Raw genomic sequence first — 90,721 nt, forward strand, 5'->3', positions numbered from 1 at the left:
TTTGTTTTGGGCGGTCGAAAAGTATTTGATGCTTTTGTTGCGCGCGCTTTTCGCGCCAATCCCCTGCCTTTCTATGCAATGGCTCTATGCATGGCTATCATGCGTGCCTCATTGTGAGGCGATACTTGCATGTTGACGTTGTTGAAACTCTTGAAAGATGGCCGATTCCATTCCGGAGAGGCATTGGGGGCTGCGCTTGGCGTCAGTCGCAGTGCTGTTTGGAAGCAGCTGCAGCATCTGGAGACTGAATTGAATCTCCCTATCCATAAGGTTCGAGGACGGGGATATCAGTTGGCATCCCCCCTGGTCTTCTTGGATGCCGAGGAGATCGCTTCAAATTCGGCTACTGCGGCCTGGCCCGTTCATATTTCAGACTCCATTGACTCCACCAATGCCGAAGCATTGCGCCTTGTCGAGGCCGGTTGTGCCGCGCCGTTCCTGGTGCTCGCAGAGCAGCAAGCGGCAGGCCGGGGGAGGAGGGGGAGGGCGTGGGTCAGTCCATTTGCACAGAACGTGTATTACAGCCTTGTGTTACGCATTGAGGGCGGTCTGGGGCAGTTAGAGGGGTTGAGCCTCGTCGTCGGATTGGCTGTCATGCAGGCTCTACGTGAGTCGGGGGTACAAGGCGCGGCTTTGAAGTGGCCAAACGACGTTCTGGTCGGTCGGAAGAAAATTGCCGGAATTTTGCTTGAGTTGGTCGGAGACCCCGCTGATATCTGTCATGTTGTCCTGGGCATCGGGATCAACGTGAATATGCAGAACGCAGCAGAGGTTGATCAGCAGTGGTCTTCGGTGCAACTGGAAACCGGTTTTCCTCTTGATCGCAACCTTCTTGTTGCAAGGCTTGGCCAGCAGCTGCAGCACTATCTGGACCTGCATAAGGCTTCCGGCTTTTCCGCGCTCCAGGAAGAGTGGGAGCGGAATCATTTGTGGCAGGGTAAAGCTGTTTCCCTCATAGCCGGAGTTAACCATATTGAAGGGGTGGTCTTGGGTGTCGATCGTCAGGGGGCATTGCGGTTGAGTGTCGAGGGTGTCGAAAAGACATACAGCGGTGGTGAATTAAGCCTGAGGTTGCGTGATGATTCTTGAGCTCGACTGTGGGAACAGCTTCATCAAGTGGCGTGTGCTTGATTTGCCAGCGGTAGGCGCTTTTGCGGAAGGCGTCGTCGGTTCGGATGTCGCGTTGATAGATAGCCTGTCAGCGATACCAGGCCTCTTGCTGACACGCTGTCGTTTGGTGAGTGTTCGGGCTTTGGAGGAAACGAGCAAGTTGGTTGCGGCCTTGGAGGCGGCTTTTGGGGTTGTCGTGTCTTGCGCTGCGCCCGCCCGCGACATGGCGGGCGTTCGCAATGGGTATGAGGAGTTCGAGCGCCTCGGGCTCGATCGCTGGTTGGCAATGCTCGGTGCCTTCAAATTAGCTTCGAGTGCCTGCCTGGTGCTTGATTTCGGTACAGCAGCAACGGCCGATTTTATTGCTGCGGATGGTGAGCACCTGGGAGGCTTCATCTGCCCTGGGATGCCGCTAATGCGTAACCAGTTGCGAACTCATACCCGCAAGATACGTTACGACGATGCCGCCGCCGAGCAGGCATTGGCACGCTTGTCGCCAGGTCGTACCACCGTAGAGGCAGTCGAGCGCGGCTGTACGCTCATGCTGAGAGGGTTCGTGCTGACTCAACTGGAGCTTGCTCGAAGTTACTGGGGGGATGAGTTCACGGTGTTTCTCACAGGCGGGGATGCCGAGCTCGTTTCGGAGGCTGTGCCTCAAGCTCGGCTTGTTCCGGATCTGGTATTTGTTGGTCTGGCGATGGCGTGCCCTTTGTCCTGAGGTGTTTATGCGTTGGCTATTTCTACTTTTACTGGTCCTCAATGCGTTTTACTACATTTGGCATCAGCAAGAGGCGCCGTTACGGGCAAAGGATGTCACTCCTCTGAGTCTCTACAAGGGCTCTCAGCAGGATATCCGCCTGCTGAGTGAGTCCTCCGACGCGGTGCAAAAACGTGACAGGGGCAAGGCCTCTGAGGTGAATACCTGCTTGTACCTGGGTGGCTTTGCGGATCAGCGACAAGCATCAGTGCTTGAGCAGCGCCTCATCAGTCTGGATATAAAGGTCAAGATGCAATTGCTCAATACGTCGGAGGTCTCGGGTTATTGGCTTCGTGTTGCCCCTGAAAGCAGGCGCCTCGCTGACGATCTGCCCTTTGAAAACCTTGCTAAGGAATTCAATGAGTTAAAACATAAAATAATGTTGTGCGAAGGCGTTGCATCTCTCGAATAGTTTGCATAGAATGGCGCCCGCTTCGCAGTGAAGACCTTTACGGTCAACACGGTGAAGCAAAGGTCAACGCAGCTAACCTCATATTTTTAAATGAGAAAATGCTTGACAGAAGGTCGGCGTAATGTAAAATGCCGGCTCGCTTAGGAGGGGTTCCCGAGCGGCCAAAGGGATCAGACTGTAAATCTGACGTCTACGACTTCGAAGGTTCGAATCCTTCCCCCTCCACCATTTTTAGCGTGAGCTGCAAGCTCCGCGGGTATAGTTTAGTGGTAGAACCTCAGCCTTCCAAGCTGATGATGCGGGTTCGATTCCCGCTACCCGCTCCAAGTTTGCAGGTTGTGCAAGGTGTTTCGCTCTTGTAGCTCAGTTGGTAGAGCACACCCTTGGTAAGGGTGAGGTCAGCGGTTCAAATCCGCTCAAGAGCTCCATATAACAAGGCAGATATGAAAATATCTGCCTTTGTTTTAACAGCTGCCTCGGCTTGATGGTGTTGTGCTTGGCTTTGTTGCTGGGTGATTTCAAGTCTCTTGGGGTTGGTTGTTGTAAAGTCTTTTTCAGGCCTGCATAATGGTCGGCCTGATTTTGTTTTAGGTCAGTAGCTCAATTGGCAGAGCGACGGTCTCCAAAACCGTAGGTTGGGGGTTCGATTCCCTCCTGACCTGCCAGATTCACGTGGTGTGTCTGGCTTTCTTTTCACAGGATCTTCATAGATGACTCCTAAGGCTGAAGCTCAAAGCTCTCGTTTCGATCTGGTCAAGTGGCTCGCCGTGGTCGCGTTGGTGGTCGTAGGCGTTGTTGGCAATCAGTACTATTCTGCTTCGCCGATCCTGTACCGTGTGCTCGCATTGCTTGCTCTTGCTGCTGTAGCTGCCTTTGTAGGCCTGCAGACTGCTAAGGGTAAGTCTTTCGCAGTCCTGGTAAAGGAAGCTCGCACCGAAATTCGTAAAGTCGTTTGGCCGACTCGCCAAGAAACTACGCAGACCACCCTGATTGTGGTGGCTGTTGTTCTGGTTATGGCGTTGCTGTTGTGGGGGCTTGATTCCCTGCTCGGCTGGCTTGTTTCCTTGATTGTTGGCTAAGGGTGTCCCGTGGCTAAGCGTTGGTACGTTGTGCATGCTTACTCGGGTTACGAGAAGCATGTTATGCGCTCTTTGCTGGAGCGCGTAAAGCTGGCAGGCATGGAAGATGGCTTCGGCGAAATTCTGGTTCCCACTGAAGAAGTGGTCGAAATGCGGAATGGCCAGAAGCGCAAGAGCGAACGCAAGTTCTTTCCAGGCTACGTGCTGGTTCAAATGGACATGAACGAAGGTACTTGGCACTTAGTCAAAGATACCCCTCGTGTTATGGGTTTTATCGGCGGTACAGCTGATAAGCCTGCTCCAATCACTGACAAAGAGGCGGAAGCAATTCTGCGTCGTGTTGCTGATGGCAGCGACAAGCCCAAGCCGAAGACGTTGTTCGAACCGGGTGAGGTTGTTCGTGTTACAGATGGTCCGTTTGCTGATTTTAACGGCACTGTCGAAGAAGTTAACTACGAAAAGAGCCGGATCCAAGTGGCTGTGCTCATTTTCGGTCGCTCTACTCCGGTAGAGTTGGAGTTCAGTCAGGTCGAGAAGGTCTAGCTGAGCAAGCATCCCAACCCCGCAGCCTTAGGCTGTGGGGTTTTGTCGTCACTGGGATAAACGCGCAAGTAACCGGGGAGCCTTTCGAGGCGTTTGAACCCGTAATTGGAGTGCCTCATGGCCAAGAAGATTACCGCTTACATCAAGCTGCAAGTGAAGGCCGCTCAGGCCAACCCAAGCCCACCCGTCGGTCCAGCTCTGGGTCAGCACGGCGTGAATATCATGGAATTCTGCAAGGCCTTCAACGCCCGTACTCAGGGTCTTGAGCCAGGTCTGCCGACTCCAGTGATCATCACTGTCTACAGCGACCGTAGCTTCACTTTCGAAACCAAGTCGACCCCGGCTTCGGTTCTGCTGAAGAAAGCTGCTGGTCTGACTAGCGGTTCCGCTCGTCCTAACACCGTTAAGGTTGGCACCGTAACTCGTGCTCAGCTGGAAGAAATCGCGAAAACCAAAAACGCGGATCTGACTGCAGCTGATATGGATGCAGCCGTGCGTACCATCGCCGGTTCTGCTCGTAGCATGGGCCTTAACGTGGAGGGTGTGTAATGGCTAAGCTGACCAAGCGCCAAAAGGCTATCGCCGGCAAAATCGAAGCGGGCAAGTCCTACAACTTTGTAGACGCTGCTGCCCTGCTGACCGAGCTGTCGACTGTCAAGTTCAGCGAGTCCGTTGACGTTGCTGTAAACCTGGGTGTTGACCCACGTAAATCCGACCAGGTCGTTCGTAGCGCAACTGTGCTGCCACACGGTACTGGCAAGACTGTACGTGTTGCTGTCTTCACCCAAGGCCCGGCGGCTGAAGCTGCTCTGGCCGCTGGCGCAGACCGCGTTGGCATGGACGACCTGGCTGCCGAAATGAAAGGCGGCGACCTGAACTATGACGTAGTTATTGCCTCCCCGGATGCAATGCGCGTTGTAGGTCAGTTGGGTCAGATCCTGGGCCCACGTGGTCTGATGCCTAACCCTAAAGTCGGCACCGTAACCCCAGACGTAGCTACCGCGGTTAAAAACGCCAAGGCTGGTCAGGTCCGTTATCGCACCGACAAGAACGGCATTATTCACACCTCCGTTGGCAAGGTCGGTTTCGACGCCGTCAAGCTGAAGGAAAACGTTGAAGCCCTGATCGCTGACCTGAAGCGTATCAAGCCAGCTTCCTCGAAAGGTATCTACGTCAAGCGCGTTACCCTGAGCACCACTATGGGCCCAGGTCTGGTCATCGACCAAGGCTCGTTGGACGTATAAGACACAAGTTGGCGCGAGAGATTGCGCCAATTGAAAAAAATTGGGGTCCCTGCCTGGCGGGGGCTATCCAAGACCGTAGGCGACGCAAGTCTTAAACCACAAGCCTACGCAGATGGTGCTCCCGGTTCCTTACCGAATCAGACACCAAAACGACATCCGGCTCCGGCCAGATGAAACGGTAACAAGCAGGAGTTAAACCCGTGGCAATTAATCTCGAAGACAAGAAGGCCATCGTCGCTGAAGTCAACGAGGCTGCCAAAGCTGCTCTGTCCGCTGTCGTGGCTGATGCCCGTGGTGTGACAGTAGGCGCTATGACCGGACTCCGTAAAGAGGCTCGTGAAGCTGGCGTATACGTACGTGTTGTACGTAACACCCTGCTCAAGCGCGCTGTTGCTGACACTGAATACAGTGTTCTCAACGACGTGTTCACTGGCCCGACTCTGATCGCGTTCTCCACAGAACATCCAGGCGCTGCTGCCCGTTTGTTCAAAGAGTTTGCCAAGAGTCAGGATAAGTTCGAGATCAAGGCAGCTGCGTTCGAGGGCAAGTTCCTCGCAGCTAACCAAATCGACGTACTGGCAACACTGCCGACCCGCGACGAAGCCATTTCGCAGCTGATGAGCGTGATTCAAGGCGCTACCAGCAAGCTGGCTCGTACTCTGGCTGCAGTTCGCGAGCAAAAAGAAGCTGCCGCAGCCTAAGGCTGAGCAACTTCTCTCGCGTATTTTTGTTTATTTCGATGGCCTCGTAGGCCGTCCCCCAATTCAGGAAATACAGTAATGTCTATCTCCCAAGAAGATATCCTCAACGCCGTAGCTGAAATGTCGGTTCTGCAGGTTGTTGAGCTGATCAAAGCTTTCGAAGAAAAATTCGGCGTTTCCGCTGCCGCTGCTTCCGCTGGCCCAGCTGCTGCTGCTGCCGTTGTTGAAGAGCAAACCGAATTCAACGTCATGCTGACCGAAGCTGGCGAGAAGAAAGTAAACGTGATCAAGGCAGTACGTGAACTGACCGGTCTGGGCCTGAAAGAAGCCAAGGCTGTAGTTGACGGCGCTCCTGCCCTGGTTCTGGAAGCTGTTGCCAAAGACGCAGCTGACAAAGCCAAAGCAGCACTGGAAGAAGCAGGCGCTAAAGTCGAGCTGAAGTAAGCATCGACCTTGCGTCTCCAGCCCAAGCGTTAAGCTGAAGGCTGATGGCTGGTGGCTCTTGCCACCGGCCTTTTTCCGTTCTTGGCTGTCGACTCGGTCGCCGCCATTAACGCGCTGTAGCCACCCGATGCGGTGGTGCAAACCATGGGGTTTGCAAGATTTTCTGGCTGCTCCCGTCGGAGGGGCCAAACAAGCAGGTGACCAAGCTGGGGAACGCTGATGGCTTACTCATATACTGAGAAAAAACGTATCCGCAAGGACTTTAGCAAGTTGCCGGACGTCATGGATGTCCCGTACCTTCTGGCTATCCAGCTGGATTCGTATCGTGAATTCTTGCAGGCGGGAGCGACCAAAGATCAGTTCCGCGACGTGGGCCTGCATGCGGCCTTCAAATCCGTTTTCCCGATCATCAGCTACTCCGGCAATGCTGCGCTGGAGTACGTCGGTTATCGCCTGGGCGAACCGGCATTTGATGTCAAAGAATGCGTGTTGCGCGGTGTTACTTACGCCGTACCTTTGCGGGTAAAAGTGCGCCTGATCATTTTCGACAAAGAATCGTCGAACAAAGCGATCAAGGACATCAAAGAGCAAGAAGTCTACATGGGCGAAATCCCATTGATGACAGAGAACGGTACCTTCGTTATCAACGGTACCGAGCGTGTGATCGTTTCCCAGCTGCACCGTTCCCCGGGCGTGTTCTTCGACCACGACCGCGGCAAGACGCACAGCTCCGGCAAGCTCCTGTACTCCGCGCGGATCATTCCGTACCGTGGCTCGTGGTTGGACTTCGAGTTCGACCCGAAAGACTGCGTGTTCGTACGTATCGACCGTCGTCGCAAGCTGCCGGCCTCGGTACTGCTGCGCGCGCTCGGCTATACCACCGAGCAGGTGCTGGACGCCTTCTACACCACCAACGTATTCAGCCTGAAGGATGAAACCCTCAAGCTGGAGCTGATTGCTTCGCGTCTGCGTGGTGAAATTGCCGTCCTGGACATCCAGGATGAAAAAGGCAAGGTCATTGTTGAAGCTGGCCGTCGTATTACTGCACGCCACATCAACCAGATCGAAAAAGCCGGTATCAAAGAGCTGGAAGTACCTCTGGACTACGTCCTGGGTCGTACTACCGCCAAGGTCATCGTTCACCCGGCAACAGGCGAAATCCTGGCCGAGTGCAACACCGAGCTGAACACCGAGATCCTGGCCAAGATCGCCAAGGCCCAGGTTGTTCGCATCGAGACCCTGTACACCAACGATATCGACTGTGGTCCGTTCATCTCCGACACACTGAAGATCGACTCCACCAGCAACCAATTGGAAGCGCTGGTCGAGATCTATCGCATGATGCGTCCTGGTGAGCCACCAACCAAAGACGCTGCCGAGACCCTGTTCAACAACCTGTTCTTCAGTCCTGAGCGCTATGACCTGTCTGCGGTCGGCCGGATGAAGTTCAACCGTCGTATCGGTCGTACCGAGATCGAAGGTTCGGGCGTGCTGTGCAAGGAAGACATCGTCGCGGTACTGAAGACCCTGGTCGACATCCGTAACGGTAAAGGCATCGTCGATGACATCGACCACCTGGGTAACCGTCGTGTTCGCTGCGTAGGCGAGATGGCCGAGAACCAGTTCCGCGTTGGCCTGGTACGTGTTGAGCGTGCGGTCAAAGAGCGTCTGTCGATGGCAGAAAGCGAAGGCCTGATGCCGCAAGACCTGATCAACGCCAAGCCGGTGGCTGCGGCGGTGAAAGAGTTCTTCGGTTCCAGCCAGCTTTCCCAGTTCATGGACCAGAACAACCCGCTCTCCGAGATCACCCACAAGCGCCGTGTATCCGCACTGGGCCCGGGCGGTCTGACCCGTGAGCGTGCAGGCTTTGAAGTTCGTGACGTACACCCGACGCACTATGGTCGTGTTTGCCCGATCGAAACGCCGGAAGGTCCGAACATCGGTCTGATCAACTCCCTGGCCGCTTATGCGCGCACCAACCAGTACGGCTTCCTCGAGAGCCCGTACCGCGTGGTGAAAGACGCACTGGTCACCGACGAGATCGTGTTTCTGTCCGCCATCGAAGAAGCTGATCACGTGATCGCTCAGGCCTCGGCCACGATGAACGACAAGAAAGTCCTGGTCGACGAGCTGGTAGCTGTTCGTCACTTGAACGAGTTCACCGTCAAGGCGCCGGAAGACGTGACCTTGATGGACGTTTCGCCGAAGCAGGTAGTTTCGGTTGCAGCGTCGCTGATCCCGTTCCTGGAACACGATGACGCCAACCGTGCGTTGATGGGTTCCAACATGCAGCGTCAAGCTGTACCGACCCTGCGTGCTGACAAGCCGCTGGTAGGTACCGGCATGGAGCGTAACGTAGCCCGTGACTCCGGCGTTTGCGTCGTGGCTCGTCGTGGCGGCGTGATCGACTCCGTTGATGCCAGCCGTATCGTGGTTCGTGTTGCCGATGACGAAGTTGAAACTGGCGAAGCCGGTGTCGACATCTACAACCTGACCAAATACACCCGCTCGAACCAGAACACCTGCATCAACCAGCGTCCGCTGGTGAGCAAGGGTGATCGCGTTCAGCGTAGCGACATCATGGCCGACGGCCCGTCCACCGACATGGGTGAACTGGCTCTGGGTCAGAACATGCGCATCGCGTTCATGGCATGGAACGGCTTCAACTTCGAAGACTCCATCTGCCTGTCCGAGCGTGTTGTTCAAGAAGACCGCTTCACCACGATCCATATTCAGGAACTGACCTGTGTGGCGCGTGACACCAAGCTTGGCCCAGAGGAAATCACTGCAGACATCCCGAACGTGGGTGAAGCTGCACTGAACAAGCTGGACGAAGCCGGTATCGTTTACGTAGGTGCTGAAGTAGGCGCGGGCGACATCCTGGTCGGTAAGGTCACTCCGAAAGGCGAGACCCAACTGACTCCGGAAGAAAAACTGCTGCGTGCCATCTTCGGTGAAAAAGCCAGCGACGTTAAAGACACCTCCCTGCGCGTGCCGACTGGCACCAAAGGTACTGTCATCGACGTACAGGTCTTCACCCGTGACGGCGTTGAGCGTGATGCTCGTGCACTGTCCATCGAGAAGACCCAGCTCGACGAGATCCGCAAGGACCTGAACGAAGAGTTCCGTATCGTTGAAGGCGCGACCTTCGAACGTCTGCGTTCCGCTCTGGTAGGCCACAAGGCTGAAGGTGGCGCAGGTCTGAAGAAGGGTCAGGACATCACCGACGAAATCCTCGACGGTCTTGAGCACGGCCAGTGGTTCAAACTGCGCATGGCTGAAGATGCTCTGAACGAGCAGCTCGAGAAGGCCCAGGCCTACATCGTCGATCGCCGCCGTCTGCTGGACGACAAGTTCGAAGACAAGAAGCGCAAACTGCAGCAGGGCGATGACCTGGCTCCAGGCGTGCTGAAAATCGTCAAGGTTTACCTGGCAATCCGTCGTCGCATCCAGCCGGGCGACAAGATGGCCGGTCGTCACGGTAACAAGGGTGTGGTCTCCGTGATCATGCCGGTTGAAGACATGCCGCACGATGCCAATGGCACCCCGGTCGACGTCGTCCTCAACCCGTTGGGCGTACCTTCGCGTATGAACGTTGGTCAGATCCTTGAAACCCACCTGGGCCTCGCGGCCAAAGGTCTGGGCGAGAAGATCAACCGTATGATCGAAGAGCAGCGCAAGGTCGCAGACCTGCGCAAGTTCCTGCACGAGATCTACAACGAGATCGGCGGTCGCAACGAAGAGCTGGACACCTTCTCCGACCAGGAAATCCTGGATCTGGCGAAGAACCTGCGCGGCGGCGTTCCAATGGCTACCCCGGTGTTCGACGGTGCCAAGGAAAGCGAAATCAAGGCCATGTTGAAACTGGCAGACCTGCCAGAAAGCGGCCAGATGCAGCTGTTCGACGGCCGTACCGGCAACAAGTTCGAGCGCCCGGTTACTGTTGGCTACATGTACATGCTGAAGCTGAACCACTTGGTAGACGACAAGATGCACGCTCGTTCTACCGGTTCGTACAGCCTGGTTACCCAGCAGCCGCTGGGTGGTAAGGCTCAGTTCGGTGGTCAGCGTTTCGGGGAGATGGAGGTCTGGGCACTGGAAGCATACGGTGCTGCTTACACTCTGCAAGAAATGCTCACAGTGAAGTCGGACGATGTGAACGGTCGGACCAAGATGTACAAAAACATCGTGGACGGCGATCACCGTATGGAGCCGGGCATGCCCGAGTCCTTCAACGTGTTGATCAAAGAAATTCGTTCCCTCGGCATCGATATCGATCTGGAAACCGAATAACACGTGACGCGAATCGAGAGCGGGGCTGCTTAGCCCGCTCTCTGCTCCGCCAGGAGGAAAGGCCTTGAAAGACCTACTGAATTTGCTGAAAAACCAGGGTCAAGTCGAAGAGTTCGACGCCATCCGTATTGGGTTGGCATCGCCTGAGATGATCCGTTCGTGGTCGTTCGGTGAAGTTAAAAAACCGGAAACCATAAACTACCGTACGTTCAAACCTGAGCGTGACGGCCTGTTCTGCGCCAAGATTTTTGGCCCGGTAAAGGATTACGAGTGCCTGTGCGGTAAGTACAAGCGCTTGAAACACCGTGGTGTGATCTGCGAGAAGTGCGGCGTTGAAGTTGCACTGGCCAAGGTTCGTCGTGAGCGCATGGCGCACATCGAACTGGCTTCGCCGGTTGCCCACATCTGGTTCCTGAAATCGCTGCCGTCCCGTATCGGCTTGCTGATGGACATGACCCTGCGTGATATCGAACGCGTTCTCTACTTCGAGAGCTATGTCGTTATCGATCCAGGCATGACTACCCTTGAAAAAGGTCAGCTGCTGAACGACGAGCAGTACTTCGAAGCGCTGGAAGAGTTCGGCGACGATTTCGATGCCCGCATGGGTGCCGAAGCTGTCCGCGAACTGCTGCACGCTATCGATCTGGAGCACGAGATTGGCCGTCTGCGCGAAGAAATTCCGCAAACCAACTCCGAAACCAAGATCAAGAAACTGTCCAAACGTCTGAAGTTGATGGAAGCCTTCCAGGGTTCCGGCAACTTGCCAGAGTGGATGGTGCTGACCGTTTTGCCGGTTCTGCCGCCAGACTTGCGTCCGCTGGTACCGTTGGATGGTGGTCGTTTCGCGACCTCCGACCTCAACGACCTGTACCGCCGCGTGATCAACCGTAACAACCGCTTGAAGCGCCTGCTCGATCTGTCTGCTCCGGACATCATCGTGCGCAACGAAAAGCGTATGTTGCAAGAAGCGGTCGACGCCTTGCTCGACAACGGTCGTCGTGGCCGCGCTATCACCGGTTCGAACAAGCGTCCTCTGAAATCCCTGGCTGACATGATCAAGGGTAAGCAAGGTCGTTTCCGTCAGAACTTGCTCGGTAAGCGTGTTGACTACTCCGGTCGTTCGGTAATTACCGTAGGCCCGACCCTGCGTCTGCACCAGTGCGGTCTGCCTAAGAAGATGGCGCTGGAGCTGTTCAAACCGTTCATTTTCGGCAAGCTGGAAATGCGCGGTCTCGCGACCACCATCAAAGCGGCCAAGAAAATGGTCGAGCGCGAACTGCCAGAGGTTTGGGACGTTCTCGCTGAAGTGATTCGCGAACACCCGGTTCTCCTCAACCGTGCACCGACCCTTCACCGTCTGGGTATCCAGGCGTTTGAACCGGTACTGATCGAAGGTAAGGCTATCCAGCTGCACCCTCTGGTCTGTGCTGCGTACAACGCCGACTTCGACGGCGACCAAATGGCCGTGCACGTACCGCTGACACTGGAAGCCCAGTTGGAAGCGCGTGCGTTGATGATGTCGACCAACAACATCCTGTCGCCAGCCAACGGTGAGCCAATCATCGTTCCGTCGCAGGACGTTGTATTGGGTCTGTACTACATGACCCGTGAAGCGATCAACGCCAAGGGCGAAGGTCGTGTGTTTGCTGACCTGCAAGAAGTTGACCGTGTGTTCCGTGCCGGCGAAGCCGCACTGCACGCCAAGGTCAAAGTGCGGATCAACGAAACCGTCAATGACCGTGATGGTGGCAGCGTGACCAACACCCGTATCGTCGACACCACTGTCGGCCGTGCGCTGTTGTATCAAGTTGTGCCAAAAGGTCTGTCGTACGACGTCGTCAACCTGCCGATGAAGAAAAAGGCGATCTCCAAGCTGATCAACCAGTGCTACCGCGTGGTTGGTCTGAAAGAGACCGTGATCTTCGCTGACCAGTTGATGTACACCGGTTTTGCTTACTCGACCATTTCCGGCGTTTCCATCGGTGTTAACGACTTCGTTATCCCGGATGAAAAAGCCCGCATCATCGGTGCTGCCACCGACGAAGTGAAAGAGATCGAAAGCCAGTACGCCTCCGGCCTGGTAACCCAGGGCGAGAAGTACAACAAGGTAATCGACCTTTGGTCGAAGGCGAACGACGAAGTTTCCAAGGCGATGATGGCCAACCTCTCGAAAGAGAAAGTCATCGACCGTCACGGCGACGAAGTTGACCAAGAGTCCTTCAACTCGATGTACATGATGGCCGACTCGGGCGCACGGGGTTCTGCTGCGCAGATCCGTCAGCTCGCCGGTATGCGTGGCCTGATGGCCAAGCCGGACGGTTCCATCATCGAAACGCCGATTACTGCGAACTTCCGTGAAGGTTTGAGCGTACTCCAGTACTTCATCTCCACTCACGGTGCTCGTAAGGGTCTTGCGGATACCGCGTTGAAAACCGCTAACTCCGGTTACCTGACTCGTCGTCTGGTAGACGTTGCACAAGATCTGGTTGTAACCGAGATCGATTGCGGCACCGAGCATGGCCTGCTGATGACGCCGCACATTGAAGGCGGTGACGTTGTAGAGCCGCTGGGTGAGCGCGTATTGGGTCGTGTTATTGCCCGTGACGTATTCAAGCCGGGTACCGAGGAAGTTATCGTTCCTGCTGGCACCCTGGTAGACGAAAAGTGGGTCGAGTTCATCGAACTCAACAGCATCGACGAAGTGATCGTTCGCTCGCCGATCAGCTGCGAAACCCGCTACGGCATTTGCGCCAAGTGCTACGGCCGTGACTTGGCTCGTGGTCACCAGGTGAACATCGGTGAAGCGGTCGGCGTTATTGCTGCCCAGTCCATCGGTGAGCCGGGTACCCAGCTGACCATGCGTACGTTCCACATCGGTGGTGCGGCAAGCCGGACTTCTGCAGCCGACAGCGTTCAGGTGAAGAATGGCGGTACCGTCCGTCTGCACAACCTGAAGCACGTTGAGCGAGTGGATGGCCACCTGGTTGCTGTGTCCCGTTCCGGTGAGCTGGCAATCGCTGATGACTACGGTCGTGAGCGTGAGCGTTATAAGCTGCCGTACGGTGCTGTGATTTCGGTTAAAGAAGGTGACAAGGTCGACGCTGGCGCAATCGTGGCCAAGTGGGATCCGCACACTCACCCGATCGTTACCGAAATGAAAGGTACCGTGACCTACGTGGGCATGGAAGAAGGCATCACGATCAAGCGTCAGACTGACGAATTGACCGGTATGACCAACATTGAAGTACTCGACGCTAAAGATCGTCCAGCTGCCGGTAAAGACATCCGTCCAGCCGTGAAGATGGTTGATGACAACGGCAAGGATCTGTTGCTGCCAGGCACTGACGTTATCGCTCAGTACTTCCTGCCAGCCAACGCCCTGGTCGGTGTAGCGGATGGTGCGAAGATCGCGATCGGTGATGTTATCGCGCGTATCCCGCAAGAAACTTCGAAGACCCGTGACATCACCGGTGGTCTGCCGCGTGTTGCCGACTTGTTCGAAGCGCGCCGTCCGAAAGAAGCGTCGATTCTGGCTGAAGTCAGCGGCACCATCGCGTTCGGTAAAGAGACCAAGGGCAAGCGCCGTCTGGTCATTACCCCGAACGACGGTAGTGATCCGTATGAAGAGCTGATTCCGAAGTGGCGTCACCTGAACGTGTTCGAAGGCGAACAGGTAAACCGCGGCGAAGTTATCTCCGACGGTCCGAGCGATCCACACGACATCCTGCGTCTGCTGGGTGTGAGTGCGCTGGCCAAGTACATCGTCAACGAGATCCAGGACGTTTACCGCCTGCAAGGCGTGAAGATCAACGACAAGCACATCGAGACCATTCTGCGTCAGATGCTGCGTAAAGTTGAAATCGCTGAATCCGGCGATTCCAGTTTCATCAAGGGCGACCAGATGGAACTGACTCACGTACTGGTGGAAAACGAGCGCCTGACGAACGAAGACAAATTCGTGTCCAAGTTCACTCGCGTGCTGCTGGGTATCACCAAGGCGTCGTTGTCGACCGAGTCGTTCATCTCGGCGGCCTCCTTCCAGGAGACCACTCGCGTACTGACCGAAGCAGCGGTAACCGGCAAGCGCGATTACCTGCGCGGCCTGAAAGAAAACGTGGTTGTGGGTCGTCTGATCCCGGCCGGTACCGGTTTGGCTTACCACAGCGAGCGTAAGCGTCGCCGTGATGCTGACAAGCCGTTGCGCGTAAGCGCCAGTGAAGTGGAAGCTGCACTGACCGAAGCGCTGAACTCTAGCGGTAACTGAGTTCTGCGATAAATAAGTCCGGGCCCTGGCAGCCCCATTCGTCGGATCGAGGCAATTTTGCCCCGGTTCGATGAGAGGGGAGGTCGGGGCCTTGCCTTGACTGGGGGCAAGATCCTCTTTAGACTCTTGTACCCCTAAATTTGGCGGGAATTCGTTCCTGCCATTTTGCTTTTCTTGCAAGACAATAGCGTCGCAAGACAACAGTGGAGCTAGTAGATGGCAACTATCAACCAGCTGGTACGTCAGCCGCGTAAGCGTATCGTCGAGAAATCCGACGTACCTGCGCTGCAGAACTGCCCGCAACGTCGTGGCGTATGCACTCGCGTGTATACCACTACGCCGAAAAAACCTAACTCGGCACTGCGTAAAGTATGCCGTGTGCGCCTGACCAACGGTTTCGAGGTTTCCTCGTACATCGGTGGTGAAGGTCACAACCTGCAAGAGCACAGCGTGGTACTGATCCGCGGCGGTCGTGTAAAAGACTTGCCAGGTGTTCGTTACCACACCGTACGCGGCTCCTTGGATACTTCCGGCGTTAAAGGTCGTAACCAGGGTCGTTCGAAGTACGGTACCAAGAAGCCTAAGTAGTAGCGGCTTTTTGTAACACTGAATCATCTAATTTTCTGAGTCGATAAGAGTAAGGTCGGAGGCGTCCCGAAAGGGCACCGATTCCGAGCGAACCTGAAGACCGTTTGAGGGCTTATCCATGCCAAGAAGACGCGTAGCAGCCAAGCGCGAAGTGCTTGACGATCCAAAATACGGAAGCCAAATCCTGGCGAAGTTCATGAACCACGTGATGGAAAGCGGCAAGAAAGCCGTTGCCGAGCGTATCGTTTATGGCGCGCTGGAAAAGGTTAAAGAACGCAAGAACAGCGACCCCCTGGAAATCTTCGAGAAAGCTCTCGACGCCATCGCTCCGCTGGTCGAAGTGAAGTCGCGCCGTGTAGGCGGTGCTACTTACCAGGTTCCGGTTGAAGTTCGCCCGTCCCGTCGTAACGCTCTGGCAATGCGCTGGTTGGTAGACTTCGCCCGTAAGCGCGGCGAGAAGTCTATGGCTCTGCGTTTGGCTGGCGAACTGTTGGACGCTGCTGAAGGTAAAGGTGCTGCTGTTAAGAAGCGTGAAGACGTGCACCGTATGGCTGAAGCTAACAAAGCTTTCTCGCACTACCGCTTCTAATTTTAGCTTCACTAATTTTGCGAGGGCTTTATGGCTCGTACTACTCCGATTAGCCGCTACCGTAACATCGGTATCGTTGCTCACGTGGATGCTGGTAAAACCACCACCACCGAGCGCGTACTGTTTTACACCGGCAAAAGTCACAAAATGGGCGAGGTGCATGACGGCGCCGCGACCACAGACTGGATGGTTCAGGAGCAGGAGCGTGGTATTACCATTACTTCTGCTGCTATTACCGCCTTCTGGAAAGGTTCCGAGAAGCAGTACAAAGACGAGCATCGCTTCAACGTAATCGATACCCCGGGCCACGTAGACTTCACCATTGAAGTAGAGCGTTCCCTGCGCGTACTCGACGGCGCTGTCGTTGTGTTCTGCGGTACCTCGGGTGTTGAGCCTCAGTCGGAAACCGTATGGCGTCAAGCCAACAAGTACGGCGTTCCACGTCTTGTTTACGTAAACAAGATGGACCGTGCTGGCGCCAACTTCCTGCGCGTGATCGGTCAGATCAAGCAGCGTCTGGGTCACACTCCGGTGCCAATCCAATTGGCCATCGGCTCCGAAGACAACTTCCAGGGTCAGATCGATCTGATCAACATGGAAGCGGTCTACTGGAATGACGCTGACAAAGGTATGGTTCCTGTTCGCAAGCCAATCCCTGCCGAGCTTCAAGAGCTGGCTGACGAGTGGCGCAACAACATGGTTGAGGCTGCTGCCGAAGCCAGCGAAGAGCTGATGAACAAGTACCTCGAGGGTGAAGAACTCACCAACGTGGAAATCAAGGCCGCTCTGCGTCAGCGCACTATCGCTGGCGAAATCGTCCTGGCTGTTTGTGGTTCCTCGTTCAAGAACAAGGGTGTTCCCCTGGTTCTCGACGCCGTTATCGACTTCCTGCCTGCTCCAACCGACATTCCTGCTATCAAGGGTTCCAACCCTGATAACGAGGAAGAAGAGATGGAGCGTCACGCAAGTGATGACGAGCCGTTCTCGGCGTTGGCGTTCAAGATCGCTACCGACCCATTCGTGGGTACTTTGACCTTCGTCCGCGTTTACTCGGGCGTGTTGGCATCCGGCGACGGCGTGATCAACTCGGTTAAAGGCAAGAAAGAGCGTGTGGGTCGTATGGTGCAAATGCACGCAAACGCCCGTGAAGAGATCAAGGAAGTACGCGCTGGTGACATCGCGGCCCTGATCGGCATGAAGGACGTCACCACTGGTGAAACCTTGTGCGACGCTGCCAAGCCAATCATCCTGGTTCGCATGGACTTCCCGGAGCCGGTTATCTCGGTTGCCGTTGAGCCTAAGACCAAGGATGACCAGGAAAAAATGGGTATCGCTCTGGGCAAGCTTGCTCAGGAAGATCCATCTTTCCGCGTTAAAACTGATGAAGAGACTGGTCAGACGATCATCTCCGGCATGGGCGAGTTGCACCTGGACATCCTGGTTGACCGGATGCGCCGTGAGTTCAACGTCGAAGCCAACATCGGTAAGCCTCAGGTTTCCTATCGTGAGCGCATCACGAAGAATTGTGAAATCGAAGGCAAGTTCGTTCGTCAGTCCGGCGGTCGTGGTCAGTTCGGTCACTGCTGGATCCGTTTTGCTCCTGCTGACGAAGGTCAGGAAGGTCTGCAATTCGTGAACGAAGTAGTTGGTGGTGTGGTTCCTAAGGAATACATCCCGGCTATCCAGAAGGGCATCGAAGAGCAGATGAAGAACGGTGTTGTTGCCGGCTATCCGCTGATCGGCCTGAAAGCAACCGTTTTTGACGGTTCTTACCACGACGTCGACTCCAACGAGATGGCGTTTAAGGTGGCTGCCTCCATGGCTACCAAGCAACTGGCCCAGAAGGGCGGTGGTGAGTTGCTTGAGCCGATCATGGCGGTAGAAGTTGTTACACCTGAAGACTATATGGGTGATGTCATGGGCGACCTTAACCGTCGTCGCGGCATGATCTTGGGTATGGAAGACACGGTTTCCGGCAAAGTGATTCGCGCCGAGGTTCCGTTGGGTGAGATGTTCGGTTATGCGACCGACGTTCGCTCCATGTCCCAGGGTCGCGCAAGCTACTCTATGGAATTCAAAAAATACAACACAGCTCCGGCGCACATCGCTGAAACTGTATCCAAAAAACAAGGCTGATTCAGTCCTTTAGGCAAGGAGTTAATTGTCGTGGCTAAAGAAAAATTTGATCGTTCCCTACCGCACGTAAACGTTGGCACCATCGGCCACGTTGACCACGGTAAAACCACTCTGACCGCTGCTCTGACTCGCGTCTGCTCCGAAGTTTTCGGTTCGGCTCGTGTTGACTTCGACAAGATCGACAGCGCACCAGAAGAAAAAGCTCGTGGTATCACCATCAATACCGCTCACGTTGAGTACAACTCGACTATTCGTCACTACGCTCACGTTGACTGCCCAGGTCACGCTGACTACGTGAAGAACATGATCACTGGTGCTGCCCAGATGGACGGCGCGATCCTGGTTTGCTCGGCCGCTGATGGTCCGATGCCACAAACCCGTGAGCACATCCTGCTGTCCCGTCAGGTAGGCGTTCCGTACATCGTGGTTTTCCTGAACAAGGCTGACCTGGTAGACGACGCTGAGCTGCTGGAACTGGTTGAGATGGAAGTGCGCGATCTGCTGAGCACTTACGACTTCCCAGGTGACGACACTCCGATCATCATCGGTTCTGCTCGTATGGCTCTGGAAGGTAACGACGAAAACGAAATGGGCACCACTGCCGTTCGTAAACTGGTTGAAACCCTGGACAGCTACATCCCAGAACCAGTTCGTCTGACCGACAAGCCGTTCCTGATGCCAATCGAAGACGTATTCTCGATCTCCGGTCGCGGTACTGTTGTGACTGGTCGTATCGAGCGCGGTATCGTTCGCGTTCAGGATCCACTGGAAATCGTTGGTCTGCGTGACACCACCGTCACCACCTGCACTGGTGTTGAAATGTTCCGTAAGCTGCTCGACGAAGGTCGTGCTGGCGAGAACTGCGGCGTTCTGCTGCGTGGTACCAAGCGTGACGACGTTGAGCGTGGCCAGGTTCTGGTTAAGCCGGGTTCGGTTAAGCCGCACACCAAGTTCACCGCAGAAGTTTACGTTCTGAGCAAGGAAGAAGGCGGTCGTCACACTCCGTTCTTCAAAGGCTACCGTCCACAGTTCTACTTCCGTACTACTGACGTGACCGGTAACTGCGAACTGCCAGAAGGCGTTGAAATGGTAATGCCAGGCGATAACATTCAAATGACTGTTACCCTGATCAAAACCATCGCAATGGAAGACGGTCTGCGCTTCGCTATCCGTGAAGGCGGCCGTACCGTTGGTGCTGGCGTTGTAGCTAAAATCATCGAGTAATTATCTCTTCTGAGATAGCTCCGATGTTTTGAGAAAGCCCCCGCTCAGCGGGGGCTTTTTTATTGGGTTGACACCTATCTGGGGCGTCTATAGAATTGCGCCTCCTTTTAACGGGCGCATTGCGCCCGGTGGGAATAGCAGCCGGAGTCTGAAATCCAATGCAAAATCAGCAAATCCGTATCAGGTTGAAGGCTTTTGACCATCGCCTGATCGACCAATCCACCCAGGAAATCGTGGAAACCGCGAAACGTACTGGTGCTCAAGTGCGTGGTCCAATTCCACTGCCTACCCGTAAAGAGCGGTTCACCGTTCTGGTCTCCCCGCACGTCAACAAAGACGCGCGTGACCAGTACGAGATCCGTACTCATAAGCGCGTACTGGACATCGTCCAGCCAACGGATAAAACCGTTGATGCACTTATGAAGCTCGATCTGGCGGCCGGTGTGGAAGTACAGATCAGCCTCGGCTAAGACTCGGGTCTTAGTCGTGTAACGCTCTGAAATGGGCGGCCATAGCGGGTGAAAGCCCCGTACACTCATGAGGTTTACAACATGACTATTGGTGTAGTCGGTCGTAAATGCGGTATGACCCGTATTTTCACCGAAGAAGGTGTCTCCATTCCGGTCACGGTCATTGAGATCGAGCCGAATCGCGTCACCCAGTTCAAAACTGAAGAAACCGATGGCTATCGTGCAGTGCAAGTCACTGTCGGCGAGCGTCGTGCTTCGCGCGTGACTGCTGCTCAAGCAGGTCACTTCGCTAAAGCAAACGTTGCAGCTGGTCGCACTGTCATGGAGTTCCGTCTCGAAGACGGCGACTACCAGGCTGGCGATCTGATCAACGCTGAAATCTTCGCTGCTGGTCAACTGGTTGATGTAACCGGTCAGTCCAAAGGTAAAGGCTTCCAGGGTACGATCAAGCGTTGGAATTTCCGTGGCCAAGACAACACTCACGGTAACTCCGTTTCCCACCGCGTCCCGGGCTCTATTGGCCAGTGCCAGACTCCTGGTCGTGTATTCAAGGGCAAGAAAATGTCCGGTCATATGGGCGCTGAGCGCGTGACCGTGCAGTCCCTCGAAGTAGTGCGCGTCGACGCTGAACGCAATCTGTTGTTGGTCAAGGGTGCTGTTCCTGGCGCTACTGGCGGCAACCTGGTTGTACGTCCAGCGGCCAAGGCTCGCGGTTAAGGGGAAGCTGACATGCAATTAAACGTAAATGACGCTCAAGCGATCGAAGTTTCCGAACTGACGTTTGGCGGCGAGTTCAACGAGACGCTGGTTCACCAAGCAGTCGTGGCCTACATGGCCGGCGGCCGTCAAGGTAGCAAGCAGCAAAAGACCCGTTCCGACGTTCGTGGTGGCGGTAAGCGCCCTTGGCGTCAGAAAGGTACTGGCCGTGCTCGTGCTGGTACTATCCGTAGCCCAATCTGGCGCGGCGGCGGTACCACTTTCGCAGCTCGTCCTCAGGATCACTCGCAGAAGCTCAACAAGAAGATGTACCGCGCAGCTCTGCGCTCCATCCTTGCTGAACTCGTGCGTACCGACCGTCTGGTCGTGGTTCAGGACTTCGCTGTTGAAAGCCCGAAAACCAAAGACCTGCTGGGCAAACTGAACAACATGAGCCTGACCGACGTTTTGATCGTGTCGGAAGCTGTTGATCAGAACCTGTACCTGGCTGCTCGCAACCTGCCACACGTTGATGTACGTGACGTGCAAGGTTCCGATCCAGTTAGTCTGATCGCATACGACAAGGTGTTGATCACCGTGTCGGCCGTGAAGAAATTCGAGGAGCTGCTGGGATGAACCAGGAACGCGTATTTAAAGTTCTGCTTGGCCCGCACGTTTCCGAAAAGGCTACGGTTCTGGCTGACAAGAAAGGCCAGTTCGTTTTCAAGGTTGCAACTGACGCAACCAAGCTGGAAATCAAGAAGGCCGTCGAAAGCCTGTTCAGCGTGAAAGTTGAGCGTGTTACTACCCTGAATGTTCTGGGTAAGAGCAAGCGCACTGCTCGCGGTCTGGGCAAGCGTAATGACTGGAAGAAGGCAGTTATCTCCCTTCAGCCAGGCCAAGATCTCGATTTCAGCAGCAGTGCTGAGTAAGGAAGGGGTGCATCATGGCAATCGTTAAATGCAAACCGACTTCCCCTGGCCGCCGTTTTGTGGTCAAGGTGGTCAACCAGGAGCTGCATAAAGGCGCTCCTCACGCACCGCTGCTCGAGAAGAAATCGAAGTCTGGTGGTCGTAACAACAATGGTCGTATTACCACTCGTCACATCGGTGGTGGCCATAAGCAGCATTATCGTCTGGTCGACTTCCGTCGCAACGACAAAGATGGCATCGCTGCCACTGTCGAGCGTATCGAATACGATCCAAACCGTACTGCTCACATCGCTCTGCTGCTGTACGCAGATGGCGAGCGTCGCTACATCATCGCCCCTAAAGGCGTGAGCGCTGGCGACCAGCTGATCGCAGGTGCTTTGGCACCGATCAAGCCGGGCAACGCTCTGCAACTGCGTAACATTCCAGTTGGTAGCACCGTACACGGCATCGAATTGAAGCCAGGTAAAGGCGCACAGATCGCTCGTTCCGCTGGTGCTTCGGCTCAGCTGATCGCTCGTGAAGGTGTCTACGTGACCCTGCGTCTGCGTTCTGGTGAGATGCGTAAAGTGCTGGCTGAGTGCCGCGCGACCCTGGGCGAAGTCTCGAACTCCGAGCACAGCCTGCGTTCGCTGGGTAAAGCTGGTGCCAAACGCTGGCGTGGCGTTCGCCCAACCGTTCGTGGTGTTGCCATGAACCCGGTTGACCACCCACACGGTGGTGGTGAAGGTCGTACCTCTGGTGGTCGTCATCCGGTATCGCCATGGGGCTTCCCGACTAAGGGCGCGAAGACTCGTGGTAATAAGCGTACCGACAAAATGATCGTCCGTCGTCGCAAGTAAATAGAGGGATACGACAGTGCCACGTTCTCTGAAAAAAGGTCCTTTTATTGATCTTCACCTACTGAAGAAGATCGAAGTGGCGGCGGAAAAGAACGATCGCAAACCAGTTAAGACCTGGTCGCGTCGTTCGATGATCCTGCCACAAATGGTCGGTCTGACCATCGCAGTACACAACGGTCGTCAACACGTCCCAGTTCTCGTTAACGAAGACATGGTCGGCCACAAACTGGGCGAGTTTGCCGGTACCCGCACTTATCGTGGGCACGTGGCAGACAAGAAAGCCAAGCGTTAAGGGGTAAGGAAATGGAAGTAGCCGCTAAGTTGTCGGGCGCTCGAATCTCCGCCCAGAAAGCCCGCTTGGTCGCCGACCAGATCCGCGGGAAGAAGGTGGGCGAAGCGCTCAACCTGTTGGCTTTCAGCAGTAAGAAAGCCGCCGAGATCATGAAGAAAGTGCTGGAGTCGGCCGTAGCCAACGCCGAGCATAACGAAGGCGCAGACGTTGATGACCTGAAGGTCAGCACCGTTTTCGTCAACGAAGGGCGTTCGCTGAAGCGCATCATGCCACGTGCCAAAGGCCGTGCTGATCGCATCGTCAAGCGGTCTTGCCATATCACTGTCAAGGTTGCTGACAAGTAACGGAGTCGAAGAGATGGGTCAGAAAGTACATCCCATTGGCATTCGCCTGGGAATCGTCAAGGAGCACACCTCCGTCTGGTACGCAGACGGTCGGACTTATGCGGACTACTTGTTCGCTGATCTGAAGGTGCGTGAGTATCTCCAAGACAAACTAAAAAGCGCGTCCGTAAGCCGTATCGATATCCATCGTCCGGCCCAAACTGCACGTATCACCATCCACACCGCTCGTCCAGGTATCGTTATCGGGAAGAAAGGTGAAGATGTTGAGAAACTGCGTCAGGACCTGACCAAGCAAATGGGTGTGCCTGTGCACATCAATATCGAAGAGATCCGCAAGCCGGAGCTCGACGGTATGCTGGTTGCGCAGAGCGTAGCTCAGCAGCTGGAGCGTCGCGTAATGTTCCGTCGCGCTATGAAGCGTGCCGTACAGAACGCCATGCGCATTGGTGCCAAAGGCATCAAAATCCAAGTGAGCGGTCGTCTCGGCGGTGCTGAAATCGCACGTACTGAATGGTATCGCGAAGGTCGTGTGCCACTGCACACCCTGCGTGCCGACATCGACTATGCCAACTACGAAGCTCACACCACTTACGGTGTGATCGGTGTAAAGGTTTGGATCTTCAAAGGCGAAGTAATTGGTGGTCGCCAAGAAGAACTGAAACCACAAGCACCAGCGCCTCGTAAAAAAGCTGCTAAGTAAGGGGTACGCCAAATGTTGCAACCTAAGCGTACGAAGTTCCGCAAGCAGATGACAGGCCACAACCGTGGTCTGGCTCAGCGCGGTAGCAAAGTCAGCTTCGGCGAGTTCGCGCTGAAGTCTGTAGCTCGTGGTCGTCTCACCGCTCGTCAGATCGAGTCAGCGCGTCGTGCTCTGACCCGTCACGTAAAACGTGGTGGCAAGATCTGGATCCGTGTATTCCCGGACAAGCCGATCTCCAAAAAACCTCTCGAGGTTCGGATGGGTAAAGGTAAGGGTAACGTGGAATACTGGGTAGCCCAGATTCAGCCAGGCAAAGTCCTGTATGAAATCGAGGGTGTTTCTGAAGAGCTGGCGCGTGAGGCTTTCGCCCTGGCTGCTGCAAAGCTGCCGCTCGCCACCTCCTTTGTTAAACGGACGGTGATGTGATGAAAGCGAATGAACTTCGTGAAAAATCCGCACAGCAGCTGAACGAGCAACTGCTCGGCCTGCTGCGCGACCAGTTCAATCTGCGTATGCAGAAAGCAACTGGCCAGTTGGGGCAGTCTCATCTGCTCTCGCAAGTTAAGCGTGACATCGCTCGCGTGAAGACTGTGCTCAACCAGCAGGCAGGTAAGTGATCATGGCTGAAGCCGAAAAGACTGTCCGTACGCTGACTGGCCGTGTTGTCAGCGACAAGATGGACAAAACCATCACCGTTCTGATCGAGCGTCGCGTTAAGCACCCGATCTACGGTAAATATGTTAAGCGTTCGACTAAGCTGCACGCGCACGACGAAACCAACCAGTGCCACATCGGCGACAAAGTCACTATTCGTGAAACTCGTCCGCTGGCCAAGACCAAGTCTTGGGCGCTGGTTGATGTTCTCGAACGCGCTGTGGAAGTCTAAGGACTAGGGGTCGGAGAAATTATATGATTCAGACTCAATCCATGCTCGATGTGGCCGATAACAGCGGCGCTCGCCGTGTTATGTGCATCAAGGTGCTGGGTGGCTCCCATCGTCGTTACGCTGGTATCGGTGACATCATCAAAGTTACCGTGAAGGAAGCAATTCCTCGCGGTAAAGTGAAAAAAGGCCAAGTGATGACTGCTGTTGTAGTCCGCACTCGTCACGGCGTACGCCGTGCAGATGGCTCCATTATCCGCTTTGATGGCAACGCTGCTGTTCTTCTGAACAACAAGCAAGAGCCGATCGGCACCCGTATCTTTGGGCCAGTGACCCGTGAACTTCGTACTGAGAAGTTCATGAAGATCGTCTCGCTCGCCCCAGAAGTGCTGTAAGGAGATCCGACATGCAAAAGATTCGTCGTGACGACGAGATCATCGTGATCGCCGGCAAAGACAAAGGTAAGCGCGGTAAGGTGCTGAAGGTTCTCGCTGACGACCGTCTGGTCGTTGGTGGTCTGAACCTGGTCAAGCGTCATACCAAGCCTAACCCGATGTCGGGCGTACAGGGCGGTATCGTCGAGAAAGAAGCGCCACTGCACGCTTCTAACGTCGCCATCTTCAACGGCGAAACCAACAAGGCTGACCGCGTTGGTTTCAAAGTAGAAGACGGTAAGAAAATTCGTGTCTTCAAGTCGACCCAAAAAGCGGTTGATGCTTGAACACTGCTAGGTAGATAAGACCATGGCACGACTACAAGAGATTTACCGGAAGGAAATCGCCCCCAAGCTTAAGGAAGAACTTAAGCTCGGGAACGTGATGGAAGTTCCGCGCGTCACCAAAATCACCCTGAACATGGGTCTGGGCGAAGCGATCGGCGACAAAAAAGTCATCGAGCACGCTGTTGCTGACCTGGAAAAGATCACCGGCCAGAAAGTCGTTGTGACCTACGCTCGGAAATCCATCGCAGGCTTTAAAGTCCGCGAAGGTTGGCCGATCGGCGTCAAAGTGACCCTGCGCCGTGAGCGTATGTACGAGTTCCTGGATCGTCTGCTGTCGATCTCCCTGCCTCGGGTTCGCGACTTCCGCGGCCTGAATGCCAAGTCCTTCGATGGTCGTGGTAACTACAGCATGGGCGTGAAAGAGCAGATCATCTTCCCGGAAATCGACTACGACAAGATCGATGCTCTCCGCGGTCTGGACATCACCCTGACCACCACTGCCAAGAACGATGATGAAGGTCGCGCCCTGTTGCGTGCTTTCAAATTCCCGTTCCGCAACTGATTGGAGTAGGACCATGGCCAAGATGAGCATGAAAAACCGCGAGCTGAAGCGTCAGCTCACGGTTGCCAAGTACGCCAAGAAGCGTGCAGCACTGAAAGCAATCATCGTTGATCTGAACGCAAGTCCAGAAGCGCGTTGGGAAGCTACAGTTGCTCTGCAGAAGCAGCCACGTGACGCAAGCGCTTCGCGCATGCGTAACCGCTGCCGCCTGACCGGTCGTCCACACGGCGTTTACCGCAAGTTCGGCCTCGGCCGTAACAAACTGCGTGAAGCGGCAATGCGTGGTGACGTACCAGGTCTGGTTAAAGCCAGCTGGTAAGTACTTTCGAAGTCCAGGTGGTTGGCGTCGCAAGATAGCGACCACCGGTGACCTTGAATCTGGAACAAGCCCCTTTTGGGGCTTGTTTCATTTCCGGAGTGTGTCTAGAATACCCGGCTCGCCTGAGCCCGTGTTTTCTATGCCCGGAGATTCTCGGCGACATATGTAGCCGCAAGGCTAATTTTTTTGTATTAGGAGCGTCTAGCCCATGAGTATGCAGGACCCGTTAGCGGACATGCTAACTCGTATCCGTAATGCCCAGATGGCTGAAAAGTCCGTCGTAAGCATGCCATCTTCCAAGTTGAAGGTAGCTGTTGCCAAAGTCCTGAAAGACGAAGGCTACATTGCGGGTTATCAGATCAGCAGCGATGTAAAAGCACTGCTGTCCATCGAGCTGAAGTACTTCGAAGGCCGTTCGGTCATCGAGGAAGTGAAGCGCGTTAGCCGTCCAGGCCTGCGTCAGTACAAGTCCGCTGAAGATCTGCCGAAAGTTCGTGGCGGTCTGGGCGTGTCTATCGTCTCCACCAACAAAGGTGTGATGACGGATCGTGCTGCGCGCGCTGCCGGTGTCGGCGGCGAAGTTCTTTGCACTGTGTTCTAAGGGGGGATAAGCATGTCTCGCGTCGCTAAGAACCCCGTTAAGCTGCCAGCCGGTGTCGAAGTCAAATTCGCAGGCCAACAGCTTTCGGTGAAGGGTGCCAAGGGTACTCTTGAACTGAACATCCATTCGTCCGTTGAGATCGTTGAAGAAGCTGGTGAGCTGCGTTTCGCTGCTCGCAATGGCGATCAACAAACTCGCGCAATGGCCGGTACCACGCGTGCGTTGGTAAACAACATGGTCCAAGGCGTAAGCCAAGGCTTCGAGCGTAAGCTCCAGCTGGTCGGTGTTGGTTACAAAGCGCAAGCAAAAGGCACGGTTTTGAACCTGGCCCTTGGCTTCTCGCACCCAGTGGATTACGAACTGCCGGAAGGCATCACCGCTGAGACTCCTAGCCAGACCGATATCCTGATCAAGGGCATCGACAAGCAACTGGTAGGTCAAGTGGCTGCTGAGATCCGCGACTTCCGTCCACCAGAGCCGTACAAAGGCAAAGGTGTGCGCTACGCGGACGAAGTCGTCCGTCGTAAAGAAGCCAAGAAGAAGTAGGGCATAGCAAATGACCGACAAAAAAGTTACTCGACTGCGTCGCGCTCGCAAAGCACGCCTGAAAATGCACGAACTCGAAGTCGTGCGTCTCTGCGTGTTCCGCTCGTCGCAGCACATCTACGCCCAGGTCATCTCGGCCGACGGCAACAAGGTCCTGGCAAGCGCCTCGACTTTGGATAAAGAACTGCGTGATGGTGCCACTGGCAACATCGACGCGGCCACAAAGGTTGGCCAGCTGGTCGCTACGCGTGCTAAGGCCGCTGGCGTCTCGCAAGTGGCTTTCGACCGCTCTGGCTTCAAGTACCACGGCCGCGTGAAAGCGCTGGCTGATGCTGCTCGTGAAGCTGGGCTGGAGTTCTAAGTTATGTCAAATAACGACCAAAAGCGCGACGAAGGCTACATTGAGAAGCTGGTTCAAGTTAACCGCGTAGCCAAAACCGTTAAAGGCGGCCGTATCTTCACTTTCACCGCGTTGACCGTGGTAGGTGATGGTAAAGGGCGTGTTGGCTTCGGCCGTGGCAAGTCGCGTGAAGTGCCTGCTGCGATCCAGAAGGCAATGGAAGCTGCTCGTCGCAACATGATCCAAGTTGATCTGAACGGCACCACTCTGCAGTACGCAATGAAGTCCGCCCATGGCGCTTCGAAGGTGTACATGCAGCCTGCTTCTGAAGGTACCGGTATCATCGCTGGCGGCGCTATGCGTGCTGTCCTCGAAGTTGCTGGCGTTCAGAACGTTCTGGCCAAGTGCTACGGCTCGACTAACCCGGTAAACGTGGTTCACGCCACTTTCAAAGGTTTGAAAGCTATGCAGTCTCCTGAGTCCATCGCTGCCAAGCGTGGCCTGACTGTCAAGGAGATCTTCTGATCATGGCTACCGTTAAAGTAACGCTGATCAAAAGCATGACCGGCCGCATCCCTAACCACAAACTGTGTGTTAAAGGTTTGGGTCTGCGTCGCATCGGTCACACTGTAGAAGTCCAGGATACTCCCGAGAATCGCGGGATGATCAACAAGGCTTACTACATGCTGCGTGTAGAGGGTTAATCGATGAAACTCAATGATCTGAGTCCAGCGCCGGGTTCCCGTCGCGAAAAGCATCGTCCGGGCCGTGGTATCGGTAGCGGTTTGGGTAAGACTGGTGGCCGTGGCCACAAAGGTCAAACCTCCCGTTCCGGTGGCACCATTGCTCCAGGCTTTGAAGGCGGTCAACAGCCGCTGCATCGTCGCCTGCCTAAGTTCGGTTTCGTTTCCCTGAAAGCTATGGATCGCGCGGAAGTGCGTCTGTCCGAGCTGGCTAAAGTGGACGGCGACATCGTTACTCTGCAGACCCTGAAAGATGCCAACGTGATCAACGTCAACGTACAGCGTGTGAAAATCATGCTGTCCGGTGAAGTGACTCGCGCTGTCACTATCGGCAAGGGAATCGGCGCCACCAAAGGTGCGCGTTCGGCTATCGAAGCAGCTGGCGGCAAGTTCGAGGAATAAATGGCTAAGCAAGGTGCTCTCTCAGCGCTCGGCAAAGGCGGTATGTCTGAACTTTGGGCTCGTCTGCGTTTTCTGTTCCTGGCGATTATCGTCTACCGAATAGGCGCACACATCCCGGTTCCAGGTATCAACCCGGACCGACTCGCAGACCTGTTTCGACAGAATGAGGGGACCATTCTTAGCTTGTTCAACATGTTTTCCGGCGGCGCGCTGGAACGGATGAGCATTTTTGCACTGGGGATCATGCCGTACATTTCGGCATCGATCATCATGCAACTGATGACCGCCGTCAGCCCGCAGCTGGAGCAGTTGAAGAAGGAAGGTGAAGCTGGCCGTCGCAAGATTAGCCAGTACACCCGCTACGGCACTGTCATCCTCGCCTTGGTCCAGGCTATCGGCATGTCCGTTGGTCTGGCTGGGCAGGGTGTTGCGTTCACTGGTGACTTTGGCTTCTATTTCGTCGCGGTATCCACATTTGTGGCTGGTGCGATGTTCATGATGTGGCTGGGTGAGCAGATTACTGAGCGTGGTGTTGGCAACGGTATCTCGATGTTGATTTTCGCAGGTATCGTCGCCGGTCTTCCGAGAGCAATTGGGCAGTCTTTCGAGTCTGCACGTCAGGGTGATATCAATATCTTCGCTCTGGTTGCCATCGGTTTGCTGGCAGTAGCGATTATCGGTTTTGTGGTGTTCATTGAGCGTGGCCAGCGTCGTATTGCTGTTCACTACGCCAAGCGTCAGCAGGGCCGTAAGGTCTTTGCTGCGCAGACCAGCCACTTGCCGCTGAAAGTGAATATGGCCGGTGTTATTCCGGCAATTTTCGCGAGCAGCATTTTGCTGTTTCCGGCTTCGTTGGGTACCTGGTTTGGTCAGTCTGAAAATATGGGCTGGCTGCAGGACCTCTCTCAGTCGATCGCTCCTGGTCAGCCGTTGAATATTCTGCTGTTTAGTGCAGGGATTATTTTCTTCTGCTTCTTCTATACGGCGTTGATGTTCAATCCGAAAGACGTAGCGGAAAACCTGAAGAAGTCCGGTGCCTTTATTCCGGGCATCCGTCCAGGTGAGCAGTCTGCGCGCTACATTGATGGCGTTCTGACTCGTTTGACCCTGTTCGGTGCTCTATATATGACGGCCGTGTGCCTGCTGCCCCAGTTCCTGGTGGTTGCAGCAAACGTTCCGTTCTACCTTGGCGGGACCTCGTTGCTGATCGTGGTCGTGGTTGTGATGGACTTCATGTCCCAAGTACAATCGCACCTCGTTTCGCACCAGTACGAATCCCTGATGAAGAAAGCCAACCTGAAGGGTTACGGCAGCGGCATGTTGCGCTGAGTACCCATAAGGTTCGAGGAGTTGGTGATGAAAGTTCGTGCATCGGTGAAAAAGCTGTGCCGTAACTGCAAGATTATTCGCCGCGAAGGTGTTGTTCGAGTAATTTGCAGCGCGGAACCGCGTCACAAACAGCGCCAAGGCTGAGTGTGATCCGCTTGAAGCCCGGCAGCTAGTGCGCTGCCGGGTTGATTATTTGTTATTACAGCGATATTATCTCGCGCCCTATTTCTTGGCTTCCGGGGCGTAGGTAGCTGTCAATTGGAGTCCCACTGAATGGCCCGTATTGCAGGCGTTAACATTCCAGATAACAAGCACACTGTTATCTCGCTGACCTACATCTATGGTGTTGGTCGCACTACTGCGCAGAAAATTTGCGCAGTTGCTGGGGTAAACCCAGCCGCTAAGATCAAGGATCTGAGCGACGAGCAGATTGAACAGCTGCGTGGCGAAGTGGCGAAGTTCACCACTGAAGGTGACCTGCGTCGCGAAATCAACATGAAAATCAAGCGTTTGATGGACCTCGGTTGCTATCGCGGTCTGCGTCATCGTCGTGGTCTTCCAGTACGCGGTCAGCGTACCAAGACTAACGCGCGTACCCGTAAAGGTCCGCGTAAGCCGATCCGCAAGTAATCGCCCCAGCGAATCGACAGGAAAATTATCATGGCAAAACCTGCTGCTCGTCCTCGTAAAAAAGTTAAAAAGACAGTGGTTGATGGCATCGCCCACATCCATGCTTCTTTTAACAACACCATCGTGACCATCACCGACCGTCAAGGTAACGCGCTGTCTTGGGCTACCTCTGGTGGTTCGGGTTTCCGCGGTTCCCGCAAGTCCACCCCGTTTGCTGCTCAAGTAGCTGCTGAACGTGCTGGTCAAGCTGCGCTGGAATACGGCCTGAAAAACCTCGACGTTAACGTCAAGGGTCCAGGTCCAGGTCGTGAGTCCGCTGTCCGTGCTTTGAACGGCTGTGGCTATAAGATCGCCAGCATCACCGACGTGACGCCAATCCCGCACAACGGGTGCCGTCCGCCGAAGAAGCGCCGCGTGTAATCCAGGAGATTGTAAAGAATGGCTCGTTACATTGGTCCAAAATGCAAACTCGCTCGTCGCGAAGGCACCGATCTCTTCCTGAAGAGCGGCGTGCGCGCGATCGAATCGAAGTGCAACATTGAAGCAGCACCTGGTATCCACGGCCAACGCCGCGGTCGCCAGTCCGATTACGGCACCCAACTGCGTGAAAAGCAGAAGGTCCGTCGTATCTACGGCGTTCTCGAGCGTCAATTCAGCGGCTACTACAAAGAAGCTGCTGGCAAGAAAGGTGCAACCGGTGAAAACCTGCTGCAACTGCTCGAATGCCGTCTGGACAACGTTGTATACCGTATGGGCTTTGGTTCTACTCGTGCCGAATCCCGTCAGCTGGTATCGCACAAGTCGATCAGCGTTAACGGTCAGACCGTAAACGTTCCGTCCTACCAGGTTCGTGCTGGTGACGTGGTTGCAGTTCGCGAGAAAGCAAAAAACCAACTTCGCATTGTCCAAGCTCTCGATCTGTGTGCCCAACGTGGCCGCGTAGAATGGGTAGAAGTAGACACTGAGAAGAAGTCGGGCGTTTTCAAGAACGTTCCTGCTCGCAGTGATCTGTCCGCCGACATCAACGAAAGCCTGATTGTCGAGCTCTACTCCAAGTAAGGGCTAGAAAATAGGTGCATCCATGCAGATTTCGGTAAATGAGTTCCTGACACCCCGCCACATTGATGTGCAGGTTGTCAGTCCAACCCGCGCCAAGATCACGCTCGAGCCTCTCGAGCGTGGTTTTGGCCACACCCTGGGCAACGCGCTGCGCCGCATCCTGTTGTCCTCAATGCCCGGCTGTGCAGTAGTCGAGGCCGAGATTGACGGTGTGCTCCACGAGTACAGCGCCATCGAAGGTGTACAGGAAGACGTAATTGAAATCCTGTTGAACCTTAAAGGTCTGGCTATCAAGCTGCACGGCCGTGACGAAGTTACGCTGACCTTGTCGAAGAAGGGTTCGGGGGTGGTTACCGCTGCCGATATTCAGCTGGATCATGATGTCGAGATCGTTAACCCCGATCACGTAATCGCTAACCTGGCGTCTAACGGCGCCCTGAACATGAAGCTCACCGTAGCTCGTGGTCGTGGTTATGAACCGGCCGACTCGCGTCAGAGCGATGAAGACGAAAGCCGCAGCATTGGTCGCTTGCAGCTTGACTCTTCGTTCAGCCCGGTTCGCCGTATCGCATACGTGGTGGAAAACGCCCGTGTCGAACAGCGTACTAACCTGGACAAGCTGGTTATTGATCTGGAAACCAACGGTACTCTGGATCCTGAAGAGGCTATCCGCCGCGCTGCAACCATCCTGCAACAGCAGTTGGCTGCGTTCGTCGACCTCAAAGGTGACAGCGAACCAGTGGTAATCGAGCAGGAAGACGAGATCGATCCGATCCTGCTTCGCCCGGTTGACGATCTGGAACTGACTGTACGTTCGGCTAACTGCCTTAAGGCGGAAAACATTTACTACATCGGCGACCTGATTCAGCGTACCGAAGTAGAACTGTTGAAGACTCCGAACCTGGGCAAGAAATCCTTGACTGAAATCAAGGACGTTCTGGCCTCCCGCGGTCTGTCCCTCGGCATGCGCCTCGACAACTGGCCGCCTGCAAGTCTTAAGAAGGACGACAAGGCGACTGCCTGATCGTCGTAATCACCGAACGTGAGTTTGGTAAGGAATGAACCATGCGTCATCGTAAAAGTGGTCGTCACCTGAGCCGTACCAGCTCGCACCGCAAGGCCATGTTCCAAAACATGGCGGTGTCGCTGTTCGAGCACGAGCTGATCAAAACTACACTGCCGAAAGCTAAAGAACTGCGTCGCGTTGCTGAGCCGCTGATTACTTTGGCCAAGACAGACAGCCTGGCTAACCGCCGTCTGGCTTTCGACCGTACTCGTTCGAAAGCTATCGTTGGTAAGCTCTTCAACGACCTGGGCAAGCGTTACGCTACCCGTGAGGGTGGCTACCTGCGCATCCTCAAGTGCGGTTTCCGCGCTGGCGACAACGCGCCTATGGCGTACGTCGAGTTGGTTGATCGTGCTACTGCTGGCGAAGCTGTAAGCGCCGAGTAAGACGACAAGCTGTAACGAAGAACCGGGCCTAGTGCCCGGTTTTTTGTGCGCGTAATAAAAGTGCAGTGTGTTCAAAACTTCATGGGGAGTGCTTAACGCTATGGGTCAGCTAGAGTTTGGTAGAAATTTTCTATTGATGCCTACAATTTAATGAATTTGTAGACGTCATGTTGATGATCAATACTCCCTCCAAGCCGATTAGCCGGCAGTTCCAAGTCCGACCTGAGGGAAATTGAGCATGAGCCAGAATAAAATCCTTACTACCGCCAGCGGCGCCCCCGTTGCGGACAACCAGAATTCCCGTTCCGCCGGCCCACGCGGCCCGTTGCTGCTCGACGATTTTCACTTGATCGAGAAGCTCGCTCACTTCAACCGTGAGAATATTCCTGAGCGCCGTGTGCACGCCAAAGGTTCAGGCGCCTACGGTACTTTCACGGTCACCCAGGACATCACGAAATACACCAGCGCCAAGTTGTTCGAATCCGTTGGCAAGCAAACGCCGACCTTCCTGCGTTTCTCCACTGTAGGGGGCGAACGCGGTTCGGCTGATACCGAGCGCGATCCACGCGGTTTCGCCTTGAAGTTCTACACCGAAGAAGGTAACTGGGACATCGTGGGTAACAATACTCCGGTGTTTTTCATTCGTGACCCTCTCAAGTTCCCTGACTTCATCCACACCCAGAAACGCCTGCCGCAAAGCAACCTGAAAAGCGCGCAAATGATGTGGGACTTCTGGTCGCACTCCCCGGAGGCGCTGCACCAGGTCACCATTCTGTTTTCCGACCGTGGCATCCCTGATGGCTACCGTCACATGCACGGCTTCGGCAGCCACACTTACAGCCTGATTAACGCCAACGGCGAGCGTCACTGGGTGAAGTGGCACTACAAAACCAAGCAAGGCATCAAGAACCTGGCGCCTGCAGAAGCTGCACGCCTGGCCGGTACCGACCCTGATTACGCCCAGCGCGATCTGTTTGGTGCGATCGAGCGTGGTGATTTCCCGAAATGGCGCGTCTGCATTCAGATCATGACTGAGGCTCAGGCCAACGCTCACTACGAGAATCCGTTCGACGTAACCAAGACTTGGTCGCAGAAGGAATTCCCACTGATCGAAGTCGGTGAACTTGAGCTCAACCGCAATCCGCAGAACTACTTCGCTGAGGTGGAACAAGCAGCGTTCGGCCCAAGCAACATGGTTCCAGGTGTTGGTCTGTCGCCAGACCGCATGCTGCAGGGCCGCGTATTCGCCTACGCAGATGCGCACCGCTACCGTGTGGGCACCAACCACCAGCAATTGCCGGTGAACGCTTCACGTAGCCCAGTGAACAGCTACCAGCGCGACGGTTCGATGGCCTTCGGAAGCAACGGTGGCGCAGCGCCTAACTACGAGCCGAACAGCTACAGCGATGCACCGAAGCAAGCTCCTCAGTACGCGGAGCCAGCGCTGGCTCTGAATGGTGCTGCGGACCGTTACGATCACCGCGAAGACACGGACTACTACAGCCACGCCGGTGCGCTGTTCCGCCTGATGAATGACGAGCAGAAAGCATTGCTCGTCAACAACATCGCCGGCGCCATGGGCGGCGTCTCCAGTGATGTGGTCCAGCGCCAGTTGGGGCACTTCTACAAGGCAGACCCGGCTTATGGAGAAGCAATCGCAAAGGCATTGGGTGTATCGCTTAACTGACTCTAAACGATAAGCAGAACCGCCCTCATTTGGGCGGTTTTTGCGTTAAATCAGCTACTTTTCTCTGAAAATCTTCACTTTTCTGCCGTTGGTCTCGTGACCTCCGAGTCATCATGGTTCAAACTACAGACTTTCAAGCAGGGAGATGTAGGGCGATGCAAGGTCACCCCGACGTAATCGATTACCTCAACACGTTGCTGACGGGCGAACTGGCAGCGCGTGACCAATATTTCATCCATTCGCGCATGTACGAAGACTGGGGCTTTACCGAGCTCTACGAGCGTATCAATCACGAGATGGAAGAAGAGGCACAGCACGCCGACGCACTGATGCGCCGTATCCTCATGCTCGAGGGCACGCCGCGTATGCGTCCTGATGATCTGGATGTGGGCACCACGGTGCCTGACATGCTCGCTGCCGACCTGCGTCTTGAGTACAAGGTGCGAGCCGCACTCTGCAAGGGCATTGAGCTCTGCGAGAAGCACAGCGACTTCGTCACTCGTGAGATCCTGCGCGTGCAGTTGAACGACACCGAAGAAGATCACACCTACTGGCTGGAAAAGCAGCTGGGTCTGATCAAGCTGGTGGGCCTGGAGAATTACCTGCAATCGCAGTTCTGATTCCCGGCTACGAAAAAGCCCCTGTCACCGCAAAGTGACAGGGGCTTTTTATTGGGCCCGATAATCAGGCCCGGTCGCGTTCCAGCAGCGGCTTCAAGTAGTAACCAGTATGGGATTGCGGCATTTCGGAGACCTGCTCCGGCGTACCCACCGCGATGATCTGGCCACCCTTGGAGCCGCCTTCCGGCCCCAGGTCGACCAGCCAGTCGGCCGTCTTGATCACATCCAGGTTGTGCTCGATCACGACCACCGTGTTGCCGTGATCGCGCAGACGGTGCAGCACGTCCAGCAGTTGCTGGATGTCCGCGAAGTGCAGGCCGGTGGTCGGTTCATCGAGGATGTACAGGGTCTTGCCGGTATCGCGCTTGGACAGCTCACGGGACAGTTTCACCCGTTGTGCCTCACCACCAGACAACGTTGTCGCCGATTGCCCCAGCTTGATATACGACAAGCCTACGTCCATCAGCGTCTGCAGCTTGCGCGCCAACGCTGGAACGGCATCAAAGAACTCCCGGGCTTCCTCAATAGTCATCTCAAGGGTCTCGTGGATGCTCTTGCCCTTGTATTTGATCTCCAGGGTTTCGCGGTTGTAGCGCTTGCTCTTGCATACGTCGCACGGCACGTAGATGTCCGGCAGGAAGTGCATCTCCACCTTGATCAAGCCATCGCCCTGGCAGGCTTCGCAGCGGCCGCCCTTGACGTTGAACGAAAAACGACCTGGCCCGTAGCCCCGTGAGCGGGATTCCGGCACGCCCGCGAACAACTCGCGAATCGGCGTAAACAAGCCGGTGTAGGTCGCCGGGTTGGAGCGCGGTGTGCGGCCAATCGGGCTCTGGTCGATATCGACCACTTTGTCCAGGTGCTCCAGGCCCTTGATGCTGTCGTGTGCAGCCGCTTCCAGGGTGGTCGCGCCGTTCAAGGCAGTGGCGCTCAACGGGAACAGCGTGTTGTTGATCAGCGTCGACTTGCCCGAGCCGGAAACCCCGGTCACACACGTCAGCAGGCCCAGCGGAATCTCCAGGTCGACATTGCGCAGGTTATTGCCTCGCGCGCCCTTGAGGTGCAGCGCCAGCTTCTTGTTGCGCGGTGTACGCTTGGCCGGCACTTCAATTTTCACTCGGCCCGACAGGTATTTGCCGGTCAGCGAGTCGGGATGGGCCATGACCTCGGCCGGCGTGCCCTCGGCCACAATGTGCCCGCCGTGCACGCCCGCACCCGGGCCGATGTCGACCACGTAATCGGCCAGGCGAATTGCGTCTTCATCGTGCTCGACCACAATCACGGTGTTGCCGATATCGCGCAGGTGTTTCAACGTGCCCAACAGGCGGTCGTTGTCTCGCTGGTGCAAGCCAATCGATGGCTCGTCGAGGATGTACAACACGCCCACAAGGCCGGCGCCAATCTGGCTGGCCAGGCGAATCCGCTGGGCTTCGCCACCCGACAAGGTGTCGGCACTGCGATCCAGCGACAGGTAGTCCAGGCCAACGTTGACCAGGAACTGCAGCCGCTCGCGAATCTCCTTGAGGATCTTGTCGGCAATCTCTCCACGGCGTCCCGTCAGCTTGAGCACACCAAAGTACTCGCAGGCATCGCCGATCGGCAGGCTGGTGACAGCCGGCAAGGTCTTCTCACCGACCCACACATGGCGAGCCTCGCGACGCAGGCGCGTACCGCGGCAATCCGGGCAGGGCTGGGTGCTGAGAAACTTCGCCAATTCTTCACGCACGCTCGCCGATTCGGTCTCGCGGTAGCGGCGTTCCAGGTTCGGCACGATGCCTTCGAACGGGTGGGAGCGCTTGACGATGTCGCCACGGTCGTTCAGGTATTTGAAATCGACGTTCTGCGAACCGCTACCATGCAGGATGACTTTCTGCTGTTCGGCAGGCAGTTGGTTGAACGGCACTTCCAGGCTGAACTTGTAGTGGGCCGCCAACGACCCGAGCATCTGGAAGTAGTAGACGTTACGCCTGTCCCAGCCGCGTATCGCCCCCTCCGCCAACGTCAGTTCGCCATTGACCAGGCGCTTGATGTCGAAGAACTGCTTGACCCCCAGGCCATCGCAAGTCGGGCAGGCGCCGGCCGGGTTGTTGAAAGAAAACAACTTGGGTTCCAGCTCGCTGATGGCGTGGCCGCAGATCGGGCAGGCAAAACGAGCGGAGAAGATGATTTCTTCGCCCGGCTCGTCATCCATCGGCGCCACGAGGGCAATACCGTCCGCCAGCTTCAACGCGGTCTCAAACGATTCCGCCAGGCGCTGCTGCAAGTCAGCCCGCACCTTGAAGCGGTCCACCACCACGTCGATCGAATGCTTCTTCTGTTTGTCGAGCTTCGGCGCTTCATCCAGCTCATACAGCTTGCCGTTGATGCGTGCGCGTACAAAGCCCTGGGCGCGCAGCTCTTCGAAGACGGAGAGGTGTTCACCCTTGCGCTCGCGGATCACCGGCGCCAGCAACATCAGCTTGGCGCCTTCCGGCTGGGCCAGCACCAGGTCAACCATCTGGCTGACGGTCTGGGCTTCCAGGGGAATGTCGTGGTCGGGGCAGCGCGGAATACCGACTCGCGCATACAGCAGGCGCAGGTAGTCGTAGATTTCGGTGATGGTGCCCACGGTGGAGCGCGGGTTGTGGGAGGTCGATTTCTGCTCGATGGAGATCGCCGGCGACAGGCCTTCGATGGTATCGACGTCGGGTTTTTCCATCATCGACAGGAACTGGCGGGCATAGGCCGACAGCGATTCCACATAACGACGCTGGCCTTCGGCATACAGCGTGTCGAACGCCAGGGACGATTTGCCGGACCCGGACAAGCCGGTGATGACGATCAGTTTGTCCCGGGGCAGGGTCAGGTCGATGTTCTTCAGGTTGTGGGTTCTAGCCCCACGAATCAGGATCTTGTCCAAGATGGCCTCGCACGGCGGGCGTAAATAATGCTGGAGTATACGGCTAAAGACTGGATGAATATACACTGTCAAAACGCCGCTTGCAGCCTTACATGAAAGCTGCGCGGCAAAGCGCCGCATATACCCTCTCAATCGATGGGACTGGTAGAATCGCCGCCGGTTCACACGAGGTTTTTCCATGCACGATCCCCACAGCGAACGCATGAGTAGCGGCGAGACCCGAGCGGCAAGCGGTCTGGCCCTGGTGTTCGCCTTCCGTATGCTTGGCATGTTCATGGTGTTGCCGGTGCTGGCGACCTATGGGATGGACCTCGCAGGCGCGACCCCCGCATTGATCGGCCTGGCGATTGGCGCCTATGGCCTGACCCAGGCTATTTTCCAGATCCCCTTCGGGATCATTTCCGACCGTATCGGCCGCCGCCCGGTGATCTATCTGGGATTGATCGTCTTTGCCCTCGGCAGCGTGCTCGCCGCTCAGTCAGATTCTATTTGGGGCGTGATTGCCGGTCGCGTCCTGCAAGGTGCCGGCGCGATTTCTGCAGCGGTCATGGCGCTGCTGTCTGACCTCACCCGTGAACAACACCGCACCAAGGCCATGGCCATGATTGGCATGACCATCGGCCTGTCGTTTGCCGTGGCCATGGTGGTCGGCCCCTTGCTGACTCGCGCGTTCGGCTTGCACGGTCTGTTCCTCGCAACGGGTGGCATGGCGTTGTTCGGGATCGTGATCGTGGCCTTGATGGTGCCGCGTTCTACCGGCACCTTGCAGCACCGCGAGTCCGGTGTGGCGCGCAAGGCGTTGCTGCCGACGCTCAAGCATCCGGACCTGCTGCGCCTGGATTTAGGTATCTTCGTGTTGCACGCGATGCTGATGTGCAGCTTTGTCGCGCTGCCTCTGGCGCTGGTCGAAAAAGCCGGCCTGCCCAAGGAACAGCACTGGTGGGTCTACCTCACCGCGCTGCTGATTTCGTTCTTCGCCATGATCCCGTTCATCATCTATGGCGAGAAAAAACGCAAGATGAAACAAGTGCTGCTCGGCGCCGTCGCGACGCTGATGCTCACTGAGCTATTCTTCTGGCAGTTCGGCGACAGCCTGCGGGCGCTGGTGATCGGCACGGTGGTGTTCTTCACCGCGTTCAACCTGCTGGAAGCCTCGTTGCCTTCGCTGATCAGTAAAGTTTCACCGGCCGGTGGCAAGGGCACGGCGATGGGAGTGTATTCCACCAGCCAGTTCCTCGGTTCTGCGTTGGGCGGCATCATGGGTGGCTGGATGTTCCAGCATGGCGGTTTGTCGGTTGTCTTCCTGGGATGCGCCGGGCTGGCTGCACTTTGGTTAGCCTTTGCTGTTACCATGCGCGAACCGCCATACGTCACAAGCCTGCGCCTGCCTTTGTCGCCCGAAGCAATTCGTGAAGCCGGCCTGGTAGAGCGCCTTAAGGCCGTTGTTGGGGTAACAGATGCGGTAGTGATCGCCGAAGAAGCCGCCATCTACATCAAATTGGACACCGAATTATTGGATCGCGCGACGCTCGAGCAACTGGTCAACCCAGTGCCGACAGCGCGCCCAGCCTAGGAGAACGTTATGGCCCGTGGGGTTAACAAAGTCATATTGGTCGGTACTTGCGGCCAGGATCCCGAAGTTCGCTACTTGCCTAACGGTAACGCCGTGACCAACCTGAGTCTGGCGACCAGCGAACAGTGGACCGACAAGCAGACCGGCCAGAAGGTCGAGAAAACCGAATGGCACCGTGTGTCGATGTTCGGCAAGGTCGCCGAGATCGCCGGTGAATACCTGCGCAAAGGTTCGCAGGTCTACATCGAAGGCAAGCTGCAGACCCGCGAGTGGGAAAAAGACGGTATCAAGCGTTACACCACTGAAATCGTGGTCGACATGCAAGGCACCATGCAACTGCTGGGCGGCCGTCCACAGGGCGACCAACAGGGCCAGGGCGGTATGTCCAACTCGGCTCCACGTCCACAGCAGTCGCGTCCACAGCCAAGCCAGCAGCCACAGCGTGAGTCGCGTCCAGCGCCACAGCAGGCTGCTCCGCAACCGGCTCCGGATTTCGACAGCTTTGATGACGATATCCCGTTCTAAGGTCTGAGACCCGGAACACCAAAACCCCCGACCGCGAAAGCGCCGGGGGTTTTTTATTGCCCGTGATCAGGCATCCGTCGACGCGGCCGTTACCACCATCTCCTTGAACCGTTGCAACACCGCCGAGCCATCCCCGATCCGTGTTGCCAAATGCAGCGGCGCCACCAGGCTCTGGCATTCCGTCAGCGCTCGATAAACGATGCCGTCGCCACGCAACCGCTGCATGGAGGCCGGCACGATGGACACGCCCAGGCCCGCCGCCACCAGGCTCAACGTGGCGGTCATGCGTGGTGCTTCCTGGACCACTTGGGGGCTGAACCCGGCCTCACGGCAGGCCACCAGGATCGCGTCGTACAACCCCAATCCCACTCGACGGCGGTAGAGCACAAAGGATTCGGTCGCCAAGGCCTTCAAGGGCAGGGGAGAGCCTGCATCGATTGCCAGCGGATGATCGGTGGGTAGCGCCAGCAACATCGGCTCCACCAGGATAGGTTCATCCTGTAACGATTGAGTGCCGCTCAGTGGCGAGCGAATAAACGCCGCATCGAGCTTCTCATGCACCAGCGCGTCCAGCAGTTCGCCAGTACCGGCTTCCTCCAGCACCACCGAGACGCCGACAAAGGTTTCGCGAAACAACCGCAACACACTCGGCACAAAAGGATGCAGGGCTGCCGAACTCGTAAAGCCGATTGCCAGGCGCCCGCGTTCACCCCGTGCGGCACGGCGTACCACTTCGGCGATGCCTTCAGACCTGGCGAGGATTTCCCGCGCCTCATCCAGCAAGGCCAGCCCGGCAGTGGTGGGGCGCACCCCTCTGGGCAGGCGCTCCATCAAGACCACCCCCAACTCCGCCTCAAGGCTTTGCAACAGGCGCGTCAACGGCGGCTGCTGCATGCCCAGGCGTTCGGCGGCGCGGGTGATATAACCTTCTTCGGCAATCGCGACAAAGGCCTTGAGCTGGCGAAGCTCCAACATAGTCATACTTTCCAGGTATGGGAGTGCTCCAATCCTGGCATTTGTTCTCATGGCTCACAAGATTTAGGCTGTAGCCAACCTCAAAAAGAAGGAAAGCCGTGATGACCTGGTCTGCCAAGCAGTACACGATGTTCGAACAACAGCGCACCCGTCCCGTCCGTGACCTGGTCGCGGCTATCCCGAATACCGAAGTTCGCAGCGCCGTCGACCTGGGCTGCGGGCCGGGCAATTCCACCGAGGTGTTGGCCGAGCGTTATCCACAGGCCCACGTCACCGGCATGGACAGCTCCGATGACATGCTGGTCGATGCACGCAAGCGTCTGCCAGCGCTGGCCTTTGAACTGGCGGATATTGGTGCCTGGAACCCTGCGCAACACTACGACGTGATACTGGCGAACGCCTCGCTGCAATGGCTGCCGGACCACGCCACGCTTTATCCACACTTGGTCCACCAGCTCACCCCCGGTGGCACGCTGGCGGTACAAACCCCGGACAACCTCGACGAACCTGCGCACCGCCTGGCCCGTGAAGTGGCAGCCGATGGCCCGTGGTCTGCGAAGATCGGCGCGGTTAAGCACAACGAACGGCATGCGGCGAGCTACTACTACGAGCTGCTGAGCAAACACTGCAGCACCGTCGATGTGTGGCGCACCACCTACCAGCATCCGTTGGCCGATCACGGGGCGGTCGTGGAATGGTTCAAGGCCTCGGCCCTGAGGCCCTTCCTCGCACCGTTGAGCGATAGCGAAAAAGCCGCCTTCCTACAGGAATACAAGGCGCGGATTACCCAAGCTTATCCAGCCCTGAGCGATGGCACTGTACTGCTGCCATTCCCGCGCCTGTTCATCATTGCGACCCGCTGATACCTGGCCAGCAAGTGGCGGTCATGCCGCCGCCGCTTGCGCTTTCAAGTACTCGTCCGCCGACAGCACGTCTGCATACGCAAACCCCAGCGACGCCATATAAGCCGCGTGCGCCTGCGCCGCTGGAATCACCTGCCCGTTGAATTCCAGGTCACGCGTGGCACACGCGTCATGAATCACCGTGACCTTGTAGCCAAGATCCGCCGCCGCTCGCACCACGGCGTCGATGCACATGTGGCTCATGCTGCCGACGACGACCACGTCGGTGATGCTGCGCTGTTCCAGCAAGGTGCGCAGGTTGGTTTCACGAAACGCATTCACGAAATGTTTAAGCACCACCGGCTCGCTGCCTTCGTTCAGCACCTTGGGGTGCAAGTGCGCACCTTCGGAGCCCGGGGCAAAAAAGGGCGCGTCATCGGAGGTGAACTCATGGCGCACATGAATCACCGCATCCCCCGCTTGGCGAAAAGCATGGAGCACCTGCGCAGCCTTGTCGGCCGCGGCTTCAACGCCGTCGAGCGGCCACTTGCCCTGCGGGAAGTAGTCGTTCTGGATATCGATTAGGATGAGCGCTTGCTTGGCCATGTGTGTTGCCTCGTGATGGGTTGATGGGGCTTAGTATCTTAGCTGGCGCCCGCACCCGGGATTGGCCGCACCGACAATAACAGGGGGAAAACTGACAATGGCGGTTGTTGAGCTGGGTGTGTTGATCTACAGAGGTGCGCAATTGGCGGCCGTGCATGGCTTGACCGACCTGTTCGGCGTCGCCAATCGGATCGCTGCCGAGCATCAATCCTCGCAACTGCCCCTGTTGCGCGTCAGCCATTGGCAGGTGGACGCCATCGGCACGCCCACCCGCGTGTTCGATAGCCACCCCGGGCCAGACCAACCCATGATGGCCGTGCTGGTGCCGCCCTCCATCGGTGAATTCACTGAAGAACAAGCGCCACCCGCTCTGCTGGAATGGCTTCGTCAAAGGCATGCTGCAGGCACCGTGCTCGGTGGCGTGTGCATCGGTTCGATCATGCTGGCGCGCAGTGGCCTGCTGGATGGACGCAGCGCCACCACCCATTGGTCCTCGGCCAAGTCCTTTGCCCTGCGTTACCCGGCCGTGCGCCTGGAAGCCGACAAGCCAATCGTGGATGACGGCGACTTGATCACCACGGCCGGGCTGATGGCCTGGTCTGAACTCGGCCTGCGTCTGGTTGATCGCCTGATGGGACCGAGCATTGCCGCCAGTACGGCGCGATTCCTGGTAATCGAGCACAGCGACAGCGCCAGCCAGTGCGGCAGCAACTTCGCGCCGATTCTCGGGCATGGCGATACTGCGATTCTCAAGGTGCAGCACTGGCTGCAAGCCAGCGGCGCGGTGGACGTGTCGGTCACTGCAATGGCGCAGGAGGCGGGGCTGGAAGAGCGCACCTTCCTGCGGCGCTTTCGCAACGCGACGGGGCTCAAACCCACCGAATATTGCCAGCACCTGCGGGTGGGCAAGGCGCGGCAGATGCTCGAATTCACCAACGGCACCATTGACCACATCGCCTGGACCGTGGGCTATCAGGACCCCAGTGCGTTCCGCGCCACGTTCAAGAAAATCACCGGCTTGGCACCCAGCGATTACCGCAGCCGCTTCGGCGTCTGAATCGTGCAGAACGCCGCGCCATTCACGGGCCGTCGTGCAGAATAAAACAGGCCTACTGCCATCGCTTTCCCCGCAACTGCTTGATTTGCAAACCGTCGCGTCATAACAGGCGTTGGCCTGATCCCTGCAACTTTCCCCTCACACACAGGGCGGGATAGCCAAGGGGGACGCATGACCCCGACTCAACGCAAAAAGCTCGTCGTTTCTCACTCCACGCGCGAAGGCGCGCCGTTGCACGAGGTTCAAACCAACCTCGCGCTGGCGCGCTGGCTGGCGCAGATTCTCGGGCTCAAATTCGGCGGCAGTTATGATCCCGATCGGCATGCCGGCCGGGAGTTGTACCTGCTACCCACGCAAACGCTGGTGGGTGCCGAGCAAGCGCGGCAGCTCAATATCAAAGGGCCGCAAGACCTGTGGGGCGGGTATGTCGAGCATGACTTCATCTGCACCAAGGCCATCAGTCACGGCCTGCTCGGCCCCGGCGCCAAGGCGCCCGAAGGCTGGTCGCCGTTGTTCTGCGAGCGAGTACGGGCCGTCGTGCTCGATGGCCTCAGCGTCTTTGCCCTCGAAGATGCGCGCCCTGCGGCCACGCGCCTGCTCTACAGCGGCCCCATCCGCCTGAAGCCCGTGCATGCGTGCGCCGGGCGCGGTCAGGAAGTTATCCACAGCCTCGACGAATTCGAAGCCTTACTGGCGCGACCAGACAGCGCGCGCCTGTTCGACGACGGCGTGGTGCTGGAGCAAGACCTGAGCGATGTGATCACCCACAGTGTCGGCCAGAGCTTCATCGGCGATCATGTAATCAGCTACTGCGGCGAGCAGTACCTCACAAAAGACGGGCAGGGCGAGGACGTCTACGGCGGTTCCAACCTGCTGGTGGTGCCTGGCTATTACGAAGACCTGTTGCGCCTCCCAATGGCCGACGATGTGCGCGAAGCCATCGAACAAGCCCGGGTGTTCGACAACGCTGCCGACGAGGCCTACCCCGGTTTCTATGCGTCGCGGCGCAACTACGACATCGCCCAGGGCCTGGACAGCGACGGCCAACGCCGCAGCGGCGTGCTCGAACAATCCTGGCGCATGGGCGGGGCCAGCAGCGCGGAGGTCGCGGCGCTGCAGAGCTTTATCAATCACCCAGGCCTGCGCGCCATTCAAGTGGCCTCGGTCGAGACCTACGTGGACCAGCCTCTGCCGGCTGACGCCATCGAGGTATACCGCGGGCCCGCGGAAAACAGCGACTTTCTTCTCAAATACGTGACGGTTAAGGCTTATGACGGCTAGAAGCGAAAGCATTGCGATCGATATCGACGACGAACAGATGAGCGGCACCTTCCTGAGCCCCAAGTCCAAAGTGCCTGGCGTGTTATTCGTGCACGGTTGGGGCGGCAGCCAGGAGCGCGACCTGGAACGCGCCAAAGGCATTGCAGGCCTGGGCTGCGTGTGCCTCACGTTCGACTTGCGCGGCCATGCGGGCACCGGCATTCCGCTGTCTCGCGTGACCCGTGAAGACAACCTGCGCGATCTGCTGGCGGCCTACGACCGGTTGCTGTCGCACCCGGCCATCGATACCTCGGCAGTCGCGGTGGTGGGCACCAGTTATGGCGGTTACTTGGCGGCGATCCTCACGTCATTGCGCCCGGTACTCTGGCTGGCGCTGCGTGTGCCGGCGCTGTACCGCGATCAGGAGTGGCTCAAGCCCAAGCGGGATCTGGATAAGGCGGACTTGATGGATTACCGCAGCACGCTGGTGCATGCCGAAACCAACCGTGCGTTGCACGCGTGTTCGGCGTTTACCGGGGATGTGTTGATCGTGGAGTCGGAGTCCGATGACCACGTGCCCCACGCCACCATCATGAGCTACCGTGCGGCGTGCCAGCAGACGCACTCGCTGACCCACCGCATCATCGATGGCGCCGACCATGCGCTCAGCGATCCGGTGTCGCAGCAGGCCTATACGTCGATTCTGGTGGATTGGATTACCGAGATGGTGGTGGGGGAGCGGTTGAGCATTATCCAATCCCGATAGTTTTGTGCTCTTGAGATCGCCATCGCAGGCAAGCCAGCTCCCACATTTGATTGGGTTCACACCTTTTGAATTGTGAATACCTTCAACTGTGGGAGCTGGCTTGCCTGCGATGGCGATTAACCCGTCAACACCCTTTCAAGCCGGTGCCTTCTTCACCCGCAACGCCTTGGCCTTGGCCTCCACCACGAGGTACATCACCAACGTGATCAGTAGCGGCAAAATAAAGTAGATCGCCCGGTAGGCAATCAGCCCCGCCAGCAAACTCCCCCGCGAAGCCTCATGCTGCAACAGCGCAATAAACACCGCCTCCAGCACGCCCAGCCCGGCCGGAATATGCGTGACCACCCCGGCAATCGCGCTGATCAACAACACCCCCAGCACCAACGGATAATCCAGCTTGGCTGGCAACAGGGTGAAAATCACCGCCGCCATCAGCGACCAGTTCAACGCGCCCAGCGCCAGTTGCAGGCAGGCCATGCGCACCGACGGCAGGTTGATCTCCATGCCGCGAACCGACCATGCGCGCTTCTTTGAAAACTGGCACGCGGCCAGATAACCCAAGCTGGCCAGCACCAACAATGCACCAATGCCCTGCAACGCAACGGTGCTGACCTTCCAGCCCGGTGGCATGGTCACCAGCCCGCTACTGAACACCACCCCGGCCAACGCCATGTAGCCAAACCAATTGGTCGCCAGGCTCAGGCCAAGGATCTTGGCGATATTGCCGGTGCTCACCCCCAGTCGCGAATACAGCCGATAGCGCATGGCAATGCCGCCCACCCACGCGCTCAGGTTGAGGTTGAACGCATAGCTGATGACCCCCACCGGCAGGATCTGCTTCCAGCCCAACGGCTGGCGGATGTAGGTGCGGCCGATCAAATCAAAGCTGGCGTACACAAGGAAACTGCACAGCGTCAGGGCGCCTGCGATCAGCAACGTGCGCAGCTTGAAGTCGCCCAGGGTCTGCACCACTTCGCTCCAGTCGATGCGCCGGGCGAGCAGGGTGAACAGCACGATCAGCAGCAGGAAGAACACAACGGTCAGCGGTTTCTTCCAGCGCTTGAACCCGGATTCAGTGCTCATGGGCCTGGCTCCCGACGGGTTTCAAGCGTGGCTTGTGCGCCGGCAGCCAACCGGTCAGCGCAGGGAAGTGGCGCATCACATGAAACACCAGGAAACCCACGGTCAACCGCCAGAGCCACAGGCGCGGCTTGCGGTTTTCCGGCATGGTCTGGCAGTGATTGTTGGCGAGTGTTTCCAGGCGTTCATACAGGTGTTGATTGAACGCACGGTCGCGAATCAGCACATTGGCTTCCAGGTTCAGCGACAGGCTCAGCGGGTCCAGGTTGCTGGAACCCACGGTGCTCCATTCGTCGTCCACCAGCGCAACTTTGCCGTGCAGCGGGCGCTGGCAATATTCGTGAATCACCACGCCGTCCTTGAGCAAATAGTCGTAGAGCATGCGCGCCGCGAGCTTGGCCAACAGCACATCCGGCTGGCCCTGCATGATCAGTTGCACCTGTACGCCACGGCGCGCCGCGTTGCGAATTTCCCGCAGCAGGCGGTAACCGGGAAAGAAGTAGGCGTTGGCGATCACCACGCGCTGTTGCGCCTTGCTCAAGGCGTGGATGTACGCCTCTTCGATGTCATCGCGGTGTTGCACGTTGTCTCGGTAGATCAGGCGTACCAGGCCGTCGCTGTTGTCGGTGGCCCACGGCGATGGCCGTTGCTGGCGCCGTCGCCAACCGCGTCGCGTGCGCACCTGGCGACCACTTTGCGCCAAGGCAAAATGGTGCAGGTCGGCCACGGCCGAGCCAGTCACTTGCACCGCGTAATCCTGCTTGGCCTCGGGGCCGAAATCGCCCAGGTGATCGGCGGAAAAGTTGATCCCGCCGATAAACGCCACGCTGGCATCCACCACCACGATCTTGCGGTGCAGGCGGCGAAACCAGTTGGTGCGAACCCCCAGGGTCTTGGACGCCGGGTCGAACATCTGCACCGTTACCCCGGCTTCCGCCAGTTCGCCCAAAAAGCTCGGGCTCAGCTCGCCGCAACCAAAGCCGTCCAGGCTCATCACGACTTTCACCCCACGCTGCGCCGCGTCGATCAGGATGCCTTGCAGCTCAAGGCCAACCTTGTCTTCAAACAGAATGAAGGTCTCCAGCAAGATCTCGCGCTGGGCCCCGCGCAAGGCGTCGAACACCTTGGGGAAGTACGCCTCGCCGTTCTCCAGCAACTCGACGCGGTTGCCGCTCTGCCAGCCGTAATCCAGATCACGCGCCTTGGCTTCGTCCGGTGGTTGGTCGGTGGCGATGTGTTCGACGGCGACGTTCATAGCTCGATCTCCACCGACAACGGCACATGGTCGGATAAGTGGGACCAAGGCCGAGTGGTCAACACTCGGGGGTTATGCACCTTCACGTTGCGCACATAAATACGGTCCAGGGGCAGCAACGGCAGGCGCGCCGGGAAGGTGCGCGGCAATTTGCCGTGGGTCTCGATAAACACTTCCCGCAGGCCGCTCTGGCTGAGGTCGGCCCGCTGGCGCCAGTCGTTGAAATCGCCGGCGACAACCAGCGGCGCGTCGGCCGGTATCTCGCTGATGCGCTGCTCGAGCAAACGCAGTTGTTGCTGGCGATGCACTTCGCGCAGGCCCAGGTGAATGCAGATCGCATGCACCTCCTGGCCGGTGCCCGGCAGGCGCAGTACGCAATGCAGCAGGCCACGGTTTTCGTGGCCGCTCTGGGAAATGTCGAGGTTGTCGTAGCGCACGATCTGGAACTTCGACAGCAGCGCATTCCCGTGGTCGCCATGGGGGTAGACCGCGTTGCGCCCATAGGCGAACTGCGGCCAGATGCTGTCGGCGAGGAACTCATACTGCGGCATGTTCGGCCAGTCGCTGTAGCGCTGGGGGTGACGCTCGTGGGTGCCGTGGATTTCCTGCAGGAACACCATGTCGGCGCCCACACTGCGCACTGCTTCACGCAGCTCGGGCAGGATGAAGCGCCGATTCAGGGCGGTGAAGCCCTTGTGGATATTGACCGTCAGCACCGTGAAGCGCGTGATGGCGATGCTGGGTGTGGTGGGCATCCAGTCGGGATTCGCAGCCATGGTTGCTCCTGAAAAAACCATGGGGGCCTGGCCCCCGTTTATGGCTGACTGCGATTTTTGACGGAAAGTTTCCACCGTCCTACAGACGGCACGCATTCCAAAATGTGGGAGCGGGCTTGCCCGCGATAGCGGTGGGTCAGTCGTTAATTGATTGGCTGATGTACCGCATTCGCGGGCAAGCCCGCTCCCACAGGGGATCTGTGTTGTGACTGATTCAGTGGTCAACCCTGCGCCCAAGATGACGAAAGAGGGGAACGATCAAGGCTCAATCCCGTCAGTTCCTTACAGACCCTGTTGAAGGAGCCCGGTGTTTTGCTGAATCTCAGAGCTGCATTACTCCTCGGCGCGCTGCTGCTGTGTGGCAACGGCGCACTGCAAGCCGCAACCCCTGCACCTGCGGCGACCGCACCGGCCAAACCGGAGCTGTTGGTCGAAGGCGGTTTGCTCGGCGCCATCAGTTCCAGCATCGATGACGTGCAGGACAAACTCGACCTCAACCAGAACCTGGTGGACGCCTGGCGCCTGCGTGCCGACCGTGCGGCGGACGAAGTGGGGCGCCTGGTCGACCAGACCGCCGAGCGTTCGCCCTGGAGTGTGGCCGGGGACTTCTTGTTGCTCTCCGGTGTGTGGATCGGTGCCTTTGCCGTGCTGGCGCTGCTCGGGCGTTTTATCGTGCAGCGCTTGAGCCGGCGGCCGTTTGTCGAACGGCGTGGGCGCTTGCAAGCAGTGCTCGGGTATGTGGTGCCTTACACGATTCCTGCGCTGATTTGCCTGCCGCTGACGCTCTACGTCAGTCACTTTTTACCCACGTCCGTGGGCCGCGCGCTGGCGCTGTGTTTTGCCTACGCCACCAGCAGCGGCATTTTTTCCACGTCGATGCTGCTATGCGTCATTGTCATGTTCAACGTCGGCCATAAACGCCCGGCCGTGCAGATCATCCGTAGCTACTGCCCCAAGCCGCTGTTCCTGATCGGCTTTCTCGCCGCGCTCAGCGACGCCCTGACCAGCCCGCAGATCGCCCGCCAGCTCGGCGGCAATATCACCAGCAGCATTGCAGTGTTCACCGGCCTATTCGCGGCGGTGATCTTCGGTGTGCTGGTGGTGCGCCTGCGCCGTCCGGTGGCACACCTGATCCGCAACCGGCCCTTGGCCCAACGCCTCAAGCATCCGGCGCTGCAACAGTCGTTGCGGGTGTTTTCCGGGCTCTGGTACTGGCCGATCCTGTTGATGGTGCTGGTGTCGGCGATCAACCTGATCGGGGCCGGCGACGATAACCAGAAGGCCCTGCGCTGCGCGCTGTTCACCACGATCCTGCTGATCGGCACGGTGTTTTTGAGCACCGTGCTGCAACACCTGTTCAAGTCCCGCAGCCAGGTGGCGATCCAGCGCAGCAGTGCCTACAAGGAGCGTTTTCTCAGCCTGTTGCACGCGATCCTGCGCATTGTCATGGCCATCGCCTTTATCGAAATCCTCGGGCGGATCTGGGGCGTATCGCTGTTTGAATTCGCCCAGCGCAATTCGGTGGGCCGGGCGATCAGCGACTCGCTGAGCAGTATCGGCCTGATCCTGCTGATGACCTGGCTGTTCTGGGTGGTGCTCGACACGGCGATCCAGGAAGCGCTGAAACCACCGGTGAATAAACGCTCCAATCGTCAGCCGAGCACGCGGGTGAAAACCATCCTGCCGCTGGTGCGCAATGCGGTGAAGATCATCCTGCTGGTGATCTGCGCGATCACCACCATGGCCAACCTGGGCATCAACGTCGCGCCGTTGCTGGCCGGTGCCGGGGTGGTGGGCCTGGCCATCGGTTTCGGTTCGCAGCAACTGGTGCAGGATGTGATCACCGGCCTGTTCATCATCATCGAAGACACGCTGTCCATCGGCGACTGGGTGGTGCTCGACTCCGGGCATGCCGGCACTGTCGAAGGCCTGACCATCCGTACCTTGCGCTTGCGCGATGGCAAGGGGTTTGTGCACTCGGTGCCTTTTGGTCAGATCAAGGCGGTCACCAACCAGTCCCGGCAGTTTGCCTATGCGTTCTTCTCGGTGCAGTTCACCTACGACACCGACGTGGACAAGGCGGTGGAGCTGATCCGCGAGGCCGGGCAATCGATCCGCGACGATGTGTTCCTCAAGTACAACCTGCAAGGGCCACTGGAAGTGTTTGGCGTGGACAAGATGGACCTCAACGGCGTGGTGCTCACGGCGCAGTTCCGTACGGTGTCGGGCGGGCAATATGCGGTGAGCCGCGCGTTTAACCAGCGCTTGAAAAAGCTTGTGGATAACTGCGCCGAGGTGCATTTCGCGCAAACTTATCCACAGCAGGTTTTTTTACCCAAGCGCGGGCCGCAGGTGGATGAGCCGGATGAAGAGGTACCGGCGTCGGTGGTGCTGACCGAGCAGCCGCGTACCCAGTGACCTCATCGCGGGCAAGCCCGGCTCCCACAGTTTCGGCTGTGTGAACCCGTTCACCTGTGGGAGCTGGCTTGCCTACGATGAGGCTGGAGATAGCAACACCAGGCTCAATGCCTGATCCACCTCTCCAAGACCACCTGCTACCCCGCCCGATACAACAAGTTGCAACCCCACACTTTATCCGTGACGGTTGCGCGACAAACCCGCAAAATGCAACGATTCTTACAAATACCTAGACAACCATCGTTCCAACAGACCGGGCCTGCTCAATCTATGCGAATGCGCCTTATGTTACTGGGCGGCGGGAATGCCCTCGGGCAGGCGCTGATTCGCCTCGGTGCAGAGGAAGACATCGGTTTCCTCGCTCCTAAACCGCCCCAAGACGGCTGGGATGCCGCGAGTCTCACCCAACTGCTCGACGACACCCGTCCCGATGCGTTGATCAACCTCGCCTACTACTTCGACTGGTTCCAGGCCGAAGCGGTCAGCGAAACCCGCTTGGCTGCCCAGGAATTCGCCATCGAGCGCCTGGCCGAGCTGTGCCAGCACCACAACATCACCCTGGTGCAACCGTCCAGCTACCGCGTGTTCGATGGCTCCCGCGCCACCGCCTACAGCGAAAAAGACGAGCCGGTGCCCCTGGGCCTGCGTGGCCAGGCGCTGTGGCGCATCGAGCAGAGCGTGCGCGCCACCTGCCCGCAGCATGTGCTGCTGCGGTTTGGCTGGTTACTCGATGACAGCGTCGACGGCACCCTCGGGCGCTTCCTTGCCCGGGCCGAGAAGCCGGATGAGTTGTTGATGGCGGATGACCGTCGCGGCAACCCGACGCCGGTGGACGATGCCGCGCGGGTGATCATCTCGGTGCTCAAGCAGCTCGATTGTGCGGCGCCGTTGTGGGGCACTTACCACTACGCCGGCCATGAAGCGACTACACCGCTGGCGCTGGGCCAGGCGATCCTCACCGAAGCGCGCAGCTATCACCCGCTGGCCATCGAGTCACCCACCGCCCAGGCCCACGCGGCGCGGCCGGATGCAGCCGATGAGCCACAACACGCGGTGCTGGCGTGCAAGAAAATCCTGCACACCTTCGGCATCAAGCCACGGGCGTGGCGGGCGGGGTTGCCGGCGTTGCTGGATCGTTTCTACCGCCACAGCTGAAGAAACATAGACCCCAATGTGGGAGCGGGCTTGTGTGGGAGCTGGCTTGCCTGCGATAGCATCACCCTGGTCTGCCTGACAGACCGAGGTGCTTGCATCGCGGGCAAGCCCGGCTCCCACACAAGCCCGTTCCCACATTGGTTTTGTGCTGTTGGTTAGAGCATCAGAACTTGTAGCCGATACCCACCATGTAAACCATCGGGTCGACGTCCACGTTCACTTTGGCGCGAGTGCCTTGGCCGAGTGCGTTGTTGTCCACCGTCGCCTTGGTGCTGATGTCGATGTAGCGCGCCTGGGCGTTGATCATCCACTTGTCGTTGATCATGTAGTCGGCGCCGATCTGCGCGGCCCAGCCCCAGGAGTTCTCAGCCTTGAAGTTGCTGAAGCCGGCGCTTTGCGCACGGCTGCCGACGTGTTCGTCGTAGATCCAGGTGTAGTTGATACCGGCGCCCACGTACGGCTGGAAGGCCGACTTGTTGTCCAGTGGGTAGTACACGACGCTCAGGGTCGGCGGCAGGTGTTTCAGGGTGCCGAGCTTGCCGTTGGCGGCGCCGAGGGCGGTGTTCTTGATCTTCACGTCATGCTCGAACGGGGTGGCGGCCAGCAGTTCGATACCCACGTGGTTGGTCAGCATGTAGGCGAAGTTCAAGCCCAGCTGAGTGTCGCTGCTCATGGTCGCCTTGCCGCCCAGGTTGGCGCCCGCCAATGGACCCTGGTCAACCTTCACGTGGCCGCTGTCGGCCTTCGGATTCACGGTGATTGCACCGGCGCGAATCAGAATGTCGCCCGCTTCGTGAGCGTGTGCGGCAGGGGCGATGAGGGCGAGCGCGAAGAGGGACGCGCCGAGCAGGGACTTGTTCATGGGAGCTCCAAAAGGACGTTTAAAAGTTGTACGTCCAATGGTAAAGATCGTTCCACTCGATCTTTTGACTCAGCTCAATGAAAGGGCGATCAACACTATTCCGGCAGTTCGTAGATGTAAATTTTCTCGGCATCCATCTGGTAACCGGCGTCGGCCAGCTCACTGGTGGAAGGCTTGACCTGCATCGAACCCTCGATCCAGTACGGCTGGTACAGCTCATCGAGTTTCACCCCGACTTCGCTTTTGACATGCACGATCTGGTTCGACGGCGGTGGCGGCACATGGATGCACGCGCCGAAATACGGCACCAACAGAAACTCGGTGGTGCGGCCTTCTTCGCTGACTTCCAGCGGTACGATATAGCCCGGCAGGCGGATGTGCTGGCCGTCGAGGCTCTGCACCACCGGCGCGTTGGGTAAGTCCTGCTTGGCCGCTGGCGCCGACTCGACCGACAACGCATCGGCCATGCTCGACAGGTCGTGCAGCGGTTTCATGTTGGGGATTTCCGGCGGCGCGTCCGGCGGGATCATCTCCTGCCACGACAGGTCCTTGGGCTGCTCATCAGCCCAGGCGGGCACGCCCACCAGCAACAGCAACGCAAACAACGCACGACGCATCGAAGCCTTCCTCATAAACGTATGGACAGGCCGTCGGCCAGGGATTGTCGGTAGGCGCGCCACGCGGGCACGGCGCCCATCAACAGCGCGGCGGCCAGGATACCGGCGAGCAGCGTCCATTCATATTCGCTGGGCCACGACATCGGCAGGTCCAGGCCGTAGTTGGCCTGCAAGTAGCCACGTGAGGCGGCGATGCACACATACAAAAGCCCCACGCCTGCAACCACTCCGGACAGGGCCAGGGCGAACGCTTCGAAGATCAGCAACGTCGCAATGTGCCACGGGCGGGCGCCCACCGAACGCAGGATTGCCATTTCGCGGCGGCGTTCGTTGAGGCTGGTGAGGATCGCCGTGAGCATGCCGATCAGGCCGGTCAGCACCACGAACAACGAGATCACGAACAGCGCTTTTTCGGCGGTGCCCATCATGCTCCACAACTCTTGCAGCGCCACGCCTGGCAAGATCGCCAGCATCGGTTCCCCACGGAAATCATTGATTTCCCGTTGCAGGGCGAAGGTGGAGATCTTGTTGTTCAAGCCCAGCATGAACGCGGTGATGGCCTGGGGCGTGAGGTCCATGTTGCGGGCCTGGTCGGCACTGATACGGCCTTTGCCCTGGGCGGGTACGCCGTTGTGCCAGTCGATGTGGATGGCTTCCATGCCGCCGAGGCTGATGTGCAGCGTGCGGTCCACCGGCGTGCCGGTGCGCTTGAGGATGCCGACCACGGTGAAGGGTTTGTCGTCGTGTTTCACCAGGCTGACCACGGCCACACCGTGGGCCAGCACCAGTTTGTCGCCAAGTTTGTAATGCAGGGCGTCCGCTACTTCGGCACCGAGCACCACTTCGAACGGGTCGGTAGCGAAGGCGCGGCCGCTGGCCAGTTCGAGGTTTTGCTTGCGGCCGTACTGGTAATGCTCGAAGTAGGACTCGTTGGTGCCCATCACGCGGTAGCCGCGGTGGGAGTCGCCGAGGGAAATCGGGATCGCCCATTTCACCTGGGGGCTGGCGGCGAAATGCTCGAAGCTGTCCCAGCGAATGTTGTTGGTGGCGTTGCCGATGCGGAATACCGAGTACAGCAGCAGGTTCACCGAGCCGGAGCGCGCGCCGACGATCAGATCGGTGCCGCTGATGGTGCTGGCAAAACTGTTGCGCGCCTCAGTGCGCACACGCTCCACGGCGAGCAGCAAACAGACTGACAGCGCGATGGCGAACGCGGTGAGGATCGCGGTAAAACGGCGGTTAGCCAGGCTGGCCATGGCTAGACGGAACAGATACATCTCAAACCTCTGCGGGCGTGGCGGCGCGATTGAGTTCGGCCAGCGACAGGTTACGGTCGAACAGCGAGGCCAGGCTCTGGTCGTGGCTGACAAACAACAGGCTGGCGCCGGCTTCGCGGCATTCGGCGAACAACAGTTGCAGGAAGGCTTCGCGGGCGTCGTAGTCCAGGGCCGAGGTGGGCTCGTCGGCGATCACCAGTTCCGGCTGGCCGATCAACGCACGGGCGGCGGCCACCCGTTGTTGCTGGCCGATGGACAGCGAGTCGGCGCGGCGCTCCAGCAGGTCCTTGTCCTTCAAACCCAAGTGCGCGAGCAAGGCGGCAGCGGCCTTGTCGACACTGCCGTGACGCTGCTTCGCCCGTTGTGCTCGCAGCTTGGAAAAGTGGCACGGCAACTCGACGTTTTCACGCACCGACAGAAACGGCAGCAGGTTGAACTGCTGGAAGATGTAGCCGGTGTGGTCGACGCGAAAGCGGTCGCGGGCGCCGGCCGACAGCTCGGTCAGCTGTTGGCCGAGCAGGCGGATGCTGCCTCGCGTAGGTTTTTGCACGCCACCGAGCAGGCCCAGCAACGTGGTTTTGCCACTGCCGCTGGGGCCTTTGAGAAACAGGGTTTCCCCGGCTTCCAGGCGGAACGCGGGGATGTCCAGCAACTGGGGGTGACCGGGCCAGTTGAAGGCCAGGTCAGACAGTTCGATCAGTGCTTGAGTCATGTGAAATCAAATTCGCCTGCTGGCTAAATTGGACCCCTGTGGGAGCTGGCTTGCCTGCGATGGCATCGCTGCGATGTGTCTGCTGTACCGAGGCGTCTGTATCGCAGGCAAGCCAGCTCCCACAGGGGTTTACATCAGAATTTCAGGGTAGCGGCCTGTGCCGTGGCTTGCACACCTTGCTGGCCGCTTGGGCCGATCAGTTGTACCTGAATTTTCTGGGTGGCGGGGAAGGTCTTGAACACCTGGGTCAGGTCGAGGTTGCTCAGCGCAGTCGGCGTGGCGCAGGTGAATTGGTAGTGGGCGTGGATTTCGCTGTGATCGTGATGATGCTCGTGGGCGCCGTCTTTGGCGTCGTGATCGTGGTCATCATCGTCGTCGTCATGGTCGGCTTCCGGCTTGTCGCCGAACAGCGGGCTGTTGAGCTCTTGTGTGCTGACCACGCAACCGGCGCCCTTGGGCAGGTTGAACAGGGCGAGCGGGTTTTCCAGTTGTTTGCGCGCGGCGGCGACCTTGGCTTTGTCGGCCGGGGTGGTGGCCAGGTGTTCGAAGCCCACCAGGTTCATCGCCGGGCTGTCCAGTTCAAGCTCCAGGGCTTGGCCATCGAGCACGGCATTCAGGCGACCAACGCCGTGTTCGTGGGCGCCGAGGCTGCCGTGCTCGTGTTCATGTTCGTCAGCGGCGTGGGCGATAGCCAGTGGCAGGAGGGCAAACGGCAAAGCGAGCAACAGACGGCGCATGAGAAGGCTCCAGAACATGAAAGTTTTGTTATGTGATCTTATAACAGTAGTGCCAGAGTTTGACCGCCCGCTTGGCGTTGCGCAAGCCGCGTGGGAGCATGCCTGTCAGAAAACTGCAGGAGGAAGGACGATGTTGCGAATTCGTGGAACCGTCGGCGACTTGCCGGTGGACTTGACCCTGGAGCTGGACGAAGGCGATTGGGCCCGCCTGGGCGCACAATTGCAGGCGGCCCCCGTACACGCCGCAACGGCAGCCGCACCGGTCAAGCAAAATGACGACTTGTGGCAGAACGCCCAAGATCTGTTGCGCAAGGCTGGGCAACTTACGGGCCTGGAACTACTGGATCAGCTGGAAGGCTTGGCCGGCGATGCTGCGTCAGGCAAACGCCTGTTGGTGCGCCTGCGCCACAGTTCAAACGTGAAAGTGGCCAGCGGCGCAGACACGCCGCTGTACAGCTGGGTCGGCGATTAGTACAGCGCGGCAAACAGCTTGCGGCGGTACACGGTCACCAACGGGTGATCATTGCCCAGCAGTTCGAACACCTGCAGCAAGGTCTTGTGCGGCAAGCCTTCGCTGTAGCTGCGGTTGCGGATGAACAGCTTGAGCAGGCCTTCCAGCGCCGCGTCGTACTGCTGGCGCGCCAGCTGCTGGATGCTCAACTGATAGGCCGCTTCGTCGTCTTGCGGGTTTTGCGCCAGGCGGCTTTTCAAGTCGGCGGCGTCCGGCAGGTCGGCCGCCTGGCGCAGGAAGGTGATCTGTGCTTTTGCACCGGCGAGGGCGGCTTTGTGATCGTCGCTCTTCACGGCGTCCAGCACGGTCTGGGCTTCGCCCAATTCACCGCGTTCGGCCAGGCAGCGTGCGTACAGGATCAACGCGCCGGCGTTGGTGTTGTCCTCACCCAGCAAGGCCACCAGCACGGCTTCGGCATCGCTGATGCGGCCGTCGGCGAACAGCGCCTGGGCCTGCTCCAGCGGGTCCGCCGCTGCCGGTGGTGGCGTCTGCACATGCGGCTCCAGCATCGCCCGCACCGCCGACTCCGGCTGTGCCCCGGCAAACCCATCCACCGGCTGGCCATCCTTGAACAGCACCACCGTCGGCAGGCTGCGAATACCGAAGCGCGCAACGATGTCCTGCTCGGCCTCGCAATCGACCTTGGCCAGCAACAACTCGCCTTGATAACTCTCGGCAATTTGCGCCAGCAACGGCATCAATGCCTTGCACGGCGCGCACCACTCGGCCCAGAAATCCACCAGCACAGGTTTGTGGAACGAATTTTCGATCACCGCCTGATCGAAGGTGGCGGTGGTGACATCGAAGATGTACGGCGTGGGCTCACTCATGGGGCGTCTCGAATAAAGCGGGAATGGGGCAACTATAAGGGCTGGCGCAGCTAGCTGAAAGCGTGGCGGTTTCAAGACCGCTATCGCAGGCAAGCCAGCTCCCACAGGGGAACGCGGTCAATTGTAGGAGCCGGCTTGCCGGCGATGCCTTTAAGGGCGCCGCGAATGGTACAGGCTCACCTTGCGAAACTCCCAAGGCTCGGCCAGATCCGGCAACGTCAGCGCATCCAGGATCTCCAGCCGCCGATAATCCGGGTGCTGAAAGTCCCGCACCCGTGAATCCGCCACCAGCGCTTCTCGGCCGCGAGTGAGAAACTGATCCAGCAGCGGCAGGTTCGCCCGGTCATAAAGCACGTCAGCCACCAGGATCAAATCGAAGCGGTCAGCCTCGGCAAAAAAATCTTCCGAGTAACCCAGCGCCACACCGTTAAGCTCGGCATTCGCCCGGCAAGATGCCAGCGCCAACGGGTCCAGGTCGCAGGCCACCACTTCCAGCGCGCCGGCTTTGACGGCGGCAATCCCCGCCACGCCAGAGCCCGCGCCGAAATCCAGCACGCGTTTGCCGGCGACCCACTCAGGATTGGCCGCCAGATACCTCGCCAACGCCAAGCCACTGGCCCAGCAAAAGCTCCAGTAGGGAGGCTCGTGCAGAATGCGCCGGGTTTCTTCGGGGCTGAAGGCGCGGTCCATGTTGTCGGCGTCCAGCAGCCACAACGACAGCTCGGTGCCCGGCAGCGAGCAGGGCACCAGGTGCGCATCGCCGATCAGCTCACTGAGCGCGGCTTGCAGGCCCAGCGGTGGCGTCATGGCGCCGGGACGAGTTGCAGGGGGCCGGTGCTCTGGGTGATCGCCTGGGTGATGCGCACCGCAGGCAGGTGCAGGATCAACTGGCCCGACTGGCTGGCGCGGCCGCGCAACTCCACCCGCGCACCGGCCGGGAAGGCCTCGGGGTTGAAGCGCAGGCGGAAGGCCAGGGGTTGGTTGTTGCCGGTCAGCACACTGCTGGCGAGCAGTTGTTGCGGGCGCGAGCGGTCGTCGATCACCAGCAGCGCCAGCTCAACTTCGGCGCCGGCAGGCACGCCGTTGAGGGTGCCGTTGATTTCACGCTGATACGCCGGCAACGGGCCGAGGTCTTCAATGCCCGGGACTTTTTTCTCCTGGGCGGGCGTCGGTTGAGGGGTGGTTGGCTTGGGGGCTTCGCTGCTGCAGGCGACCAGGACACTGAACAGGGCGAGCAAAACAAGTGGTCGTAACTGCATGTACGGCTCCAGAAAGGGCAAAATCCGTGACTTGAACACAAAGAAACATATAAGCCAGCCTATATACCGTAAAGGCTATGGCTTGTCTTGCCACAGGGATGCGCTACCATGGCCCTCCCTTTTTTTGTTGCCTGCCAACCATGCACTGTCCCTTCTGCGGTGCCAACGACACCAAGGTCATTGACTCGCGTCTGGTCGCCGAGGGCGATCAAGTGCGTCGCCGGCGCGAATGCCTGGCCTGTGGTGAGCGTTTCACCACCTTCGAAACCGCCGAACTGGTGTTGCCCCGTCTGATCAAGTCCGACGGCAGCCGCCAACCTTTCGACGAAGAAAAACTGCGTGCCGGTATGCAGCGCGCCCTGGAAAAACGCCCGGTGAGTGTCGAGCGCCTGGAAGCGGCGCTGGTGCACATCAAGCACAAACTGCGTGCGACCGGCGAGCGTGAGGTCAAGAGCCTGGTGGTTGGAGAACTGGTGATGGGCGAGCTGCAAAAGCTCGACGAAGTTGCCTACATCCGTTTCGCCTCGGTGTATCGACGCTTCCAGGACCTCAACGAGTTCCGCGAAGAGATCGACCGCCTGGCCCGTGAGCCTGCCAAAGAATGAATTCGCCTAGCGCTGAACAAGCTGTCCTCGACGCCCACTACATGGCCCGTGCCCTGGAACTGGCCCGCAAAGGCCTGTACACCACCCACCCCAACCCTCGGGTGGGCTGCGTGATTGTGCGGGATGGGCAGATTGTCGGCGAAGGCTGGCATGAACGTACCGGCGAGCCCCATGCCGAGCCCAATGCCCTGCGCGCCGCTGGCGACAAGGCACGCGGCGCCACGGTGTACGTGACCCTTGAGCCCTGCAGCCACCACGGCCGCACGCCGCCATGCGCCGATGCGCTGGTGAGTGCGGGTGTGGCGCGCGTGGTCGCCGGCATGCAGGACCCCAACCCGGAAGTGGCGGGGCGCGGCATGCAGCGCCTGGCCCAGGCGGGCATCGAAACCCGCAGCGGCGTGCTGGAGCAGGAAGCCCGTGCACTGAACCCGGGCTTCCTCAAGCGTATGGAACACGGCTTGCCGTTTGTGCGGGTCAAGCTGGCGATGAGCCTGGACGGGCGCACTGCGATGGCCAGCGGCGAAAGCCAATGGATCACCGGCCCTGCCGCCCGCGCAGCGGTGCAACGCCTGCGCGCCGAGGCGAGTGTGGTGCTGACCGGTGCCGACACCGTGTTGGCCGACGGTGCTCGCCTGACCGTACGCGCCGCCGAGCTGGGCCTGGATGAAGCAACCACCGCCCTGGCGATGTCGCGTCCGCCGCTGCGCGTGTTGATCGATGGCCGCCTGCGCGTGCCGCTCAACGCGCCGTTCTTCAAGGCTGGCCCGGCGCTGGTCATCACTTGCGTCACCCCGGAAAATCAGTTCCCCCGTGGCCCTGAATGCCTGGTGGTGCCGGGCGTGGATGGCCAGGTCGACCTGCGTTCGGCATTGGTTGCGCTGGCCGCCCGTGGCGTCAACGAGGTGCTGGTGGAAGCTGGCCCGAGCCTGGCAGGCGCGTTTGCCCAGCAAGGCCTGGTGGATGAGTACGTGATATTCGTCGCCGGCAAGTTCCTTGGCTCCGCCGCCCGGCCTTTGCTCGACTGGCCGCTTGAGAAACTGGCCGACGCCCCCCACCTCAAGATCACTGAAATGCGCGCTGTAGGCGACGACTGGCGAGTCACTGCCATCCCTGTGCCAGCAGCGAGCGTATAATTCTGACCGGACGCTCAAGTGTCCCGTACCGTTTTCCAGGAGAAGGCCATGTTCACCGGCATCATCGAATCCATCGGCAGCATCCGCGCCATGACCCCCAAAGGCGGCGACGTTCGCCTGCTGGTTGAAACCGGCAAGCTGGACCTGGGCGACGTCAAGCTGGGCGACAGCATCGCCGTCAGCGGCGTGTGCCTCACCGTCATCGAACTGCCAGGCAACGGTTTCGCCGCCGACGTCAGCCGGGAAACCCTGGACTGCACCGCGATGAACGACCTTAAAGCTGGCAGCCCGGTCAACCTGGAAAAAGCCCTGACCCCGACCACCCGCCTGGGCGGCCACCTGGTCAGCGGCCATGTCGATGGCGTCGGCGAAGTTGTCTCGCGCAGCGAAAACGCACGTGCCGTGGAATTCCGCATCCGCGCACCCAAAGAGCTGGCCAAGTACATCGCCCACAAAGGCTCGATCACCGTCGACGGCACCAGCCTCACCGTGAACGCCGTGAACGGCGCCGAATTTGAACTGACCATCATTCCCCACACCCTCAGCGAAACCATCATGGCGTCTTACCAGCCGGGTCGCCGGGTGAACCTGGAAGTGGACTTGCTGGCCCGTTACCTGGAGCGCCTGCTGCTGGGCGAAAAGGCCGCAGAGCCTACTGCCGGTAACATCACTGAAAGCTTTCTGGCCGCTAACGGCTACCTGAAATCCTGACCAAGGGGGTGCCACGTGGCGCTCAATAGCATCGAAGAACTGGTTGAAGACATCCGCCAAGGCAAGATGGTCATCCTGATGGATGACGAAGACCGCGAGAACGAAGGCGACATCATCATGGCCGCCGAGGCCTGCAAGCCTGAGCACATCAACTTCATGGCCAAGCACGCCCGTGGGCTGATCTGCATGCCCATGAGCCGCGAGCGTTGCGAGTTGCTCAAGCTGCCATTGATGGCGCCGCGCAACGGGTCGGGTTTTGGCACCAAGTTCACCGTGTCTATTGAAGCGACCACCGGCGTCACCACCGGTATCTCCGCCGCTGACCGCGCGCGCACCGTGCAAGCCGCCGCCGCGAAAGACGCCAAGGCCGAAGACATCGTCAGCCCTGGCCATATCTTCCCGCTGATGGCCCAACCGGGCGGCACCCTGGCCCGTGCCGGCCACACCGAAGCGGCCTGCGACCTCGCGCGCATGGCCGGTTTCGAGCCGAGCGGCGTGATCTGCGAAGTGATGAACGACGACGGCACCATGGCCCGTCGCGCCGAACTCGAAGCCTTTGCCGCTGAACACGACATCAAGATCGGCACCATTGCCGACCTGATCCACTACCGCATGATCCACGAACGTACCGTTCAGCGGATTGCCGAGCAGCCGCTGGACAGCGAACTGGGCCAATTCAATTTGGTGACCTACCGTGATTCAGTGGAAGGCGACGTGCACATGGCCCTGACCCTGGGCACCATTTGCGCCGAAGAGCCGACCCTGGTGCGGGTACATAACATGGACCCCTTGCGCGACCTGCTGATGGTCAAGCAACCGGGCCGTTGGAGCCTGCGAGCCGCCATGGCCGCGGTTTCCGAGGCGGGCAGCGGTGTGGTGCTGTTGTTGGGCAACCCGGTGGATGGTGATGTGCTGCTGGCGCATATCCGTGAAACCGCCGAGCACACCCAGGTCAAGACGCCGACCACCTACAGCATCGTCGGTGCCGGTTCGCAGATCCTGCGCGACCTCGGCGTGCGCAAAATGCGCCTGATGAGTGCGCCGATGAAATTTAATGCGATATCCGGTTTCGACCTGGAAGTAGTAGAATACGTGCCCTCCGAATAAAGGCTGGCGATTTTTGCCCCTTGTTCGCGGTTAACACATCACTGAGGGACGCACTTTTCGCGTCCCTGCTCTTTAAGAGATTTGTCGAATGACCCTGAAGACCATCGAAGGTACCTTCATCGCCCCCAAAGGCCGCTATGCCCTGGTGGTTGGCCGCTTCAACAGCTTCGTCGTTGAAAGCCTGGTAAGCGGTGCCGTGGACGCCCTGGTTCGCCACGGTGTGAGCGAAAGCGACATCACCCTTATCCGTGCCCCTGGCGCCTTCGAGATTCCACTGGTTGCGCAAAAAGTTGCTCAACAGGGTGAATACGCGGCAATCATCGCCCTGGGCGCGGTCATTCGTGGCGGTACCCCTCACTTCGAATACGTGGCAGGCGAATGCACCAAGGGCCTGGCCCAGGTGTCCATGGAGTTCGGCGTGCCGGTAGCATTCGGCGTGCTGACTGTTGACTCCATCGAGCAAGCCATCGAGCGTTCCGGCACCAAGGCCGGTAACAAAGGCGCTGAAGCTGCCCTGTCCGCCCTGGAAATGGTCAGCCTGCTGTCGCAGTTGGAGGCCAAGTGATTTCTGACGAGAGCGACAACTTCAACCCGCGTGAGCCACGCCCTGCCGATGCTGGCAAACCGTCCAAGAACGAGAAGCGTCGCGCTGCTCGTCAACTGGCGACCCAGGCGCTGTACCAGCGTCACCTGGCCGGCGCTTCGTTGAACGAGATCGAAGCACAGTTTCGCGTCGACAACGATTTCACCTTTGCCGACCTGCCGTACTTCCACGACATCCTGCACGGTGTGCATGCCCACCTGACCGAGATCGACACGGCCCTGGCACCTTGCCTGGACCTGACCATCGAAGAGCTGGACCCGGTTGAACTGTGCGTGATGCGCCTGTCGGCCTGGGAGCTGCTGTATCGCGTCGACGTGCCGTACCGCGTGGTGATCAACGAAGGCATCGAACTGGCGAAAGTCTACGGTTCGACCGACGGCCACAAGTTCGTCAACGGCGTGCTCGACAAGCTGGCCCCGCGCCTGCGTGAAGCCGAAGTGAAGGCGTACAAGCGCTAAGCGCTTGAGTCCTGAATGGGCGAGTTTGAGCTGATCCGCAACTACTTCGCCGCCGCGCCCTGTGCGCAAGGCGGCGAAGGCATTGCGTTGGGGATCGGCGATGACTGCGCCTTGCTGGCGCTCCCCGCCGGGGAGCAGTTGGCAATCTCCACGGATACTTTGGTAGCCGGCGTACACTTTGCCGACCCCTGTGATCCGTACCTGCTTGGCCAGCGCTCGCTGGCCGTGGCGGTGAGCGACCTGGCCGCCATGGGCGCCAACCCTCTCGCGTTTACCCTTGCCCTTACCACCCCGACGGTCGATGCCGATTGGCTGCAGCGCTATGCCCAGGGTTTGAATGCCATGGCGCAAAGCTGCGGCGTGGGCCTGGTGGGCGGCGACACCACACGTGGGCCGTTGAGCCTGACCCTGACCGTGTTCGGCCGCGTGCCGGCCGGACAGGCGCTGACGCGTAGCGGTGCACAGCCGGGTGACCTGCTGTGTGTCGGTGGTGAGTTGGGTAATGCGGCCGGCGCCTTGCCGTTGGTATTGGGGCAGCGCAGCGCTGACGCCGCCATTGCTGGGCCGCTGCTGGCCCATTACTGGTCACCGCAGCCGCAGCTGGCCCTGGGTCTGGCATTGCGGGGCAAGGCGACCTCTGCGATGGACATCTCCGACGGGCTGTTGGCCGATTGCGGGCATATCGCCAAGGCGTCGGCTGTCCGCCTGTTGATCGAGCACCAGGCCTTGCCGTTGTCCCAGGCCTTGCTGGCGTTTGTCGGCGATGAGGCCGCCCGCGTGGCTGCGCTGAGCGGCGGGGATGACTACGTGCTGGCGTTTACCCTGCCGCAGGCCGAGCTGGCGCCCTTGTTGGCGAGCGGTTGGCCGGTGCATGTGATCGGCCGGGTCGAGGCGGGGCAGGGCGTGACATTGCTTGATACCCAAGGGCAGGACATCACCCCGGCCGTGCGCGGCTATCAGCACTTCAGCGAGACGCCCTGATTCGGCGAGCTGCGCTACCCTCTATACGGTTCTCAAGGTGTAGGAGGTTGTCATCATGGATGTGCGCCGTTGGCTGCTGATTGTGCTGTGCGCGGTCGCGACACTTGTGCACGCGGACGAAGCCCCGGTACCTGGCAAGATCATGCTGGCCAGCGAAGAGTGGAACGACTACACCAACAAAGACGGCAGCGGCCTGGCGTGGGATGTGTTGCGCCAGGTGTTCGAGCCGGCCGGAATCACCCTGCAAACCCGCAGCGTGCCCTATACCCGTTCGGTCGGCTTGGCCCAGCGCGGCGAAGTGGATGGCTGGGTCGGTTCCTACCGTGACGAAGCGACTGGCGTGCTGTACCCCCACTGGAACTTCGACTCCGACCACATCTACGCCCTCGGACTGGCCACTGCGCCGACGCCCAGCGTGGCCACGCTGGGCAATTACCGCCTGGCCTGGGTGCGCGGCTACAAGTACGAGGAGTACTTGCCCAACGTGCACCGCTTCAACCAGATCGAACGCCGCGACGGCATCCTGCCGATGCTGCAGCACGGCCGCGCAGACTTCTACATCGACGCCCTCAGCGAAGCCCAGTACGTGCTTGGCCAGGCCGATGACCCGACGCAATTCAAGCTCACCCACATCGCCGAACTGCCGCTGTACCTGGGGTTTGCCGATAACGAACGCGGCCGGGCGTTGATGGCTGTGTATGACCAGCGCATGGCGGCGCTGGTGAAAAACGGCGAGTTGAAGCCGATTTTCGAGCGCTGGAAACAACCCTATCCGTTCTGATGGGCATAGAACCGGGATGAAGGCCAATCGAACCGATTGATCTTTATCAGCGATAATTCAGCTTAAGCGTCTGTAGGAACCTGCTGTTACAATGGCCGCCATCGTAAAAACTGAAATCAGGAGCACACGGTGCCCGTCGTTTTCGTCGCCGCTTCCAAGCTGCCTACCCCTTTTGCCACGTTCACCATGAACGGCTTTCTCGAAGAAGCCACCGGCCGCGAGCACGTTGTGCTCAGCCTGGGCGACATCGCAGACGGCGCGCCGGTGCTGGGCCGTGTGCATTCCGAATGCCTGACCGGTGACGCGTTGTTCAGCCAGCGCTGCGACTGTGGTTCGCAACTGGAAGCCGCGATGCGTGCCATCGCCCGCGAAGGCCGGGGCGTTCTGCTCTACCTGCGCCAGGAAGGCCGTGGTATCGGCCTGATGAACAAGATCCGTGCGTATGAGCTGCAAGACGGCGGCGCCGACACCGTTGAAGCCAACGAGCGCCTGGGCTTTGCCGCTGACCAGCGCGACTACGCGATCTGCCTGCCGATGCTGGAGCACCTGGGCGTCAAATCCCTGCGCCTGATGACCAACAACCCACGCAAAGTCAAAGCCTTGACCGACATGGGCATCACCGTGGCCGAGCGCGTGCCGCTGCACACCGGGCACAACCCGCACAACAAGCTCTACCTGGCCACCAAGGCCAGCAAGCTCGACCACATGATGGGCAACGAACACCAGGGCGAGGTCGACCGCGCGTGACCCGTGGCCAGGTGAAACGGCGACTGTCCTTCAATTGGTGGCAGTACCTGGCCCTGGCACTGCTCCCGCTGTTTGTGATCAACCTGGTGTTTGGCCAGGCTGAATCATTGCTTCCCGTATTGGCCATGCCGTTCTTCATTGCCGGCGTGGCCTCTATGTTTCTGAGCCTGCGTTATTTTCATGGCTATAAACACGCACTGATCGCCACCTCCAAAGCCCTCGATACCCCTGAAGAACCCGCGGCCTGGATCACCCTGGCGGCTCGTCGGCGCACGGCGTTGCTGGTTGCCGCCATTCCCGCGTGGATCGGCGCGCTGGCGGTGTTTGTCGGCCTGGAAGCGGTGCCGCTGTTTCTGTTGGCCCTGTCGACGCTGGTGTTGTTCTACCTCTATCGCATTCCGCGTCAGCTGGGATGAGGCGTTACTGGCTGGCGCTTCTGCTGGCATTAAGCACCCAGGCGTTGGCGGCCGAACGCGTGATCAGCCTGGCGCCGTCCCTCTCTGAAATCGTGGTTGAACTGGGCGCTGCCGACCTGCTGGTGGGCGTGCTCGACGGCGGCGATCGGCCTGCGACCTTGGCGAATGTGCCGTCAGTGGGGCATTACGGTCAGTTGGACATGGAGCGCCTGCTCAGCCTCAAACCGGACCTGATCCTGCTCTGGCCTGGCAGTGTCGGCCCCGCCCAGCGCGAACAACTGCAGCGCCTGAATATCCCGGTGTACGTCGCCGAACCCCACAGCCTTGAGCAACTGACTACCCAGGTCCAGGCCATCGCCGACCAATTGGGGCGTGCTGAGGCGGGTCGACAACTGGCCGCACAACTGCGCCAGCGACTGGCTGAGTTGCGCCAGCGCTATCAGCGCGCCGAGCCCTTGCGCGTGTTTTACCAGGTGTGGAACCAGCCGCTGTACACCGTGGGCGGCGGCCAGATCATCAGCGATGCGTTGAGCGTGTGCGGCGCGCGCAATGTGTTTGATGACCTCAAGCTGCCGGCGCCGCAGGTGAGTATCGAGTCGGTGTTGCAGCGTGATCCCGAGATGATTCTGGTAGGGGATCAGGTGCAGAAGGACGCCTGGAAGGTGTGGCCGGCGATGGCGGAGCGGGTGCGGCTGGTGCCGGATAAAGGGCTGGAGCGGCCCAGTGGGCAGATGTTAGAGGCGGTGGCCAGGTTGTGTCAGGTGATTGCGCCGAACCTGTGAGGCCGCTATCGCTGGCAAGCCAGCTCCTACAGGGGGAATGCATTCCAACTGTAGGAGCCGGCTTGCCGGCGATGGGGACGGACCTGCCAACTCAGATATCGGGCGTCCAAGTCACCCCAACCCTCCAAACCCGACCCTCTTCACGATAATACTGGTTGTTCTCGAAATCCGGGTCCTGATAGCTGTACATCGCCCGCGCATAGGCTTTATCCAACACATTATCGACCTTGAACGACAGCAGCACCTCCCGGCTCAGCGCCCAACTGCTACGCAGCCCTAACAAGGCATACCCGCCCAGCCGGTTGCGATTCTCTTCATCGTCATAGCTGCGGCTGATCGCTTGCCAGCTGGCACCCACCCCCAGCTTGTCGAACTGCCGATCCACATCCAGGTTCAGCGTGCGCCGCGCCCGACGGGCCAGGGTATGGTCGCTGTCTCGGTCGCGAGGGTCGATGATCGAGACGCCCAGGTTGCCTTGCCAGCCGAACACCTGCTGCTTGAGCGCCGCTTCAAACCCGTTGATCCGTGCGGACGCCACGTTGTGCGGGATGTAGAGGTCCGCCGGCTGGGCGACGATGGCGTCTTTCAGGTCGGTGCGATACAGCGAGGTTTCCAGGCGCGTGGTGTCGCTCAGTTGGCTGCGCCACTGCACCTCATAGGTTTTTGAATGTTCGGGCTTGAGGTCTGGGTTGCTGCTGCCGGGGTAGTACAAGTCATTGAAACTTGGCGCACGGAAGCCTTCGCTGTAGGACAGCAGTACGTCGTTGTCCGGGTTCAGCGGCACGGTCAGGGTGCCACTCCAGGTGTTCTGGCTGCCGAACTGCTGGTTGGTGTCGTGACGCAGGCCCAGCTCGGTGGAAAACCGCTCGGCCGCGAAACGATGCTGGATAAACACCGCACGGTTCCAGCGGCTGTCTTCGTCGAAGTCAGTGGTGGCGCGTACGCGGTCTTCGTACCAGTCGCCGCCAAGGATCAGGCTGTTACGGTCATCCAGGGTCAGGTCGTTCTGCCAGTTCACCGAGTCGCGGTAGGTGTTGAAGGCGCTGCCCTCATCGCTGAGATGGTCGCGCTTCTTGTCGCGGTTCTCGCTGTGGCCCAGTTCCAAGCGGGTTTGCCAGCGCTCGTTGAGCTTGGCGTCGACATAACCGCTGGCGCTGCTCACGGTGTAGTCGGTGTAGGGTTTCTGGCCGACGGTTTCGAAAAAGCTGACGTAGCGCCCGAACGGGTTGTCGTATTCCGACTTGCCCCGGCCATCCAGCAGGTTGAAGCCCACTTCGAGGTCATCGCTCAACGAGTGGCTGAGGTTCAGGCTCAAGGACTTGTTGCGATAGGCATCATGATCGCCATCACTGGCAAACGACTCATGGGTCCAGTTGATGCCCCGGGTTTCATCCAGGCTGGCGCCGAGGTTGAAGCGCGTACGCTCATCGCCGCCGGACAGGCCGAGGCTGCGTTCCCACGTCTGGTTGCTGCCAAAGCCTACGTGCAGACGCGGATGAACGCCGGCCTGGGCGTTGCGCCGGGTGAAAATCTGGATGACCCCGCCGATGGCATCGCTGCCGTAGATCACCGAGCGCGAACCGCGCAGCACTTCTACCCGCTCAATCTGGTCGACGCTGAGGAACTGCAACCCGCTGTCGCCCGAGGTGGCGTTGGCGATGCGCTGGCCGTCCACCAGCACCAGGCTTTGGGCCGACTTGGTGCCGCGAATGAACACCCCCGGCAAACTGCCGCGCCCACCGGTTTGTGCGATTTGCACGCCGGGCACACGGCTCAGCAGGTCGGTGACGCTGGTGGGTTGCAGGCGATCGATGTCGTCGCGGGTAAACACAGTGTTGGCGGCGCTGCTGTCGTTACGCGCCTGCACCTGGCGGTTGGCGGTGATGACCACGTCGGGGAGGCTCAGGGCCTGGTCGCGGGTGTCGGCGAGCAGTTCGGGAGCGGGGAGAAGCAGCAAGGCGAGGTGCAGGCGTTTCATGGTCTGTCCATAGATCTGAAAATGGGTACAAATCAAATGTGGGAGCGGGCTTGCCCGCGAATGCGGTGGGTCAGCTACCAATAAGCTGGCTGACCCACTGTATTCGCGGGCAAGCCCGCTCCCACATTTTGATCCGGTTTCGATCGAGGGATTGGGCTACAGGCCCAGCAGCGCCATGCGCTCACGCACCGACGCCTCGATCCCGGCCCCGTCCAACCCGCATTCAGCCAGCATCTGCGCCGGCTTGGCGTGTTCGACGTACACATCCGGCAAGCCTAGGTGCAGCACCGACTTGAGGATGTTCTCCCGCGCCAGGAACTCGCTGACGGCCGCACCGGCGCCGCCCATGATGGCGTTCTCTTCGACGGTCACCAGCAGCTCATGGCTGCCGGCAATCTCACGCACCAGGTCTTCATCCAGGGGTTTGACGAAACGCATGTCGACCACGGTGGCGTCGAGCTTCTCGGCCACTTTCAGGGTCTCGGCCAATTGCACGCCGAACACCAGGAACGCGGTCTTGCTGCCTTGGCGACGCACGATGCCCTTGCCGATCTCGATAGGCTCCAGGTCCTTCTCGATCACCGCATTCGGGCCGTTGCCGCGTGGGTAGCGCACGGCGGCCGGGCCGTTGTACAGGTGGCCGGTGCTGAGCATCTTGCGCAGTTCGTTTTCGTCGCTCGGCGTCATCACCAGCATTCCGGGGATGCAGCGCAGGTAGGACAAGTCGAAGCTGCCGGCGTGGGTCGGGCCGTCTTCGCCCACCAGGCCTGCGCGGTCGATGGCGAACAGCACGTCGAGGTTCTGTACCGCGACATCGTGGACCAGTTGGTCGTAGCCGCGCTGCAGGAAGGTGGAGTAGATCGCCACCACCGGCTTGGCGCCTTCGCAGGCCATGCCGGCCGCAAAGGTCACCGCATGCTGTTCGGCAATTGCCACGTCGAAGTAACGCAGTGGGAAACGCTCGCTGAAGGCCACCAGGTCGGAGCCTTCCTTCATCGCCGGGGTAATCCCCACCAGGCGAGGGTCGGCGGCAGCCATGTCGCACAGCCATTCGCCGAACACACCGGAATACTTCGGCCCGCTGGCTTTTTTCGGCGCAGCGGCGGGAGCGTCCAGGGGTTCCAGCTTGGTGATGGCGTGGTAGCCAATCGGGTCGACTTCCGCCGGGGCGAAGCCTTTGCCTTTCTTGGTGACGATGTGCAGGAACTGCGGGCCCTTGAGGTCACGCATGTTGCGCAGCGTGGCGATCAGGGTGGGCAGGTCGTGGCCGTCGATCGGGCCGATGTAGTTCCAGCCCAGTTCTTCGAACAGGGTGCCGGGCACCAGCATGCCTTTGGCATATTCTTCGGTACGGCGGGCAATTTCCCACGCGCCGGGCAGACGCGAGAGCACCTTCTTGCTGCCTTCACGCATGCTGGCATAGGTGCGGCTGGAGAGGATTTTTGCCAGGTAATTGGACAGGCCACCGACATTGCGCGAGATCGACATGTCGTTGTCGTTGAGGATCACCAACATGTTGGCGTCCACTTCCGGCGCATGGTTCAGCGCTTCGAACGCCATGCCGGCGGTCAACGCGCCGTCGCCAATCACCGCAATCGCCTTGCGATCGCTGCCTTGCAGGCGGGCGGCAATGGCCATGCCCAGCGCTGCACTGATGGACGTGCTGGAGTGGCCGACGCCAAAGGTGTCGTACTCGCTCTCGGAGCGGCGCGGGAAGGCGGCAATGCCGTCCTTCTGGCGCAACGTGCCCATCTGCTCGCGGCGACCGGTGAGGATCTTGTGCGGATACGCCTGATGGCCCACGTCCCACACCAGCCGGTCATCCGGGGTGTCGAACACGTAATGCAGGGCGATGGTCAGCTCGATGACGCCCAGGCCGGCACCGAAATGCCCACCGGTCTGGCCGACCGTGTAGAGCAATTCCAGGCGCAACTCATCGGCCAGGGTTTCCAGCTCGGCTTCACCCAGTCGACGCAGGCCGGCCGGCGTGACAGCACGGTCAAGCAGGGGCGTGGACGGGCGCTTGCGGGGAATCTCTTGAAACGTCGTGGGCATCAGGCGAATCGTTATAGGTATAGAAGAGGCGGCAGTTTACCTCAAGCATCGCAAACTGCCCACGCAGAGCGCCGAACTTGGCCGATATGCGGCCGTAAAGGCCGCCGTTATCAGTGGCGGCGTTCGACGATATACCGCGCCAGGTCACGCAGTGGCTCGGCCGCCGCGTCGAAAGGTCGCAGGGCGTCCAGGGCCTGGTCGCGCAGTTCCAGGGCGTAGGCCTTGGCCGCGTCCAGCCCAAGCAGCGCAGGATAAGTCGGTTTGTCCCGTGCGATGTCGGCACCTTGGCGTTTGCCCAGGGTGGCGGTGTCACTTTCTACGTCGAGAATATCGTCCTGCACCTGGAAGGCCAGGCCGATGGCGCGGGAGTAGGTCTGCAGGGCGGCCAATTGCGCAGCGGTCGCTTGGCCGCTGGCCAGTGCGCCCAGCTCCACGGCGGCTTCGATCAGCGCGCCGGTCTTGTGGCGGTGCATGTGTTCAAGGGCGTGCTGGTCGAGCTTGAGGCTGACCGAGCCCATGTCGATGGCCTGGCCGCCGACCATGCCGGCCGGGCCCGCTGCGTGGGCCAGCTTGGTCACCATGCGCAGGCGGATCTCGGCATTGACGCTGCTCAAGGCCGGGTCCAGCAACGCGCTGAACGCCAGGCTCTGCAGACCGTCGCCGGCCAGGATCGCATAGGCTTCATCAAAGGCTTTGTGGGTGGTGGGCTGGCCGCGACGCAGGTCGTCATCGTCCATCGCCGGCAGATCGTCATGCACCAGGGAATAGGCGTGAATCAGCTCCACCGCACAGGCGGCACCATTGGCCTGCTCGGCCGGCGCGCCCAGGGCTTCGCACGCGGCATAGGCCAGCAACGGACGCACGCGCTTGCCGCCGTTCATCACGCTGTAGCGCATGGCCTCGTAGAGGCGGTTCATTTCCGGGCTTGGCGCAACAAACAAGGGCGCAAGCGCCGCATTGACCCGGGCTTGGCTACTGGCCTGATACGCGTCGATCATTCTGGCTGTTCCGCATCGAAAGGTTCTTCGGCCAACTCCCCGTCACGTTCGAGCAGCACTTGCACCTTCTGCTCGGCCTGCGCCAGGGCACTTTGACAGTCACGGGTCAGGCCGATGCCTTGCTCAAACGCTGTCAACGAATCTTCCAGCGACAACTCGCCGTTCTCCAGACGCTCGACCAGGGTTTGCAGGTCGGCGAGGGATTGTTCGAAATCGAGTGCAACTTTTTTGCGGGCCATGGCGGCTATTCCGGTAGACGGTAAACCGGCGCGACACTAGCAGACATGGGGATTCTGGGCAAATGAGCGGGGTGGTCGAGCAAGGTCATGAGCCGAATAAAAAAGTTATTCGGCTCACTAAATAAGCCGATTAGCGACTTTATTCGGCTCACGGTTCTTTCAGGCGCTGGTCCGAAATCGTACTTGAAACCCGTCATCAAGTTACGCGGCGCGAATACACCCCGGCGCGTGTGCAGGCCGTTCGAGCAAGCGCCAGAGCATCTCGGCATTTTTGTAGGCGTTGGCAATCAGAGGGGCCACGCGCCACAGCTCGAACGCATTGCGCTCGTGGGCGGTGACGTCATCGTTGCGCAGTCGTGTCCACCAATCCAATGCTTGCTGATCGCGTTCGGAGGTTGGGGGGGCTTGGCTGACTGCTCATCGGGACTCGTTGGCTTGCATAACCACCGCGCAATGGGCCATGGCCTTATTGCCCTGCAGCGCGGTTGGCGTCGAGTGTTGCCCTTGCGCATCCTTAAGTTGTGCCTCAAAGGCCTGTAACCCTTCGTGCATTTTCTGCAAGGTCGCAATCTGCGTGGCCAACGCTTGTTTCTTGGCAGCGATGGCCTGGTCGGCACGTTCCCATGGCAGCACATCGCCCGGGTGGTCCTGCAGGATTTGCTGCAACTCCTTGAGCTTGAAGCCCAGTTGCTGCGCACACTTGATAAACATCAACCGCTCGACACTCTGCGCAGAATACACCCGGTACTGCCCCTGGCGTTGCGGCGTGCGCAGCAGCCCGATCGCCTCATAGTGACGGATCGCCTTGACGGTCGTGCCCGACAGTTGCGCGGCTTTGCCGATGTACATGAAAACTCCCTTTTTCAACGAGTGTGCCCGCTTGCTTCAACCACTTTGTTCGCTGCGCCGGCGTAGAGCCCAGCACCGGTCCGAACAGCAGCGTCTTGACTGGCTTGATGCCACAAAACGCCAGGGTGGTCTTGCGCATCTGGTGGACGCCCGGCATGCGATAGAACCAGCGGTAATACCACGGCAGCGTGTCCAGGGTCACCAACAAATGTGCAGTGCGGCCGAGCAACAGCTTGTCGGGGAAAGCCTTGCCCTTGCGGTATTTGAAGGCGAAGCCGGGTAGGAAGATTCGGTCAATGAAACCCTTCATCAACGCCGGAATACCGCCCCACCAGATGGGATAGATGAAGGTCAGGTGGCTCGCCCAGAGGATGTCGGCTTGGGCGCTGAGCAGGTCGGGTTCCAACGGTTGGGGTTGGGTGTAGCCGCTGTGCAGATTGGGGTCGAAAACCAGCTCGCCCAAGCGTAGGACGCGGACTTCATGGCCGGCGATTTTTGCGGCCTGGATGTAGGTATCGGCCAGTGCGGAACACAAGCTGGACGTTGAAGGATGGCCAAGGATAACCAGGGTGCGCGGCGTCATGGGTGGATCCTGAAATAGAGTATTTCAGGGTAAGGGCTGCCGTATAGGGGAGAGTCAAGGCGTAGGGCCGCCATGGCCAGCAGGGCATTTCGGTATTGTTTGAAAGGCTCTTCCTTGAGCGTTCTTGGCCCCTTGTGGCCGTCAATGCCCCTGACTAGCCTGCCTCAACACTCAAAGAGCGAAACGGCATGAGCGAACCCGGTATCGGCTTGACCACACCGCCTGCGGGCTACAGCGACTGGTTGACGGACTTGAAAGGCCGAATTCACACGGCGCAACAACGTGCAACACTGGCCGTGAATCGGGAATTGGTGTTGCTCTATTGGCAGATTGGCCACGACATTTTGACCTGCCAGGCGGAGCAGGGCTGGGGTAGCAAAGTTATTGATCGACTTGCCCAGGATCTGCGTGCGGCGTTTCCCAACATGAAGGGGTTTTCGCCGCGTAACCTCAAGTACATGCGCGCTTTTGCCGAGGCGTGGCCAGACCCTGAATTTGTGCAAGAGGTGCTTGCACAATTGCCCTGGTATCACCATCTGGCATTGCTCGACAAACTCCCAGGCCCCGAAACCCGCCGCTGGTACATCGCCCAGGCGATAGAAAACAACTGGTCGCGTAACTCGCTGGTGGTGCACATCGAAAACCGCTTGCTGGAGCACAGCGGCAAAGCTGTCAGCAATTTTGAAAGTCCCCCCAATTTGCCAAGCATCGAGCAGATTGCGCGGGAGTTGGCGGCCCACTAAACAAAAAAGCCTGCTTTTCAGGGCAGGCTTTGTGTGCAGTGTTTAATCAGTCCTTACGCGCCGTCAGCGCCGCGTACCCATTCATCAAGTTGCGATAGTTGGGAATACGTTGGGACAACAGGTTCCCCAAGCCTTCGATGTCGTTGCGCCAGTCGCGGTGCAGCTCACAGGCCACCGAGAACCAGTTCATCAGTTGCGCGCCCGCTTGGGTCATCCGGCTCCAGGCCGCCTGTTGCACCGTGGTGTTGAAGGTGCCCGAGGCGTCAGTCACCACGAACACTTCGAACCCTTCCGCCAACGCCGACAAGGTTGGGAACGCTACGCACACATCGGTGACCACACCGGCAATGATGATTTGCTTACGGCCGGTGGCCTTGATCGCCTTGACGAAGTCTTCGTTGTCCCACGCGTTGATCTGGCCAGGGCGGGCGATGTACGGCGCGTCCGGGAACATCTCTTTCAGCTCGGGCACCAGCGGGCCGTTGGGGCCTTGTTCGAAGCTGGTGGTGAGGATGGTCGGCAGGTTGAAGAACTTGGCCAGGTCCGCCAGGGCCAGCACGTTGTTCTTGAACTCGTTGGGCGAGAAGTCCTGCACAAGGGAAATCAGGCCGGTCTGGTGGTCGACCAGCAACACGATGGCGTCGTCTTTGTTCAAGCGGTTGTAGGTTGGAGTGCTCATGGTTGAAATCCTTTTTTGTTTAAGTGGGTTGGGCGTTGCGTTCAACATGGGCACAGATTAATGGGCAGGCGATGAGGGATAAATCGGCTGAAATAGGTAATACCGTCAACTCAGAGGGGACAATTGCCCGGCTACTAACCGTTCTGATGGTGTTCGTCGCGGGGAAATGTGAGACAAAAAATCTCACGCGTGAGCTATTGAGCATTGTAAAAATTGCCTGTAGATTTTCTCACGCGTGAGTTTTTCACAACGAGGTCAGCACCATGAAAAGCAGCTCTCCATCGGGCCAGCCCGCAGGGCCCGATACCGATTCAGCAAGCCTTCAGGGAGAGCGCTTGAAACCGTCCGCGAAAAAACCGTCGAGCTTCTACATGAAGCAGATGCGCGCGGGCCTGGCGGCCGCCGGTTATGTGAAACACGAGACTTGGGTGCTTCCCGAAAACCGAAGCCTGCTCAAGCAGATGGAGAAACAGCTCCGCCAGCCGATCCTGGCTGGCTCATTCATGTCGGAGATTTACATGAGCGCAGGCACTAACTGGAACATCGATCGACTGTTCACGGCGCTGCAGGCCCTGGACGAAGTGGTTTCCAACGACATCACGCTTTCTCTGGTTCAAGGCTCGGAGTCCAGCATCAAGCTGGAAATGAACGACTTCGGCGGCTTGCCGATTTATATCGCGGTGGTGGGTGAGCAGATCATCGTCGACACCGTGCTGGTCGACGTCGAGTCCATCAACAACGTCGAAAAATTCAATGACGCCGTGCTGCGCAGCCGGGAAATGTTCCCGCTGTCGTCGATCGGCATCGAGTCCATGCCCAACGGGCAAGTTGTTTACAACATGTTCGGCGCGCTGAGTTCTGACTCCAGCCTCACCAACATCGTGACCGAGGTGAAAACCCTCGTCGACAACGTGCAGCGCGCCAGCGAAGCCTTCGAACGTTTCTTCAATTAAGTATTCGGGAGTATCTGATGACTCAGTCCATCTGGAGCAAACTGTTCACCGCGCTGCGTGGCGGTGCCAGCGAAGTCGGCGAAGCGATCGTCGACCAACAAGCCCTGCGCATCCTCGACCAGGAAATCCGCGATGCCGACACCGCGCTGGCCAACGCCAAGCGTGAGCTGGTCAGCATCATGGCCAAGCACAAGTTGGCCAATGACCGCGTCGGCGAGTACGACGCCAAGATCACGGACCTGGAGACCAAGGCGATGGCCGCCATCCAGGCCAACCGCGAAGACCTGGCCCTCGAAGTGGCCGAAGCCATTTCGACCCTGACCAACGAGCGCGACGCCGAGCAGAAGCAAGCCGCCGAATTCGGTGGTTACGCCGACAGCATGCGTAAGGACATCACCAAGGCCGAAAGCCGGATCAAAAGCCTGCGCCAGCAAGTGGACATGGCCAAGGCGCGTGAAAGCGTGCAAAAGGCTCAGGTCAGCGCGTCCATCGCCAGTGGCGGCGCCAACGGCAAGTTGGAGACGGCCGTTGGCACGCTGAACCGCTTGCAAGCCAAGCAGCAGCAACGCGCCGCTGAACTGGAAGCCCAGGACGAACTGGCCGAGGCCTCGACCGGGACTGACCTGGAACGCAAGTTGCGCGAAGCCGGCATCACGCCGAACGAAGGCAGCGCCAATGCGATTCTGGAGCGCCTGAAGCAGAAGTCGGCTGAGTAAATAATGCCGCAACAGGAAGGGCCTATTCTCGGCCCTTTCTTTTTACGTCGAGGTCAGGATGGACGCCCTCAAGGGTTTCAAGATGATCGCAGGCCTTGCCCTGCTGATGGTCGCACTGCAACTGTTCAATGTGGCGACCGGTTACAGCCTCATGGCCTTTGGCTTGATCCCCAGGACGGTGCCGGGCCTGTTCGGCATTCTCACTTCACCGTTTTTACACGGGTCCTTGGCTCACCTGAGCGCGAACCTGATTGCCTTTTTGGTACTGGGCACCCTGGTGATGATCGAAGGGTTCAACCGATTCGTGACCGTCAGCCTGATCATTATTCTGCTGGGCGGCGCGCTGGTCTGGCTGTTCGGTTTCAGTGGCGTGCACATTGGCGCCAGCGGCTGGGTATTCGGGCTGTGGGCCTACCTGTTGTCGCGTGCCTGGTTCCACAGGAGCTGGACCAACCTGATCACGGCCGGGGTCGTGGCACTGCTGTATGGCGGGCTGGTCTTTGGCTTCCTGCCGCGCCAGGGCGTTTCGTTCGAGGGGCATCTGTTTGGTGCGCTCGCCGGATTTATTGCAGCCAAGGTACTTCTCTCTGCACCTCGCAGCAGGTTTAATGCCGGCTGAGCGCACTGGAGCATCCAGGCGCCGAGACGATGGCAACTACCCAGGGAATCAGGGGCAAAATGTCGATTTTTCTTTTGTTGCGCCTGTACGCCTCCTCCCTCTTTCACCGTTTCGGCTGGGCAGGTCTGGTCATCGCCCTGGGCGTGCACCTGAGCACCGCTTATTTGGGCCTGGTGCTTCTAGGCGAGCAGCACCTCACCACGCTCGCCACGTTTATTTACTTCTACCTAACCACCACACTCACCGTCGGTTATGGCGACCTCGCGCCGCAGACCTCGGCCGGGCGGGTGTTCGTGGCCGCCTGGATCATGCTCGGCGGCATTGCGCTGCTGACGGCAGCCATCGGCAAAACCACCAGCAGTGTCATCGATGCATGGAGAAAAGGCATGAAGGGTAAAGGCGATTTCACCGGCAAGGTCGGCCACACGGTGCTCATCGGCTGGGAAGGCGCGCCCAGCGAGCGGGTCATCGAGTTGTTGCTGCAAGATGAAACCTCCAACGACAACCTGATCGTCATTTGCGATTGCACCCTCGATGAAAACCCCATGCCCGGCAAAGCGGCGTTCATCCGCGGTGAAAGCCTGTCGTCCACCGCGTTATTGCTGCGTGCGGGTGTGCCCGGCGCCGAACGTGTACTGGTGCGAACCCCGTCGGACGACCTGACACTCGCCACCGTGCTGGCGGTGAACCAACTGAGCCCTGTCGGCCATGTGGTCGCCCACTTCAATGAAAGTGAAATCGCCGCACTCGCCAGCTCCTACGCGCCGCGGCTGGAATGCACCTCAAGCATGGCCATCGAGATGTTGGTGCGTGCTTCCCAGGACCCGGGTTCGTCAGTGGTCATCAATGAGTTGTTGTGCGTGGGCCAAGGCGCCACCCAATACCTGATGAAGTTGCCCGAGGCCTTCGAAGCCACCTTCGGCGACCTATACAGCCGGATGAAGGAGCATCACAACGCCACCCTCATCGGCTACCGCGCCAAAGGCGCCCAGCAACCTTCGATCAACCCGCCCAGCGCCACGCGCGTTGAGGGCGGCGAATTCTTCTACATCGCCTCCACCCGCCTCAAGGACATTTCCAATGGGATGGTTTAAACAGTTGATGGGGCTTGAAGCCCCGAGCGCGCGTCCTGAGTCGCATCACGCTGGCGGCCAACCCCTGTCAAGCAACGGCCCGCTGGGCCTGGCACCGGGCAAAGGCGTGATGTTCGACTCGAGCCTCAAATTGCTGCTCGATGAGAAAACCTCGGTGGTCATCCCCGGCTCCCAGGAGATCTGGAGCAATGGCACCCTCGACCTCGGGCAATCGACCTGGCTGTCGCGCTACTACATGAACGACGAAGACTACTGGCTGCAAGTGCACACCACCGGCGAAATCGCCGGGCAGGTGGAGTCGGTGATCCTGTTCAACTACCTGAGCTACGTCACCCTCAGCAGCGAAGCGGAACTGCGCCGGCTGGCCGGCCCGCAAAGCCCGATCGGGCTGCCGACCTACACCCACAACGGCGTCGAATTCACCCGTGTGTGGGGCAGCGAAGCGGGCCAGACCGAACTGGTGGCGATGACCGAGCACGTGGTCAATCCCGAAGAGGCCTACAGCGTCGAGCACCGTTCGATGTTATACGCCCGTGACACCGGCCTGACGGACCGCCGCGAGTTCCTGCTGTTTTCCGTCGAAGAAGACGCCGAAGGCACCATCAGCCTGAGCACGTCGCTGGGCATTTCGCTGTACACAACCGACCTGACCGCGCTCTAAACAAGGAAGCCATTCATGCTAGAAGCTCTCTCCATCTCCCTGAACAAAGCCGCCGTGCTCGGGTTTGTCCTCTACATCCTCGGGGCCGCCGTCCTGTTCGTGCTGTTCCAGTTCCTCTACACCCGCATCACCCCGCACAAAGAGTTCGAGCTGATTCGTGCGGGCAACGTGTCTGCGGCGGTCGCCCTGGGCGGCGCCATCGTCGGCTTCGCCATTCCGGCCAGCAACGTGATCGCCTACTCGATCAGCCTCCTCGACTTCGTCGTCTGGGCGCTGATCGCGGCAGTCGTGCAACTGCTGGCGTTCCTGCTGACCAGCCTGGTGCTCAAGGGCACGTCCGAGCGCATCAAGAACGGCGAGCTGGCGGCCGGCATTTACGTGGCGGCCGTGGCCATCAGCGTCGGCATGTTGAATGCCGCGTGCATGACGCCAACCTCGAACTGATCGCCCACGGAGCTCCCGATGAAACGAAGCAAGTACGTCCAGCTGTCGCTGGCAGCGTCGGTCGCCATGGCGATATCCGGCTGTGGGCCGACGGAAAAAACCTACGATTTGCAGAAGAAGTACAACTTCCAGTCGGTGCAGCAATGCGCCGATGAAAAACTGCCGGTGGACGTCTGCTCGGACGCCTACATGACCGCCATGGCCGAACACCGCCGCATTGCGCCGGTGTACGACAACCAGGCCGATTGCGATGCCGACTTTGTCGCTGACTGGTGCCAGCAAGACTCCACCGGCAAATTCATCCCCCGGCTGGGCGGTTTTGAACTGACCGCCGAAGGTCGGGTGACGCAGTCCCAGGTCGACGCGGCCAACGCCCAAGTCGGCGGCGCGCAAGCCAACAGCGGCGGCTCGGGCTTCTCCACCAGCAGCCTGCTGACCGGCCTGCTGATCGGCAACATGCTGAGCAACAACCGCAACAGCTACCGCTCCGAGCCGGTGTACCGCTACCGCGATGACCGTGGCGACTACGGTTCATCAACGCTAAGCCAGCGCGTCTCCAAAGGCTCGACCTTCAGCCGCTCGAACCAGGCCCGCTACGGCAGCAGCAGCTACTCGAACACCCTGCGCTCCTCCAACAAATCCAGTACCGTTGCGTCGGCCACCTCCCGTGGCGGCTTCGGCAGCAAGGCCAGCGCACGCAGCGGCTGGGGCGGCGGCGGGTCGAGCAGTTAAGGAAGGCGAGCCATGAAGAAAATCCACTGCGCAGAACGTCACGACTGGAAACAGACCGCCGACAGCCTCGGCTTTCTGTTCCACACCATCGACGACGAACCCTACTGGGACGAAAGCGCGTACTACCAGTTCACGCTCAAGCAAATCGAGCACGACCTGGAGGACCCGACCACCGAGATCCATGACATGTGCATGGACCTCGTCGCCCGCGTGGTCGAGAGCGAAGAACTGCTGGAACGCCTGAGCATCCCCGCGCCGTTCTACGACATGATCCGCACCTCATGGCGCGAAGGCCACCCGCACCTGTACGGGCGCATGGACTTCTCCTACAACGGCACCGGCCCCGCCAAACTGCTCGAACTCAACTACGACACCCCCACCAGCCTCTACGAAGCCGCCGCGTTCCAATGGGGCTGGCTGGAACAATGCATCGAACGCGGCCTGCTGCCCAAACACGCCGACCAATTCAACAGCATCGACACCAAACTGCACCAGGCCTTCGCCCAACTGCAGATCAACCAACCGTTCTACTTCGCCTCGATGAAAGACTCGGTCGAAGACAAAGGCACCACCGACTACCTGCGCCTCGTCGCCGAAAAAGTCGGCATCGAATCCCGCCACATCGACATCGAAGACATCGGCCTCACCGCCGAAGGCCGCTTCGTCGACCTTGAAGATCGCTGGATTCCCCACCTGTTCAAACTGCACGCCTGGGAATTCATCTTCCACGAACCCTTCGGCACCGCGATCGCTGAGAGCGACACACAGTTCTTCGAGCCCGCGTGGAAATCCATCCTCTCCAACAAAGGCATCCTGCCGCTGCTGTGGGAATACAACAAAGGCCACCCCAACTTACTCGCGGCGCACCTGGATACCGACCCGGGCAAAGCCGTGCCGAAAGGCTGGGTGCGCAAGCCATTCTTCTCACGGGAAGGGGCGAACATCGAACTGCAAACGGCAGATGGGCTGATCGTGAAAGAGGACGGGCCTTACACCGATGCGCCGTTCATCCTGCAAGAATTCGCACCGCTGCCACGGTTTGGGGACAGCTATACGCTGATCGGGTCTTGGGTGATTGGGGACCAGGCGGCGGGGATTGGGGTGCGGGAAGACAATAGTTTGATTACGAAGGATTCGAGCCGGTTTTTGCCGCATTTGATATTGGATTGAGGCGGTCTACAGTGCCTCTCAGTCGAGTCCAGTCGATTACCTAAATGCCCGCGTCTGCGGGCAGATTTATGATCTCTCAGCAGGTAACCATCTGAGCATTGGAGTGGTTCTGTGTAAGCCGTTTGAGTGCAATCTCAAGCGCTTGGTCGTCGAACAGCTTGTTCTTACGAGCACCAGCACCGGCTCCGCCTTCCCAGTGTTTCAACGCTTCGCGCACAGCAGGGACGCTAGGGGAGACATTTTTCTGGCTCAGCAACCAATCGACTGTCGCCAGTAACTCCATACCAAATGGAGACTCGAAGCCGTCAATCAATTCGGCTGTGCACTCCAGGGCTTCGGAGTACTCCTTGGCTTCTGTTTTAAGATAGGTTTGTAGAAAGGCTTTGCGGTCTTGATCGAACCAGATCACATCACTGTTCTCCGCATCACCAATGCGCTTATCGCAATGCAGATAACTACCGTCCAGGTTATTAAGCAGATGATCTAATCGATTGGCATACGGCCCGTACTTGTGAGCAACGAACTTAAGGTCTAACGGGTTCTTGAGGCCTGGCCGTTTCTCAATGGCACGTTCCAGGAACCAGGCCAGCTTTTGAATCTCAAGCAGGCTGCACTCCATACCCAGCACCCAGTATCGCCGCACCAGTTCCGCAATAAGTGCGCGGGCCGGTGTGAGCTTCTCTACACCACTGCGCTTGGCGACATTCAGGTACTGATTGGAAGGTTCAAATACCAATACATCGACATCCAAATCACTCAAGACATCAACGATCTGTTCGCGAACCTCGGGCCATTTCAGGCCGCCGTTACCCGCACCTAGGGGCGGTACTGCGACAGACTTCACATGGTTTTCGATTAAAAAACGACGTAGGTCGTGTAGACCTTCGGTTATCCATGCCATCTGCGATGGCGATCGCCAGTGACGCTTGGTCGGGAAGTTAATGATCCATTGAGGACCTTCAAGTTCGTTGACTGCAGTGACGTGGACCTTGCCGGTCTCTACCTCACCAGCCTTGCAGGCCGCCGCGTACAAACGATAGTTTTCCGCAAAGCGCTCTTTGAACATCAGCGCGATGCCTTTGCCCATCACGCCCACGGTATTCACCGTGTTGACGAGGGCTTCGGTGTTGGCTTCCAAAAGGTTGCCTTGGGTGAATCTGATCATTGGAAATACCATCCCGGACGCGCATGCACAGACAACGTCAGGCCTCTAGCGGCAACGTCCTGCTGTATGCGTTCTTTCATCGCATCGGTGTAACACATGATGCCAAGGAGTCCTGTAATCGGTAGGTGGTGGTGAATCAGCGCTTCCGCCTGATAACGCTCCATTTTTCGAGGGTCATCGGGGTCACGTTTGAAGTCGCGTCGTTGAAGGATAGACCAATCGACTTGGTGGAGATTCGCCAGATCGCTGTAATAGTCTGTCCAATCCGGGTAAGCATGTGCGTTTGTGAAGACGAACGGTAGGCCAAGCTCGGCGACGCGGTGGAGGCTTGAGACGAGAATGACGATCTCATCATTGTTGCGCTGCTGAACGCTCCACCCGGAGTGAATGTTCTTCATCATCACAGAGAAGGGGGTGAAGTAGAAGGGCACGTAGTCGGACAAAAAACCCGCAGGAGCAATGGGGACACAGCGCGTGCGGCGTTTGTCGATTAAATCAACATTGCCTATGTTCACATACTGCGGTGCCTGCACCTCGGAGCTGGCGCAGTGCAGGCCGTTGTCCAGAATCCAGGGCAGATTGTCGCGATGAACGATCCGCCAGATCAGAGCCTTTTCTGGATTCAGGTTGCTATAAATCATCTAAGAAACATTCCCCGATTCACTCCGATTTGAACATTAACACCGGCCTCGCGCATTTTAGACGCACAGAGGGCTTCTACTTCGGCATTAGAAACAAAAACCTTGAAGAAATCGTTAGGGGAAACTACATCGGGCGATAGGCACTCAGCCATGCAGATGCTCTTGCATTGGGGATCATGGTAGTCCCTGGCATTCATGACCTCCCAATTGATGGCCTCGAAGCCCTCGGCATAATCAAGCAACTGAATGGCATCATTAGCCAATGGATGGCGGGGAATGACCTTCCATTGCTTTCTAATTGCCACGTTTCGATGAACTGTAATCACAACAAATTGGGCGTGAGGCCTTCTACGTTGAACGCTTCCATCGAATGGGTTTGCGGCAAACCAATGGAAAGGTACGTATTTCTCTAATGCGAGACCTTGTCGTTTTTTCAGAATCTCGGCATCAGCCACATCTTCGAATGCCCTGAGTTGCGCTCGCGGTTTTAGCCCGTTTTGAAAAATACTGCTCAGGTTTTCTAGTGAAGTGAGGTGATAGAGAAGTTTTTGTTCCTTGATATCCGCCATATCGGTCTCCTTGACCTATGCATGAGCTGAAGTTGTTTCATCCCTGCTCGCTCATCAGTTAGCAGGATGAGATGAGCGATTCTAGGGTGATGTCATTTTGATATGCAATGGCTGCTCTTAATGTGGCGAGCTGTTGACAAACCAAGGAGTCAGTAGCCCCGCAGCGCTCTCGAATTCGTTGTGCCAGCAGGTTCGGTCCCTTTCATTTGCGGGACATTTCCTAGAGAATCTCAGCCGCTTGCGCCAGCGAAGCTCCCTGACTAGGCTGCGATCCGTCACTGCACATTCAGTGATCGGGTTTAGTCGCCCGGACCTCGCTAGGCGCATGCGCCATCTCAAAGACAGGTGTCTTCTCACCTGCACTTTATGGTGGTTGTGCGCAGGGCACCCTCGGGTGCGCCGGAGCCTAGCAGCCGGTCGACTAACCTGCGTACAGCCGCCACCTCTGATTGTTTAGTCGCGAAAGGACGGTGGTATTCACTTACTGCTAGGGGTTTTGCTATGGATAACGTTTGTTCGGATTTTCCGTCATCGGGTATGACTTACCCATTCACCGTTAATGAAGAGCTGAGCTTTGAGGATGCCTGGGTGCGTGTGGCTGAGTTGCTGCATTGTGCAGTGGCGACGTCGCAGGTGCTTGGGGAACCGCTGGCTGCGCCGCAGAGGGCGGTGATGCATTTGGTGGAGATGGCGAAGATGGTGGCGGATCGTGCGGTGGAGTGTATTCAGCCGTCGAGCCCGAAGTGCCAAGCCTAGGATTGAATGTCCAAAAACCTGTATTCCGCCTAGGAGCCCCATAAGAATCAGGGCTGGTCGCGAGAAGGTGCGGCGAGCCCTGGCGCGTAGTCAGATCAAACCCGCTAATTCTCCTGGTTCAAACCCATGCGCATCTAAGTGCCAGGCGAAATATTTGCGATTCTTACGGCCCCATTCGGCCACTTTTTTGCCCAGGACTGTTTCGACGTAGTTAGCAGTAGCTTGAGTCATTTCACGCGACGGATGTTTGACCACGATTCCATCTCTAACCGACAGATAGCCATGCTCAAACAGTGGATCGCACCCTAACCGACACATCGGTATAGCGATATTCTCGATGTCGAGCTTTTCCTGGCTGCTACAAGCCGAGCGTTTCTTTATATGCGCTGCCACTAGAAGGTGTCGCGGATATTCATTGAGGCAAATGCAGCAGTGACTAGTCGGCTTGTTTCGAAATAAATGGCGAACAATGTACCTGTGTTCCAAGCGTGTAGATTGGCTGGCGGTTCCGTCCGTCGGCTGGTTTTTAATATCTTGGCGAGCCTCTTCCAGGGTCACTTCGGTGGGAGTGAAATCATGGTCCAGGTGTGGGAAGTGATTGAAGATGGCTGCGCTTTGCGCTTCATCGTAACGGTAAAACGAACGATCATGCGCGCTCCCGATACATGCCTGTATGGCTTTGAAACGGATAGCATGGTGGCGCACATCAGTGACGAAGTAGATGTTTTCCCACGTGCTTTCGGTGGAGGCATCTGCCCATCCCCAAAGCTTCAGAGCTAAATCTCTATTGTGTGTCCGATGAGTAAAGCAGGCACTGACCGTGATGACCGTATTAGTGTTGAATATGATCGTGTCGCCTGGGTTCATAGCAAGCCAAGCATTTCTAGTCTTGGGAGATGCAAGTCCCCAAATTGTCAGTTTCCCATCTGGATATGCAAGGCGTAGTTCAGACCGCAGTTCAGGATCCAATAAGTCTTGAACATCGCTGAACCGCACTGGATTGAGGATTGTGGTCTGCAGATTCTTACGAGCTATTTTATCCGAGCAAGGCTGGTAGATTACACGGGCCGTCATTCGCCTCTCCTCGAATACTTGACGGCATTGCCTTTGGCTTTCTCTACTGGGTATTTCACCGCATTAAGCTGAAGCTTGGCGTTCGCTGCTGCTTCGAGGTTAATGTTAAGACGGTCAGCAAGGCGAAGAAGATAAAGCAGCACATCAGCCATCTCTTCTTCAATGCCTTGAAGGGTGTCACTGGGCAGCGCACCCAGTTCGCTCTGTTCTGGGGTCAACCATTGAAAGTGCTCAAGCAGTTCGCCAGCCTCACCAGAAAGGGCCATGGCTAGATTTTTTGGCGTATGGAATTTGTCCCAGTCTCGATCGGCCGCGAAGGCAGCCAGCTCTGTCTGAAGAGCTTTCAAAGCGTCCATGATGATGAGATCGCACTTATAGCTGTAGGATCACGGACGTTATCTTGTAGGTAAATTCATGTCTAGGGCGACTGATGGCCAGATGCCCGTGAGACGGCGTGCTGCGAGTCAGTTTTACTTAGCTTAAGAGCAATTCGTTTGGAATGGAGGTCACTACTTGGCCGGCTTCCCTGCTTCTTGCCCCTCTGAAACGCTGGCGTTCTTATGAGGGAAGATGAATTTGGAAATCTTTTCTTCAAGATTTCCAGACATTAAAAAGCCGGCTTGTGGCCGGCTTCTCGGGGACTGCTTCAGCTTGTTTTTGACAAACCTCACCAGCCTTCAAATCGCTCAGCCCACGTTGCGTCGGGCTGAATAGTAGGGGCATCCGCGGGAACTCCTCCGCTTCGCCGAGCAGGGTGGATAGCGTAAAGCCACCCCCTGCCAAATGTGGGCCGCATGATACCCACATTCACCTCAAATGCCCACCTCCGGATCCGATTTAGAGCCTTCCCAGCCCAATACATGCTCATCCAGCGGCACGGGTGGGCGGCGGTTATTCAGGGTGGACCACCAGAACACCCAGCCCACGATCTGGAAGTTCTGTTCGAAGCGTTGCTCGTAGGTAAGGTATTCGTCGGGGTGTTCGCCGGCGTTGTGGCTGCGCATGCGCAGGCCACCGCCTGGGCGGTTGTAGAGGTATTTGATGCGCAGCATGCCGTCGTGTTCTACGGCGTAGATTTCGCCGTCGATGATTTGGGTGCGGCCTCGGTCGATGGCGAGGGTGGCACCTTGTTGGATGATGTCGATCATGCTGTTGTCGACCATGTAGGCACCCAGGGCGCGGTCGGGGTTTACGTTGAGGGCCTGAAGGGTGTGCAGGGTGACGCGGATGCATTCGGTGGAGGTGAAGGAGGGGTGGAGGTCGATCTCCACGTCGTTTTTTTCCGGGCTGGGGGCGGGGCCTGTGAGGTATTTGCCGGCGTCTTCGCGGGCAGAGAGCGCGTTCCTTGCGTTGGGGCCTTCCAGCAGGAAGTTGGCCGGTGGGTGTTTGGGGCCTTCGCCGGTGCGCAGCCAACGGCTGGAGATGCACAGCAGTTCTGCGATCTCGTTGAGTCGGCCCATGGGCACGCCGCGCTTGAACCAGTTGTTCACGTGCTGGGGCGTGACGCCGCGGTTCTTGGCGAAGTCGGAGGCGGAAAGGTGGACTTCCCGTAGTAGCGCTTTTAAGCGATCACCTGATGTATTCATAAACGCAGAGCTTACTGACCGGGGAAACAGATCAAATAAACCATGCGTTGAGCGGCGCCTGTAGGTCTTTGCTTAGTTGTAGCCCGATACTTCTATTTGAGATGGCAATTAAACATCATCTATAAAATGTTGAACTTGCCGTTTAATTTTTCCCACAAAAAAAGCCCCGAATGATCGGGGCTTTTTTTATTGCCGGGGCAATGAGGAGCGGGTATCAGCCTTTGTAGGCAGCGACCGACTTCAGGATCTCGGCGCGGGCGGCGTCTGCGTTGCCCCAGCCTTCGATTTTCACCCATTTGCCTTTTTCGAGGTCTTTGTAGTTCTCGAAGAAGTGCTTGATCTGTTCCAGCAGCAGTGGCGGCAGGTCGGTGTATTCCTTCACGTCCACGTACAGCTGGGACAGCTTGTCGTGTGGAACCGCGATAACCTTGGCGTCGCCGCCGCCGTCGTCGGTCATGTTCAGGATGCCGACTGGACGTGCGCGGATCACCGAGCCTGGCGCAACCGGGTAAGGGGTTACGACCAGGACGTCGAGGGGGTCACCGTCGTCGGCCAGGGTGTTCGGGATGAAACCGTAGTTGGCCGGGTAGAACATTGGGGTGGCCATGAAACGGTCAACGAACAGGCAATCGCTGTCTTTGTCGATTTCGTATTTGATCGGCGCGTGGTTGGCCGGAATCTCGATGGCGACGTAGATGTCGTTCGGCAGGTCTTTGCCAGCCGGAATCTTGCTGTAGCTCATTGGGCGTTGCCCCCGTTAATTGGCCATGAAACATGGCCGGATTGGCCTAAAAGTGGCGGCGATTATAGGCATATTCTGACGCCGATGCCATGCGTCAGACGTCGTACGGCGCCTGGGGTTCAGTCCGGTACCGCGCGTCGCTGGCTTGCAGTTGGGTCAAGCGGGCCAGGGGATCCTGGCGGTAAAAGCGGCTGAGCTGCGCGTACACCTGTGGATAACTATTGACCAGTAAATCCGGGGCGCTGAAGAAGTATTCGCTGGTGACGGCAAAGAACTCGGCCGGGTTTTCGGCGGCGTAGGGGTCGATCTCGGTTTCGACGTCCGGGTTGGCGTCGAGCTGGCGATTGAGGTCGTCGTAGGCGCTCTGCATCACGCTGGCCCACTCTTGCACGCGCATGTCGCTGTGCAGCGGTGGTAGGCCATTGGCGTCGCCGTTGAGCATGTCCAGCTTGTGGGCCAGTTCGTGGATGACCAGGTTGTAGCCTTCCCACTGGCCGCTTGCCAGCACACCGGGCCAGGCCAGGATCACCGGGCCTTGTTGCCAGGCTTCGCCGCTGTGTTCACCGTCCCATTCGTGTTCGATGCCGCTGCTGTCGCGATGGCGCTGGGGGCTCAGGAAGTCGTCGGGGTACAGCACGATTTCGTGGAAGCCCTGGTACCAGTCGAGGTCGCCCAGGTTCATCAGCGGCAGTTGCGCTTGGGCGGCGAGCAGCAGGCGTTGTTCCTGATGCAGCTCGACGCCGGGTAGGGCAGTGAGGTGTTTTTCGTTGAGGAATACCACGCAGGCTTCACGCAACCAATGGTCTTGCTCGGCGCTGATGCCGTCGAGGAAGGTCAGGTGGTGGCGCACCCGCTGCCAGGTGTCATCGGCAATCGGGTGCTTGGCCAGCAGGCGCCGGCGACGCCAGGCGCTGAGGGACCACATCGTAAAACTACTGCGACTTGGCTTCGGAGGACGCGCGACCAAAGCGGCTGCGGGCCACGCCAATGATCATCGGCACCAGGGACAGCAGGATGATGAACACCACCAGCAGCGACAGGTTTTTCTTGATGAACGGCACGTTGCCGAAGAAGTAACCCAGGGTCACCAGGCCGCCGACCCAGATGATGGTGCCGAACACGCTGAAACCGAAGAAGCGCGGGTAAGGCATTTTGGCGATGCCGGCGACGAACGGGGCAAAGGTGCGCAGGATCGGCAGGAAACGCGCCAGGGTCACGGTTTTGCCGCCGTGCTTGTCGTAGAAGTCGTGGGTTTTCTGCAGGTAGTCGCGGCGGAAGATTTTCGAGTTCGGGTTACTGAACAACCGTTCTCCGGCCGTTCGGCCTATCACGTAGTTGGTACTGTCCCCGAGGATCGCCGCCAACATCAACAGGCCGCCCAACAGGATCGGGTCCATGCCGCCGCCCGCGGCGATGGCGCCAGCGATGAACAGCAACGAATCACCCGGCAGGAACGGCATGACCACCAGGCCGGTCTCGCAAAAAATCACCAGGAACAAGATGGCGTAGATCCACACGCCGTAATTCCTCACCAGCGTATCGAGATACACGTCGAGATGCAGGATAAGGTCTAGCGGGTTGAAATCCATGTAAGGCACCTGTGTGAATGGCCCGGCTCAGCAGGCCTGTGCGGGGGCGTCGGGAAATAAGGCTACAAGTCTATGTCGCGATTCTTACAACCCTGAGAGGTCCGCATTATACGGATTGAGCCGTGAAAAGCGTGTTGGTTTTGTAGCGGGGGATGTCGCGATGCAGCGGCTGTCACCGTTCACCTGTCGGCATTGGTTTGTGTAGATACCGTCTTGAC

The 90,721-nt window shown here is 58.6% G+C and carries 105 protein-coding genes, 4 tRNA genes and 1 pseudogene; 79 read left to right on the forward strand and 31 right to left on the reverse strand.

The features are described from left to right. Positions 1 to 129 precede the first annotated feature (129 nt). From birA to bfr, 49 genes are all read left to right on the forward strand, one after another. Entirely contained in the window at positions 130 to 1,089 is a 960-nt protein-coding gene (gene birA, locus HX792_RS28700; protein ID WP_176999247.1) for a bifunctional biotin--[acetyl-CoA-carboxylase] ligase/biotin operon repressor BirA, read from the forward strand. Continuing rightward, positions 1,079 to 1,828, forward strand: a complete 750-nt coding sequence (locus HX792_RS28705) for a pantothenate kinase (RefSeq protein WP_176999248.1) — start codon at positions 1,079 to 1,081, stop codon at positions 1,826 to 1,828. Before birA ends, HX792_RS28705 begins: the two co-directional genes overlap by 11 nt. Positions 1,829 to 1,835: 7 nt before the next feature. Continuing rightward, a complete protein-coding gene (locus HX792_RS28710) occupies positions 1,836 to 2,279 on the forward strand; it encodes a hypothetical protein (RefSeq protein ID WP_176999249.1) in 444 nt (147 codons plus the stop codon). Between the two features lie 143 nt (positions 2,280 to 2,422). Next, a tRNA-Tyr gene (locus HX792_RS28715) sits at positions 2,423 to 2,507 on the forward strand. Between the two features lie 24 nt (positions 2,508 to 2,531). Further along, positions 2,532 to 2,605 (forward strand) — tRNA-Gly (locus HX792_RS28720). Positions 2,606 to 2,631: 26 nt separating this feature from the next. Further along, positions 2,632 to 2,707: transfer RNA gene (locus HX792_RS28725), tRNA-Thr, on the forward strand. A 161-nt stretch (positions 2,708 to 2,868) separates the two neighbouring features. Next, a tRNA-Trp gene (locus HX792_RS28730) sits at positions 2,869 to 2,944 on the forward strand. Between the two features lie 45 nt (positions 2,945 to 2,989). Next, entirely contained in the window at positions 2,990 to 3,358 is a 369-nt protein-coding gene (secE, locus tag HX792_RS28735) for a preprotein translocase subunit SecE (RefSeq protein ID WP_003194658.1), read from the forward strand. Positions 3,359 to 3,367: 9 nt separating this feature from the next. Then, on the forward strand, positions 3,368 to 3,901 hold the full coding sequence (nusG, locus tag HX792_RS28740) for a transcription termination/antitermination protein NusG (protein ID WP_003176436.1): 534 nt from the start codon (positions 3,368 to 3,370) through the stop codon (positions 3,899 to 3,901). 117 nt (positions 3,902 to 4,018) lie between these two features. After that, positions 4,019 to 4,450 (forward strand): 50S ribosomal protein L11, encoded by a 432-nt coding sequence (rplK, locus tag HX792_RS28745; RefSeq protein ID WP_003176435.1) that lies wholly within the window; start codon positions 4,019 to 4,021, stop codon positions 4,448 to 4,450. Continuing rightward, a complete protein-coding gene (rplA, locus tag HX792_RS28750) occupies positions 4,450 to 5,145 on the forward strand; it encodes a 50S ribosomal protein L1 (protein ID WP_003176434.1) in 696 nt (231 codons plus the stop codon). Before rplK ends, rplA begins: the two co-directional genes overlap by 1 nt. 200 nt (positions 5,146 to 5,345) lie before the next feature. After that, positions 5,346 to 5,846, forward strand: a complete 501-nt coding sequence (rplJ, locus tag HX792_RS28755; RefSeq protein WP_057005469.1) for a 50S ribosomal protein L10 — start codon at positions 5,346 to 5,348, stop codon at positions 5,844 to 5,846. A gap of 78 nt (positions 5,847 to 5,924) precedes the next feature. Beyond that, positions 5,925 to 6,290 carry a 50S ribosomal protein L7/L12 gene (rplL, locus tag HX792_RS28760; protein WP_176999250.1) on the forward strand — a complete coding sequence of 122 codons (366 nt, stop codon included), beginning with the start codon at positions 5,925 to 5,927 and terminating at the stop codon, positions 6,288 to 6,290. Between the two features lie 219 nt (positions 6,291 to 6,509). Continuing rightward, positions 6,510 to 10,583 carry a DNA-directed RNA polymerase subunit beta gene (gene rpoB, locus HX792_RS28765; protein ID WP_010206926.1) on the forward strand — a complete coding sequence of 1,358 codons (4,074 nt, stop codon included), beginning with the start codon at positions 6,510 to 6,512 and terminating at the stop codon, positions 10,581 to 10,583. Between the two features lie 64 nt (positions 10,584 to 10,647). Beyond that, complete coding sequence (rpoC, locus tag HX792_RS28770) at positions 10,648 to 14,847, forward strand: DNA-directed RNA polymerase subunit beta' (protein WP_016969474.1); 4,200 nt, start codon at positions 10,648 to 10,650, stop codon at positions 14,845 to 14,847. A gap of 216 nt (positions 14,848 to 15,063) precedes the next feature. Beyond that, positions 15,064 to 15,435: a 30S ribosomal protein S12 gene (gene rpsL, locus HX792_RS28775; RefSeq protein ID WP_002555494.1), complete on the forward strand. Its 372-nt coding sequence runs from the start codon at positions 15,064 to 15,066 to the stop codon at positions 15,433 to 15,435. Positions 15,436 to 15,553: 118 nt separating this feature from the next. Further along, on the forward strand, positions 15,554 to 16,024 hold the full coding sequence (rpsG, locus tag HX792_RS28780) for a 30S ribosomal protein S7 (RefSeq protein WP_002555493.1): 471 nt from the start codon (positions 15,554 to 15,556) through the stop codon (positions 16,022 to 16,024). Between the two features lie 30 nt (positions 16,025 to 16,054). Then, positions 16,055 to 18,160: an elongation factor G gene (gene fusA / locus HX792_RS28785; RefSeq protein WP_176999251.1), complete on the forward strand. Its 2,106-nt coding sequence runs from the start codon at positions 16,055 to 16,057 to the stop codon at positions 18,158 to 18,160. A 30-nt stretch (positions 18,161 to 18,190) separates the two neighbouring features. Further along, the gene (gene tuf, locus HX792_RS28790) at positions 18,191 to 19,384 is read left to right on the forward strand and encodes an elongation factor Tu (RefSeq protein WP_005791980.1); all 1,194 of its coding nucleotides are present in this window, start codon (positions 18,191 to 18,193) and stop codon (positions 19,382 to 19,384) included. Between the two features lie 158 nt (positions 19,385 to 19,542). Next, positions 19,543 to 19,854: a 30S ribosomal protein S10 gene (rpsJ, locus tag HX792_RS28795; RefSeq protein ID WP_003186070.1), complete on the forward strand. Its 312-nt coding sequence runs from the start codon at positions 19,543 to 19,545 to the stop codon at positions 19,852 to 19,854. An 81-nt stretch (positions 19,855 to 19,935) separates the two neighbouring features. Beyond that, entirely contained in the window at positions 19,936 to 20,571 is a 636-nt protein-coding gene (rplC, locus tag HX792_RS28800) for a 50S ribosomal protein L3 (protein ID WP_003194649.1), read from the forward strand. Positions 20,572 to 20,583: 12 nt separating this feature from the next. Further along, positions 20,584 to 21,186 (forward strand): 50S ribosomal protein L4, encoded by a 603-nt coding sequence (gene rplD / locus HX792_RS28805; RefSeq protein ID WP_003176424.1) that lies wholly within the window; start codon positions 20,584 to 20,586, stop codon positions 21,184 to 21,186. After that, positions 21,183 to 21,482: a 50S ribosomal protein L23 gene (rplW, locus tag HX792_RS28810; protein WP_002555488.1), complete on the forward strand. Its 300-nt coding sequence runs from the start codon at positions 21,183 to 21,185 to the stop codon at positions 21,480 to 21,482. Before rplD ends, rplW begins: the two co-directional genes overlap by 4 nt. A 14-nt stretch (positions 21,483 to 21,496) precedes the next feature. Next, on the forward strand, positions 21,497 to 22,321 hold the full coding sequence (rplB, locus tag HX792_RS28815; protein ID WP_003186055.1) for a 50S ribosomal protein L2: 825 nt from the start codon (positions 21,497 to 21,499) through the stop codon (positions 22,319 to 22,321). A 16-nt stretch (positions 22,322 to 22,337) separates the two neighbouring features. Continuing rightward, on the forward strand, positions 22,338 to 22,613 hold the full coding sequence (rpsS, locus tag HX792_RS28820) for a 30S ribosomal protein S19 (protein WP_002555486.1): 276 nt from the start codon (positions 22,338 to 22,340) through the stop codon (positions 22,611 to 22,613). Positions 22,614 to 22,624: 11 nt separating this feature from the next. Then, the gene (rplV, locus tag HX792_RS28825; RefSeq protein WP_003103908.1) at positions 22,625 to 22,957 is read left to right on the forward strand and encodes a 50S ribosomal protein L22; all 333 of its coding nucleotides are present in this window, start codon (positions 22,625 to 22,627) and stop codon (positions 22,955 to 22,957) included. A gap of 13 nt (positions 22,958 to 22,970) precedes the next feature. Further along, the gene (rpsC, locus tag HX792_RS28830; RefSeq protein ID WP_003176422.1) at positions 22,971 to 23,657 is read left to right on the forward strand and encodes a 30S ribosomal protein S3; all 687 of its coding nucleotides are present in this window, start codon (positions 22,971 to 22,973) and stop codon (positions 23,655 to 23,657) included. A 12-nt stretch (positions 23,658 to 23,669) separates the two neighbouring features. Next, complete coding sequence (gene rplP, locus HX792_RS28835) at positions 23,670 to 24,083, forward strand: 50S ribosomal protein L16 (protein ID WP_003176421.1); 414 nt, start codon at positions 23,670 to 23,672, stop codon at positions 24,081 to 24,083. Then, positions 24,083 to 24,274, forward strand: coding sequence for a 50S ribosomal protein L29 (gene rpmC, locus HX792_RS28840; protein WP_002555481.1), 192 nt, complete (start codon positions 24,083 to 24,085; stop codon positions 24,272 to 24,274). The genes rplP and rpmC overlap by 1 nt, the downstream gene beginning before the upstream one ends. A gap of 2 nt (positions 24,275 to 24,276) precedes the next feature. Then, positions 24,277 to 24,543, forward strand: a complete 267-nt coding sequence (rpsQ, locus tag HX792_RS28845; protein ID WP_003176419.1) for a 30S ribosomal protein S17 — start codon at positions 24,277 to 24,279, stop codon at positions 24,541 to 24,543. Between the two features lie 23 nt (positions 24,544 to 24,566). Continuing rightward, the gene (rplN, locus tag HX792_RS28850; RefSeq protein ID WP_002555479.1) at positions 24,567 to 24,935 is read left to right on the forward strand and encodes a 50S ribosomal protein L14; all 369 of its coding nucleotides are present in this window, start codon (positions 24,567 to 24,569) and stop codon (positions 24,933 to 24,935) included. Positions 24,936 to 24,946: 11 nt separating this feature from the next. Continuing rightward, positions 24,947 to 25,261 carry a 50S ribosomal protein L24 gene (rplX, locus tag HX792_RS28855; RefSeq protein ID WP_007896770.1) on the forward strand — a complete coding sequence of 105 codons (315 nt, stop codon included), beginning with the start codon at positions 24,947 to 24,949 and terminating at the stop codon, positions 25,259 to 25,261. A gap of 22 nt (positions 25,262 to 25,283) precedes the next feature. Further along, positions 25,284 to 25,823 carry a 50S ribosomal protein L5 gene (gene rplE / locus HX792_RS28860; protein ID WP_003194642.1) on the forward strand — a complete coding sequence of 180 codons (540 nt, stop codon included), beginning with the start codon at positions 25,284 to 25,286 and terminating at the stop codon, positions 25,821 to 25,823. Between the two features lie 13 nt (positions 25,824 to 25,836). Then, positions 25,837 to 26,142 carry a 30S ribosomal protein S14 gene (rpsN, locus tag HX792_RS28865; RefSeq protein ID WP_003176414.1) on the forward strand — a complete coding sequence of 102 codons (306 nt, stop codon included), beginning with the start codon at positions 25,837 to 25,839 and terminating at the stop codon, positions 26,140 to 26,142. Between the two features lie 208 nt (positions 26,143 to 26,350). Continuing rightward, on the forward strand, positions 26,351 to 26,743 hold the full coding sequence (rpsH, locus tag HX792_RS28870) for a 30S ribosomal protein S8 (RefSeq protein WP_010206883.1): 393 nt from the start codon (positions 26,351 to 26,353) through the stop codon (positions 26,741 to 26,743). Positions 26,744 to 26,755: 12 nt separating this feature from the next. Further along, on the forward strand, positions 26,756 to 27,289 hold the full coding sequence (rplF, locus tag HX792_RS28875) for a 50S ribosomal protein L6 (protein WP_003176412.1): 534 nt from the start codon (positions 26,756 to 26,758) through the stop codon (positions 27,287 to 27,289). Positions 27,290 to 27,299: 10 nt separating this feature from the next. Then, positions 27,300 to 27,650 (forward strand): 50S ribosomal protein L18, encoded by a 351-nt coding sequence (rplR, locus tag HX792_RS28880; protein WP_003186037.1) that lies wholly within the window; start codon positions 27,300 to 27,302, stop codon positions 27,648 to 27,650. Positions 27,651 to 27,653: 3 nt separating this feature from the next. After that, positions 27,654 to 28,154 carry a 30S ribosomal protein S5 gene (gene rpsE, locus HX792_RS28885; protein WP_003176409.1) on the forward strand — a complete coding sequence of 167 codons (501 nt, stop codon included), beginning with the start codon at positions 27,654 to 27,656 and terminating at the stop codon, positions 28,152 to 28,154. A 2-nt stretch (positions 28,155 to 28,156) separates the two neighbouring features. After that, entirely contained in the window at positions 28,157 to 28,333 is a 177-nt protein-coding gene (gene rpmD, locus HX792_RS28890) for a 50S ribosomal protein L30 (protein WP_003176408.1), read from the forward strand. A 3-nt stretch (positions 28,334 to 28,336) separates the two neighbouring features. After that, positions 28,337 to 28,774 carry a 50S ribosomal protein L15 gene (gene rplO / locus HX792_RS28895; RefSeq protein ID WP_176999252.1) on the forward strand — a complete coding sequence of 146 codons (438 nt, stop codon included), beginning with the start codon at positions 28,337 to 28,339 and terminating at the stop codon, positions 28,772 to 28,774. Beyond that, complete coding sequence (secY, locus tag HX792_RS28900) at positions 28,775 to 30,103, forward strand: preprotein translocase subunit SecY (protein ID WP_071485371.1); 1,329 nt, start codon at positions 28,775 to 28,777, stop codon at positions 30,101 to 30,103. Between the two features lie 27 nt (positions 30,104 to 30,130). Beyond that, positions 30,131 to 30,247 (forward strand): 50S ribosomal protein L36, encoded by a 117-nt coding sequence (gene rpmJ, locus HX792_RS28905; protein WP_002555468.1) that lies wholly within the window; start codon positions 30,131 to 30,133, stop codon positions 30,245 to 30,247. Positions 30,248 to 30,376: 129 nt separating this feature from the next. After that, positions 30,377 to 30,733 (forward strand): 30S ribosomal protein S13, encoded by a 357-nt coding sequence (rpsM, locus tag HX792_RS28910; RefSeq protein ID WP_003194635.1) that lies wholly within the window; start codon positions 30,377 to 30,379, stop codon positions 30,731 to 30,733. 30 nt (positions 30,734 to 30,763) lie between these two features. Next, on the forward strand, positions 30,764 to 31,153 hold the full coding sequence (gene rpsK, locus HX792_RS28915) for a 30S ribosomal protein S11 (protein WP_002555466.1): 390 nt from the start codon (positions 30,764 to 30,766) through the stop codon (positions 31,151 to 31,153). Positions 31,154 to 31,171: 18 nt separating this feature from the next. After that, entirely contained in the window at positions 31,172 to 31,792 is a 621-nt protein-coding gene (rpsD, locus tag HX792_RS28920) for a 30S ribosomal protein S4 (protein WP_003176404.1), read from the forward strand. 22 nt (positions 31,793 to 31,814) lie between these two features. Beyond that, positions 31,815 to 32,816, forward strand: a complete 1,002-nt coding sequence (gene rpoA / locus HX792_RS28925; RefSeq protein WP_003176403.1) for a DNA-directed RNA polymerase subunit alpha — start codon at positions 31,815 to 31,817, stop codon at positions 32,814 to 32,816. A 41-nt stretch (positions 32,817 to 32,857) separates the two neighbouring features. Continuing rightward, entirely contained in the window at positions 32,858 to 33,244 is a 387-nt protein-coding gene (rplQ, locus tag HX792_RS28930; protein WP_003176402.1) for a 50S ribosomal protein L17, read from the forward strand. A 238-nt stretch (positions 33,245 to 33,482) separates the two neighbouring features. Next, positions 33,483 to 34,931, forward strand: coding sequence for a catalase (locus HX792_RS28935; protein WP_176999253.1), 1,449 nt, complete (start codon positions 33,483 to 33,485; stop codon positions 34,929 to 34,931). Between the two features lie 155 nt (positions 34,932 to 35,086). Then, a complete protein-coding gene (gene bfr / locus HX792_RS28940; protein ID WP_176999254.1) occupies positions 35,087 to 35,551 on the forward strand; it encodes a bacterioferritin in 465 nt (154 codons plus the stop codon). A gap of 64 nt (positions 35,552 to 35,615) precedes the next feature. On the opposite strand, the gene uvrA is transcribed toward bfr, so the two are convergent. Continuing rightward, positions 35,616 to 38,450, reverse strand: a complete 2,835-nt coding sequence (gene uvrA / locus HX792_RS28945; RefSeq protein ID WP_176999255.1) for an excinuclease ABC subunit UvrA — start codon at positions 38,448 to 38,450, stop codon at positions 35,616 to 35,618. A 178-nt stretch (positions 38,451 to 38,628) separates the two neighbouring features. Here uvrA and HX792_RS28950 point away from each other — a divergent pair, with 178 nt between their 5' ends. Then, positions 38,629 to 40,023, forward strand: coding sequence for an MFS transporter (locus HX792_RS28950; RefSeq protein WP_176999256.1), 1,395 nt, complete (start codon positions 38,629 to 38,631; stop codon positions 40,021 to 40,023). A gap of 9 nt (positions 40,024 to 40,032) precedes the next feature. Then, on the forward strand, positions 40,033 to 40,548 hold the full coding sequence (locus HX792_RS28955) for a single-stranded DNA-binding protein (protein WP_003232445.1): 516 nt from the start codon (positions 40,033 to 40,035) through the stop codon (positions 40,546 to 40,548). A 66-nt stretch (positions 40,549 to 40,614) separates the two neighbouring features. On the opposite strand, the gene HX792_RS28960 is transcribed toward HX792_RS28955, so the two are convergent. After that, on the reverse strand, positions 40,615 to 41,523 hold the full coding sequence (locus HX792_RS28960; protein WP_176999257.1) for a LysR family transcriptional regulator: 909 nt from the start codon (positions 41,521 to 41,523) through the stop codon (positions 40,615 to 40,617). Positions 41,524 to 41,624: 101 nt separating this feature from the next. Here HX792_RS28960 and tam point away from each other — a divergent pair, with 101 nt between their 5' ends. After that, positions 41,625 to 42,386, forward strand: coding sequence for a trans-aconitate 2-methyltransferase (gene tam / locus HX792_RS28965; RefSeq protein ID WP_176999258.1), 762 nt, complete (start codon positions 41,625 to 41,627; stop codon positions 42,384 to 42,386). Between the two features lie 21 nt (positions 42,387 to 42,407). Here the strand turns inward: tam and HX792_RS28970 are convergent, their stop codons facing one another. After that, the gene (locus tag HX792_RS28970; protein ID WP_176999259.1) at positions 42,408 to 42,971 is read right to left on the reverse strand and encodes a cysteine hydrolase family protein; all 564 of its coding nucleotides are present in this window, start codon (positions 42,969 to 42,971) and stop codon (positions 42,408 to 42,410) included. Between the two features lie 97 nt (positions 42,972 to 43,068). Between HX792_RS28970 and HX792_RS28975 the strand changes: the two genes are divergently transcribed. The 3 genes from HX792_RS28975 (at position 43,069) to HX792_RS28985 (ending at position 46,054) form a co-directional block, all read left to right on the forward strand. Next, positions 43,069 to 44,028, forward strand: coding sequence for a GlxA family transcriptional regulator (locus HX792_RS28975; RefSeq protein ID WP_176999260.1), 960 nt, complete (start codon positions 43,069 to 43,071; stop codon positions 44,026 to 44,028). A gap of 171 nt (positions 44,029 to 44,199) precedes the next feature. Next, on the forward strand, positions 44,200 to 45,309 hold the full coding sequence (locus HX792_RS28980; protein WP_176999261.1) for a DUF3182 family protein: 1,110 nt from the start codon (positions 44,200 to 44,202) through the stop codon (positions 45,307 to 45,309). Further along, complete coding sequence (locus tag HX792_RS28985) at positions 45,299 to 46,054, forward strand: S9 family peptidase (RefSeq protein ID WP_176999262.1); 756 nt, start codon at positions 45,299 to 45,301, stop codon at positions 46,052 to 46,054. The genes HX792_RS28980 and HX792_RS28985 overlap by 11 nt, the downstream gene beginning before the upstream one ends. A gap of 135 nt (positions 46,055 to 46,189) precedes the next feature. Here HX792_RS28985 and HX792_RS28990 read toward each other — a convergent pair whose 3' ends face one another. Genes HX792_RS28990 through HX792_RS29000 form a run of 3 tightly spaced genes read right to left on the reverse strand, consistent with a single transcriptional unit; the run spans position 46,190 to position 49,165 of the window. Continuing rightward, positions 46,190 to 47,137, reverse strand: coding sequence for a lysylphosphatidylglycerol synthase domain-containing protein (locus HX792_RS28990; protein WP_176999263.1), 948 nt, complete (start codon positions 47,135 to 47,137; stop codon positions 46,190 to 46,192). Next, entirely contained in the window at positions 47,127 to 48,389 is a 1,263-nt protein-coding gene (gene clsB, locus HX792_RS28995) for a cardiolipin synthase ClsB (RefSeq protein ID WP_176999264.1), read from the reverse strand. The genes HX792_RS28990 and clsB overlap by 11 nt, the downstream gene beginning before the upstream one ends. After that, a complete protein-coding gene (locus HX792_RS29000) occupies positions 48,386 to 49,165 on the reverse strand; it encodes an endonuclease/exonuclease/phosphatase family protein (protein ID WP_176999265.1) in 780 nt (259 codons plus the stop codon). Before HX792_RS29000 ends, clsB begins: the two co-directional genes overlap by 4 nt. 312 nt (positions 49,166 to 49,477) lie before the next feature. Here HX792_RS29000 and HX792_RS29005 point away from each other — a divergent pair, with 312 nt between their 5' ends. Beyond that, on the forward strand, positions 49,478 to 51,583 hold the full coding sequence (locus HX792_RS29005) for a mechanosensitive ion channel family protein (protein WP_176999266.1): 2,106 nt from the start codon (positions 49,478 to 49,480) through the stop codon (positions 51,581 to 51,583). Between the two features lie 270 nt (positions 51,584 to 51,853). After that, positions 51,854 to 52,738, forward strand: a complete 885-nt coding sequence (locus HX792_RS29010; protein WP_176999267.1) for a sugar nucleotide-binding protein — start codon at positions 51,854 to 51,856, stop codon at positions 52,736 to 52,738. 163 nt (positions 52,739 to 52,901) lie between these two features. Here the strand turns inward: HX792_RS29010 and HX792_RS29015 are convergent, their stop codons facing one another. The 5 genes from HX792_RS29015 to HX792_RS29035 all read right to left on the reverse strand — a co-directional run bounded on the left by HX792_RS29015 (position 52,902) and on the right by HX792_RS29035 (position 56,943). Beyond that, positions 52,902 to 53,600 carry an OmpW family protein gene (locus HX792_RS29015; RefSeq protein ID WP_176999268.1) on the reverse strand — a complete coding sequence of 233 codons (699 nt, stop codon included), beginning with the start codon at positions 53,598 to 53,600 and terminating at the stop codon, positions 52,902 to 52,904. Positions 53,601 to 53,695: 95 nt separating this feature from the next. Continuing rightward, complete coding sequence (locus HX792_RS29020) at positions 53,696 to 54,217, reverse strand: DUF3299 domain-containing protein (protein WP_176999269.1); 522 nt, start codon at positions 54,215 to 54,217, stop codon at positions 53,696 to 53,698. A gap of 11 nt (positions 54,218 to 54,228) precedes the next feature. Then, complete coding sequence (locus tag HX792_RS29025) at positions 54,229 to 55,494, reverse strand: ABC transporter permease (protein WP_176999270.1); 1,266 nt, start codon at positions 55,492 to 55,494, stop codon at positions 54,229 to 54,231. A 1-nt stretch (position 55,495) separates the two neighbouring features. Next, entirely contained in the window at positions 55,496 to 56,206 is a 711-nt protein-coding gene (locus HX792_RS29030) for an ABC transporter ATP-binding protein (protein ID WP_176999271.1), read from the reverse strand. Between the two features lie 134 nt (positions 56,207 to 56,340). Next, positions 56,341 to 56,943, reverse strand: a complete 603-nt coding sequence (locus tag HX792_RS29035; protein WP_176999272.1) for a DUF2796 domain-containing protein — start codon at positions 56,941 to 56,943, stop codon at positions 56,341 to 56,343. A 130-nt stretch (positions 56,944 to 57,073) separates the two neighbouring features. On the opposite strand from HX792_RS29035, the gene HX792_RS29040 reads away from it, so the two are divergent. Further along, on the forward strand, positions 57,074 to 57,415 hold the full coding sequence (locus tag HX792_RS29040) for a hypothetical protein (protein ID WP_176999273.1): 342 nt from the start codon (positions 57,074 to 57,076) through the stop codon (positions 57,413 to 57,415). Here the strand turns inward: HX792_RS29040 and trxA are convergent. From trxA to HX792_RS29055, 3 genes are all read right to left on the reverse strand, one after another. Then, complete coding sequence (trxA, locus tag HX792_RS29045) at positions 57,412 to 58,284, reverse strand: thioredoxin (RefSeq protein ID WP_176999274.1); 873 nt, start codon at positions 58,282 to 58,284, stop codon at positions 57,412 to 57,414. The genes HX792_RS29040 and trxA overlap by 4 nt on opposite strands. A 150-nt stretch (positions 58,285 to 58,434) precedes the next feature. Continuing rightward, positions 58,435 to 59,091: a methyltransferase gene (locus HX792_RS29050; RefSeq protein WP_176999275.1), complete on the reverse strand. Its 657-nt coding sequence runs from the start codon at positions 59,089 to 59,091 to the stop codon at positions 58,435 to 58,437. Then, positions 59,088 to 59,543 (reverse strand): YbaY family lipoprotein, encoded by a 456-nt coding sequence (locus HX792_RS29055; RefSeq protein WP_176999276.1) that lies wholly within the window; start codon positions 59,541 to 59,543, stop codon positions 59,088 to 59,090. Before HX792_RS29055 ends, HX792_RS29050 begins: the two co-directional genes overlap by 4 nt. A gap of 140 nt (positions 59,544 to 59,683) precedes the next feature. Between HX792_RS29055 and nrdR the strand changes: the two genes are divergently transcribed. From nrdR to HX792_RS29110, 11 genes are all read left to right on the forward strand, one after another. Beyond that, positions 59,684 to 60,148, forward strand: a complete 465-nt coding sequence (gene nrdR, locus HX792_RS29060; RefSeq protein ID WP_010206843.1) for a transcriptional regulator NrdR — start codon at positions 59,684 to 59,686, stop codon at positions 60,146 to 60,148. Then, entirely contained in the window at positions 60,145 to 61,281 is a 1,137-nt protein-coding gene (ribD, locus tag HX792_RS29065) for a bifunctional diaminohydroxyphosphoribosylaminopyrimidine deaminase/5-amino-6-(5-phosphoribosylamino)uracil reductase RibD (protein ID WP_176999277.1), read from the forward strand. Before nrdR ends, ribD begins: the two co-directional genes overlap by 4 nt. Before the next feature lie 48 nt (positions 61,282 to 61,329). Beyond that, positions 61,330 to 61,992, forward strand: coding sequence for a riboflavin synthase (locus tag HX792_RS29070; protein ID WP_016973956.1), 663 nt, complete (start codon positions 61,330 to 61,332; stop codon positions 61,990 to 61,992). 15 nt (positions 61,993 to 62,007) lie between these two features. Next, a complete protein-coding gene (gene ribBA, locus HX792_RS29075) occupies positions 62,008 to 63,099 on the forward strand; it encodes a bifunctional 3,4-dihydroxy-2-butanone-4-phosphate synthase/GTP cyclohydrolase II (protein WP_176999278.1) in 1,092 nt (363 codons plus the stop codon). A gap of 88 nt (positions 63,100 to 63,187) precedes the next feature. Further along, a complete protein-coding gene (gene ribE / locus HX792_RS29080) occupies positions 63,188 to 63,664 on the forward strand; it encodes a 6,7-dimethyl-8-ribityllumazine synthase (RefSeq protein ID WP_003194576.1) in 477 nt (158 codons plus the stop codon). Next, positions 63,661 to 64,161: a transcription antitermination factor NusB gene (gene nusB / locus HX792_RS29085; RefSeq protein ID WP_010206836.1), complete on the forward strand. Its 501-nt coding sequence runs from the start codon at positions 63,661 to 63,663 to the stop codon at positions 64,159 to 64,161. The genes ribE and nusB overlap by 4 nt, the downstream gene beginning before the upstream one ends. 15 nt (positions 64,162 to 64,176) lie before the next feature. After that, positions 64,177 to 65,142 carry a thiamine-phosphate kinase gene (gene thiL, locus HX792_RS29090; RefSeq protein ID WP_176999279.1) on the forward strand — a complete coding sequence of 322 codons (966 nt, stop codon included), beginning with the start codon at positions 64,177 to 64,179 and terminating at the stop codon, positions 65,140 to 65,142. Positions 65,143 to 65,197: 55 nt separating this feature from the next. Further along, positions 65,198 to 65,923, forward strand: a complete 726-nt coding sequence (locus HX792_RS29095) for an ABC transporter substrate-binding protein (protein ID WP_176999280.1) — start codon at positions 65,198 to 65,200, stop codon at positions 65,921 to 65,923. A 129-nt stretch (positions 65,924 to 66,052) separates the two neighbouring features. Continuing rightward, positions 66,053 to 66,670 (forward strand): GTP cyclohydrolase II, encoded by a 618-nt coding sequence (gene ribA / locus HX792_RS29100; protein WP_095013680.1) that lies wholly within the window; start codon positions 66,053 to 66,055, stop codon positions 66,668 to 66,670. Further along, entirely contained in the window at positions 66,667 to 67,086 is a 420-nt protein-coding gene (locus HX792_RS29105; protein WP_176999281.1) for a nuclear FMR1 interacting 1 family protein, read from the forward strand. Before ribA ends, HX792_RS29105 begins: the two co-directional genes overlap by 4 nt. After that, positions 67,083 to 67,868 (forward strand): cobalamin-binding protein, encoded by a 786-nt coding sequence (locus tag HX792_RS29110; RefSeq protein WP_176999282.1) that lies wholly within the window; start codon positions 67,083 to 67,085, stop codon positions 67,866 to 67,868. The genes HX792_RS29105 and HX792_RS29110 overlap by 4 nt, the downstream gene beginning before the upstream one ends. Before the next feature lie 91 nt (positions 67,869 to 67,959). On the opposite strand, the gene HX792_RS29115 is transcribed toward HX792_RS29110, so the two are convergent. The 7 genes from HX792_RS29115 to HX792_RS29145 all read right to left on the reverse strand — a co-directional run bounded on the left by HX792_RS29115 (position 67,960) and on the right by HX792_RS29145 (position 74,570). Further along, positions 67,960 to 69,846: a TonB-dependent receptor domain-containing protein gene (locus tag HX792_RS29115; protein WP_176999283.1), complete on the reverse strand. Its 1,887-nt coding sequence runs from the start codon at positions 69,844 to 69,846 to the stop codon at positions 67,960 to 67,962. 156 nt (positions 69,847 to 70,002) lie between these two features. Further along, positions 70,003 to 71,901: a 1-deoxy-D-xylulose-5-phosphate synthase gene (gene dxs, locus HX792_RS29120; RefSeq protein WP_176999284.1), complete on the reverse strand. Its 1,899-nt coding sequence runs from the start codon at positions 71,899 to 71,901 to the stop codon at positions 70,003 to 70,005. A 110-nt stretch (positions 71,902 to 72,011) separates the two neighbouring features. Beyond that, positions 72,012 to 72,899 (reverse strand): (2E,6E)-farnesyl diphosphate synthase, encoded by an 888-nt coding sequence (gene ispA, locus HX792_RS29125; protein ID WP_176999285.1) that lies wholly within the window; start codon positions 72,897 to 72,899, stop codon positions 72,012 to 72,014. Next, complete coding sequence (locus HX792_RS29130) at positions 72,896 to 73,138, reverse strand: exodeoxyribonuclease VII small subunit (RefSeq protein WP_003176346.1); 243 nt, start codon at positions 73,136 to 73,138, stop codon at positions 72,896 to 72,898. Before HX792_RS29130 ends, ispA begins: the two co-directional genes overlap by 4 nt. Positions 73,139 to 73,339: 201 nt before the next feature. Continuing rightward, entirely contained in the window at positions 73,340 to 73,510 is a 171-nt protein-coding gene (locus tag HX792_RS29135; protein ID WP_176999286.1) for a DUF4880 domain-containing protein, read from the reverse strand. Positions 73,511 to 73,555: 45 nt separating this feature from the next. Then, the gene (locus tag HX792_RS29140) at positions 73,556 to 73,987 is read right to left on the reverse strand and encodes a MerR family transcriptional regulator (protein WP_176999287.1); all 432 of its coding nucleotides are present in this window, start codon (positions 73,985 to 73,987) and stop codon (positions 73,556 to 73,558) included. Beyond that, on the reverse strand, positions 73,926 to 74,570 hold the full coding sequence (locus HX792_RS29145; protein WP_176999288.1) for an NAD(P)H-dependent oxidoreductase: 645 nt from the start codon (positions 74,568 to 74,570) through the stop codon (positions 73,926 to 73,928). The genes HX792_RS29140 and HX792_RS29145 overlap by 62 nt, the downstream gene beginning before the upstream one ends. 188 nt (positions 74,571 to 74,758) lie before the next feature. Here HX792_RS29145 and HX792_RS29150 point away from each other — a divergent pair. Then, positions 74,759 to 75,298, forward strand: a pseudogene (locus tag HX792_RS29150) (DUF1016 N-terminal domain-containing protein); the annotation flags it as partial. Between the two features lie 61 nt (positions 75,299 to 75,359). Here HX792_RS29150 and ycaC read toward each other — a convergent pair. After that, entirely contained in the window at positions 75,360 to 75,992 is a 633-nt protein-coding gene (gene ycaC / locus HX792_RS29155) for an isochorismate family cysteine hydrolase YcaC (protein ID WP_176999289.1), read from the reverse strand. A 371-nt stretch (positions 75,993 to 76,363) separates the two neighbouring features. Between ycaC and HX792_RS29160 the strand changes: the two genes are divergently transcribed. Genes HX792_RS29160 through HX792_RS29195 form a run of 8 tightly spaced genes read left to right on the forward strand, consistent with a single transcriptional unit; the run spans position 76,364 to position 82,381 of the window. After that, positions 76,364 to 76,945, forward strand: a complete 582-nt coding sequence (locus HX792_RS29160; RefSeq protein WP_176999307.1) for a YjfI family protein — start codon at positions 76,364 to 76,366, stop codon at positions 76,943 to 76,945. Between the two features lie 17 nt (positions 76,946 to 76,962). Continuing rightward, positions 76,963 to 77,661 carry a PspA/IM30 family protein gene (locus tag HX792_RS29165; protein ID WP_176999290.1) on the forward strand — a complete coding sequence of 233 codons (699 nt, stop codon included), beginning with the start codon at positions 76,963 to 76,965 and terminating at the stop codon, positions 77,659 to 77,661. 58 nt (positions 77,662 to 77,719) lie between these two features. Next, positions 77,720 to 78,280 carry a rhomboid family intramembrane serine protease gene (locus HX792_RS29170; RefSeq protein ID WP_176999291.1) on the forward strand — a complete coding sequence of 187 codons (561 nt, stop codon included), beginning with the start codon at positions 77,720 to 77,722 and terminating at the stop codon, positions 78,278 to 78,280. A 59-nt stretch (positions 78,281 to 78,339) separates the two neighbouring features. Continuing rightward, a complete protein-coding gene (locus HX792_RS29175) occupies positions 78,340 to 79,374 on the forward strand; it encodes an ion channel (RefSeq protein ID WP_176999292.1) in 1,035 nt (344 codons plus the stop codon). Further along, positions 79,361 to 80,035: a DUF2491 family protein gene (locus HX792_RS29180; protein ID WP_176999293.1), complete on the forward strand. Its 675-nt coding sequence runs from the start codon at positions 79,361 to 79,363 to the stop codon at positions 80,033 to 80,035. Before HX792_RS29175 ends, HX792_RS29180 begins: the two co-directional genes overlap by 14 nt. Positions 80,036 to 80,050: 15 nt before the next feature. Further along, entirely contained in the window at positions 80,051 to 80,479 is a 429-nt protein-coding gene (locus HX792_RS29185) for a DUF350 domain-containing protein (RefSeq protein WP_176999294.1), read from the forward strand. Between the two features lie 18 nt (positions 80,480 to 80,497). Continuing rightward, positions 80,498 to 81,211, forward strand: a complete 714-nt coding sequence (locus HX792_RS29190; protein ID WP_176999295.1) for a DUF1190 domain-containing protein — start codon at positions 80,498 to 80,500, stop codon at positions 81,209 to 81,211. 12 nt (positions 81,212 to 81,223) lie between these two features. After that, positions 81,224 to 82,381, forward strand: a complete 1,158-nt coding sequence (locus HX792_RS29195) for a glutathionylspermidine synthase family protein (RefSeq protein WP_176999296.1) — start codon at positions 81,224 to 81,226, stop codon at positions 82,379 to 82,381. A 76-nt stretch (positions 82,382 to 82,457) separates the two neighbouring features. Here the strand turns inward: HX792_RS29195 and HX792_RS29200 are convergent, their stop codons facing one another. From HX792_RS29200 to HX792_RS29210, 3 genes are read right to left on the reverse strand one after another with little or no spacing between them, the layout of a single operon-like run. Then, positions 82,458 to 83,546, reverse strand: coding sequence for a macro domain-containing protein (locus tag HX792_RS29200; protein ID WP_176999297.1), 1,089 nt, complete (start codon positions 83,544 to 83,546; stop codon positions 82,458 to 82,460). Further along, complete coding sequence (locus tag HX792_RS29205; protein WP_176999298.1) at positions 83,543 to 84,187, reverse strand: DUF4433 domain-containing protein; 645 nt, start codon at positions 84,185 to 84,187, stop codon at positions 83,543 to 83,545. The genes HX792_RS29200 and HX792_RS29205 overlap by 4 nt, the downstream gene beginning before the upstream one ends. After that, a complete protein-coding gene (locus tag HX792_RS29210) occupies positions 84,184 to 84,756 on the reverse strand; it encodes a DarT ssDNA thymidine ADP-ribosyltransferase family protein (RefSeq protein WP_176999299.1) in 573 nt (190 codons plus the stop codon). The genes HX792_RS29205 and HX792_RS29210 overlap by 4 nt, the downstream gene beginning before the upstream one ends. Positions 84,757 to 85,257: 501 nt before the next feature. Between HX792_RS29210 and HX792_RS29215 the strand changes: the two genes are divergently transcribed. Then, positions 85,258 to 85,512, forward strand: coding sequence for a DUF6124 family protein (locus HX792_RS29215; RefSeq protein WP_176999300.1), 255 nt, complete (start codon positions 85,258 to 85,260; stop codon positions 85,510 to 85,512). A gap of 90 nt (positions 85,513 to 85,602) precedes the next feature. On the opposite strand, the gene HX792_RS29220 is transcribed toward HX792_RS29215, so the two are convergent. The 6 genes from HX792_RS29220 to HX792_RS29245 form a co-directional block, all read right to left on the reverse strand. After that, complete coding sequence (locus tag HX792_RS29220; protein ID WP_176999301.1) at positions 85,603 to 86,586, reverse strand: hypothetical protein; 984 nt, start codon at positions 86,584 to 86,586, stop codon at positions 85,603 to 85,605. Continuing rightward, on the reverse strand, positions 86,583 to 86,942 hold the full coding sequence (locus tag HX792_RS29225; RefSeq protein WP_176999302.1) for a nucleotide pyrophosphohydrolase: 360 nt from the start codon (positions 86,940 to 86,942) through the stop codon (positions 86,583 to 86,585). Before HX792_RS29225 ends, HX792_RS29220 begins: the two co-directional genes overlap by 4 nt. A gap of 456 nt (positions 86,943 to 87,398) precedes the next feature. After that, positions 87,399 to 88,172: a helix-turn-helix transcriptional regulator gene (locus tag HX792_RS29230; RefSeq protein ID WP_176999303.1), complete on the reverse strand. Its 774-nt coding sequence runs from the start codon at positions 88,170 to 88,172 to the stop codon at positions 87,399 to 87,401. 214 nt (positions 88,173 to 88,386) lie between these two features. Then, positions 88,387 to 88,914: an inorganic diphosphatase gene (ppa, locus tag HX792_RS29235; RefSeq protein WP_176999304.1), complete on the reverse strand. Its 528-nt coding sequence runs from the start codon at positions 88,912 to 88,914 to the stop codon at positions 88,387 to 88,389. Between the two features lie 94 nt (positions 88,915 to 89,008). Further along, on the reverse strand, positions 89,009 to 89,839 hold the full coding sequence (locus HX792_RS29240; protein ID WP_176999305.1) for a zinc-dependent peptidase: 831 nt from the start codon (positions 89,837 to 89,839) through the stop codon (positions 89,009 to 89,011). Positions 89,840 to 89,846: 7 nt separating this feature from the next. Next, positions 89,847 to 90,503, reverse strand: a complete 657-nt coding sequence (locus HX792_RS29245) for a DedA family protein (protein ID WP_176999306.1) — start codon at positions 90,501 to 90,503, stop codon at positions 89,847 to 89,849. Between the last annotated feature and the right edge of the window lie 218 nt (positions 90,504 to 90,721).

It is taken from the genome of Pseudomonas sp. B6002 (assembly GCF_013385985.1).
Taxonomy (GTDB): Bacteria; Pseudomonadota; Gammaproteobacteria; order Pseudomonadales; family Pseudomonadaceae; genus Aquipseudomonas.

Coding starts and splice junctions, on each gene's coding strand:
- HX792_RS28975 (WP_176999260.1), top strand. CDS start 43,069: ATGGCGGTTGTTGAGCTGGGTGTGTTGATCTACAGAGGTGCGCAATTG.
- ppa (WP_176999304.1), bottom strand. CDS start 88,914: ATGAGCTACAGCAAGATTCCGGCTGGCAAAGACCTGCCGAACGACATC.
- ribE (WP_003194576.1), top strand. CDS start 63,188: ATGACCCTGAAGACCATCGAAGGTACCTTCATCGCCCCCAAAGGCCGC.
- rplP (WP_003176421.1), top strand. CDS start 23,670: ATGTTGCAACCTAAGCGTACGAAGTTCCGCAAGCAGATGACAGGCCAC.
- rplB (WP_003186055.1), top strand. CDS start 21,497: ATGGCAATCGTTAAATGCAAACCGACTTCCCCTGGCCGCCGTTTTGTG.
- HX792_RS29205 (WP_176999298.1), bottom strand. CDS start 84,187: ATGATTTATAGCAACCTGAATCCAGAAAAGGCTCTGATCTGGCGGATC.
- rplL (WP_176999250.1), top strand. CDS start 5,925: ATGTCTATCTCCCAAGAAGATATCCTCAACGCCGTAGCTGAAATGTCG.
- HX792_RS28950 (WP_176999256.1), top strand. CDS start 38,629: ATGCACGATCCCCACAGCGAACGCATGAGTAGCGGCGAGACCCGAGCG.
- trxA (WP_176999274.1), bottom strand. CDS start 58,284: ATGAGTGAGCCCACGCCGTACATCTTCGATGTCACCACCGCCACCTTC.
- rplF (WP_003176412.1), top strand. CDS start 26,756: ATGTCTCGCGTCGCTAAGAACCCCGTTAAGCTGCCAGCCGGTGTCGAA.
- HX792_RS29220 (WP_176999301.1), bottom strand. CDS start 86,586: ATGACGGCCCGTGTAATCTACCAGCCTTGCTCGGATAAAATAGCTCGT.
- HX792_RS28980 (WP_176999261.1), top strand. CDS start 44,200: ATGACCCCGACTCAACGCAAAAAGCTCGTCGTTTCTCACTCCACGCGC.
- rpoB (WP_010206926.1), top strand. CDS start 6,510: ATGGCTTACTCATATACTGAGAAAAAACGTATCCGCAAGGACTTTAGC.
- rplD (WP_003176424.1), top strand. CDS start 20,584: ATGCAATTAAACGTAAATGACGCTCAAGCGATCGAAGTTTCCGAACTG.
- thiL (WP_176999279.1), top strand. CDS start 64,177: ATGGGCGAGTTTGAGCTGATCCGCAACTACTTCGCCGCCGCGCCCTGT.
- HX792_RS29165 (WP_176999290.1), top strand. CDS start 76,963: ATGACTCAGTCCATCTGGAGCAAACTGTTCACCGCGCTGCGTGGCGGT.
- tam (WP_176999258.1), top strand. CDS start 41,625: ATGACCTGGTCTGCCAAGCAGTACACGATGTTCGAACAACAGCGCACC.
- rpmC (WP_002555481.1), top strand. CDS start 24,083: ATGAAAGCGAATGAACTTCGTGAAAAATCCGCACAGCAGCTGAACGAG.
- HX792_RS29245 (WP_176999306.1), bottom strand. CDS start 90,503: ATGGATTTCAACCCGCTAGACCTTATCCTGCATCTCGACGTGTATCTC.
- HX792_RS29115 (WP_176999283.1), bottom strand. CDS start 69,846: ATGAAACGCCTGCACCTCGCCTTGCTGCTTCTCCCCGCTCCCGAACTG.
- HX792_RS29180 (WP_176999293.1), top strand. CDS start 79,361: ATGGGATGGTTTAAACAGTTGATGGGGCTTGAAGCCCCGAGCGCGCGT.
- secE (WP_003194658.1), top strand. CDS start 2,990: ATGACTCCTAAGGCTGAAGCTCAAAGCTCTCGTTTCGATCTGGTCAAG.
- rplR (WP_003186037.1), top strand. CDS start 27,300: ATGACCGACAAAAAAGTTACTCGACTGCGTCGCGCTCGCAAAGCACGC.
- HX792_RS29000 (WP_176999265.1), bottom strand. CDS start 49,165: ATGGCTGCGAATCCCGACTGGATGCCCACCACACCCAGCATCGCCATC.
- HX792_RS28955 (WP_003232445.1), top strand. CDS start 40,033: ATGGCCCGTGGGGTTAACAAAGTCATATTGGTCGGTACTTGCGGCCAG.
- HX792_RS28710 (WP_176999249.1), top strand. CDS start 1,836: ATGCGTTGGCTATTTCTACTTTTACTGGTCCTCAATGCGTTTTACTAC.
- HX792_RS29230 (WP_176999303.1), bottom strand. CDS start 88,172: ATGAATACATCAGGTGATCGCTTAAAAGCGCTACTACGGGAAGTCCAC.
- rplV (WP_003103908.1), top strand. CDS start 22,625: ATGGAAGTAGCCGCTAAGTTGTCGGGCGCTCGAATCTCCGCCCAGAAA.
- HX792_RS29110 (WP_176999282.1), top strand. CDS start 67,083: ATGAGGCGTTACTGGCTGGCGCTTCTGCTGGCATTAAGCACCCAGGCG.
- rplE (WP_003194642.1), top strand. CDS start 25,284: ATGGCACGACTACAAGAGATTTACCGGAAGGAAATCGCCCCCAAGCTT.
- bfr (WP_176999254.1), top strand. CDS start 35,087: ATGCAAGGTCACCCCGACGTAATCGATTACCTCAACACGTTGCTGACG.
- HX792_RS28990 (WP_176999263.1), bottom strand. CDS start 47,137: ATGAGCACTGAATCCGGGTTCAAGCGCTGGAAGAAACCGCTGACCGTT.
- HX792_RS29020 (WP_176999269.1), bottom strand. CDS start 54,217: ATGCGTCGTGCGTTGTTTGCGTTGCTGTTGCTGGTGGGCGTGCCCGCC.
- HX792_RS29140 (WP_176999287.1), bottom strand. CDS start 73,987: ATGTACATCGGCAAAGCCGCGCAACTGTCGGGCACGACCGTCAAGGCG.
- rpsL (WP_002555494.1), top strand. CDS start 15,064: ATGGCAACTATCAACCAGCTGGTACGTCAGCCGCGTAAGCGTATCGTC.
- dxs (WP_176999284.1), bottom strand. CDS start 71,901: ATGCCCACGACGTTTCAAGAGATTCCCCGCAAGCGCCCGTCCACGCCC.
- HX792_RS29025 (WP_176999270.1), bottom strand. CDS start 55,494: ATGTATCTGTTCCGTCTAGCCATGGCCAGCCTGGCTAACCGCCGTTTT.
- HX792_RS29010 (WP_176999267.1), top strand. CDS start 51,854: ATGCGAATGCGCCTTATGTTACTGGGCGGCGGGAATGCCCTCGGGCAG.
- rpsD (WP_003176404.1), top strand. CDS start 31,172: ATGGCTCGTTACATTGGTCCAAAATGCAAACTCGCTCGTCGCGAAGGC.
- rpsH (WP_010206883.1), top strand. CDS start 26,351: ATGAGTATGCAGGACCCGTTAGCGGACATGCTAACTCGTATCCGTAAT.
- rpsC (WP_003176422.1), top strand. CDS start 22,971: ATGGGTCAGAAAGTACATCCCATTGGCATTCGCCTGGGAATCGTCAAG.
- HX792_RS29095 (WP_176999280.1), top strand. CDS start 65,198: ATGGATGTGCGCCGTTGGCTGCTGATTGTGCTGTGCGCGGTCGCGACA.
- HX792_RS29040 (WP_176999273.1), top strand. CDS start 57,074: ATGTTGCGAATTCGTGGAACCGTCGGCGACTTGCCGGTGGACTTGACC.
- HX792_RS29210 (WP_176999299.1), bottom strand. CDS start 84,756: ATGGCGGATATCAAGGAACAAAAACTTCTCTATCACCTCACTTCACTA.
- HX792_RS28705 (WP_176999248.1), top strand. CDS start 1,079: ATGATTCTTGAGCTCGACTGTGGGAACAGCTTCATCAAGTGGCGTGTG.
- rpsJ (WP_003186070.1), top strand. CDS start 19,543: ATGCAAAATCAGCAAATCCGTATCAGGTTGAAGGCTTTTGACCATCGC.
- ispA (WP_176999285.1), bottom strand. CDS start 72,899: ATGATCGACGCGTATCAGGCCAGTAGCCAAGCCCGGGTCAATGCGGCG.
- rpsN (WP_003176414.1), top strand. CDS start 25,837: ATGGCCAAGATGAGCATGAAAAACCGCGAGCTGAAGCGTCAGCTCACG.
- rpsK (WP_002555466.1), top strand. CDS start 30,764: ATGGCAAAACCTGCTGCTCGTCCTCGTAAAAAAGTTAAAAAGACAGTG.
- HX792_RS29160 (WP_176999307.1), top strand. CDS start 76,364: ATGAAGCAGATGCGCGCGGGCCTGGCGGCCGCCGGTTATGTGAAACAC.
- rpsE (WP_003176409.1), top strand. CDS start 27,654: ATGTCAAATAACGACCAAAAGCGCGACGAAGGCTACATTGAGAAGCTG.
- clsB (WP_176999264.1), bottom strand. CDS start 48,389: ATGAACGTCGCCGTCGAACACATCGCCACCGACCAACCACCGGACGAA.
- ribD (WP_176999277.1), top strand. CDS start 60,145: ATGAATTCGCCTAGCGCTGAACAAGCTGTCCTCGACGCCCACTACATG.
- HX792_RS29170 (WP_176999291.1), top strand. CDS start 77,720: ATGGACGCCCTCAAGGGTTTCAAGATGATCGCAGGCCTTGCCCTGCTG.
- HX792_RS29225 (WP_176999302.1), bottom strand. CDS start 86,942: ATGGACGCTTTGAAAGCTCTTCAGACAGAGCTGGCTGCCTTCGCGGCC.
- HX792_RS29215 (WP_176999300.1), top strand. CDS start 85,258: ATGGATAACGTTTGTTCGGATTTTCCGTCATCGGGTATGACTTACCCA.
- ycaC (WP_176999289.1), bottom strand. CDS start 75,992: ATGAGCACTCCAACCTACAACCGCTTGAACAAAGACGACGCCATCGTG.
- fusA (WP_176999251.1), top strand. CDS start 16,055: ATGGCTCGTACTACTCCGATTAGCCGCTACCGTAACATCGGTATCGTT.
- rpsG (WP_002555493.1), top strand. CDS start 15,554: ATGCCAAGAAGACGCGTAGCAGCCAAGCGCGAAGTGCTTGACGATCCA.
- HX792_RS28970 (WP_176999259.1), bottom strand. CDS start 42,971: ATGGCCAAGCAAGCGCTCATCCTAATCGATATCCAGAACGACTACTTC.
- rpoA (WP_003176403.1), top strand. CDS start 31,815: ATGCAGATTTCGGTAAATGAGTTCCTGACACCCCGCCACATTGATGTG.
- rplW (WP_002555488.1), top strand. CDS start 21,183: ATGAACCAGGAACGCGTATTTAAAGTTCTGCTTGGCCCGCACGTTTCC.
- rplA (WP_003176434.1), top strand. CDS start 4,450: ATGGCTAAGCTGACCAAGCGCCAAAAGGCTATCGCCGGCAAAATCGAA.
- rplX (WP_007896770.1), top strand. CDS start 24,947: ATGCAAAAGATTCGTCGTGACGACGAGATCATCGTGATCGCCGGCAAA.
- HX792_RS29030 (WP_176999271.1), bottom strand. CDS start 56,206: ATGACTCAAGCACTGATCGAACTGTCTGACCTGGCCTTCAACTGGCCC.
- rplC (WP_003194649.1), top strand. CDS start 19,936: ATGACTATTGGTGTAGTCGGTCGTAAATGCGGTATGACCCGTATTTTC.
- rplK (WP_003176435.1), top strand. CDS start 4,019: ATGGCCAAGAAGATTACCGCTTACATCAAGCTGCAAGTGAAGGCCGCT.
- HX792_RS28985 (WP_176999262.1), top strand. CDS start 45,299: ATGACGGCTAGAAGCGAAAGCATTGCGATCGATATCGACGACGAACAG.
- secY (WP_071485371.1), top strand. CDS start 28,775: ATGGCTAAGCAAGGTGCTCTCTCAGCGCTCGGCAAAGGCGGTATGTCT.
- HX792_RS29015 (WP_176999268.1), bottom strand. CDS start 53,600: ATGAACAAGTCCCTGCTCGGCGCGTCCCTCTTCGCGCTCGCCCTCATC.
- HX792_RS29240 (WP_176999305.1), bottom strand. CDS start 89,839: ATGTGGTCCCTCAGCGCCTGGCGTCGCCGGCGCCTGCTGGCCAAGCAC.
- HX792_RS29145 (WP_176999288.1), bottom strand. CDS start 74,570: ATGACGCCGCGCACCCTGGTTATCCTTGGCCATCCTTCAACGTCCAGC.
- rplN (WP_002555479.1), top strand. CDS start 24,567: ATGATTCAGACTCAATCCATGCTCGATGTGGCCGATAACAGCGGCGCT.
- HX792_RS29185 (WP_176999294.1), top strand. CDS start 80,051: ATGCTAGAAGCTCTCTCCATCTCCCTGAACAAAGCCGCCGTGCTCGGG.
- HX792_RS29190 (WP_176999295.1), top strand. CDS start 80,498: ATGAAACGAAGCAAGTACGTCCAGCTGTCGCTGGCAGCGTCGGTCGCC.
- HX792_RS29055 (WP_176999276.1), bottom strand. CDS start 59,543: ATGCAGTTACGACCACTTGTTTTGCTCGCCCTGTTCAGTGTCCTGGTC.
- HX792_RS29070 (WP_016973956.1), top strand. CDS start 61,330: ATGTTCACCGGCATCATCGAATCCATCGGCAGCATCCGCGCCATGACC.
- birA (WP_176999247.1), top strand. CDS start 130: ATGTTGACGTTGTTGAAACTCTTGAAAGATGGCCGATTCCATTCCGGA.
- HX792_RS29200 (WP_176999297.1), bottom strand. CDS start 83,546: ATGATCAGATTCACCCAAGGCAACCTTTTGGAAGCCAACACCGAAGCC.
- rplO (WP_176999252.1), top strand. CDS start 28,337: ATGAAACTCAATGATCTGAGTCCAGCGCCGGGTTCCCGTCGCGAAAAG.
- HX792_RS29130 (WP_003176346.1), bottom strand. CDS start 73,138: ATGGCCCGCAAAAAAGTTGCACTCGATTTCGAACAATCCCTCGCCGAC.
- nrdR (WP_010206843.1), top strand. CDS start 59,684: ATGCACTGTCCCTTCTGCGGTGCCAACGACACCAAGGTCATTGACTCG.
- rpmJ (WP_002555468.1), top strand. CDS start 30,131: ATGAAAGTTCGTGCATCGGTGAAAAAGCTGTGCCGTAACTGCAAGATT.
- rpsQ (WP_003176419.1), top strand. CDS start 24,277: ATGGCTGAAGCCGAAAAGACTGTCCGTACGCTGACTGGCCGTGTTGTC.
- HX792_RS28935 (WP_176999253.1), top strand. CDS start 33,483: ATGAGCCAGAATAAAATCCTTACTACCGCCAGCGGCGCCCCCGTTGCG.
- HX792_RS29195 (WP_176999296.1), top strand. CDS start 81,224: ATGAAGAAAATCCACTGCGCAGAACGTCACGACTGGAAACAGACCGCC.
- HX792_RS28960 (WP_176999257.1), bottom strand. CDS start 41,523: ATGTTGGAGCTTCGCCAGCTCAAGGCCTTTGTCGCGATTGCCGAAGAA.
- rpsM (WP_003194635.1), top strand. CDS start 30,377: ATGGCCCGTATTGCAGGCGTTAACATTCCAGATAACAAGCACACTGTT.
- HX792_RS29035 (WP_176999272.1), bottom strand. CDS start 56,943: ATGCGCCGTCTGTTGCTCGCTTTGCCGTTTGCCCTCCTGCCACTGGCT.
- rplQ (WP_003176402.1), top strand. CDS start 32,858: ATGCGTCATCGTAAAAGTGGTCGTCACCTGAGCCGTACCAGCTCGCAC.
- HX792_RS29175 (WP_176999292.1), top strand. CDS start 78,340: ATGTCGATTTTTCTTTTGTTGCGCCTGTACGCCTCCTCCCTCTTTCAC.
- rpmD (WP_003176408.1), top strand. CDS start 28,157: ATGGCTACCGTTAAAGTAACGCTGATCAAAAGCATGACCGGCCGCATC.
- HX792_RS29050 (WP_176999275.1), bottom strand. CDS start 59,091: ATGACGCCACCGCTGGGCCTGCAAGCCGCGCTCAGTGAGCTGATCGGC.